The following is a 112,321-nucleotide window of genomic DNA, read 5'->3' as shown; positions in this document are numbered from 1 at the left end:
GCGCACGCGCGCGGGGCAGGCCCGGCGCACCATGATCATGCGCAGGTAAACCTGACAGGCCCGTGGAACGTTATCCTTCTGTTCCTGTCGAAAAGCGCGCCGTTTCGATGCGCGTACCGTAGTGGCGTGCCGTCGCCACGGCCGAGACCGGCGCCACTGGCACCCCGAGCGCCGGATACGTAGTTTCCCCGCTTTAAATCGCCTCCGAAGTGACGTTATCTCAATTAACCGTGTGGTAATCGGGAGACGGGCGCTGTCGGGCAGCGCGTCCCATGCATTTTTTCGATGGGAGCGGGAGGGTTCATTGGTCAGCAGGTTGGCCGACCCTTACATTCCGGTTTAACGACGATCGGTAAGTGCCTAATATTGCTCTTTTTTTCAGCTTTAACTACACTTGCGGAAACCTCCCGCCCGCTTTGTCCAGACCCCAATGAAAGCCGAATCGTTTTCACCGCGCAGATTGTTGCAGAGCATGACGCTCGGCACGGCTGTGTCGGTCGCAGTCGCGCTGCTGGCGACCACCGCGTCCGTCGCACCCGCTGACGCCTTTGCCGCCACTGCGAAGACCCAACAAGCCGCCAAGAAAAAGGCTGTCGCTCCTGCTTCGTCCGCGAAGAAGAAGTCGGCCAAGGCCAGCTCCGAGAAATCCGCGAAGGTCGCCGCGGCCGATGCGCCGCGTGCGAAGGCGTCGCGCAAGCGCGTGACGCTCGCGGCGAACAGCGTGCACGGCGGCCATCGCGGCGCGGTACGCAAGGTCGCGTTCCAGCCGCGCCGGCCGACCGTCGGTCAGGCCTTCGGCCTGCACGACACGCCGGACGCGCTCGCGCTGCGTTCGAGTGTCGCGTACGTCGTCGACCAGAACTCGGGCGAGCCGCTGTTCGACAAGAATTCGCACGCGGTCGTGCCGATCGCGTCGATCTCGAAGCTGATGACGGCGATGGTCGTGCTCGATTCGAAGTCGCCGATGACCGACCAGCTCGAAGTCACCGACGAAGACCGCGACTACGAGAAGGGCACGGGCTCGCGCCTGTCGGTCGGCTCGGTGCTGTCGCGCGAAGACATGCTGCATATCGCGCTGATGGCGTCGGAAAACCGCGCGGCCGCCGCGCTGTCGCGTTACTACCCGGGCGGCCGTCCGGCGTTCATCGCCGCGATGAACGCGAAGGCGAAGTCGCTCGGCATGACCGATACGCACTTCGAGAATTCGACGGGCCTGTCGAGCTCGAACGTGTCGAGCGCGCGCGACCTCGTGAAGATGGTCAATGCGGCATATCAGTACCCGATGATTCGCCAGTTCTCGACCGATCGCACCTACGAGGTGTATACGGGCAAGCGCAACCTGATCTACAACAGCACGAACGCGCTGATCCGCGGCAACGGCTCGTGGGACATTGGTCTGCAGAAGACGGGCTTCATCAACGAAGCGGGTGAATGCCTCGTGATGCAGGCGACGATCCACGGCCGTCCGATGGTGATGGTCCTGCTCGATTCGTTCGGCAAGTATTCGCGCTTTGCCGATGCGGCGCGCCTGCGCAACTGGCTCGACGCCGGCGGCGGCGAGCGCCTGACGGCGGCCAACACGCCGAGCGGCGGCACCTGATCACAGCTGGCGCGGCGGTTCGCCGCCGCGCCGACGGCGGAAAAAAAGCCCCGCAATCGCGGGGCTTTGTCATTTCGGGGGCGGGCAACGGGCTTACGCCTGCCGCTGCAGCCCGTCCGTATCCTTCGTGGGCGCCGGCCGGTAGCCGAGCGATTCCGAAATGGTGAGGGCCGTGCGGCTCAACTGGCCGAGCCACGCATCCTGCAGGCGATCGGCCGGCGCCGACAGCGACAGGCCCGCGACGAGCTTGCCCGAATCGTCGTAGATGCCTGCCGCGATACACCGCACGCCGAGCTCCAGCTCCTCGTTGTCGCGTGCGCACGATTGCTGGCGGACGATCGTCAGCTCGCGCTCGAGCTTCGCGATGTCGGTGATGCTGTTCTGCGTATGGCCGGACAGCCCCGTGCGCGTCGCATAGGCGCGCACGCGCGACGTTTCGTCGGCCGCGAGGAACAGCTTGCCGACCGACGTGAGGTGCAGCGGCGCGCGGCCGCCGATGGCCCGGACGACCTGCATCCCCGAGCGCTCGGAATACGCACGCTCGATGTAGACGATCTCGTCGCCCTGGCGCACCGACAGGTTCACGGTCTGCCCGGTGAGGCGGTGCAGCTCGCGCATCGGCATCAGCGCCGCGTCGCGTACCGACAGGCGCGCTTTCACCAGGTTGCCGAGTTCCAGCAGCCGCATGCCGAGCCGGTACGTGCCGGGATCGGAGCGGTCGACCAGACGGCAGGTCACCATGTCGTTGAGGATGCGGTGCGCGGTCGACGGATGCAGCTCCGTGCGCTGCGCAAGCTCCTTCAGGCTGACGGGGTCGCTGTGCGCGGCGAGCGCGTCCAGCAACCGCATCATGCGTTCGATCACCTGGATCGACGTTTTTGAATCCGGGGTGGGTTGGCTCATGTCGGGGGAGAAATCGGTTGACGCGTCAAGCGGTGTGGCAACGATTGTATCTCGTATTGTGAAAAAAGCGAACGCCGTTCGAGGGAATCCTCGTTTCGCGCCATGCGGGCTTGCGCAAGCGCCGGCGTTGGTCTTGCCGGCCAAACGGCGGATAATGAGATCCGTTTTCTCGAAGGAGCACGTATGCGAGTCGGTTTGTTCGTGACCTGCCTGGTCGATCTGATGCGCCCGGAAATCGGCTTTTCGGCGCTCAAGCTGATTCGCGACGCCGGTTACGAGGTGTTCGTGCCGCCCGCGCAAACCTGCTGCGGCCAGCCGGCCTACAACTCCGGCGAGCGCGCGCTCGCGCGCGATCTCGCGGAAAAGACGCTGCGCGAGTTCGAGCAGTTCGATTACGTCGTCGCGCCGTCGGGTTCGTGCGGCGGGATGATCCGCGCGCACTACGGCGACCTGTTCCGCGACGACCCCGAACTGATGGGGCGCTACACGCGGTTCCAGCAGAAAGTCTACGAACTGACCGATTTCCTGGCGAACGTCGCGAAGGTGTCGCTCGCGCCGGGCGAATTCACGGGGCCCGTCACCTACCACGATTCGTGCTCGGGCCTGCGCGAGCTCGGCGTGAAGGCGCAGCCGCGCACGCTGCTCGCGCAGCGCGGCGTCGCGGTGACCGAGATGAAGGACTGCGAGCACTGCTGCGGCTTCGGCGGCACGTTCGCGATCAAGTACGGCGACATTTCGGCGGCCATCGCGGACGAGAAATGCGCGAACGTGCGCGCGTCGGGCACGGGCGCCGTCGTGCTCGGCGATCTCGGCTGCATGCTGAACATCGAAGGGCGGTTGCGCCGTACCGGCGACCGCGACACGCGCGTGCTGCACGTCGCGCAGGTGCTGGCGGGCGACGTCTGACGCCCGGTTCCGCTCACATTTCCCCCGATACCGCGATGCAAGTCCAATCGATGCATTTCAAGGCGCGCGCCGGCCAGAAGCTCGCCGACCAGCGCCTGCAGCAGAACCTGAAGAAGCTGTCGACGAAGTTCGTGTCCGCGCGCGCCGACGCGATGACCGCAATCGACTTCCCGGCCACGCGCGCCGCGCTGAAGGCGCGCCGCAACCGCGCGCTGGAGAACCTCGACGGTTGGCTCGAGGCGTTCGAGCGCGAGGCGACGCGGCGCGGCACGACGGTGCTGTTCGCCGAAACGACCGCGGATGCCGCCCGGCTCGTGGCCGACATCGCGCGCCGGCACGATGTGAAGAAGGTCATCAAGACCAAGTCGATGGTGTCGGAGGAAATGCGCCTGAACGCGGTGCTGGCGGAAATGGGCGTGCAGTCGATCGAGACGGATCTCGGCGAATACATCCTGCAGATCAACGACAACGAGCCGCCGAGCCACATCATTGCGCCCGTCGTGCACAAGGACAAGGACGAGATCGCCGACCTGTTCGCGCGCACGCACCATCGCGAGCGGCTCACCGAGATTCCGGACATGACGCGCGAGGCGCGCGAGGTGCTGCGACCGCATTTCATGTCGGCCGACATGGGCGTGACCGGCGGCAATTTCGTGATCGCCGAGACGGGCTCGGTCGCGATCGTGACGAACGAAGGCAACGAGGGGATGTGCACGGTGATGCCGCGCGTGCACGTCGCGGTGACGGGCATCGAGAAGGTGCTGCCGACGCTCGAGGATCTCGCGACCGCGATGCGCCTGCTGCCGCGCTCCGCGACCGGGCAGACGACGTCGAACTATTTCTCGCTGCTGACCGGGCCGCGCGGGCCGGGCGACGAGGACGGTCCCGAGCACAACTACGTGGTGCTCGTCGACGGCGGCCGCACCGGGCTGCTCGGCGGCGAATTCCAGGAGATGCTGCGCTGCATCCGCTGCGGCGCATGCATGAATCATTGCCCGGTGTACCAGAAGGTCGGCGGCCATGCGTACGGCTGGGTCTACCCGGGACCGATGGGATCGGTGCTGACGCCGAGCTACGTCGGGCTCGACCGCGCGCTCGATCTGCCGCAGGCCGCGACGCTGTGCGGAGAATGCGACAGCGTGTGCCCGGTCGGGATTCCGTTGTCGCACCTGCTGCGCACGCTGCGCGAGAAGCAGGTCGAGCGGCATCTGCGGCCGTGGCGCGAGCGCGCGGCGCTCGCCGCATGGGGTTTCGTCGCGCGGCGGCCGACGCTGTACGCGCTGACGACCAAGCTCGCGGTGCGCGTGCTGGAGCGGCTGGGCGGCAACGGCGGCACGCTGCGGCGCCTGCCGATGATGGGCGGCTGGATGGACACGCGCGACATGCCGACGCCGACCGGGCGCACGTTCCGCGAACTGTACGCGGCCTCGCAAAGCCACCTCGGCTGACCACTGTTCATCCGGCGACAACAGTGCGTTCGCTATTTGCATATTTATCTCGATAGGTGCGGTCTATAGAATCCTGTCTGTAGTCCCCGGAATTGGGTTTCGGGGTACGAGGTCAAGGAGGTCCGCATCATGAAAAAGACAATATCGATGTACTGGCCGCTGGCAATCGTCGTTCCGCTAGCCGCGGCAGCCTATCTGCATACGATGGCCGATGCGCCGTCGCGTAGCCCGCTGGCGGTTCACCAGGCATCCGCCGAGCTGGCGCGTGCGGTGTCGTTCGGGCTCGTCGACGACGCGGCGAAACCGCTGCCGGCGGCATCGGGCGACGTCGTGCTCGCCGCGCCGAAGGCGCTGTGAGGCAGGGCGCGGTCGCTTTGCGCGACGGCGCGATTTCGGCCGCCTTTGTATAATGGCGTGTTCTTCTCCCACGCGGTTCGCCGCGGCATTCCGTTAGTGCGATGACCCGCGTTTCGATCTGTTTCGTCTGCCTCGGCAACATCTGCCGTTCGCCCACCGCGGAAGGCGTGATGCGTCACCAGGTCGACGCGGCCGCGCTGGCGGACCGGATCGCGATCGATTCGGCCGGCACCGGCGACTGGCACGTGGGCGAGCCGCCCGATACGCGTGCGCAGGCTGCCGCGCTCGGGCGCGGCTACGATCTGTCGGCGCTGCGCGCACGGCAGGTGAGTGCGGCGGATTTCGAGCGCTTCGACCTGCTGCTCGCGATGGACGCGGCGAATCTCGCGGAGTTGCGCCGCCGCTGTCCGCCGCAGTATCGCGACAAGGTCCGCCTGCTGATGGAATTCGCGCCGGATTCGACCGAAACCGAAGTGGCCGATCCGTATTTTGGCGGCGCGCAGGGCTTCGAGCAGGTGCTCGATCAGATCGAGCGCGCGTGCGCGGGCCTGCTGGACGCGCTCCGGGCCCGCACGGAGCGCTGATCGCACGGAATTCAGCGGTCTGCGAATACCCTTTCAAAGACATGGATACTTGACTAAAAACGTCAAATATTTATACTTGACAAAAATCGTCAAGATTGCAGTCCCCTAGACACCATGAGACTCACCACCAAAGGCCGTTTCGCCGTCACGGCGATGATTGACTTGGCACTGCGCCAGGAGCAGGGCCCGGTGACGCTTGCAGGCATCAGCCAGCGCCAGCGGATTTCGCTTTCGTATCTCGAACAGCTGTTCGGCAAGCTGCGCAGGCATGAAATCGTCGAATCCGTGCGCGGCCCGGGCGGCGGCTACAACCTCGCGCGTCGCGCGCAGGACGTCACCGTTGCCGACATCATCATCGCGGTCGATGAACCGCTCGACGCCACGCAGTGCGGCGGCAAAGGCACGTGCGACGGCTCGAAGCAGCCCGACGGCCATTGCATGACGCATGAGCTCTGGTCGACGCTGAACCAGAAGATGGTCGAATACCTCGACTCCGTGTCGCTGCAGGATCTCGTCGATCAGCAGCGCGCGCGTGAGGGCGCCCCCGCGGTGCTGCGCGACCGGCGCACGCCGGAGCCCGTCGCGGCACCGGCCGAGCCGGTGCGCACGATGCCGCTCGGCCCCAATTCGGTGTTCAACATCGCGAGTTCGTGAGCGCGAACGCGCACGCCCTACCCATAACGCACATAGTCCCTGCACAGAATTCCCGGAGCGACAGATGACCCAAGACACTCTCCACCTGCCCATCTACATGGATTACAGCGCGACGACGCCCGTCGATCCGCGCGTGGTCGACAAGATGGTGCCGTACCTGCGCGAGCAGTTCGGCAACCCGGCGTCGCGCAGCCACGCTTACGGCTGGGACGCGGAGCGTGCGGTCGAGGAAGCGCGCGAGCAGGTCGCCGCGCTGGTGAACGCGGATCCGCGCGAAATCATCTGGACGTCCGGCGCAACGGAATCGGACAACCTCGCGATCAAGGGCGCCGCGAACTTCTACAAGGGCAAGGGCAAGCACATCGTCACGGTGAAGACCGAGCACAAGGCCGTGCTCGACACCTGCCGCGAGCTCGAGCGCGACGGCTTCGAAGTGACTTACCTCGACGTGAAGGACGACGGCCTGATCGACCTCGACGTGTTCAAGGCCGCGCTGCGCCCGGACACGATCCTCGTGTCGGTGATGCACGTGAACAACGAGATCGGCGTGATCCAGGACATCGAGGCGATCGGTGAGATCTGCCGCGAGAAGGGCATCGTGTTCCACGTCGACGCCGCGCAGTCGACCGGCAAGGTCGGGATCGATCTCGCGAAGCTGAAGGTCGACCTGATGTCGTTCTCCGCACACAAGACCTACGGCCCGAAGGGCATCGGCGCGCTGTACGTGCGCCGCAAGCCGCGCGTGCGCATCGAAGCGCAGATGCACGGCGGCGGTCACGAGCGCGGCATGCGCTCGGGCACGCTGCCGACGCACCAGATCGTCGGCATGGGCGAAGCGTTCCGCATCGCCCGCGAAGAAATGGCGACGGAAAACGAGCGCGTGCGCATGCTGCGCGACAAGCTGCTGCGCGGCCTGTCGCAGATCGAGGAAACGTACGTGAACGGCGACATGGAGCGCCGTGTCCCGCACAACCTCAACATCAGTTTCAACTTCGTCGAAGGCGAGTCGCTGATCATGGCGATCAAGGACGTCGCGGTGTCGTCGGGTTCCGCATGCACGTCGGCGTCGCTGGAGCCGTCGTACGTGCTGCGCGCGCTCGGCCGCAACGACGAACTGGCGCACAGCTCGATCCGCTTCACGGTCGGCCGCTTCACGACGGAGCAGGAAGTCGACTTCGTGATCAACCTGCTGAACAGCAAGATCGCGAAACTGCGCGAACTGTCGCCGCTCTGGGAAATGCACCAGGAAGGCATCGATCTGTCGACGATCGAATGGGCCGCACACTGAGCGCCGGATTGAACATACCCGCGGGCGGATTCGCGCACGCAGACGTAACGAGTCAAGGAGTCTGAGTCATGTCTTACAGCAACAAGGTTCTGGATCACTACGAAAACCCGCGCAACGTCGGTTCGTTCGCGAAGGACGACGACACGGTCGGCACGGGCATGGTCGGCGCGCCGGCCTGCGGCGACGTGATGAAGCTGCAGATCCGCGTCGGCGCGGACGGCGTGATCGAAGACGCGAAGTTCAAGACCTACGGTTGCGGTTCGGCGATCGCGTCGAGCTCGCTCGTCACCGAATGGGTGAAGGGCAAGACGCTCGACGAAGCACTGTCGATCAAGAACACGCAGATCGCCGAAGAACTCGCGCTGCCGCCGGTAAAGATTCACTGCTCGATCCTCGCGGAAGACGCGATCAAGGCAGCCGTGGCCGACTACAAGAAGCGTCACGACACCAAGGAAGGCGATCAGGCAGCGGCCTGAGCGGCATCGAGCACGTGAGTGAAGGAACGCGGCGGGCCCCGGTGGCGCGTCGCGGCAAGGACATCATGGCAATTACACTGACCGAAAAAGCAGCACAGCACGTCCAGAAATACCTTGTCCGTCGCGGCAAGGGGGTGGGCCTGCGGCTCGGCGTTCGCACGACCGGGTGCTCGGGGCTCGCGTACAAGCTCGAGTATGTCGACGAGCTGGCTCCCGAGGATCAGGTGTTCGAGAGCCATGGCGTGAAGGTCGTCGTCGATCCGAAGAGCCTGGCCTACATCGACGGCACCGAGCTCGACTTCGCACGTGAAGGCCTGAACGAAGGGTTCAAGTTCAACAACCCGAACGTGAAGGACGAGTGCGGCTGCGGCGAATCGTTCCGCGTGTGACCACGCGGGTCTCCGCGCGATGCGGGCAAGAGGCGGCGCGGGCCGCCTTTTTAATGTGCGGCGTTTGCCGCGCGACGAACCGGAATTGAACGCGACGATGGTTTCGCTGAAAGACAGCCACTTCGACCTCTTTCACCTGCCGGCGCAATTCGCGCTCGACGAGACGGTGCTCGACGCCGCCTATCGGACGGTGCAGACGCAAGTGCATCCGGACCGCTTCGCGGCGGCCGGCGACGCGCAGAAGCGCATCGCGATGCAATGGGCAACCCGTGCGAACGAGGCGTATCGCACGCTGCGCGATCCGTTGAAGCGCGCGTCGTATCTGCTGTCGCTGCGCGGCGTCGACATCGGCGCGGAAAACAACACCGCGATGGAGCCCGCATTCCTGATGCAGCAGATGGAGTGGCGCGAGGGCATCGAGGATGCCGCGGCCGCCCGCAACGTCGACGCGCTCGACGCGCTGCTCGCCGAGCTGCGCGAAGAGCGGCGCGTGCGCGTGGAGCGCCTCGGCACGCTGCTCGACAGCGGCGCCGATCAGGCGGCGGCCGAGGCCGTGCGCCAGTTGATGTTCATCGAACGGGTCGCGTCGGAAGTGGGCGCGCAGATCGAGCGCCTCGAAACTTAACCGCGTGCCTCGCGGCACGCGCAGCAAACGGGCCGAGCGCCCGAACGAACCAAGATGGCTTTACTGCAAATTTCCGAACCGGGCATGGCGCCGGCGCCGCATCAGCGGCGACTCGCCGTCGGGATCGATCTCGGCACGACGAACTCCCTCGTCGCGGCCGTGCGCAACAGCGTGCCCGAAGTCCTGCCGGACGAAGCGGGCCGCGTGCTGCTGCCGTCGGTAGTCCGTTATCTCGAGAAGGGCGGCCGCCGTATCGGCCATGAGGCGAAAGAGCAGGCCGCGACCGATCCGCGCAACACGATCGTGTCGGTCAAGCGCTTCATGGGCCGTGGCAAGGCCGAAGTCGAAGGCGCGGCGAATGCGCCGTACGAGTTCGTCGACGCGCCGGGCATGGTGCAGATCCGCACCATCGACGGCGTGAAGAGCCCGGTCGAAGTGTCGGCCGAGATTCTCGCGACGCTGCGGTATCGCGCGGAAGATTCGCTCGGCGACGACCTGGTCGGCGCGGTGATCACGGTGCCCGCGTATTTCGACGAAGCCCAGCGCCAGGCGACCAAGGATGCGGCGCGCCTCGCGGGCCTCAACGTGCTGCGCCTGCTGAACGAACCGACCGCCGCGGCGATTGCCTATGGTCTGGACAACGGGGCCGAAGGTCTCTATGCGGTGTACGACCTCGGCGGCGGCACGTTCGACCTGTCGATCCTGAAGCTGACGAAGGGCGTGTTCGAAGTGCTGGCCGCGGGCGGCGATTCCGCGCTCGGCGGCGACGATTTCGACCATGTGCTGTTCGACCACGTGCTCGAGCAGGCCGGCATCGACGTGAAGACGCTGGCACCCGAAGACGTGCGCCTGTTGCTCGACCGCGTGCGCGTGCTGAAAGAAGCGCTGTCGTCCGCGCCGCAGGCGTCGCTCGATGTCACGCTGTCGGGCGGCGCGCACCTCGTGCAGACGATCTCGCACGACACGTTCGCGTCGCTCGTCGAACCGCTCGTGCAGCGCACGCTCACGCCGACCCGCAAGGCGCTGCGCGACGCGCAGGTCACGCCGGCCGACATCAAGGGCGTCGTGCTCGTCGGCGGCGCGACGCGCATGCCGGTGATCCGCGACGCGGTCGCGAAATATTTCGGCCAGCCGCCGCTCGTGAACCTCGATCCGGACCAGGTCGTCGCGCTCGGCGCAGCGATCCAGGCCGACCTGCTCGCAGGCAATCGCGGCACCGGCGACGACTGGCTGCTGCTCGACGTGATTCCGCTGTCGCTCGGTGTCGAGACGATGGGCGGTCTCGTCGAGAAGATCATTCCGCGCAACTCGACGATTCCGATCGCACGTGCGCAGGAATTCACGACCTTCAAGGACGGCCAGACCGCGATGGCGATTCACGTCGTGCAGGGCGAGCGCGAGCTCGTCGCCGACTGCCGGTCGCTCGCGCGTTTCGAGCTGCGCGGTATTCCGCCGATGACGGCCGGCGCGGCACGGATTCGCGTGACGTACCAGGTCGACGCGGATGGTCTGCTGTCGGTGTTCGCCCGCGAACAGCTGTCGGGCGTCGAGGCGTCGGTCGTCGTGAAGCCGTCGTACGGCCTCGCCGACGACGACATCGCGAAGATGCTCGAGGACAGCTTCAAGACCGCTGAAATCGACATGCGTGCGCGCGCGTTGCGCGAAGCACAGGTCGAGGCCGAGCGGATGCTCGAGGCGACGCAGGCCGCGCTGGCGGCCGACGGCGAACTGCTCGATGCGAACGAGCGCACGCAGATCGACGCGCTGGCCGCGGCGTTGCGCGCGGTGGCGCAGGGCGACGATACGAACGCGATCGAAGCGGCGACCAAGGCACTGGCCGACGGCACCGACGAATTCGCGGCGCGCCGGATGGACAAGAGCATCAAGCGCGCGCTGTCGGGCCGCCGGCTCGACGAGATCTGAACTCACGAACTGCGCATCGGCCGGCAACGGCCTGCGCGACAATCAACCGTGCGGCGCCGCGCGCCGCACCCTGACTGACGGAACGGACATGCCTCAACTGGTGGTGCTGCCTCACGTCGAACTGTGCCCGGACGGCGCAGTGATCGACGCGACGCCCGGCAAGAGTATCTGCGACAACCTGCTCGAACACGGAATCGAGATCGAGCACGCATGCGAGAAGTCGTGCGCATGCACGACGTGCCACGTGGTGATCCGCGAGGGCTTCAACGATCTGACGCCGTCCGAGGAGGACGAGGACGATCTGCTGGACAAGGCGTGGGGCCTCGAGCCGACGTCGCGCCTGTCGTGCCAGGCGATCGTGAAGGAAGATTCGGACCTGGTGGTCGAGATTCCGAAATACTCGATCAACCACGCGAAAGAAAACCACTGACCGGAACCGGAGGCAGGCGATGAAATGGACCGATTCGCGTGAAATAGCCATTGCGCTGGCGGACAAGCACCCGGACATCGACCCGCAGCGGATCAACTTCGTCGACCTGCGCCAGTGGGTGCTCGAACTCGACGGCTTCAACGACGATCCGTCGCACTCCGGCGAGAAGATCCTCGAGGCGATCCAGGCCCACTGGATCGACGAATCGGACTTCGACGACGAGGACTGAACACCGGACGCGCCGTTATCGCGCATTCGGGCAGCAATAAAAAACGGCTCGTGAGCAAGCGCTCGCGAGCCGTTTTTCATGTTCGGGCCGCTGCCCGCGCGGATGACGCGGGCAGGGGGTGCCGCACGATCACGCGCCGACCAGCGTCCCGTTCTCGATCCGCACGCGCTGGCCCTGGCCGAACGGCGGCTGCTGGTTGCGGTACGTGAACGTGCGCGTCGCGCCGCTCTCCATCTGGACCTGCACCTGATAGTCGGTTTCCGCGCGCACCTGTTTTTCGACCTGGTTGCCGGCGAGGCCGCCACCCAGTGCGCCGATGATCGTCATCGCGGTGCGGCCGTTGCCGTGGCCGAACTGGTTGCCCAGCAGGCCGCCTGCTGCTGCGCCGCCGACCGCGCCGATGCCCGAGCTCTGGCCGGCCGTGCGGATCGGCGTGATCGCGACGACCGTACCGCAGCTCTGGCAGTAGGTCTGCGCGGGTACCGACGGCTGCTGCGCGTATTGCGGCGGCTGCGGCGCCGTGGTGTGACGGCGGTGCGGCGCAGCCGGACGCGGCGCGGGCTTCGGCTCGGCCTGCGCGACGGCGGCCTTCTCCTTCTGCTGCGCGGCGGCCTGTTCGGCAGCCTGCTGCTGGGCCTGCGCGGCGAGTGCTGCGCTGGCGGCCGCGGCCGTATCGACGGCCGGCTGCGACGCGATCAGCGCGGCTTGAGTCTGGCCGCTCTGTGCATTGCTGCTGCTGGCCTTCGGGAAGATGCCGGTGATCGCTGCCGTCGCCGCGAGGCTGGCGACGATGACGGCGCCGGCGGCGGTGGCGATCAGCGGGTGGAGGCGTTGCTTTTGCGGCGTGGTCTGATTCTGGTTGTCCATTTTTTTCTCCGATGTCGATCCGGATCGGCACGTCGGCGCCGGGCCGGATCCCACGCTCGGGATCGAGCAGACTTGGCGTTCCTGCGCCGCGTTCTGGTCCCGTGGTCATGCGTGGTGACGCAACAGGAGTGTCGTCCAGCGGCACGGAGCGCGTCGTATCAAGGTGTAACGAATTGCAGCGGCGCGCGCGCGTTCACGGCAGGGAAAACCCGGAGAAGGCCGTCGCGACGGGGAAATGAAACGGGGGAGGATCGAAAGCCGGCGAGCGCCGGCGGGCGGGATTTACGCGTCGTTACAAAGCCGACGCGTGCGCGCCACGGCGGCGGCGCACACGCGGGCGCTGCGGTCAGTCTTCGCGGCGCAGATGCGGGAACAGCAGCACGTCGCGGATCGTCGGGCTGTCGGTCAGCAGCATCACGAGACGGTCGATACCGATCCCGCAGCCGCCGGTCGGAGGCATCCCGTATTCGAGCGCGCGGATGTAGTCGGCGTCGAAGAACATCGCTTCCTCGTCACCCGCATCCTTCTGTTCGACCTGTTTCTTGAAGCGCGCAGCCTGATCTTCCGGATCGTTCAACTCCGAGAAGCCGTTCGCGATTTCACGACCGGTCATGAACAGCTCGAACCGCTCGGTGATGCCCGGCACCGTATCCGATGCGCGTGCGAGCGGCGACACCTCGACCGGGTAGTCGATGATGAACGTCGGTTCCCACAGCTGCGCTTCGGCCGTTTCCTCGAACAGCGCGAGCTGCAGCGCGCCGATGCCTGCGTTCAGGAACGCCGGCTGCGACACGTCGACGCCGAAGCGCTTCAGTTCGGTGCGCAGGAAGGCGTCGTCCGACAGTTGGCCGTCGGTGTAGCCCGGCGCGTACTTCTGGATCGCCTGCGTGATCGTCAGCCGATGGAACGGCTTCGCGAGATCGAGCTCGCGGCCCTGATACTGGATCGTCGCGGTGCCGAGCGCATCGATCGCCGCCTGGCGGATCAGTTGCTCGGTGAAGTCCATCAGCCAGCGGTAGTCGGTGTACGCGGCGTAGAACTCCATCATCGTGAATTCCGGGTTGTGACGCGGCGACACGCCTTCGTTCCGGAAATTACGGTTGATTTCGAACACGCGCTCGAAGCCGCCGACGATCAGGCGCTTCAGGTACAGCTCCGGCGCGATGCGCAGGAACATCTGCATGTCGAGCGCGTTGTGGTGCGTGACGAACGGCTTCGCGGCCGCGCCGCCCGGGATCGGGTGCAGCATCGGCGTCTCGACTTCCATGAACTCGGCGTTGTCCATGAACTTGCGGATCGACGCGATCGTCTTCGTGCGGGCGCGGAACGTGTCGCGCGTTTCCGGCGTGACGATCAGGTCGACATAGCGCTGGCGGTAGCGCATTTCCTGGTCCGACAGCCCGTGGAACTTGTCCGGCAGCGGGCGCAGCGCCTTCGACAGCAGGCGCAGTTCCTTGCACTGGACCGACAGTTCGCCCTTGTTGGTGCGAAACAGCACGCCGCGCGCGGCGACGATGTCGCCGAGGTCCCACTTCTTGAATGCGTCGTAGGTTTCCGTGCCGACGTCGTTCGGCGTCACGAAGAACTGGATCTGGCCCGAACCGTCCTGCACCGTCGCGAAGCTGGCCTTGCCCATCACGCGCTTGAGCATCATGCGGCCGGCCACCGACACCTCGACCGGGTTCGCTTCGAGCGCGGCCTTGTCCGACTCGGCGAATTTCGCCTGCAGGTCGGCTGCATGGTGCTCGGGGCGGAAATCGTTCGGGTAGGCGACGCCTTGCTCGCGCAGGGCGCGCAGCTTCTCGCGGCGCTCGGCGATGATCTGGTTTTCGTCCGCGGTGACGGCGGGCTGCGTTTGGGTCGGTTCGGTCATGATGGTCGGAATTCGGAGTGGTGCGGCAACGCAAACGGGAAGGGCAAGGGGGCGCGACCCGACAGGATCGCGCCGCGGCGCTTACACGCCCTGTTTGAGGCTCGCGCTGATGAAGTCGTCGAGGTCGCCGTCGAGGACGGCGCGCGTGTTGCTCATTTCGACGTTGGTGCGCAGATCCTTCACGCGGCTCTGGTCGAGCACGTACGAACGGATCTGGTGGCCCCAGCCCACATCGGTCTTGCTCGATTCGAGCTTGTCCTGTTCGGCCTGGCGCTTGCGCATCTCGACTTCGTACAGGCGCGACTTCAGCATCGCCATCGCTTCGGCACGGTTGCGGTGCTGCGAGCGGTCGTTCTGGCACTGCACGACGATACCGGTCGGCATGTGCGTGATCCGCACCGCGGAGTCGGTCTTGTTGATGTGCTGCCCGCCCGCGCCCGATGCGCGGTACGTGTCGATGCGCAGGTCGGCCGGGTTGATCTCGACTTCGATCGAGTCGTCGATTTCCGGATAGACGAACACCGACGAGAACGACGTGTGGCGGCCGCCCGACGAGTCGAACGGCGACTTGCGCACGAGGCGGTGGATGCCCGTTTCGGTGCGCAGGAAGCCGTATGCGTATTCGCCCGTCACCTTGACCGTCGCGTTCTTGATGCCGGCGACGTCGCCGTCGGACTCTTCGAGCACTTCGGCCTTGAAGCCCTTGCGCTCGCAGTAGCGCAGGTACTGGCGCAGCAGCATCGACGCCCAGTCGCACGCTTCGGTGCCGCCGGCGCCGGCCTGGATGTCGATGAAGCAGTTGTTCGGGTCGGCCGGGTTCGAGAACATCCGGCGGAACTCGATGTCGCCGACGCGTGCCTCGAGCTTCGCGGCGTCTTCTTCCGACGCGACGAGCGTATCTTCGTCGCCTTCCTCGCGGGCCAGCTCGAACAGGTCGAGCGCGTCGCGCAGGTCGTTATCGAGCGCGGTGAGCGTCATGACGACGCCTTCGAGCAGCTTCTTCTCGCGACCGAGTGCCTGGGCGTTCTTCGAATCGTTCCAGACGTTCGGGTCTTCGAGTTCCTTGTTGACTTCGATCAGACGCGCAGCTTTGGCGTCGTAGTCAAAGATACCCCCGAAGCTCGCCCGCGCGGTTGCGCAGGTCGAGCAGGGAGCTTTCGATCGCGTTGAGACGTTCCGCTTCCATGATCGCTCGCTATTCTTGCTTCGTAAAAAAGCGGAATTATAGCCGATCGGCAGGGTTGCCCGGTGACGCAAACCGTGCCTGCCCGCACGCGGCGGCGGCGTCCGGCGCGGTGCGCATGCGTCGGCGGGCGTCGCGGGCCCGGCGGCCCGCGCTCAGCCGGCCGCGTGTTCGACGATCAGCTGGACGCGCGTGACGCCGTTCCACGTGTCCGCGACGAGGCGGTACGCGACCAGCGCGCTGTCCGGCAGCGGCTCCGTGTGGTTGAACCAGATCGCGTTGAAGCGCTGGCGGCCGCGCGCCAGTTGCAGCTTCAGGTGTTTTTCCTTCACGAGCGATTGCGACACGACGTCGAATTCGCCGGAGAAAAGCGGGGCCGGAAAACCTTGCCCCCAGACCGCTTCGTCGAGCAGCCCGACGAACTGCGGCGTGAAGTACGCGTCCTCGAGTTCGCCGTCGGTCTCGATCACGCGGGCGAGCGCGTCGTCGGACAGCCATTCGCGCGCAACGGCTTCGAACGCGGCGGCGAAGCGCGGCACGTTTTCGGTGTCGAGCGTGAGGCCGGCCGCCATCGCGTGGCCGCCGAACGCGACGATCAGGTCCGGTTCGCGTTTCGACACGAGGTCGAGCGCGTCGCGCAGGTGGAAGCCGGGAATCGAGCGGCCCGACCCTTTGACCCGCTTGCCTTCGTCGTCCGCGTGCGCGAACGTGAACGACGGGCGGTGGAATTTTTCCTTGAGCCGGCCGGCGACGATGCCGATCACGCCCTGGTGCCACTCGGGGTTGAAGAGGGTGATCGTGCACGCGTCGGCCGGATCGACGTCGGCGAGATCGGCGAGCGCCTGCTGCTGCATGCCCGCCTCGATCTCGCGGCGCTCGCGGTTCATCACGTCGAGCTGCTGCGCGAGATCCCAGGCGCGGCCGATGTCGTCGGTGATCAGGCACTCGATGCCGAGCGACATGTCGGACAGCCGCCCGGCGGCGTTCAGGCGCGGGCCGAGGCCGAAGCCGAGGTCGAAGCCCGACGCGGTGCGCGCTTCGCGCGCGGCGGCGCGGAACAGCGCGGCAATGCCGGGCTGCATGCGGCCGTTGCGGATGCGCTGCAGCCCCTGCGCGACGAGCACGCGGTTGTTGCCGTCGAGCCGCACGACGTCGGCGACGGTGCCGAGCGCGACGAGGTCGAGCAGGCCGTCGAGGCGCGGCTCGGCTTCCTTGCTCGCGAACGCGCCGCGACGGCGCAGCTCGGCGCGCAGCGCGAGCAGCACGTAGAACATCACGCCGACGCCGGCGAGGTGCTTGCTCGGGAACGCGCAGCCGGGCTGGTTCGGGTTGACGATCGCGCGCGCGGCGGGCAGTGCGTCGCCGGGCAGGTGGTGGTCGGTCACGAGCACGTCGATGCCGCGTGCGTTCGCGGCTTCGACGCCCGCGACGCTCGCGATCCCGTTGTCGACGGTGATCAGCAGGTCGGGCTTGCGCGCGGCGGCGAGTTCGACGATTTCGGGCGTGAGGCCGTAGCCGTATTCGAAGCGGTTCGGCACCAGGTAGTCGATCTGCGCGCCGAACATCCGCAGGCCGCGCACCGCGACCGCGCATGCGGTCGCGCCGTCGCAGTCGTAGTCGGCGACGACCAGCAGGCGCCGCTTGTCGGCGATCGCGTCGGCGAGCAGCGACGCCGCGTCGGCGCAGCCTTTCAGCTCGGTGGGCGGCACGAGCCGCGCGAGCGCGGTCTCGATGTCGGCGGGGGACTGCACGCCGCGCGACGCGTACAGGCGCGCGAGGACGGGGTGCAGACCGTGGCGCGCGAGCGCTTCTGCGTCGGCGGGCGCGACGGGGCGGGTAACGATCCGGGTCATACGGGGTCTGCTGGTTATTCGAACAGGGAGGCCAGCGCACGGCGGCGCCAGAACTTGCGCAGGTCGCCGCGCGTCGCGTGCAGCGTCACGGAGCTCGTGTCGCCGCACAGCGTGAAGTCGACGCTCGTGAGCTCGCCGTTGCGCAACGCGGCGAGGGCCGGCGCGAACCAGTCGCGCTCGAGTGCGGCGAGCCCGTCGTGCCAGCGCGCCCAGTCCTGCTCGATGAACGGAGTGGTCAGCGCCGGCAGTTCGACGAGCGTCGCGCCGTCGCCGGCGGCGAGCGCGCCGAACGCGGCCGGCGGCGCACCGGTGTCGGCCTGCGCGGCGCGCGCGAGGCCGAGCGCGGCCGGCGAAGTGGACAGCACGCGCGCGAACGGCTTGCCGACCGGCTTCAGCGTGCCCTGTGCGTGGAACCAGATCGAATTGACGGCCGGCAGCCCGCGCGCTTCGCGGGCTTCGTTGACCGGATGCTGGAACCACGCCATCTGCACTTCGTTCTGCAGCTTCATCCACATCCGCGAGCGCTCGCCCGTATGCGCTTCGTGCGGCAGCCAGATTTCGATGTTGCGGCCGCTCGCGCGCAGCGGCGCGGCGCCGGCCAGCCGGGCGAGCTGCTCGCTCGACAGGTACCAGCGCGACGGGTGCGGCGCCTCGAGCCGCACGCCCAGCTCCTCGATCAGCGGCCGCGCGATGGCGAGCAGCGCGGCGGCGTCGCCGTCGTCGAGCGCGAGGGCGGCCGGATCGACGAGCACCAGGTGATCGTGTGCGATTTCGACGTGCACGGGCTCGACGCACGCCCACGCGTGCGTGCCGGGGTCGCCGCCGTCGGCCAGCAGCATGTAGGGCGCGAGCGGCGCCTCGTCGGCGGCGTTGCCCTGGGTCGCGCCGAACTGGCGGGCCAGCCAGCGTTCGTGCGGCAGCGTGCGCTGGAAGTCCTCGCCGGCCACGCGCTCGACGAGGCTGGCGCGGGCGAGCAACTTTTCGAGCGCGGGGCTGTCCAGCGTGTGCAGGGACGAGGCCGCATCGGCCGCCGACGGCAGCGCGAACGGAACGAGAAAATGGAGGCGTCGGTCGTGCATGATGGTGCGCATTGTATGGCAAACTGCGCGCGTGATCGGGCCGGCTGACGGCCCGTTCGCGTCCGGCGGCCGTTTTTCGACCGTGCCCGGGCCGGTGGTCGCCACCGGGCGGCGGTCCGGCCGCGGGGCGCCTCCCCGCCGTAACCAGCAGAAAGGATTCGCTTGAAACTTCCGTACGAATGGCAGATCGGCTGGCGCTACACGCGCGCCGGCAAACGCACGACCGGTAACGGCTTCATTTCCTTCATCGCGCTCGTGTCGATGCTCGGGATCGCGCTCGGCGTCGCCGCGCTGATCGTCGTGCTGTCGGTGATGAACGGCTTCCAGAAGGAAGTGCGCGACCGCATGCTGTCGGTGCTCGCGCACGTCGAGGTGTTCTCGCCGACGGGTTCGATGCCCGACTGGCAACTGACCGCGCAGGAAGCGCGCCGCAATCCGTCGGTGATCGGCGCGGCGCCGTACGTCGACGCGCAGGCGCTGCTCACTCGCCAGGACGCGGTGAGCGGCGTGATGCTGCGCGGCGTCGAGCCGACGCTCGAGCCGCAGGTGTCCGACATCGGCAAGGACATGAAGGCCGGCCAGCTGGGCGCGCTGGTGCCGGGCCAGTTCGGCATCGTGCTCGGCGATGCGCTCGCCGGCAACCTCGGCGTGACGGTCGGCGACAAGGTCACGCTCGTTGCGCCGGAAGGGTCGATCACGCCGGCCGGCATGATGCCGCGGCTGAAACAGTTCACGGTCGTCGGCGTGTTCGAGTCGGGGCACTACGAATACGACAGCACGCTCGCGATGATCAACATCCGCGACGCCGAGGCGCTGTTCCGGATGACCGCGCCGACCGGTGTGCGGCTGCGGCTGAAGGACATGCAGAAGGCGCCGGAGGTGGCGGTCGAGCTGTCGCATACGCTGTCGGGCAGCCTGTACATCCGCGACTGGACCCAGCAGAACAAGACGTGGTTCTCGGCCGTGCAGATCGAAAAGCGGATGATGTTCATCATCCTCACGCTGATCATCGCGGTGGCCGCGTTCAACCTCGTGTCGTCGCTCGTGATGACGGTGACCAACAAGCAGGCCGACATCGCGATCCTGCGCACGCTCGGCGCGCAGCCGGGGTCGATCATGAAGATCTTCGTCGTGCAGGGCGTGACGATCGGCTTCGTCGGCACCGCGTCGGGCGTCGCGCTCGGCTGCCTGATCGCATGGAGCATCCCGTGGCTGATCCCGATGATCGAGCACCTGTTCGGCGTGCAGTTCCTGCCGCCGTCCGTGTACTTCATCAGCGAGCTGCCGTCCGAACTCGTCGCGAGTGACGTGATCCGGATCGGGCTGATCGCGTTCGCGCTGTCGGCCGTCGCGACGCTCTATCCGAGCTGGCGCGGCGCGAAGGTGAAGCCGGCGGAGGCGCTTCGCTATGAATGACCGCGCGACCGCATTCGCGGACTCACGACAACACAACAGACAGGATTCGGCAGGTATGCAGGAATACGTGCTTCAGGCGCGCGGGATCACGAAGGCGTTCGTGCAGGGCGGCTTCAACGTGCAGGTGCTCAACAACACCGAGCTGACGGTGCGGCGCGGCGAGAAGCTCGCGGTCGTCGGCGCGTCGGGTTCAGGCAAGAGCACGCTGCTGCACGTGCTCGGCGGACTCGACGAGCCGAGCGCGGGCGAGGTGTCGCTGCTCGGCAAGCCGTTCACGCAACTCGCCGAGCGCGAGCGCAACGAATTGCGCAACCGCGCGCTCGGCTTCGTCTACCAGTTCCATCACCTGCTGCCCGAGTTCACCGCGCTCGACAACGTCGCGATGCCGCTGCGCATCCGCCGGATGACGACCGAGGACGCCCGCGAGCAGGCACAGGCGATGCTCGAACGCGTCGGGCTCGGCCCGCGTGCGAAGCACCGGCCGGGCGAACTGTCGGGCGGCGAACGCCAGCGTGTCGCGATCGCGCGCGCGCTGGTCACGAAGCCCGCCTGCGTGCTCGCGGACGAGCCGACCGGCAACCTCGACGGCACGACGGCCGACACGGTGTTCAACCTGATGCTCGAGTTGTCCGAGACGCTCGAGACGAGTTTCGTGATCGTCACGCACGATCCCGATCTCGCCGCGCGCTGCGACCGCATCATGCGGCTGCGCGACGGCGTGCTGCACGAGGAGCCGGCGCTGCCGGTGTAAAAGGGAAGCGAACGCGCGGCCTGTTGCCGGCTTCGTGCCGGCACGGCGCCGGCGCGCAGGATTGCCGCCATGTGGATCGACACGCACTGCCATCTCGATGCCGCCGAGTTCGACGCGGACCGCGACGACGTCGCGCGCGCGGCGCGTGCGGCCGGCGTGTCGCGCATCGTGATCCCGAGCGTCGGGCGCGACAACTTCACGACGGTGCGCGAGCTCGCGCACCGCACGCCGGGCGCGGTCTATGCGCTCGGCATCCATCCGATGTTCACGCCGCGCGCACGCGACGAGGATCTCGACCTGCTGCGCATGGAGATCGAGGCGAGCGTCGACGATCCGCGCTTCGTCGCGATCGGCGAGATCGGCCTCGACTATTTCGTGCCGGGGCTCGACGAAGCGCGGCAGCAGTTCTTCTACCAGGGGCAGCTCAAGCTCGCGCGTGAATTCGATTTGCCCGTGCTGTGCCACGTGCGCAAGTCGCAGGATCGCGTGCTCGCGGGCCTGCGCCGCTTCGGCGTGCGGCGCGGCATCGCGCACGCGTTCAACGGCAGTTTTCAGCAGGCCGAAGCATATCTCGCGCAAGGGCTGCATCTCGGCTTCGGCGGCAACGTGACCTTTGCGCGCGCGCTGCAGATCCGCCGTCTTGCCACGGAGCTGCCGCTCGATGCGCTCGTCGTCGAGACGGATGCGCCCGACATCGCGCCCGAATGGGCATACAAAACCCGCAACACGCCGGACCAGGTGCCGCGCATCGGCGAGGTGCTCGCCGAACTGCGCGGGCTCGACGCCGACGCGGTGTCCCTATGCACTTCGGCTAACGCGCTCGCCGCGCTGCCGCGACTCGCCCTTTCATCCGCATAATCGTTGCCGGAAGGCGCCGCGTCTGAAATCGCGGCGCCGGGTCGACGAGGAGGGGCGATGCGCGTGTGGTGGATCGCGTTCGCGCTCGGCGTGGTCGTCCTGCAGCGGCAGGCGGCGTTGCCGGGCGCGATCGCGTGGACGATCGGTGCGGCCGTGCTCGCGAGCTGCGCGGTGCTGGGCGCGTGGTGCATGCGTCGACGCCGCACACGGGCGAGCGTCGTGCTCGGATGGCTGTTTTGCGCGGTCGCGGCCGGTGTCGTCGGATTCGGCTACGCGGCAGCGCGGGCCGAATGGCGGCTGGGCGACAGCCTGCCCGTCGAGTGGGAAGGGCGCGACATCGTCGTCACCGGCGTGATACGCGGGCTGCCCGTGGTCGACGAGACCGGCGCGCGGCTGCTGTTCGCGGTCGAGTCGAACGATGCCGCGCTGGCCCGTTTCCCGCCGTTGATCCGGCTGTCGTGGCGTGCGTATGGCGCAGCCGCGACACGCGATCCGCTTCCCGAGCTGCGCGCCGCGCAGCGCTGGCGTTTCGTCGTGCGCCTGAAGCGGCCGCATACCGAGGCCAATCCCGGCGTGCGCGACAGCGAGGCGGCGTGGCTTGCCGCGGGCATTCGCGCGATCGGTTATGTCAGCGCGCCCCGGCGTGCGGTATTGCTCGATGCGCGCGCATCGGGATGGCGTGCGTCGATCGATCGCGTGCGCGACGCGCTGCGCGCGCGTATCGGCGAGGCGCTCGGCGGCGACGCCGGCCACCGCGGCATCGTCGCCGCGCTCGCGATCGGCGACCAGTCGGGCATCGGCGACGACGACTGGCGCGTGCTGCGCAGCACGGGCACGAGCCACCTGGTTGCGATTTCCGGTCTCCATGTCGGCCTCGTCGGCGCTATCGCGGGCGGGCTCGTGTCGATGGTGTGGCGCCGCGTGCGCTGGCGCGGCCGCGCCGCGTCGCTCGTGGTGCCGGCACCGTACGCGGCCGCGCTCGCCGCGCTGGCGGCCGCGGCCGGCTACGCGGCGCTCGCCGGCTTCAACGTGCCGGCGCAGCGCGCGTGGTGGATGATCGCGACCGGCGGCATCGCGTATCTGGCCGGGCGCAGCGTGCCGACCTCCGCGGTGCTGTGCGCGGCGCTCGGCGGCGTGCTGCTCGCCGATCCGTGGGCCGTGCTGTCGGCCGGGTTCTGGCTGTCGTTCGGGGCGGTCGCAGTGATCCTGCTGGCCGTCGCCGGCTGGCGCGCGGTGCGCGAGCCTGACGCGGAAAGGGGGGAGGGCGACGTCGCGGCCGGCTTGTCGAGCCGGTTGCGCGCGTGGGGCGCACGCGCCGGGCGCCGTCTCGCGGAAGCCACGCGCGTGCAGTATGCGGTGACGATCGGTCTCGCGCCGCTGACGGCCGCGTGGTTCGCGCAGATATCGCTGTCGGGCCCGTTCGGCAATGCGTTCGCGATTCCGTGGGTCAGCTCGGTCGTCACGCCTGTCGTGCTGGCCGGCATCGCGCTGCCCGCGCCGCTCGATGCGTATGCATTCCGGCTCGCGCATGCGGCGCTCGAACCGATGATGCGGTTGCTCGGACACCTCGCCGACTGGCCGGCCGGCGTGTTCTGGCTGCGCATGCCCGACTGGCCGGTGCTGGTGCTGGCTTGCGTCGGTGTCGCGTGGGCGCTGATGCCGCGCGGCTGGCCGTTGCGCTGGGCGGCACCGCTCACGTGGCTGCCGCTCGTCGCACCGGCCGCCGATGCGCCGCCGCCGGGCGGTTTCCGGCTGACCGTGCTCGACGTCGGGCAGGGGGCGTCGGTGCTGGTGGAGACCGCGCGGCGCACGTTGCTGTTCGACGCGGGACCGGGCGCGGAGTCGACCCATGCCGGCGCGCGGATCGTCGCACCGGCACTGCGTGCGCGCGGTATCGCGGCGATCGATTCGCTCGTGCTCAGTCACGCGGATGCCGATCACGCGGGCGGTGCACCGGCCGTCTATGCGGCAGCCGACGTGCGCCAGCTGCTGGCCGGCATTGGGCCGGACAGCCGGCTGTGGCGCGACGCGGCCGCCGCCGGCGTCGCCGACCGGCTGCCGTGCGCGGCCGGGCAGCGCTGGACCTGGGACGGCGTCGCGTTCACGATGCTGTGGCCGCGCGGGGGCCCGGGCGCGGGGACGTCGAACGGGCAGTCGTGCGTCCTGCGCATCGACGCGGGCGACACGTCCGCGCTGCTGACGGGCGACATCGAGGCGCGCGCCGAACGCCAGCTCGTGGCCGCCGAGCGCGATACGCTGGCCGCGCAGATCCTGGTGGTTCCGCACCACGGCAGCCGCACGTCGTCGGTCGAGCCTTTCCTCGATTCGGTCGGGCCGCGCGTCGCGGTATTTCCTGTAGGCTATCGCAATCGTTTCGGGCATCCGCACCGGTCGGTGCTCGCCCGTTACGAGGCACGCGGGATTCCGCTGCCGCGTACCGATCGCGACGGCGCCGTGCGGTTCGACGTCGCGCCGGCCGATGGCGGGTTTGCGTTCGAGCGTCATCGCGACGTTCGGCGACGCTACTGGATGGATCGGTGAGCGCGGCGCGGGGCGGCGTATCGGAAAAGAACACCCGGGGCTCATGCGCGATGGGCAAGCATGCGCCCGGCAGAGCGCGAACAGGGGCGCGGGGCATGTGCTGAAGCATTCGCCCGGTCGACCGCGAAGCATGGACGGGAGTCGGCGCCGAAGCACTCACTCCCGTCGACAAAGGAGACATCGGCGTTTGAAGGACATCATCCACTTCTCGCATGCGAACGGCTTTCCGGCGTCGACATACAGGACGATCTTCGCCGAACTGTCCGACGACTACGAGCTGCGCTACATCGAACGGATCGGCCACGACCGCCGCTACCCGGTGACGCGCGACTGGCCGCATCTCGTCGAGCAACTGCTCGACGACATCGGCAGCTGCTACGAGCGTCCCGTCTGGCTCGTCGGCCATTCGCTCGGCGGCTACCTGTCGCTGATGGCCGCGCTGAAGAAGCCGCAATGGGTGCGCGGCGTCGTGATGATCGATTCGCCGATCATCGCGGGATGGCGCGCCCGCGCATTGCGGGCGAGCCAGTGTGCGGGGCTCGACGAGCGGCTGTCGCCGGCCGCCGCGACGCGCAACCGGCGCACGCGCTGGGGCAGCCGCGACGAAGTCTGGCGGCATTTCCGCGAGAAGCCTGCATTCGCGCGCTGGGACGAACGGATGCTGGCCGACTACATCGACCACGGGATTCCGCAGGCCGGCGCCGACGGCGAGCGCTCGCTCGCGTTCGACCGGCAGGTCGAATACCTGATCTACCGGACGCTGCCGCACACGCTCGGCCCGCGGCTCGCGCACGGCGCGCCGGTGCCGCTCGGTTTTCTCGCCGGCACGCGTTCGCGCGAGGTGCGCCAGGTCGGGCTCGATGCGACGCGGCGCGCGGCGCGCGGCCGCATCGAATGGCTGGAAGGCAGCCATCTGTTCCCGATGGAGCGGCCGATCGAGACCGCCCGCGCATTGCAGCGGATGCTGAATTCGCTGAGGGCGGCGGAGGGCGATGCGTCGCAGGGCGGCGCGCCGCTCGCGAAGCGCGCCTGACGCACGGCTCGACGGCCGGGGCGAACCGCCGGCGCACGCGGTGGCACCGGCTGGCGGGCGGCTTCGGCCCGGCGCGCGCGGCTGGCGGGGCGGTGGCGCGGGTCGGTGCGGGTCGGCCCGAAAGGGCGCGATCATCACGCCAATTGCTGAGAAAAGGGCGGGCTTTACGGTATAATCCGTTTTTCCCGCGAGCATCCAGCGATGACCAAATATGTTTTCGTCACCGGCGGCGTAGTTTCTTCCCTCGGCAAGGGTATTGCCGCCGCCTCTCTCGCCGCGATCCTCGAATCGCGCGGTCTGAAAGTCACCCTCCTCAAACTCGATCCCTACATCAACGTCGACCCCGGCACGATGAGCCCGTTCCAGCACGGGGAAGTGTTCGTGACGGAAGACGGAGCGGAGACCGACCTCGACCTCGGCCACTATGAGCGCTTCATCAGCACGAAGATGCGCAAGGCCAACAACTTCACGACCGGCCAGATCTACGAATCGGTGATCCGCAAGGAACGCCGCGGCGACTATCTCGGCAAGACCGTGCAGGTCATCCCGCACATCACGAACGAAATCCAGGCGTTCATCGAGCGCGGGGCGGCATCGGCCACCTGCGGCGAGCCGGACGTCGCGATCGTCGAGATCGGCGGCACGGTCGGCGACATCGAGTCGCTGCCGTTCCTCGAAGCCGCGCGCCAGATGAGCCTGCGCCTCGGCCGCAACAGCGCGTGCTTCGTGCACCTGACGCTCGTGCCGTACGTCGCGACGGCCGGCGAGCTGAAGACGAAGCCGACCCAGCACAGCGTGCAGAAGCTGCGCGAGATCGGCATCCTGCCGCACGTGCTGCTGTGCCGTGCGGACCGCCGCATCCCCGACGACGAATCGAAGAAGATCTCGATGTTCTCGAACGTGCCGGAAGACGCCGTGATCTCGGTGTGGGACGCCGACAGCATCTACAAGATTCCGCAGATGCTGCACGACCAGGGCCTCGACCGGATCATCTGCGAGGAACTGAAGCTGTCGCCGAAGGACGCCGATCTGACCATGTGGTCGACGCTCGTCGAGAAGCTCGAGAACCCGAAGCACGAAGTGACGATCGGCATGGTCGGCAAGTACGTCGACCTGACCGAGTCGTACAAGTCGCTGATCGAGGCGCTGCGCCACGCATCGCTGCACACGTCGACCAAGGTCAACATCGAATACATCGACTCGGAAGAGATCGAGACGAACGGTGTCGACAGCCTCAAGCATCTCGACGCCGTGCTGGTGCCGGGCGGTTTCGGCCGTCGCGGCACGGAAGGCAAGATCGCGGCGATCCGCTATGCGCGCGAAGCCAAGGTGCCGTATCTCGGCATCTGCCTCGGCATGCAGCTCGCGGTGATCGAATTCGCGCGCGACGTCGTCGGTCTGAAGCAGGCGAACAGCACGGAATTCGACCCGGACACGCCGGAACGCGTGGTGGCGCTGATCACCGAATGGTACGACCGCGACGGCAAGGTCGAGACGCGCACCGAGGAATCCGATCTCGGCGGCACGATGCGCCTGGGTTCGCAGCGCTGCCCGATCAAGCCGGGCACGATGGCGGAAGAGATCTATGGCAAGGACGTGAACGAGCGCCATCGCCACCGTTATGAAGTCAATAACCGCTTCGTGCCCCAGCTCGAAGCCGGCGGCCTTATCATCAGCGCCCGTACCCCGAGCGAGGATCTGCCGGAAATGATGGAGCTGCCGCGTTCGATGCACCCGTGGTTCGTCGGCGTCCAGTTCCACCCGGAATTCACGTCCACGCCGCGTGACGGTCATCCCCTCTTCAAGTCGTTCGTCGAAGCAGCGCTGGCCAACAAGCAGGCGCGCGGAGTGCAAGCATGAAGCTGTGCGATTTCGAGGTCGGTCTCGACAAGCCTTTCTTCCTGATCGCGGGTACCTGCGTCGTCGAATCGGAGCAGATGACGATCGACACGGCGGGCCGCCTGAAGGAGATCTGCGCGAAGCTGAACGTTCCGTTCATCTACAAGTCGTCCTACGACAAGGCGAACCGCAGCTCGGGCAAGTCGTTTCGCGGCCTCGGAATGGACGAGGGCCTGCGGATCCTGTCCGAAGTGAAGCGCCAGCTCGGCCTGCCGGTGCTGACCGACGTCCATTCGATCGACGAGATCGAGCAGGTCGCGTCGGTCGTCGACGTGCTGCAGACGCCGGCGTTCCTGTGCCGCCAGACCGACTTCATCCATGCGTGCGCGCGCTCGGGCAAGCCCGTCAACATCAAGAAGGGCCAGTTCCTCGCGCCGCACGACATGAAGAACGTGATCGACAAGGCGCGCGACGCGGCCCGTGAAGCGGGGCTGTCGGAAGACCGCTTCATGGCGTGCGAGCGCGGCGTCTCGTTCGGCTACAACAATCTCGTGTCGGACATGCGTTCGCTCGCGATCATGCGCGAGACGAACGCGCCGGTCGTGTTCGACGCGACCCACTCGGTGCAGCTGCCGGGCGGGCGGGGCACGAGCTCGGGCGGCCAGCGCGAATTCGTGCCGGTGCTCGCGCGTGCGGCGGTCGCGACGGGCGTCGCGGGCCTGTTCATGGAAACGCACCCGAATCCGGCCGAAGCGAAGTCGGACGGCCCGAACGCGGTGCCGCTGAACCGGATGGGTGCGTTGCTGGAGACCCTCGTCACGCTCGACCAGGCGGTGAAGCGCCATCCGTTCCTGGAAAACGATTTCAATTAAAGATCGAATGAACCTTGCGACGGCTTCGCGCGTCAGTAGCGAAAGCGGTTCGGGCACGCGCGCCGTCGCAGTTTGAAGAATCCATCGTCATTCTCAGAGGAAACCCATGAGTGCAATCGTAGATATCATCGGCCGCGAGATTCTGGATTCGCGCGGCAACCCCACCGTCGAATGCGACGTGCTGCTCGAATCGGGCACGATGGGCCGCGCGGCGGTCCCGTCGGGCGCGTCCACGGGCTCGCGTGAAGCGATCGAACTGCGCGACGGCGAAGCCGGCCGCTACAACGGCAAGGGCGTGCTGAAGGCAGTCGAGCACATCAACACCGAAATCTCCGAAGCCATCATGGGCCTCGACGCGTCGGAACAGGCGTTCCTCGACAAGACGCTGCTCGAGCTGGACGGTACCGACAACAAGTCGCGCCTCGGCGCGAACGCGATGCTGGCCGTGTCGATGGCCGTCGCGAAGGCAGCCGCCGAGGAAGCCGGCCTGCCGCTGTACCGCTACTTCGGCGGTTCGGGCGCCATGCAGCTGCCGGTGCCGATGATGAACATCGTCAACGGCGGCGCGCACGCGAACAACAGCCTCGACATCCAGGAATTCATGATCGTCCCGGTGAGCCAGCCGACGTTCCGTGAAGCCCTGCGTTGCGGCGCGGAAGTGTTTCACGCACTGAAGAAGATCCTGAGCGACCGCGGCATGAGCACGGCGGTCGGCGACGAAGGCGGCTTCGCGCCGAACTTCGGCAGCAACGACGAGTGCCTGTCGACGATCCTGCAGGCGATCGAGAAGGCTGGCTACCGTGCGGGCGAAGACGTGCTGCTCGCGCTCGACTGCGCGGCATCCGAGTTCTACCACGACGGCAAGTACCAGCTCGCGGGCGAAGGCCTGCAACTGTCGTCGGCCGAATTCACCGACTACCTCGCGACGCTCGCCGACAAGTTCCCGATCGTGTCGATCGAGGACGGCATGCACGAAAGCGACTGGGAAGGCTGGAAGCTGCTGACCGATCGCCTCGGCAAGAAGGTGCAGCTGGTCGGCGACGACCTGTTCGTCACGAACACGCGCATCCTGAAGGAAGGCATCGAGAAGGGCATCGCGAACTCGATCCTCATCAAGATCAACCAGATCGGTACGCTGACCGAAACGTTCGCGGCAATCGAAATGGCGAAGCGCGCAGGTTACACGGCCGTGATCTCGCACCGCTCGGGCGAAACGGAAGATTCGACGATCGCGGACATCGCGGTCGGCCTGAACGCCGGTCAGATCAAGACGGGTTCGCTGTCGCGCAGCGACCGCATCTCGAAGTACAACCAGTTGCTGCGCATCGAGGAAGATCTCGGCGACATCGCAAGCTACCCGGGTAAATCGGCTTTCTATAACCTGCGCTAACGCGCTAATATCGGGTTCGTCATATCGACGCCGCTCTGTGCACGTGCGCGGAGCGGCGCTTCTTATATCTGCGTCTCTTACATGCGGCTTGTCACTGTCGTCCTGATTGCCTTGCTGGCGCTCATTCAGTACCCCCTATGGTGGGGACACGGCGGCTGGCTGCGGGTGCATGAATTGCGTCAGCAGTTGGACGACCAGCTCCAGAAGAATGCGGACGAGAAGCTGCGAAACGAGCGCACGGCGGGCGAGGTGCAGGATCTGCAGAGCGGCACCGCGGCCATCGAGGAGCGCGCGCGCTACGAGATGGGCATGGTGAAGGACGGCGAAGTATTCGTGCAGTTCGTGTCGCCGAATGCACCGGCCGCGCCGCTGAACAACGTGCCGTCGAATACGTCGACGCGCGGCACCGTGTCTGCGGCGCCGGTGCGTGTCGTACCGAATCCGCAATCGATCGCTAAGCCGTCGCGGCATCACGGCGGTGACAAGGGCAAGGCCGCGCATCACTGAGCACGGCCGCTCGAATCCATTGAAAAAGCGCGGGAAATGCCGCGCTTTTTTATTTCCTGCCGGGAGTCAATCGCCCTGGCGACGCACGCTCACCACCACCATCCCGGGTAGCCGTAGCTGATCCCGGTGCCCCAGCGATTGCCCCATCCGCCGTAATACCCGCCGTAGACGGTCACGGGCGGCGGCGAGTAATAGGCCCACGCGCGTGCCGCGGCCTCGGCGGCCATCGCGCTGTTCTGCTCGCGCAGCACCTGCTGGTCGATCTCGTCATAGCGCTTGCGTTCGGCGCTCGACAGCGCGGGCGGCTGGCCGCCGGATGCGGCGGGTTCGGGCAAGCGGCTCAGGATCGTGGAAGTCGGCGGCGGCATCGCGCAGCCGGCCAGCGCGAGCGTGCCGGCGGCGACGCTCGTCAGCACGAGGGTGCGGAATGGTCGATGAAACGGTCGTTGAAGCGGACGATTCATGTGTTTCTCCTGCAGCACGCCGACGCCGGGAAGCGGCTGGCGCCGAAGTGCGGGACTTCGGCGCCGCAGCGGTGCGTGCGACGCTCATGCGTCATTATGCGCCCGTGCCCGCACGGCGGGCATCGGGCCGCGGCTCAGTGACGCTGGTCGGTTGCCGGCGCAATGCCCGTCTCGACGCCGGGTGCCGCGAACAGTTGCGCGACGTCGACCGGATCGAATTCGTAGCGCTGATTGCAGAACTCGCAATGGATCTCGACGTGGCCGCGCTCGACGATCACGCTGTCGACTTCCTCGCGGCCGAGCATGCGCAGCATCGCTCCGACCTTCTCGCGCGAGCACGAGCACTGGAAGCGCGTGCCGGCCGGTTCGAAGTGCTGCACGTTTTCCTGCCAGAAGAGCCGCCGGAACACGACTTCCGGTTCGACCTCGAGCAGTTCCTGCGCGGACAGCGTGCCGCCGAGCGTGCATACGCGCTCCCACGTATCGGTATCGGTTTCGGCGTTGCGCGGCACGATGCCGCCGTCGCCCGGCAGCTTCTGCAGCAGCATGCCGACCGCGCGGTCGCGATTGGCCGCGAGCCATATCCGCGTGTCGAGCTGCTCCGAGTGATGCATGTAGTGCTCGAGCACCTGCGACACGGATTCGAGCGGGCCGTCGACGCCGTTCAGCGGCACGATGCCCTGGTACGGCTGCTGGCCCGGCAGCTTGTCGGCCGGGTCGAGCGTGATCACGCAACGGCCGTGACCGCTCGCATTGACGAGTGACGCGAAACTCGTGTCGTCGCCGATCGTCTGCGCGGCGTCGCCGGCGAACTTCGCGGTGGCCCGCATCGACAGATCCGAACCGCACTGGACGACCAGCATCTGGACCGGCCCGTCGCCGAAGATCTGCATGATCAGGGTGCCGTTGAATTTCAGGTTCGCGGACAGCAGCGCGCACGCGGCCATCATCTCGCCCAGCACCGTGCGCACGGGGGCCGGGTAGTCGCGGCGGGAGAGCACCTCCTGCCACGTATTGCGCAGCGAAACGATCTCGCCGCGCACGGGCGCCGCATTGAACATGAATTTCTGTAACTGGTCGCTCACTCTTCTTCCTTGAAATCCGTGCGAATCATCCGATCCGCACGAGTTGCTCCTTGAAATGCGCACGCCGCTCGACGTACGTCTTCGCGTTCGTGCGCAGTCGCGCAATGTCTTCCGCCGACAGCTCGCGCACGACTTTCGCCGGTGCGCCGAGAATCAGCGAGTTGTCCGGGAACGTCTTGCCTTCCGTCACGACCGCGCCCGCACCTACCAGACAGTTGCGGCCGATTACCGCACCATTCAAGACCACGGCCTGGATTCCGATCAGCGAACCTTCGCCGATCGTGCAGCCGTGCAGCATGGCCTGGTGCCCGATCGTCACGTTTTCGGCAATCGTCAGCGGAAAGCCGGGGTCGGTATGCAGAACCGCGCCTTCCTGGACGTTGCTGCCCACGCCGACGGTAATCGTCTCGTTGTCGCCGCGAATCGTCGCGCCGAACCACACGCTCGCGTTCTCTTCGAGCACGACCTTGCCGATGATGGCCGCCGTATCGGCGACGAATACGCTTTCGTGGATCGTCGGGGCCGTATCGCCCAGCTTGTAGATCGTCACGGAGTCTCCTTGTCTCTTCGATGAGGGGCGCCGGTAGAATGGCGCGTCCGGTTTGCCCGGCGCATTCGTCTTGCGTATTGCGCCGCGGAACAAACGCCTATTGTAAACCGTCGCGTGCGTGCGCTCCCGCGATGCGCGCGAAGGGTGTCCCCGTTTATGAGCATGGAGTCTTCTTCTTTCGGCAATGCGCCCGCCTGCGTGCGCCGTGCCGCGCTTGCCGCGCTGCGCGACGCCGAACCCGCGGCCAAGGCCGCCCAGGTGCGTTCGCTTTACGACGCGCTGCTGGCCGGGCGGGCGGCGATCGCCCCGTCGCTCGAACTGGGCGAACCGGCCGATCTGCCCGGGCGCCCGGTGCGTCCGCCGCTCGTCGAGCCGCGCCAGCTCGAGCGGCGCAGCATGCGTTCGCCCGAAGGGCGCGCGGTGCTGCTGCACGCGCTCGCCCATATCGAATTCAATGCGATCAACCTCGCGCTCGACGCGGTCTGGCGCTTCGCGGGCCTGCCCGACGCGTTCTACGCCGACTGGCTGAAGGTCGCGGCCGAGGAGGCGTATCACTTCACGCTGCTGTCCGAGCGCCTGGCGGCCTTCGGGCATGCGTACGGCGATTTTCCCGCGCACAACGGCCTGTGGGAGATGTGCGAGCGGACAAGGGGCGACGTGCTGGCGCGCATGGCGCTCGTGCCGCGCACGCTCGAGGCCCGCGGGCTCGACGCATCGCCGCCGATTCGCGCGCGGCTTCTGCAGGCGGGCGACGATGCGTCGGCCGCGATCCTCGACGTGATCCTGCGCGACGAAATCGGCCATGTCGCGATCGGCAACCGCTGGTTCCGCCATCTGTGCGACGCAGCCGGCCGCGACCCGGTGCCGACCTACCGGCAGCTCGCCGAGCAATACCATGCGCCGCGGCTGCGCGGCCCGTTCAATTTCGATGCGCGCCGCGATGCGGGATTCGAGCAGGCCGAACTCGACGAACTGGCCGCGCAGGATGGCGCGGGCGGCAACACGCCGCCACGCTAGCCGGCTCGTGTCGGGCTGCGTTTCGCCGGTCGCCCGCCGTCGCGTGCACCCGGCCGGCGGCGCTTGCCGGTGGCCCGTTGCACGCGGGCGCCGCTAGAGCGGCGCCTCGACTGCCGGACACCGGAAAGCACACGCCGTCGCTATAATCGAACGACCATTCTTTTTTCTGGCGGTTGCCATGAGTGTCTCGAGTTCTGTTTCCGACTTCGTCACGGTCCGTGGCGTTCAACTGCATGTCCGGCGCTGGGGCCGGCCCGACGCGCCGACGCTGTTCATGCTGCACGGCTGGATGGACGTCGCGGCGTCGTTCCAGTTCGTCGTCGATGCGCTCGCGGGCGACTGGCAGGTGATCGCGCCCGATGCGCGAGGTTTCGGGCTGTCCGACTGGCCGGTCGCGCGGCAGGGCGGCGGCCACTACTGGTTCCACGAATACCTGGGCGACCTCGATGCGCTCGTCGACCACTATGCGCCGACCGGCGAAGTCAACCTGGTCGGGCACAGCATGGGCGCGAACGTCGTGTGCCTGTATGCCGGCGCGCGGCCGGAGCGCGTGCGGCGCGTGGTCGATCTGGAGGGCTTCGGGCTCGCGCCCGCGCGGGCCGAGCAGGCGCCGCGCCGGCTGCGCGGCTGGCTGGACGAGCTGCGCGAGCCGCCGGCGCTGCGCCCTTACGCGTCCCTCGACGACGTCGCGGCGCGCCTGACCAAGACCAATCCGCGGCTCGCGCCGCGCCGCGCCGCGTTTCTCGCCGAGCACTGGTCGAAGCGCGGCGACGACGGCCTCTACCATCTGCTGGCCGACCCCGCGCACAAGATGCCGGGCCCGCTGCTGTACCGGCTCGACGAGGTGATGGCGACCTGGGCGCAGGTGCGCGCGAAGGTGCTGCACGTGGAGGCCGTCAATTCGCCGACGCTGGCGCACATCGCCGGCGACATCCCGCTTCTCGAATTCAAGGCGCGTTTCAACGCGTTCCCCGACTGGCGCGAGAAGCTCGTCGAGGATGCCGGCCACATGGTGCACCACGACCAGCCCGAGCAGATCGCGGCGCTGATCGAGGCGTTCTGCGCGTAAGCGCGGCGGCAGCGGCGGGGCAGGCGGGCGGCGCATTGCCGCGTTGCAGTAGAATGAAGGCTTACCTGCCATGCCGACAATGAACGCCGATCTCCACTGCCATTCCAATGTTTCCGACGGGTTGCTGTCGCCTGCCGACGTCGCGCGCCGCGCCCATGCCGGCGGCGTGACCCTGTGGGCGCTGACCGACCACGACGAGATCGGCGGCCAGGCGGCGGCACGCAGCGAGGCGCAGGCACTCGGCATGCGCTACCTGAGCGGCGTCGAGATTTCGGTCACGTGGGCGTCGCGAACGGTGCACATCGTCGGTCTGAACGTCGACCCGGCCAACCCGGTGCTCGTCGACGGCCTGCACCGCACGCGCCACGGTCGCGCGGCGCGCGCGGTGGCGATCGGCGAACAGCTCGCGACGCTCGGCATTCCCGGTGCGTACGACGGCGCGTTGAAATACGTGTCGAATCCCGACCTGATCTCCCGCACGCATTTCGCCCGCTTTCTCGTCGAGAACGGCCACGCCGAATCGACCTCCGACGTGTTCGATCGCCTGCTCGGCGATGGCAAGCCGGGCTTCGTCCCGCATCGCTGGGCGTCGCTGTCCGATGCCGTCGCATGGATCCGGGCGGCCGGCGGCGAAGCCGTGGTCGCGCATCCGGGCCGTTATCGCTATACGCCCGTCGAATTCGACGCGTTCTTCGCCGAGTTCATCGATCTGGGCGGCCGCGCGATCGAGGTCGTTACGGGCAGCCATACGCCCGACCAGTACCGCGAATACGCGGACGTCGCACGCCGCTTCGGCTTCGAAGCGTCGCGCGGCTCGGATTTCCATGCGCCGGGCGAGGGCCGTGTCGATCTCGGCAGCCTGCCGCCGTTGCCGCCCGACCTGACACCGGTCTGGGAGCGCTGGCTCTGACGCCGGGCGGCGGCCGGCCGCCTGCTGCCCGCGTTGCCGCCGGCACGCGCATCCGACTTTTCCCCCTTTACGTACCCCCATGTCCCAGTTCTTCAGGATTCATCCGGATAATCCGCAGCCGCGCCTGATCAAGCAGGCCGTGGAGATCGTCAGCAAGGGCGGCGTGATCGCGATGCCGACCGATTCGAGCTATGCGCTCGCGTGCCATCTCGACGACAAGGATGCGGTCGAGCGCGTGCGCCGGATCCGCGGCCTCGACGAGAAGCAGCACCTGTCGCTGCTCGTGCGCGACCTGTCGGAACTCGCCAACTTCGCGATGGTCGACAACCGCCAGTACCGGCAGATCAAGTCGGTGACGCCCGGCCCGTACGTCTTCATCCTGCAGGCGACGAAGGAAGTGCCGCGCCGGCTGTCGCACCCGTCGCGCAAGACGATCGGGTTGCGCGTGCCCGATCACGCGATCACGCTCGCGTTGCTCGAATCGCTCGGCCAGCCGCTGCTCGGCACGACGCTGATCCTGCCGCCGGACGACGAGCCGCTCAACGACCCCGAGGACATCCGCGCGCGGCTCGAGAAGCAGGTCGACCTCGTGATCGACGGCGGCGCGTGCCCGCGCGAGCCGTCGACGGTGATCGACCTGACCGGCGACGCGCCCGAACTCGTGCGCGCGGGGCGCGGTGCGCTCGAACCGTTCGGACTCTCGGCGGCGTAAGCGCGCCGTTCCATTTTTGCGCGAGTGCGCTTGTTACAATAACGCGATATGGATGCTTCCCTGATACAGACCATCGCCGTCTACGCGCTGCCCGTGATCTTCGCGATCACGCTGCACGAGGCCGCCCACGGCTACGCCGCCCGCCTGCTCGGCGACAACACCGCCTACATGATGGGCCGCGTGTCGTTCAACCCGATGCGCCACATCGATCCGCTCGGCACGATCGCGATCCCGCTCGCGATGTATTTCCTGACGGGCGGCGCATTCCTGTTCGGCTATGCGAAGCCGGTGCCGGTGTCGTTCGGCAATCTGCGCGATCCGCGCTGGGGCAGCCTGTGGGTATCGCTCGCGGGCCCGGCCTGCAACTTCGTGCAGGCGCTGATCTGGGGTGTGCTGACGCTGGTGCTGCCCGCGGTCGGCGTCGACGAGCCGTTCTTCACGCGGATGGCGTTTGCCGGCGTCAGCGCGAACCTCGTGCTCGGCGTACTGAACCTGTTTCCGCTGCCGCCGCTCGACGGCGGCCGCATCCTGGCGGCGCTGCTGCCGACGAAGCAATCGATCGCGCTGTCGCGCATCGAGCCGTACGGTTTCATCATCGTCCTCGTGCTGGTCGCGACGGGCGTGCTGACGAACTTCTGGCTGCGCCCGCTCGTCAATGTCGGCTACGCCGTCCTGAGCGCCATCCTGTCCCCATTCGCCTCGCTTCTCTAACGACAATCATGTTCCCTGAACGTATTTTCTCCGGCATGCGACCCACCGGGTCGCTGCACCTCGGCCACTACCACGGCGTGCTGAAAAACTGGGTGAAGCTGCAGTCCGAGTACCCGTGCTTCTTCTGCGTGGTCGACTGGCATGCGCTGACGACGCACTACGAGACGCCCGAGGTGATCGAGAAGAACGTGTGGGACGTGCTGATCGACTGGCTCGCATCCGGCATCGATCCGGCGCAGGCCACGCTGTTCATCCAGAGCAAGGTGCCCGAGCACGCCGAGCTCGCGCTGCTGCTCGGCATGAGCACGCCGCTCGGCTGGCTCGAACGCGTGCCGACCTACAAGGAGCAGATGGAGAAGCTGAAGGACAAGGATCTGTCGACCTACGGCTTCCTCGGCTACCCGGTGCTGATGGCCGCCGACATCCTGCTGTATCGCGGCTCTCTCGTGCCGGTCGGTGAAGACCAGGTGCCGCACGTCGAGATGACGCGTGAAATCGCGCGCCGCTTCAACTACCTGTACGGCCGCGAGCCGGGCTTCGAGGAGAAGGCACTCGACGCCGCGAAGAAGCTCGGCGGCAAGCGCGCGAAGCTCTATCACGAGCTGCGCAACGCGTATCAGCAGGAGGGCGACGACGAGGCGCTCGAACAGGCGCGCGCGATGCTGCAGGAATCGCAGAGCCTGTCGATGAGCGACCGCGAGCGCCTGTTCGGCTATCTCGAAGGCGCGCGCAAGATCATCCTGGTCGAGCCGCAGGCGCTGCTGACCGAAGCATCGCGGATGCCGGGCCTCGACGGGCAGAAGATGTCCAAGTCGTACGGCAACACGATCGGCCTGCGCGAAGACGCAGAGACGATCACGAAGAAGGTCCGCACGATGCCGACCGATCCGGCGCGCGTGCGCCGCACCGATCCGGGCGACCCCGACAAGTGCCCGGTGTGGCAGCTTCACCAGGTCTATACGGACGAAGCGACGCACGACTGGGTGCAGAAGGGCTGCCGCTCGGCGGGCATCGGCTGCCTCGACTGCAAGCAGCCGGTCGTCGAAGGCATCCTGCGCGAACAGCAGCCGATGCTCGAGCGCGCGCAGAAGTACATGGACGATCCGTCGCTGCTGCGCGCGATCGTCGCGGACGGCTGCGACAAGGCGCGCAAGTACGCGACCGAAACGATGCGCGACGTGCGCGACGCGATGGGCCTGTCGTACAACTGAGCGACCGCATGCGCGCATCCGTCATTGCCGCCGCGGGCGGCCACGTCGCCCAGGCCGAGCCGTCCCGCTGGGTCGCGCAATGGTCGCGGCTCGTGCCGGCCGGCGGCGCGGTGCTGGACGTCGCCGCGGGCGGCGGTCGCCATGCGCGCTGGTTTGCGTCGCACGGGCATCCGGTCGTCGCGCTCGATCGCGATCCGGCCGCGCTGGCCGCATTGCGCGCGATCGCCGGTGTCGACGCGCGCGACGCCGATCTCGAAGGCGCCCCGTGGCCGTTGCCGGCCGGCGAGCGGTTTTCGGCGGTGATCGTCACGCATTACCTGCATCGCCCGCTCTGGCCCCATCTGCTCGATGCGGTGGCGCCGGGTGGCGTGCTCATCTACGAAACTTTCGCGCAAGGAAACGAAACGGTCGGGAAACCGTCCAACCCCGCGTTCCTGCTCGCCCCGGGCGAGCTGCTGGACGCCGTGCACGGCCGCCTGCGGGTGGTCGCCTACGAAGACGGGTTCGTCGCCGCGCCGCGCGAGGCGTTCGTCCAGCGTCTCTGCGCGGTGCGCGAGGGCGCGACCCCGAAGGAGGGGGCGGGAATTCCACGTTACGAACTGCCCGGCTAATCCGCTACAATCTCAACGTTTACCGGTACACAATCTCAATCGCGTTTCATGGCTAACGGCACCCAAGACGGCATTCAATTCCGCGGCAGCATCCCCGCGATCGTCACCCCGATGCTCGAAGACGGCAGTCTCGACCTGCCGGCGTTTCGCAAACTGATCGACTGGCATATCGCGGAAGGCACCGATGCGCTCGTCGTCGTCGGTACGAGCGGCGAATCGGCAACGCTCAACGTCGAAGAGCACATCCTGATGATCCGCACGGCGGTCGAGCATGCGGCGAAACGCATTCCGATCATCGCGGGCGCGGGCGGCAACTCGACCGCCGAGGCGATCGAGCTGACGAAGCACGCTAAGGCCGTCGGCGCGGACGCGACGCTGCAGGTCGTGCCGTACTACAACAAGCCGACCCAGGAAGGCATGTACCGTCACTTCAAGACGATCGCCGAAGCGGTCGACCTGCCGGTGATCCTGTACAACGTGCCGGGCCGCACGGTCGCGGACATGGCGAACGAAACGACGCTGCGTCTCGCGCAGGTGCCGGGCATCGTCGGCGTGAAGGAAGCGACCGGCAACATCGATCGCGCCGCCCAGCTGATCAAGGCCGCGCCGAAGCATTTCGCGATCTACAGCGGCGACGATCCGACCGCGATCGCGCTGATGCTGCTCGGCGGCCACGGCAACATCTCGGTGACGGCGAACGTCGCCCCGCGTGCGATGAGCGACCTGTGCCGCGCGGCGCTGGCCGGCGATGTGCAAACGGCCCGCGCGCTGCACATGAAGCTGCTGTCGCTGCACAAGAACCTGTTCATCGAAGCGAACCCGATTCCGGTGAAGTGGGCGCTGCAGGCGATGGGCAAGATGCAGGGCGGCATCCGGCTGCCGCTCACGGCGCTCGACGAGCGCTGCCATGATGCCGTGCGTTCGGCGCTCGTCGAGGCCGGCGTTCTCGCCTGATGCCGAGGCGGCCGCGTCCTGCGGCCGCCGGCTCGAACCCTGATCAACCCGCACCGGCCGGCTCCGTCCGGCGCCGCTCCTGACGAGCGTTCTAGCAAGACGAAGGATTTCATGAAACGTTTCGCCATTTCCTCTCGCGCCATCCAGATGTCGGTGGTGGCGCTGGCGCTGGGCGCGCTCGCCGGCTGCGATACGCTGAACGACTACCTGGCCCCTGACCGGGTCAACTACAAGAACACCGGCTCGGCGCCGCCGCTCGCGGTGCCGAGCGATCTGAAGCCCGTGCCGACGACGCAGCAGTTCGTCGCGCCGCCGAGCAACGCCGGGCTCGGCACGCTGCCGCCGCGGGTCACGACGCAGGCCGGCAACGCGACCGACGGCATCCCGAGCGCGCAGGATCCGCTCGGCATGCACATCGAGCGCGACGGCGACCGCCGCTGGCTCGTCGTCGACGGCCGGACGCCCGAGCAGCTGTGGCCGATCCTGAAGGAGTTCTGGCAGGAGAACGGCTTCTCGCTGAAGACCGATGCGCCGTCGACGGGCATCATGGCGACCGACTGGGCCGAAAACCGCGCGAACATTCCGGACGACTGGTTCCGCCGCACGATCGGCAAGGTCATCGATTTCGCGTACTCGTCGGGCACGCGCGACCGCTTCCGTACGCTCGTGAACCGCACGTCGGACGGCAACACCGACATCTCGATCACGCACAGCGCGATGGAGGAAATGATGGTCGGCCCGCAGGGCGGCACGTCGTCGCGCTGGGAAGAGCGTCCGCGCAATCCGGTGCTCGAAGCCGTGTTCCTGTCGAAGCTGATGCAGAAGTTCGGCCTGACCGACGCGCAGGCGAAGCAGCTGCTGACCGATGCGCGTCCCGCGACGGCGCCGGCGCAGGTCAGCGACACGAGCAGCGGCGGGGCGACGCTCCAGCTGGCCGAGTCGTTCGACCGCGCATGGCTGCGCGTGGGCCTCGCGCTCGACCGCACCAACTTCACGGTCGACAATCGCGACCGCGAGAAGGGCATGTACACCGTGCGCTATGCGAACACGATGGAAGAGCTCAAGCGTGACGGCCTGTTCGGCAAGCTGTTCTACGGCGGCCCGTCGGCTGCGAAGCCGGGCAAGGAATTCCTGGTCAACGTGCGCGCGCAGGGCAACGGCGGCACGCAGGTCGCGGTGGTCGGCGCGAACGGCCAGGTCGACAACTCGTCGGACGCGCAGCGCATCATTTCGCTGCTCCACGCGCAACTGAACTGAGCGCGTGCGATACGCCAGCCTCGGAAGCGGCAGCGAAGGCAACGCGCTGGTCGTCGAGGCCTCGAGCGGCACGACGACCACCCGCGTGCTGCTCGACTGCGGCTTTTCCGCCAAGGAGGTCGAGCGCCGGCTCGGCCGACTGAATCTCTGCATCGGCGATCTCGATGCGATCCTCGTCACTCACGAACACAGCGACCACGTCGGCAGTGCGCTGACGCTCGCCCGCCGCGCGTCGCTGCCGCTCTACATGAGCTGGGGTACCGCGCGCGCGGTCGGCGCGGACGAGGCCGACGTCGATCTCCACGTGCTGTGGGGCGACGAGACGGTCGCGATACGCGATCTGGCCGTCATGCCCTATACGGTGCCGCACGATGCGCGCGAACCGCTTCAGTTCGTCTTTATGGACGGCGCCAGCCGGCTCGGCGTGCTGACGGACGTCGGAATGGCCACGCCGCACATCACGGCCGTCCTGAGCGGCTGTGACGCGCTGGTGCTCGAATCCAACCACGATACCGCGATGCTGGCCGGGAGCCGCTATCCGCAGTCGCTGAAGGCGCGCATCGGCGGCAACCACGGCCACCTGAGCAACGACGCGGCGGCGGACATCCTCGCGTCGCTCGAACGCAGCCGGCTCCGGCACCTCGTCGCCGCGCACCTGAGCCAGCAGAACAACCTGCCGGAACTGGTCCGCCAGGCGCTTGGCGGCGTGCTGGGGACGAACGGGGAGGACGTGATCGTCGCCACGCAGGACGCGGGCTTCGACTGGCTAGCGCTCGGATGAGCGGGGCCAGGCCGCGGCGGCGGCCCCGTGTGCCTGCCGGGTGGCGGGCGCGGAAGCGACAGGCGTAAAAAAACCGGCCCTCGGGCCGGTTTTTTTTCAGCTGACGCTGAGGCTTACTGGCTTGCGCCCGAAGCCGGAGCAGCCGTCGCTGCCGAAGCAGCCGACGCCACTGCAGCAGCAGCGTCGCTCGCAGCAGCCGTTGCCGACGAAGCAGCAGCCGAAGCGTCGCTCGCAGCACCAGCAACTGCCGAAGCAGCCGACGAAGCAGCAGCAGCCGCGTCGCTTGCAGCCGACGAAGCAGCTTGATCAGCGCTCTTGTTGCAAGCAGCCAGTGCAACAGCAGCCAACAGGGAAGCTACGAGGAGGGATTTCTTCATGATCACGTCCTTTTATGGTTAAAGGTAAGCAACAGCGCGAAACAATACCGGTAATGTGCTCCAACACCGACCTGGGCCGCTGGTGGAGATGCACTTCTTAGAGCGTGAATCTTCCCTACGGCTTGGGCGGAAATTATATGCACTTTCCTATCGACCGTCGACAAATGCGGGGTCAATACGTTGTCTTTCCCATACAGAATTTGATCCGTACGGGCATACGGGGCGACTCACACTAATTCCGGTTTCCGACCCGTATCCAGCCCGCACAATACCACTCGTGCAACAAGGCTGTCATCGAGGGAACCCGGGATAGTGTTACAAACCGTTTCGCCTCCATCTGGCGTTGATTGGCCAGTTCGGGCAGCCATTCGCCGGCCTGCTCGAGCGGTCCTTCTTCGCCATTAATGAAGTACGATCGCGCGTTATACATCAATGCGGCCCTTCTGTCGAGACACACGCCACGGCGCGACGCTTGCGTGACGAACGCGGCCTCGGACAGCGGGCGCGCCGGCGGGTCGAAAACGACGTTCGACTTCGGCTCGCTCAGGTAGCAGCCGAGGAACTCGGCGACGTCCCGCTTGCGCCAGCGGATCGCGTCGACGATCTCGGCAACGCGCTCGACCATCGCCGGAGGCAGTTGCGCGGGGGTATCGACGGCCGGCTGCTTCGGGTCGCGGTAGAGGTCGTCGCCGCCCCCGTCGCGCAGGCCGCCGCGCTCCGCGAGATAGTACAGGAACTGGGCGCCCAGCTCGCCGGCGGACGGGGCCCGGAAGCCGATCGAGCAGGTCATGCATTCGCCTTCGGCAACGCCGTCGTGCGCAATGTGCGGCGGCAGGTACAGCATGTCGCCGGGCTCCAGCACCCATTCTTCGCTCGGCTCGAAGTGCTCGAGGATCTTCAGCGGCACGTCCGGCTGAAGCGACAGATCCTTCTGCGCGCCGATGCGCCAGCGGCGCCGGCCTTCGACCTGCAGCAGGAATACGTCATACGAATCGAAATGCGGGCCGACGCCGCCGCCGTCCGTCGCATACGAGATCATCAGGTCGTCCAGGCGCGCGTCCGGGATGAAGCGGAAGCGGTCGAGCAGCGCGCGCGCCGCGTCGACGTGCAGGTCGAGGCCCTGCACGAGCAGGGTCCAGGACTTGCGCGTGACGGCCGGCAGCGAGCCGGGTTCGAACGGGCCGTGGGCCAGTTGCCACTTGTTACGAAAATGGGTGATGAGTCGCGATTCGGCGTCATAGTCCGCCGCGAGCTCGAACAGTGCGTCGCGCGAGACCGGCGACGCGATGCCGGGAATGGCCTGGCGGATCAGCAACGGCTTCTTCTGCCAGTAGCCGCGCATGAATTGCGCCGGTGTAAGACCGCCGAGCAGCGGTGTGGGAAGATCGGAAGGCGGCGCGCCGAGCGGGGCGGCAGCGACGTCCCGCGGTTCGGCTTGAGACCGGTTGCGCATCGTATAATGAGATTTGTATTTGGGAGAATTGGATGAAAATCGCAAAAAACACCGTCGTGTCCGTCACTTACAAGCTGTCGGATGCACAGGGCAACCTGATCGAGGAAAGCGACGAGCCGATGGTCTATCTGCACGGCGGCTATGATGGCACGTTCCCCAAGATCGAGGAACAGCTCGACGGCCATGAGCCGGGCTACGAGGCGCAGGTCCAGCTCGAGCCGCAGGACGCGTTCGGCGACTACGACCCCGAACTCGTGAAGATCGAGCCGCGCGATCGTTTTCCCGAGCCGCTCGAAGTGGGCATGCAGTTCGAAGGCACGCCGGAAGACGGCGACGAGGAAGTCGACTCGCTGATCTACACGGTCACCGACGTCGCGGAAGACAAGGTCGTGCTCGACGGCAACCACCCGCTGGCAGGCATGGCGCTGCGTTTCGCGCTCACCGTGAAGGACGTTCGCGAAGCGACCGAAGACGAAATCGAGCATGAGCACGCGCATGGCGCGGAAGGGCTCGAAATCGTCGACGAAGACGAGGACGAGGACGAAAACGGCGACGCGCCGTCACGGCGCACCCTGCACTGAGCTCGCAGGCAGGCCGGGTGTCGGCCCCGACGCAGGGGCCGGCGCAGGCCATGACGCGCCGCCTGGGGCGGCGCCGTCGCCCTGCAATGGCGGCGCGACCGACGACGAGTCGGGCAGCGCCGGCAACGCGGGGATTTCCGGCATCTGCGGCAGCGGCACGTCGTCGCGCGGCACGAGCGGCAGTGCGGGCGGCACGGGCAGGTTCTTCGGTACGTCCTGCAGGCTCACGTTGAAGATCGTCTGCCGTGCCGGCGACACACTCACCTTGACCCACTGATTCGTCGGATGGCGCGGTCCGATCGCGACGCGCGTCACGTTACCGACCAGTTCACCGTCGTCTGTCCGCAGCGGGCGGTCGATCAGAAAACCGCTCGCCAGCGGTTCGCCGCTCGCGTGCATCACCAGGATCGGGCCGCGGAACGTCGCCGCCGCCTTCACCAGCGTTCGTTTCAACTCACGAAAGCCGTCGCGCACGCGCGGCCGGTTGAAACGCAGCCATGCGAAGCGCTCCGCGCGCTCATAGCGTTCGAACTGCGGATCGCCTTCGAACACCACCACCATCGCGCGTGCGTCGCGCCGCTTCGCATATTCGGCCGCATGGTCGATCCAGAAGCCGTTCGCGATGATGCGGTCCTCGAATTCGCCGTTGCGGCCGCCGGCCGTCAGGTAATGGTTGTTCGGCGCGGGCGCGTTGAGCGCGACGAAGACGATGTCGTCGCGCATCCAGCGGGCGTTTTCCCGATATGGCCGAAAGCGTGCGACTTCGCTTTCCCGCGTGATCTGCAGTGCGCCGGGCGAGGGCGATGCCGCATCGGCGAGCAGCGTCTGCCGCAGGAAGTCGAGCCGCTCGACCGGATCGTAGCCGCCGCCCGCCGCCGTGTTGCACGTGACCCAGTCGTCGTGACCGGGAACGAATACGAGCGGGACGCGAGTCGCATCCAGGATCGCGCCGCGCTGCGAATACAGCGCATCGCGGCAGGCTTCCTTCGACCCCTTCAGGTCGCCCGCATAGACGACGAACGCGAGGTTGCGCTCGCGCGCGATCGCGTCGAGCAGCCGCTGCGCGGCCGGTTCGTCGCCAGGGGCGTTGATCACACCCGACACGACCGCGAACGAGTAGGGCGCGCTGTTGCGCTTCGGCGGCGCGGCCACCGCGGCGGCTTGCGCGAACGCAAGCACGGCCGCGACGAGCGCGGCCGCGGTACGCACCGGCAGGCCGCGCGGGATGCGCAGGATGCGCTTACGCGTGCCCGTCGGCATCGTGCGACCGGACCAGCGTGCGCAACTCGTACAGCAGGTCGAGTGCCTCGCGCGGCTTGAGATCGTCGGGATCGATGTCGCGCAGTTTTTCGAGCGCCGGATGCGGTGTGTCGGGCAGCGCCGGCGCGTGCGCGCATTCGAGATCGTCGGCGGTGACCGGCGGCGCGCTGAACAGGTCGAGTTGCGGCGTGTGCTGCGACGCCGACTGCTGTTCGAGATACGCGAGGTGCTTGCGCGCGGCGCGGATCACCGGTGCCGGGACGCCCGCGAGTTGCGCGACCTGCAGCCCGTAGCTCTGGTTGGCCGGACCTTCGTTGACCGCATGCAGGAACACGATGCCGTGGCCGTGCTCGACGGCCGACAGGTGGACGTTGGCCGCCTGCGGGAATTCGGCCGGCAGTTGCGTCAGCTCGAAGTAGTGCGTCGCGAACAGCGTGTAGCACGCGTTGTGCGCCAGCAGGTGGCGCGCGATGGCCCACGCGAGCGCGAGGCCGTCGAACGTCGACGTGCCGCGGCCGATCTCGTCCATCAGCACGAGGCTTTGCGGCGTCGCGTCGTTGAGGATCGCCGCGGCTTCGGTCATCTCGACCATGAACGTCGAGCGGCCGCCCGCGAGATCGTCCGCCGCGCCGATGCGCGTGAAGATCCGGTCGATCGGGCCGAAGCACGCCGACTTCGCCGGCACGTAGCTGCCCACGTACGCCATCAGCGCGATCAACGCGGTCTGCCGCATGAACGTCGACTTGCCGCCCATGTTCGGGCCGGTGATCAGCAGCAGCTTGCGCTCGGGGCCGAAGCGGCAGTCGTTCGCGATGAACTGTTCGACCTGCGCTTCGACGACGGGGTGGCGGCCCTGTTCGATTTCGATTCCGATCTCCTCGGTGAAGGTCGGCGCGACCCAGTCGAGCGCGCGGGCGCGTTCGGCGAAGGCGGCGAGCAGATCGAGTTCGGCGAGCGCCGAGGCGACGCGCTGGCACTCGGGGATGAACGGCAGTAACGCCTGCAGCACCGCGTCGTACAGCGCGCGCTCGCGTGCCAGCGCGCGTTCCTGCGCGGACAGCGCCTTGTCCTCGAAGGTCTTCAGTTCGGGCGTGATGTAGCGCTCGGCGTTCTTCAGTGTCTGGCGCCGGCGGTAATCGTCGGGCACCTTGTCGGTCTGGCCGCGTGTGACCTCGATGTAGAAGCCGTGCACCTTGTTGTATTCGACGCGCAGGTTCGCGATGCCGGTGCGCGCGCGCTCGCGCGCTTCGAGATCGATCAGGAACTGTCCGCAGTTCTCCGAGATGTCGCGCAGCTCGTCGAGCTCGGCATCGTAGCCGCGTGCGATCACGCCGCCGTCGCGCACCATCGCGGCCGGTTCGGGCGCAATCGCGCTGGTGAGCAGGTCGAGGCATTCGGCGGGCGGCGCGAGTGCCGCGTCGACGCGGGCGAGCGCGTCCGCGTTCGCGACGATCGCGCTGATGCGCTCGCGCAGCGCCGGCAGCGCGGCGAACGTGTCGCGCAGGCTCGACAGGTCGCGCGGGCGTGCGGACAGCAGCGCGAGACGCCCGGTGATCCGTTCGACGTCGGCGATCTGGCGCAGCGCGCTGCGCAGCGCATCGAGGCTGGCGTTGCCCGGTGCGTCGAGCAGCGCGCCGATCGCCTGCTGACGCGACTGTGCGGCCACCGACGCACGCGGCGGATGATGCAGCCAGTGACGCAGCAGCCGGCTGCCCATCGTCGTGCAGCAGGTGTCGAGCAGCGAATACAGGGTCGGCGATTCGGTGCCGCGCAACGTTTCCGTCAGTTCGAGATTGCGGCGCGTGGCCGGATCGAGCCCGATGTACTCGGTTTCGTTCTCGACCTTCAGGCTGCGCACGTGCCGCAGTTGCTGGCCCTGCGTGGCGGCCGCGTAGAGCAGCAGCGCGCCGGCCGCGCCGCACGCGCTCGTCAGCGAATGCGCGCCGAAGCCGTCGAGGCCCGCGACGTCGAGCTGGTCGCACAGGCGCTGCGTGCCCGATGCGATGTCGAAGTGCCATGCCGGGACGCGCTTGCTTGCGCCCGCGCCGGCGGGCACGGTATCGGTTGCGCCGTCCGGTGTCAGGATTTCGGCCGGCCGGATGCGCTCGAGCGCGGCAGGGAGTTGCTCGGGGGCGATTTCGGCGAGGCGTAGCGCGCCGCTCGCAAGGTTCAGCCATGCCAGGCCGACGTTTACCGCGACGCCGCGCTTGTTGTGGCCCGTGCACATCGCGAGCAGGTAGACGTCGTTCTTGTCGGACAGCAGCGCGGCATCGGTCAGCGTGCCGGGCGTGACGACGCGCACGACCTTGCGCTCGACGGGGCCCTTCGACGTGGCCGGATCGCCGATCTGCTCGCAGATCGCGACCGATTCGCCCATCTTCACGAGTTTGGCGAGATATTGCTCGACCGCGTGGTGCGGCACGCCGGCCATCTTGATCGGCGTGCCGGCGGAGGCGCCGCGTTGGGTGAGGGTGAGGTCGAGCAGGCGTGCGGCCTTCTCCGCATCTTCGAAGAACAGCTCGTAGAAGTCGCCCATCCGGTAGAAGACGAGTGTGTCGGGATGGTCGGCCTTGATGCGCAGGTACTGCTGCATCATTGGAGTGACGGGTGCAGGTGCTGCGGTGGGGTGCATGCTCATGTGACCGGGAAAAGTTGCTTTGCCCGAGTTTACCAGTGGCTCGCGCGGGATCACTCTAAGTTCGCCATCCGGCTAGTTGTCGGCGATGGAAAGCGGCAGCTACTGGCCAAGAGTGGTTGTGGGAACCTGCCGGGCGACGTCCCCAAGACGTCTACGTCCCGATCTGATTATCTTGCTAGTGCCAGAATTTCCAGAACGGCTTGCGTGGCTGGACGGCAGGGGCAGGTTGCGTCGGATACTTGTAGTTGGCGTTGAATGTCCATTCACCGTCGACCCGCAGGAACTCGACCTCCGACTCGATCCAAGGCTCGCCATTTTTCATGAAAGCTCCCCAGTAATCCTCACACAGTTGGGCAAGCTCCTTTGAGATGACTGCTTTATCCTCGGAACCCGCATTTTTGAGCTTGTAGTCGATGCGGTGACCATCGCATTGAATCGTCAGTTGCCCCTTGTCCCAAGACTCAGGTGAGCAGCGAATGGCTTCACGAATTAAGGCGGTGAGGGCTTCTGTGTAACCGTCGAATTTATCAGTCATTTTCCGAGATCCTAAAGTGCGTCCACTTATGATGAGTCGTTATTGGGTGGTAGTGCCGCACGGCCAGAGGTGGGCTCGACTGTCCGAGTTTACCAGCGGGCCGCACGGGACCACTCGAAGTTCGCCGTTCGGCCAGTTGCTGGAGATCACGACCGGCGGCTGCCGGCCACTTGCAGCCATTCGTCCATATGCTTTGGAGGACAATCCACTGACCGCTCTACCTACGGCAGCGGACCGTTGTTTCCCGAGCTCGTCGTGCGGCCGGCCAACCTTGAACGCGAAAACATCGCGCGAAGGCATAATCGTGACTGTTCCGGTACCAAACGGTGAATGCGATGATCGAGGGGCGCCTAGTACTAAAACTGGACGATGAATTTCGTCATCTTGCGTCGTACGCGCTTGAAGACGATGGGTCGTTATACCTTTTTTTGGTTCGAGAAGGCACTAACGACCATAGGTTACTGCATGAGGTTGGGCAAGAGGGACTGACCAAGGTCGACTTCGAAGGGCGGCGACCAAAGACGAAGAAAATCTCGTACCACGCGTCAGGCCTCATTAGGTACCACAACGCTGATCACCAGAAAGTGTTCCGTGAGCCGTTGTGCGCGGTATCAACCGTCAACTCGATTGTCGCTTACGTTATCCCCTCTGTGCAAAAACTGGATAGATTAGAAGGTACCCGCGATAGCGATTTCGTTTTCGAGCTTGAAACGGACAGCCGCATGCAGTTTTCATTCTGCGTGACGCCGTGGCAGCACGTGCCGTCGTGCAATCACGCTGCGATTCGTTTCCACAACTTATTTGCACTTGTCGTCGAAATTGGTGGACCCGTAATCGAGTTGCCGAAAGAGCTAGCGCAGCACGTAACTACTTGCGCGATCAAAGAGGGATTTCCCGTGCCGTTACTTGACGAGCCGACGGCTTTTGCGCGCTTCCACCAACAGGTGAATCAAACGCAGAGTTTGATCTTGTACTCGCCCAACGCGAAGGGCGAGTATCGGCTAGTTTGCGCAGTACCTATGCGAATTCCTCCTTCGCTCGAAATTCGCTTTGTCGACAAGTCCTTCACTGCCGAGACGCTTCCACCGCATCCAAAGCGTGGCACGGTAGAAGTCAGATTTCGGGTAAAAGGCAAAGGTGGCTACATTCGACAAGAGGTGCCCATTGAATATTTAGCCTTGGACGCAAGATTGTAGACGCCGAACTGATCTCGTCAACCTCCTTTCCGCCCCCTTCCAAATGGCCGCCGCACTTTGGGAGCGGCCATCCAAATCGTAGTGGTTTCAATGGCCGGTCGGGGTCGGTAACGGCCCGCCTCCAAAAGGGTAGGCGTAGGTGTCGGCGTAGCTTTGTGCGCCGACCCTTGTCAGATAAGCCGCAGGTACTGCTACATCATTGGAGTGACGGGTGCAGGTGCTGCGGTGGGTTGCATGCTCATGTGACCGGGAAAAGTTGCTTTGGCTGCCCGAGTTTACCAGCGGCCTGCATGAGATCGGTCGAAGTTCGCCATCCGGCCAGTTCTTGGCGATGGCGAATGACAGCTACCGGCGAAAACGGCTGTTCAGTCGCTACTTGATTGCGACTCGCTGGCGTCATAGCCTGCAAATGGACCCACAAAGATGAATCCTTTCGAGAGTTCGTCGCAGACTTCGCTCTGACTGGGAAAATACGAAGTGAACTCCGGCCACGCTTCGTTAACGAACTCATCCCACATGTCTGGGTCGAGTTCGTGAATCTTGCCGTCTGGAATGCCCACGAACTCGAAACCACGCCGTGAGATTTCCGACACGGCACCCCTTGCACCTGCTTCGGGATTTTCTCCCGCGACAAAGACCGGCACATACGCCCCGACCATGTTGCTTGGCATTTCTTGATTTATGCCTCGCCTGATGTGCAGCGTAAGCCGAAACAAGCGTGGCTTTTGCTCGTGCTTCTTGCTCCCAAACATTCTTGGCATCGGTTGCATCCTCTGGAGCGCTATTTACACGAAATACAGGAGCTGCTGCTTTTGGTCGACAACAGCCGATCCGGAAAAGCTCGAGCGTAGGTCTTAGCGTAGCTTTGTGTGTTGAGCCTTGTCAGATAAGGCGCAGGTACTGCTGCATCATTGGAGTGACGGGGGCAGGTGTTGCGGCAGGTTGCTTGCTCATGTGATCGGGAAAAGTTGCTTTGCCCGAGTTTACCAGTGGCCCGCGCGGGATCGCTCGAAGTTCACCATCCCGGCCAGTTGTCGGCGATAGCGAGAGGAAGCTAGTATCTTGCGCACGACAGTCCTTGGAGCGCGTCACTATATGGTCAAAGAACGGATCTCCTTTGTTGCCTCCGCACTGTTCACCGTTCTCCTGCTCGGAGGGGTGTTTTTTATCACTTGCGATAAATTGCCCTTCAACTTTCGGATTCTACTCGGTTCGGGCTATGGCTTAGCGCTGGCCATATACGCTATTGCGCTTGCTTTCGCCTTAGTGGACACGACGCTCCGATACTTTTACTTGTTTGCCGACCGAGGCACCGCGCTTCAACCGCGAATGTCGCGCAGACGTGCATGGATACTTCTCGGTGCGGTTCTCATAGGGTTCTGGGCGCTCCATTGGTCCGCGTATCTGTGCCGTTGAGGGCCTGATTGAGCTTTACCGGGATTATCGCAGCCTTACCGACGACCTGTTTCGGGAACTACCGTTAGCCAAGCTCGCGATTGAAAATTCCGGACGCGACTGGCCCGCCAATGAGAAGCGGATTTTTCACGAGTTGGGATTGCCGACTGAGTGAAGCGAAAAAGTTGACTGCGGAGTGAGGGCGAACGCCTGTCCAATACGAAAACTGCTGTTTACGAAGAGCGCTATGTATGAAAAAGATCAATGATTCTGCACGGGCTTTTATCGATCTAGCCAAGCTAGGACGAACCAGTTTTTGGGCAATCGCGTTGACGCTGTTGCTTATAGTCTTTATCAACACCGTTAGCACGCTCGGTATTCTGGCGTTTTCGCCTGCGAACGTTCATTCAGCGTTTTATAAAAATTTCAGCGTCATCAACGAGCTTGAATCTTCGTTCACTGGTGCCGCTGGAATCGGTGGTATAGCTGGATTCTGGTTTGCGTGTCGATTTATTCTACACCGTCCGTATGTGTCTATCGTTTCTGCTCAGCTGAAATTCAACATTCCACGTCTCCTGCTCGGCATGGCGCTTTTCCTGCCTGCGTTCGCGGTATCGGTCGTCGCGGGTTCGGTTTATTTCTGGGCGCGTTATGGCACGTGGCAGCCGCCGCTTGGGGGATTTAATTTGAACCCGCACGTTTTCGGGTTCGGTCCGATTTTTAGCCTCTTTGCCGGACCTGTCGCAATAGGTGTGCTCGCATTTGGTGAGGAACAGTTTTTTCGTGGATGGATGACGCAGACCCTTGGGCAATATATCCGCGTTCCGACTGTTGTCGTGATAGTCGTGGCCGTTTCGTTTGCGATCTATCACACGCAATACGACTTGCCCATCAAGGCGGTAATGTTCTTTAATTCTATCGGTTTTTCAGTGTTGAGCCTGCGCGATCAACGTCTGGAATTGGCTGTCGGTGCTCACACAATGCTAAACACGTGCGTTGCAGTGCTGATACCAACGTTTTTCGTGCCCGCGCATCCGCATGTGAATCTCCCGAATGCGTTTTACATGAGTCACGCAGTACTGATACTGGACATAATTATTTTCGCGCTGATTAAAGGCGCGCTGCCCTTCGCGTTGATGTACTGGTTCCTGCAAAAGACAAACGGATGGCTCGAGCCGAACCGCGCAACCAAAGTTGCGGACGTTCAACCCGCGTGAATATCAAAGGCGCGCACCGTGAGCGACATCTCAACCGTTCCGAGCACTGAGCAGGTCGACGAAGCGCCGCAACAGCCGCAACGGCAGAGTAGGCGCGCGTTGCTGTTCGGGCCTGCCGCGCTCGAATAGCCTTCGGGTTGGCTCAAGATAGGAATCGTTCATGAACCGCGAATGACCGTTCGGGAGAATTGCAAGGGGCCGAAACAGGTCGTTAGCGAACGATCCTCAAAAGGGCGAGCGTAGGTCTTGGCGTAGGTTTGTGCGCGGAGCCTTGTCAGATAAGCCGCAGGTACTGCTGCATCATGGGCGTGTGGCCGGCGAAGGCTTCGGGCGACAGCGTGGTCATAAGTCAGGCGTGAGTTTATTGCTTGGGTTGCCCGAGTTTACCAGCGGCGTCATGTGCGGGCGCGAAGTTCGCCGTTTGGCCAGGTGCGGGCGCCGGGAATCGGCGGCGCTCAGGGGCCCATCCCGGCTCGTGGGCCAGGCGGGCCGGGTGCAACCGGAAATGGAGTGCCAACCCCGACACGCGGGTTGTGGTCGGCAATTTGGATCGTGACGGTACGGATTCGTTGATCGAATGTCGGACGTTCAGTCCATTTGCCCGATCGGAGGTCGTGACGTGAATGAATCGATCTGCCGCCTGATTTTGGGCTGGGCCTGCATCGCAGGCGGCATCACGATGTCCGCAGTCATCGCATTTCGTCCCGAACGGCTATTGACCTTCTATTGCAGGTCAAGGGCCTGGCGATGGTATTTCAGGTTTATTTTCAACGTGTCGGCAGAGGACATCGGGTCCGCCAGAATGGTTCGACTATTCAGACTCCAGGGGGCGTGGGGCTGGCGTTCTTTTGTATCCCGATTGTTTTCTTCCTGTTCCATGTGTAGAACGGTGCCGCCTCCCGCTCTGGGCAACCGTTCAAATCGTCATACGGTAGTGCGTATCCGACGGCGAAACCATGCGCGGTTATCGATGTAATCGGCCTTCGACCGCCGGTATTCGCATGATATTGTGAGGACCCGCAGAAGAATCCGCTGTTCATTCCGGTATGAGGGGCGACATGCGTCTATCCGATTTCATTGTTCGGAACATGGAACCGATCCTGGTGCAGTGGGAAGCGTTTGCCGCCACGCTGCTGCCGGCCGCGAGGACCATGGACTCGCACGGGCTGCGCGACCACGCGCGTCAGATCCTGGAGGCCGTGGCCAAAGACATCGGTACCCCGCAAACCAGGGAGGAGCAGCGCGAAAAATCGCTGGGACGCGCTCCCGAACCGTTGGATGCCAAGGAAACGGCCGCGCAGACACATGCCGTCCTGCGCGCCCGGCGAGGCTTCAACATCAACCAGCTGGCGGCCGAGTATCGGGCGCTGCGTGCCAGTGTGCTGCGCTTGTGGATCGACGCGTGCCAGCCGAGCGCACCTGATCTGGACGACATGATTCGCTTCAACGAGGCGATCGATCAGACGCTCGCCGAATCGGTTGCCTTTTTTACCGAGCAGGTCGAGCAGGCCCGCAACCTGTTGCTCGGCATGCTGGGCCACGACATGCGCACGCCGCTGCAGACCATTCAGATGACCGCGTCCTATCTTGCGGCGCTCAATGCGGGCGAGGCAATCTCGGAGGCCGCCGCCCGGTTGATCAGAAGCGGTGGCCGCATGCAAAGTCTTCTCGACGATCTCTGCGACTTCAATCGAACCCAGCTCGGGCTAGGGATCAACGTCGTCCCTCGCAATACGGATCTCGCGCACGTCCTCGCCAATGTGATCGACGAAGTGCAGGCAGCCCATCCGAATCGCAAGATCGACATCGACGTGAGCGGCGATCTGCAGGGTGAATGGGATGATCAGCGGCTGCAGCAACTCCTGAGCAATCTGGTGAGCAACGCCGTCACGTATGGGGCGCCCGATGCGCCCGTCCGGGTGATGGCGACGTCGGACGACACCGAGGTGCGGATCGAGGTGGGGAATAGCGGGCCCGCCATCGATCGTCTCACGCTCAACCGCATCTTCGATCCGCTTCAGCGTGGCGCCGGCCAATCCGAAAGAACCGACAACAAAGCCGGATTGGGGCTCGGCTTGTACATCGCCAGCGAGATTGCCAAGGCACATCGCGGTCGTATTGACGCGCGGTCAGATCAGACGGAAACGGTATTCGCGGTGCGCCTGCCGAGGGGCGTGCGAAATGAGCTTCCCGGAACCCGAGTCGAGCCGCAGTAACGCAGCGTGGCCTTCCCGCTCACGCCTTGTCAGAGTCGGCGCAGGGACGACTGCATCGTTGGCGTGACGGTTGCAGGTGCTGCCGTGGGTCGGGTGCGCGTGTGACCGGGAAACGTTGCTTTGGCTGCCCAGGTTTGCCGGCAGCCTCGCGCACCCGTTCGACCTCGCTTGCCGACGGACAGGCGGGAATCGACATCGCTCGGCACGCGGACCTGCGCGCACCGAGCGGCGTGGTACATCAGTCCGCGTGCGCCGACATCATGTCGAGCGCCACCGCCTGCGCGACTTCGATCCCGTCGATGGCTGCCGAGTAGATGCCGCCCGCATATCCGGCGCCTTCACCCGCCGGATACAGGCCGTCGACGTTCACGCTCTGGTAGTCGTCCTTGCGTCGAATCCGGATCGGCGACGACGTGCGCGTCTCGACACCGGTGAGCACTGCATCGTGCATCGCGAAGCCGGCGATCTTCTTGTCGATCTCGGGCAGCGCTTCGCGGATCGCCTCGATCACGTAGTCGGGCAGCGCGGTGCTGAGGTCGGTCGGGTTCACGCCCGGCTTGTACGACGGCTCCACCGAGCCCAGCGACGTCGACGGCCGGCCTGCGATGAAATCGCCGACCAGCTGGCCCGGCGCGCGATAATCGCCGCCGCCGAGTTCGAACGCACGCTCTTCCCATTTGCGCTGGAACGCGATGCCGGCCAGCGGGCCGCCAGGGTAGTCGTCCGGCGTGATGCCGACGACGATGCCCGCATTCGCATTGCGCTCGGCCCGCGAATACTGGCTCATGCCGTTGGTGACCACGCGGCCCGGCTCGGAGGTGGCCGCGACCACCGTGCCGCCCGGGCACATGCAGAAGCTGTAGACGGCCCGGCCATTGCTGCAGTGGTGGACCACCTTGTAGTCGGCCGCGCCGAGCTGCTTGTGCCCCGCGAACTTGCCGAAGCGGCTGCGATCGATCAGCCCCTGCGGATGCTCGATGCGAAAGCCCAGCGAGAACGGCTTGGCTTCGATATAGACGCCGCGATCGTGCAGCATCTGGAAGGTGTCGCGCGCGCTGTGGCCCACGGCCAGCACCACGTGGTCGCACGGCAGCGTTTCGCCGTTCGACAGCTTGAGCGCGCGCACCTTGCCCTGATCGATCTCGATGTCGTCGACCCGCGTTTCGAAACGCACTTCGCCGCCCAGTTCGTGGATCGACGCACGCATCTTTTCCACCATGCTGACGAGGCGGAACGTGCCGATGTGCGGCCGGCTCAGGTACAGGATGTCTTCCGGCGCGCCGGCCTTGACGAATTCGTCCAGCACCTTGCGGCCGTAGTGATGGGGATCCTTGATCTGGCTGTACAGCTTGCCGTCGGAAAACGTCCCGGCTCCGCCTTCGCCGAACTGCACGTTGGACTCGGGGTTGAGCACGCTCTTGCGCCACAGGCCGAAGGTGTCCTTGGTGCGCTCGCGCACGGCCTTGCCGCGTTCGAGGATGATGGGGCGGAAACCCATCTGCGCGAGGATCAGCCCCGCGAACAGGCCGCACGGCCCCATGCCGATCACGACCGGGCGCTGGAAATTGCCGTGCTCGGGCGCCTTCGTGACGAAGTGGTACGCCATGTCGGGCGTCACGCCGCAATGCGGCTTGCCGGCGAGGCGCTTGATCGCGGCCGCTTCGTCGGCGACTTCGACATCGACGATGTACGTGAGCTTGATGTCGGCGCGCTTGCGCGCATCGTGCGCACGGCGGAACACGGTGTAACGGAGGAGCCCGTCCTCGGCCACGCCAAGCTCCGCGAGGCGCGCGCGAACGGCGGCCTCGAGCGCGCTTTCGGGGTGATCGAGGGGGAGTTTGATTTCGCTTAGCCGTAACATGGGGACTCGGATGCGATTGCCACGGCGTCGTGGCGGTGTTGATACGGGCTGGGGCCGGCAGGCCGGCGGTATGGTCCGCCGTGCACGCATGCCGGACGCAAGCCCTTCATGGTCGCTGCGGGAGCGGCGGCGCAGGCGGCAGTCCGTCGGCCGGCCGCCACCCCGCGAGCCACTCGGGCAACTTCAGGATAGGCGTACGCGGCGACCGTCGTGCGGGAAGATTGTCCGCCTCCCGGCAACCGGGAGGCGAACGGCGCGCCGTCATGACGATGCCCGCGGGCGATGCATGCGAAAGCCGCGCCGGGCGGGCGCGGCCGGGGCTTACTCCGCCGCCGGATGCACGCGCGTGTAACCCTTCAGGATCGGGATCATCTGCGCGTAGATCTTCGGGTTCGCGGCGACGATTTCATGGCGATGCAGGAAATCGGCGTCGCCCGTGTAGTTGCCGACGAGGCCGCCGGCCTCGGTGATCAGCAGGCTGCCCGCTGCCATGTCCCACACGTTGATGCCTTGCTCGAAGAACGCGTCGAGGCGGCCGGCCGCGACGTTCGCGAGATCGAGTGCGGCCGCGCCCGGGCGGCGCAGGCCCGTGCAGGCCTGCGTCATTTCGGTGAAGAGGCGCGCGTAGGCGTCGAGGCCGTCCTTTTCGCGGAACGGGAAGCCCGTGCCGACCAGCGCGTCCGACAGGCGGTCGCGGCGGCCGACGCGGATGCGGCGGTCGTTCAGGTACGCGCCGCGGCCGCGGGTGGCCGTGAACAGATCGTTCTTGTTCGGATCGTAGACGACCGCCTGCGTGACGACGCCCTTGTGCTCGAGCGCGATCGATACGCAGTAGTACGGGAAGCCGTGGATGAAGTTGGTCGTGCCGTCGAGCGGATCGATGATCCACTTGAATTCGGATTCGTTTTCCGATTCGCCCGATTCTTCCGCGAGGATCGCGTGGTCGGGGTACGCAGTCTTCAGCGTCTCGATGATCGCGTCTTCGGCGGCCTTGTCCACTTCGGTGACGAAGTCGTTTTGCTGCTTCTTGCGAATCTCGATCAGGTCGAGATCGAGGGACGCACGATTGATGATCTGTCCGGCGCGGCGCGCAGCCTTGACAGCGATGTTGAGCATGGGATGCATGAGCCTGGATCCTGTAGCCGGCGGCACGGGCCGCCACGAAGTGGAACGACCGCCCGGCACGGCGCAAAACGTGGCAGGCGAGGTGAGACGCGAATTGACAAAGAACGGGGTACGACCCGCGCCGCACGTTATGCGACGCGTAAAGGCATGATTTTACCCGATTTTTGGCGGTTTCAGGTGACCGGAATACGGGGAAACCCCCACTATCCATCTGGACGAGTGGGTTTGCCGCGGCGATGGCGATACCATACGGCCATTCTGACGAACCGAGTCGTATCGTAGTGGAAACCCCGCAGAACACCGCCGCGCCGGCCAAGCCGGGCGCGGCCTCGTCCCTGCCGCCGTCCGGCGGCTTCACGTCCACCCGTTTCGTGCTCGTCGAGCCGAGCCATCCCGGCAATGTCGGGGCGGCCGCCCGCGCGCTGAAGACGATGGGCTTTTCGCGTCTCGTGCTGGTCGCGCCGCGCGTGCCGCACGTGCAGAGCGACCCCGAGGCGATCGCGATGGCCAGCGGCGCGGACGACGTCCTCGCGTCCGCGCACGTCGTGCCGACGCTGGGCGAAGCGCTGTCCGGCGTTCACTGGTCGATTGCGCTGACCGCGCGCACGCGCGAATACGGGCCGCCGCGCCTCGCGCCGCGTGCCGCGGCCGCGCAGGCGTGCGCCCAGGTCGGCACGGGCGACATCGCGCTCGTGTTCGGCAACGAGCGCACGGGCCTCGCGAACGAGCACGTCGAGCAGTGCAGCGCGCTCGCGCACATTCCCGCGAACCCGGCCTACAGTTCGTTGAATCTCGCACAGGCCGTGCAGGTGCTCGCGTACGAGTTGCGTGTCGCGTTTCTCGATCAGGCGAGCGCGCCGTCGGCGCAACCGTCGGCCGAAACCGGCACGCTTGCGCAGAGCGACGAGATCGAGCGGATGTACGCACACCTCGAGAACGCGCTGGTCGCGCTCGATTTCCTCGATCCGCGCAACCCGAAGAAGCTGATGCCGCGGCTGCGACGCCTGTTCGCGCGCACGGGCCTCGAGCGCGAAGAGGTCAACATCCTGCGCGGTGTCGCGAAGCACATCCTGTTGAAATCGGGCAAGCCGGGCGGCGACGCGTAAGCCTGGTCGTCAGTCGGCGGCGCGGGTCGCGGGTTTCCCGGCGCACGGGAAATCTTCCCGTCGAACAGATGTGCCGCCGGGGCCGCCGCAAGCGCCGGGGCAGATCGCTCCCCCGGTCGACCCTCCCGCGAACAAACCCGACGGCAGCAGGCGTTCCGCCTGAATACCCCCGTCGTCGGCGGGGTGAACGCGCGGGCTCGTGCGGCCGTGTGCGACTCGCCCTACAATCGCCAAACCTCATAAGTAAATGACCCGGCGCGATAAGGGTCGGCCATGGCCGGCGACGCGCGCGGGCTTTTTCCCGGACCACATCATGTTCACGAGACTGCGCGAAGACGTCGCAACGATTCGCGAGCGGGATCCCGCCGCTCGCAGTGCGTGGGAAGTGCTGACCTGTTATCCGGGGCTGCATGCGCTCGTGCTGCACCGTTTCGCGCACGCATGCTGGCGCGCGAAGCGCTACTGGCTCGCGCGTTTCGCGTCGCAGGCCGGCCGTTTCCTGACGGGGATCGAGATCCACCCCGGCGCGACGATCGGCCGGCGCGTGTTCATCGATCACGGGATGGGCGTCGTGATCGGCGAGACGGCGATCATCGGCGACGACTGCACGATCTATCAGGGCGTGACGCTGGGCGGCACGTCGCTCACGCGCGGCGCCAAGCGCCATCCGACACTCGAGGCCGGCGTGATCGTCGGGGCGGGCGCGAAGGTGCTCGGCGGCTTTACTGTCGGCGCGGGGGCGAAGATCGGTTCGAACGCGGTCGTCGTGAAGCCGGTGCCAGCAGGCGGCACGGCGGTCGGCAATCCGGCGCGCATCGTGATGCCGGCGCAGCCGAAGCCGCAGCCCGAACGCGCGGCGTTCTGCGCATACGGGATCACGCCGAATGCCGATGATCCGATGTCGCTCGCGATTCACGGGCTGATCGATCACGCGGCGAAGGAAAGCCGTCGCGTCGACGAGATCGTCGCGGCGCTCGAACGGCTCGGCACGCATCTGGAAACGCTGCAGGGCGCCGACGCGGCGCGCCTCGATCTGCGTCGCCTGTCGGCCGTGCTGGAAGGCAGGTCGGTCGAACGTCAGACCTGATTCAATGAACGTTCGCGGCTGCCGGTCGGTGCGGCGGCAGCGGCGGCGTCAGTCGAGCGGCATCGCGTGGATGCCTTCCGCGTCGACGCGCAGGTACCCGCCGCGCGGCTTGCCGTGGTCGAGATCCCAGTCGGGCAACACCCAGCGGATACCACCGGGTTCCATGTGCCGGGCAGGGCGGTGCGTGTGGCCGTGAATGATCACGCTCGCGCGACTTTTCCGGAACAGCGCGGCCACGCCTTCGCGCGTGACATCGTAGATGGCCGACGCAGGGCGCATCCGGCCCGCTTCGCTGTTCGAGCGCATGCGCTGCGCGAGCCCGCGGCGCCAGCGGAGCGGCCATGCGAGAAACAGCCATTGCATGGCGCGGTTGCGTGCGAAGCGGCGGAACACCTGATAGCCGCGGTCAGCCGTGCATTGCGCGTCGCCGTGCGCGAGCACGATGCGCTGGCCGAACGCCGTGATCAGCGAAGGGTCGGGCAGCAGCATCGCACCGGCTGCCTTCATGAAGCGCCGGCCGAGCAGGAAATCGCGGTTGCCGTGCATCACGTAGAGCGCAATGCCGCGCTCCGAAAACGTATGCATCAGCGCGGCCATGCGTGCCGCGAACGGATCGTCGTCGAGGATGTCGTCGCCGATCCAGTATTCGAACAGGTCGCCGAGGATGAACACCGAGTCGGCGCTGTCGGCGGTGTATTTCACGAAATGCTCGAACGCGGCGACCGTCTTCGGAATCGCTTCGCTCAGGTGCAGATCGGAGAGAAACAGGAACGGGCGTGCGGCTTGCGCGTATTCGCGCTCGCCCGGCACGCCCGCGGAGACGCTTCGCGGCGGACTTTCCTGCAACATCGAAGTGCCTCCGTAACCGTGCGTCAGACCACGACGGCCTTTTCGATCACGACGTCGTCGGTCGGTACGTCCTGATGGAAACCGGCGTTGCCCGTCTTGACGCCCTTGATCTTGTCGACCACGTCCTGGCCTTCGACGACCTTGCCGAACACGGCGTAGCCCCAGCCTTGCGGCGTCGGCGACGAGTGGTTCAGGAAGTCGTTGTCGTTCACGTTGATGAAGAACTGGGCGGTGGCCGAGTGCGGATCGTTCGTGCGCGCCATCGCGACCGTGTAGTTGTCGTTCTTCAGACCGTTGTTCGCCTCGTTGTCGATCGGCGCGTCGGTCGGCTTCTGCTTCAGGCCCGGCTCGAAGCCGCCGCCCTGGATCATGAAGCCGTTGATCACGCGATGGAATACGGTGCCGTCGTAGTGGCCCTTCTTCACGTAGTTCAGGAAGTTCTCGACCGTCTTCGGTGCCTTCTCGGCGTCGAGCTCGAGCTTGATCACGCCGTGGTTCGTATGCAGTTCAACCATGATGAATTCCTTCGATGAGGCGGTTTAAATGGCACGCGGCCGGTCGTGCGACGCGGCCGCGTGAGGCGCCGGACGGGCCGGCAGGTTCTTACTTCGAGACGATGCTGGCCGATTCGATCACGATCGGTTGTGCGGGCACGTCCTGCATCGGGCCGCGCGAGGTCGTCGCGACGCCTTCGATCTTCTTCACGACGTCGAGACCCGACACGACCTTGCCGAACACCGCATAGCCGTTGCCGTCCGGGTTCGGGTAGTCGAGGCCGCTGTTGTCGACCGTGTTGATGAAGAACTGCGCGGTGGCCGAGTTCGGATCGCTCGTGCGCGCCATCGCGATCGTGCCCGTCAGGTTCTTCAGACCATTGCGGCTTTCCAGCGGGATCGGCGCGCGGGTCGGCTTCTCCTCGAAGTTGGTCTTGTAGCCGCCGCCCTGGATCATGAAGCCCTTGATCACGCGATGGAAGATCGTGCCGTTGTACTGGCCGGCCTTGACGTAATCGAGGAAGTTGGCGACGGATTTCGGCGCCTTCTCCGGATAGAGCTCGACGCGGATGTCGCCCTGCGAGGTCTTCAGCTGCACGACGGGGTGCGCGGTAGCCGATTGCGCGAACGCAGGTGCGGTCGCGGTCGCGAGAAGGGCGGCGCCGCCAAGCGCCAGCAACAGACGTTTCATTGCGATCCTCAGGTTGGGAGGGAGGGAAGGCCGCGCCGCTTATTGCGACGGCGCGACGTACGGCGCCGCCAGTGCGCCCGACGGACCGTTGAACTGGAACGTCGGCGACATCGGCAGCGTGGTGGTGCTCACGTTCGCGGCGGCGCGGTCGGTGTAGTCGCGCGTGGCCGGGGTGGTCGCGCGGGCGTTCGGCGCGGCCTTCGGCGGCGACACGATCTTCTGGAGATCGGCGAGGCGCTGCGCGGTCGCGCCGCTCGTGCGGCCGAGCGATTGCGCACGCTTGTACGACTCGGCCGCGAGGCGCAGGTAAAGATCGCCGAGGTTCTCGTACGCGAGCGAGTAGCTCGGGTTCGATTGCGTCGCCGTGACGAGCGCGGTGCGCGCTTCGTCGTAGCGGCCGTGCTTCGCGTAGAGCGCCGCAAGGTTGTTGTACGGCTCGGGCAGTTCGGGGTACGCCTGCGTGATCGCGACGAACTGCTGGATCGCGTCGTCGTCGCGGTTCAGGCGGGCCAGCACGGTACCGCGCTTGAATTGCGCCTGAAGGTCGTGCGGGTTCGACGCGATGCGCGCGTCGAGCTGCGCGAGCGCCTGCTTCCACTGCTTGCCGGCGATCGACGCGTCGATTTCGGGGGTGCCGTCGGCGGTGGCCGGGGCCTTCTGCGCATGCGCCGCGGGAGCCGCGAAAAGCGTCAGCGCGACGCCCATGACGGTGGTCGCAACGAGGGTCGCAGCGCTGCGCGCGCGGCCGCGATGAGGTTTCATAGGCGTAAATCGGAATGTTATACTCCGACCCATTCTAACAAAACGTCTGCGCGTTCCGGCGAGCGGCGGACAGTCTTTCTTTGCCTCTCGTGGCCGTCACCGCTGTGCTTGCAGCCTGACCGCCCCATGTGATATCGAGGACGCTCGGCCTGGGGCCGCAGCAGATGGTCCGTCCGTTTCGCATGCTGGGCGAGCTTCGCCAGGGCGGTTTCCTTCGGCTCACGGTTCATCTCTATGGAATCACTGCGCATCTACAACACGCTCGCGCGTGACAAGCAAGTCTTCGTGCCGCGCCATCCCGGCGAAGTGCGGATGTACGTATGCGGCATCACCGTATACGACTATTGTCACGTGGGCCACGCGCGCATGCTGGTCGTGTTCGACCTCGTCCAGCGCTGGTTGCGTGCGATCGGCTATCGAGTCACGTATGTGCGCAACATCACCGACATCGACGACAAGATCATCCGCCGCGCGGTCGAGAACGGCGAGACGATCAAGTCGCTGACCGACCGGTTCATCGGCGCGATGCACGACGACGAAAGCGCGCTCGGCATCCAGCGGCCCGACATCGAGCCGCGCGCGACCGAGTTCATTCCGCAGATGCTCGGCATGATCGAGACGCTCGAGACGAACGGCTACGCGTACCAGGCGACCGACGGCGACGTCAATTACTCGGTGCGCAAGTTCGCGAACTACGGGAAGCTGTCGGGCAAGTCGCTCGACGATCTGCGCGCGGGCGAACGCGTCGCCGCGAACGACGCGAAGGAAGATCCGCTCGACTTCGTGCTGTGGAAGCGCGCGAAGCCGGAAGATCCGGAAGGCACGTCGTGGGCGTCGAAGTACGGGATGGGGCGCCCGGGCTGGCACATCGAGTGCTCGGCGATGGGCTGCACGCTGCTCGGCGAGCATTTCGACATTCATGGCGGCGGGCAGGATCTGCAATTCCCGCACCACGAGAACGAGATCGCGCAGAGCGAGGGCGCGACCGGCCAGACGTTCGTCAATTACTGGATGCACAACGGCTTCGTGCAGGTCGACAACGAGAAGATGTCGAAATCGCTCGGCAACTTCTTCACGATCCGCGAAGTGCTCGAACGGTACGACGCCGAGGTCATGCGCTTCTTCATCGTGCGCACGCATTACCGTTCGCCGCTCAATTACAGCGACGTGCATCTCGACGATGCGCGCGCGTCGCTCACGCGCCTCTATACCGCGCTGAAGGATGTCGAGGCCGACACGCTCGCACTCGACTGGAACGAGCCGCATGCGCAGCGTTTCGCGGCCGCGATGAACGACGACTTCAACACGCCGGTGGCGGTGGCGACGCTGTTCGAGCTGGCGGGCGAGGTGAATCGCACGCGCGACGCGTCGCTCGCGCGGCAACTGAAACAGCTGGCGGGCCTGCTCGGCCTGCTGGGCCGCGAACCGCGCGCGTTTCTGCAGCAGGCGTCCGGCGCCGCGCAGGCGGGCGGGCTCGCCGCCGACGAGATCGAAGCGAAGATCGCCGCGCGTGTCGCGGCGAAGCAAGCGAAGGACTATGCCGAAGCGGACCGGATCCGGGCGGAACTGCTCGAGACCGGTATCGCACTTGAAGACAAACCGGGCGGATCGACCGAATGGCGTCGCGTATGAGCGCGGTGCGTTCCACTGACCGATCCGTCAGGTAGGAGGCAAGATGGCAACGGCCAGAAAAGCGCCGGTCAGGCGCGCGACCCCTGTCGCCGCGCGTCCGGCAGCCAAGCGCGTGCCGGCGGCGAAGCCGGACGCGACGCGCGCCGTGCCGAACGGCGCGCTCAACGGTCACGCGCAGCCGGCGGCCGCGCAGCCGGCCGCCGATGCGGCCCGCAAGGCCCGTGCGTCCGAAGCGGACGGCGAGGAGGTCGTCGTGCGTCCTGCATACTGGGACAAGGCATGCGCCGACCTCGTCAAGCGCGACCGGATTCTGAAGAAACTGATTCCGAAGTTCGGTCCCGCGCATCTCGTGAAGCGCGGCGACCCGTTCGTCACGCTCGCGCGCTCGGTGGTCGGCCAGCAGATTTCGGTGCCGTCCGCGCAGTCGCTGTGGGCGCGCATCGGAGATGCCTGCCCGAAACTCGCGCCGCAGCCGGTGATCCGGCTCGGCGCGGACAAGCTGATCGCGTGCGGGCTGTCGAAGCGCAAGACGGAATACATCCTCGATCTCGCGCAGCATTTCGTGTCGGGCGCGCTCCACGTCGACAAATGGACGTCGATGGACGACGAGGACGTGATCGCGGAGCTCACGCAGATCCGCGGCATCAGCCGCTGGACGGCCGAGATGTTCCTGATCTTCAATCTGTCGCGGCCGGACGTCCTGCCGCTCGACGATCCGGGCCTGATCCGTGCGATCAGCGTCAATTATTTCAGCGGGGAACCCGTCACGCGCAGCGAGGCGCGGGAAGTCGCGGCCAACTGGGAGCCGTGGCGCACCGTCGCGACCTGGTACATGTGGCGCAGCCTCGATGCGCCCGACGCCGACGCCTGAGCAGCGGCTATCGGGTTTTAAACATCAATAGTTGAGAGCCGGTTTTGCGCATCGCCCGCGCGGGTAGAATACGCGCTGCCGCAAGACCCAAGGATTCGAACACATGAAGACCACGTTTCTGGATTTCGAACAGCCGATCGCCGAACTCGAGGCCAAGATCGAAGAACTGCGATTCGTGCAGGACGACTCGGCTGTCGACATTTCGGAAGAAATCGAGCGGCTGTCGAAGAAAAGCCAGCAACTGACGAAAGATCTCTACGCGAACCTGTCGCCGTGGCAGGTGTCGCAGATCGCCCGGCATCCGCAGCGTCCGTACACGCTCGATTATGTTGCGGAACTGTTTACCGATTTTCACGAGCTGCACGGCGACCGTGCGTTCGCGGACGATCTGTCGATCGTCGGCGGCCTCGCGCGCTTCGGCGGTCATCCGTGCATGGTGATCGGGCACCAGAAGGGCCGCGACACCAAGGAACGCGCCGCGCGCAACTTCGGGATGCCGCGTCCGGAAGGCTATCGCAAGGCCGAGCGCCTGATGCGTCTTGCCGAGAAGTTCGGGCTGCCGATCTTCACGTTCGTCGACACGCCGGGCGCGTACCCGGGCATCGGCGCGGAAGAGCGCGGCCAGTCGGAGGCGATCGGCCGGAACCTGTACGTGATGGCCGAGCTGAAGACGCCGATCATCACGACGGTGATCGGCGAGGGCGGTTCGGGCGGTGCGCTCGCGATCGCGGTGGCCGACACCGTGATGATGCTGCAGTTCTCGACCTACTCGGTGATTTCGCCGGAAGGCTGTGCGTCGATCCTGTGGAAGAGCGCCGCGAAGGCGCCGGAAGCCGCGGAAGCGCTCGGCCTGACCGCGCACCGCCTGAAGGCGCTCGGCCTGATCGACAAGATCATCAACGAGCCGCTCGGCGGCGCGCATCGCGATCCGAAGGGCATGGCGGCGCTGCTGCGCCGCGCGCTCGCCGATTCGCTGCGCCAGTTCCAGGGGATGAGCATCGATGCGCTGCGCGAGCGCCGCTTCGAACGCCTGATGGCCTACGGCAAGTTCAAGGAAACCACGCCGGGCGCATGACCGGCTGCGTCTTCCCTACGCGCGCCGCAGCGCGCGTGTCCCGATCGTGATCCCACCGACCGAATTCTCCGCCGACCGCGTCGTTCTCGACGCGGTCGGCGTTGCGCTTTCCGGCATGCCGTCCGATGCGCGCATCGCGATCGCCTACAGCGGCGGCCTCGACTCGACGGTGCTGCTCGACGCCGCCGTGCGCGTCGCGGGCGCGTCGCGCTGCGTCGCGCTGCACGTCCATCACGGGCTGAGCGCGAATGCCGACGCGTGGGTCGAGCATGCGCAGGCGAGCGCGGCCGCGCTCGGTGTCGCATTCGAATCGATGCGCGTCGACGTGCCGCGCGACAGCGGCCTCGGCGTCGAGGCGACGGCGCGCGAGCGGCGCTATGCGGCGCTCGACGAGATGTGCGAGCGCCACGGCGCCGCCGCGCTGTGGCTCGCCCAGCATGCGGACGACCAGGCCGAGACCGTGTTGCTGCAGTTGTTGCGCGGCGCGGGGATTGCCGGGCTTGCCGCGATGGCGCCGCGTTACCGCCCTGACGGCGTGCGCGTCGAGCGCGTGCGTCCGCTGCTGCGATTGTTGCGTGCGCAACTGGAGCGCTATGCGGCACAGCACGATCTGCAATGGATCGACGACGAATCGAACAACGACACACGCTATGCGCGCAATGCGCTGCGTATCGACGTGCTGCCCGCGCTGGCCGTGCATTTCCCGGGTTTTCGCGATGCGCTCGGCCGGGCGGCCCAGCATGCGGCGGCCGCGCAGCGGCTGCTTGACGACCTGGCCGAACTGGATTTCGCCGTCGCCGCGCGCGATGACGGCCGTGCGCTGTCGCGCGACGCGCTGGTCGGATTCGACGATACGCGCGGTGCGAACCTGCTGCGCTTCTGGATGCGCCGGCTCGGTTTGCCGGGCGCGTCGGCCGCCCGGCTCGCCAACATGATGCGACAGCTGCGTGCCACGAACGTCGCGCATGCGCTGCGCGTCGATCACGCGGGGCAATGCCTGCGCCTTTATCGCGACGTCGTCTACTGGGAAGCGGGCGACAGCAGCGACCCGGCCGACGACGGCACGGGGACGCCGCATCCGGAAGCGGTGCTCGCATGGAACGGGCAGGAAGTCTGGCACCTGCCGGGATGGCGCGGCACGTTCGTGTTCGCGCCGGCCGAAGCGGGAAGCGCGGACGCGGTGCCGGAGGCGCTGCTGCGCGGCGCGCGGCTGGCAGCACGCGCCCGTGCGGGCGGCGAGCGGATGCGCACGACGCCGGGCGGCCCCGGCCGTACGCTGAAGAACCTGTTCCAGGAGCGCGGCGTGCCCGCATGGCAGCGCGACGTGCCGCTGCTGTTCGCCGGCGACCGGCTGATCTTCGTGCCGCGCGTCGGCGTGAATCGCGATGACGGCGTGCCCGGCGGCGGGGCAGCCGGTGACGGCGCATGGCGCCGGATCGAGTGGCGTCCGGACATGCTGATCGCCTGATCTCGGCAGGCTGCCGGCGGCGCGACGGCGCGCGCATTTTCACCATTTGGTAAACAGCGCCGGAACGGCTTCGGACGCGGCGAGCGGCTTGTCAAGCGGGCCTCTATCGGGTACGCTCGGACGTTTGCTCGGCTCGATTTTTGAGCGATTTGTGCAGGTTTTCCGCGTGACGTACCCGGTTTGCGCGGCCTGATCGGCCTTCCGGGCAAATTCCGTCACGCTTGCGTGTTGCGTCCCAGCCGTCCCTCTCGTCGTCCGTCCACAGCCACAAGCCGCGTGACCGAACGGCTACGCGGCCTGCCCAGCGCGCCCGTGCGGTTTCTCCTCCAGTTCAGAACGACAATGGCACTCATCGTACACAAATACGGCGGCACTTCGATGGGCTCGGTCGAGCGCATCAAGAACGTCGCGAAACGCGTCGCAAAATGGCATCAGGCCGGGCACCAGATGGTGGTGGTGCCTTCGGCGATGTCCGGCGAAACCAACCGTCTGCTCGGTCTCGCGAAAGAGATTTCGAGCCAGCCGAGCCCGCGCGAGCTCGACATGATCGCGTCGACCGGCGAGCAGGTCAGCGTCGGCCTGCTGTCGATCGCGCTGCAGGAAATCGGCGTCGAGGCCGTGAGCTACGCGGGCTGGCAAGTGCCGATCAAGACCGACAGCGCGTTCACGAAGGCGCGCATTCACTCGATCGACGACGAGCGCGTGAAGGCCGATCTGAATGCGGGCAAGGTCGTGATCATCACGGGCTTCCAGGGCGTCGATCCGGACGGCCACATCACGACGCTGGGCCGCGGCGGCTCGGATACGTCGGCGGTGGCGGTCGCGGCGGCGCTGGGTGCCGAAGAGTGCCTGATTTATACGGACGTCGACGGCGTCTACACGACCGATCCGCGCGTGGTCGAAGAGGCGCGACGCCTCGATCGCGTGACGTTCGAGGAAATGCTGGAAATGGCGAGCCTCGGCTCGAAGGTCCTGCAGATCCGCTCGGTCGAATTCGCCGGCAAATACCAGGTGAAGACGCGTGTGCTGTCGAGCCTGACCGATCCGCTGATTGCGCTCGACGAAGAAATGCGCTCGGGCACCCTGATTACTTTTGAAGAAGACGAGACCATGGAAAAGGCAGTCATTTCCGGCATCGCGTTCCAGCGCGACGAAGCACGCATTGCTGTGATGGGCGTGCCCGACAAGCCGGGCATCGCATATCAGATCCTCGGCCCGGTCGCGGATGCGAACGTCGACGTCGACATGATCATCCAGAACCAGAGCGTCCAGGGCAAAACCGACTTCACGTTCACGGTCGGCCGCGGCGACTACCAGAAGGCGATGGACATCCTCACCAACCAGGTGAAGGGCCACGTGAACGCCGAGCACGTGCAGGGCGACCCGAAGGTGTCGAAGGTGTCGGTTGTCGGCGTCGGCATGCGTTCGCACGTGGGCGTCGCGAGCAAGATGTTCCGCACGCTGTCGGAAGAGGGCATCAACATCCAGATGATCTCGACGTCCGAAATCAAGATTTCGGTGCTGATCGACGAGAAATACATGGAGCTGGCCGTCCGCGCGCTGCACAAGGCATTCGAACTCGACCAGGCATCGTGAATTTTTCGTGATGCATTGAAGAAAATGCATCACGGAAATTGACGGGCGGTTCGAAACCCTATATTATTTCGTTCTCGTCGCACTGCCTCCCTGGTGCGAGCGAAAGTTTGGGAGACGTGGCCGAGAGGTCGAAGGCACTCCCCTGCTAAGGGAGCATCTGGGCCAAAACCTGGATCGAGGGTTCGAATCCCTCCGTCTCCGCCAAAAGCGGTGACAAAGCCCCGCAAGTTCTCGGACTTGCGGGGCTTTTTCTTTTTCCGGCCCGGCGCTGTCGCGCGCTCGACACGCAATGCGGCCGGATCTCTCGTCCGTTGCGAAGTCGGCAGCTGCCTGCTGCAAACGACATGATCGATGCGCGCCATCCCCGTCGATGCGACGATGCTCGCTACGTCGCCGCTCCACGTCATGCGTACGCACCGCTTCATCGATTTCCCATTGCGACCCGATCATCACCGCGCGATGACGACGCGCACATGCGGTTCCCCGCGTCATCGTCGAATGCGATCGGAAGCGTGAAGCGAGCGGGTGGGGCGACCCCGGCCGGCCGCGCACAATGCGGAATGAAATAAAAATGAAAGTATTGCTGTAAGGAATTCGAGCCGCGCGCTGACCATTCCCTCGGGCATCGATAAGCTCAATCCGACCCTCGGAAATGCGTGGCTCGCGTCAAAAATGCGGCACTGCGTCGATTTCCGCCCTCGACCTCATTCGCCAATACAAAAAATTACTCATAAAAATCAGAAGCATAGAGCGGAGTGGAAAATCGATGTTCTGCTGCGCTGCAGAAAATAATCAATCGCCTTATGCTGGTTAACCCGATCGCATTTGAGCAGCGTCAAGTTATCCGCTGACGCCGCTTTACATTTTGCCAACACTGGCGATTCACGAAATCTATCTGTCGATTCGATTTCGTTCCTTTCGTCTCGCCTGTCACCGATGCAGTGCGCGACTTCATCAAGGCCTGTTGACATGCATGATTTCCCCTTCCTGAGCCTGGCCATCTGGGCTCCGATCCTGTTCGGCGCCGGTCTGCTGCGCGCCGGTTCCGACCGTCATCCCCGTCGAACGCGGCTGATCGCGCTCATCGGTGCGCTGGTGGGGCTTGCCGCCGTCGTTCCGCTCGTCGCCGGTTTCGACGCGCATTCGGCCGCGATGCAGTTCGTCGAAAGCCGCAACTGGCTGGCGGCCTTCAATTCCGGATGGCGGGTCGGCATCGACGGCGCGTCGCTGTGGCTCGTCGTGCTGACCGCATTCACGACCGTCGTGGTCGTGGTGGCGTCGTGGGAATCGGTCACGGTGCGCGTCGCGCAGTACTACGCGTCGTTCCTGATCCTGTCGGGGCTGATGGTCGGCGTGTTCGTCGCACAGGACGGACTGCTGTTCTTCATCTTCTTCGAGGCGACGCTGATACCGCTGTACCTGCTGATCGGCACGTGGGGGCGCGAGCGTCGCGTGTACGCGGCCGTGAAGTTCTTCTTCATCTCGTTCGCCGGCTCGCTGCTGCTGCTGATGGCGATGCTCTACCTGTACGCGCAGTCGCATACGTTCGACATGGCCGTGTGGCGTACGCTGCAGCTCGGCTTCGCGCCGCAGTTACTGGTGTTCATCGGGTTCTTCGCCGCGTTCGCGGTCAAGGTGCCGATGTGGCCGGTCCACACGTGGCTGAGCGACGTCTACACCGACGGCCCGACCGGCGCCGCGCTGATGCTCGCGATGCTCAAGCTCGGCGGCTACGGGTTCCTGCGCTTCGCGCTGCCGGTCACGCCCGATGCGAGCCACTTCTTCGCGCCGGCCGTGATCGCGCTGTCGCTGTTCGCGATCGTCTATGCGAGCCTGATCGCGCTCGCGCAGACCGATCTCGGCAAGCTGCTCGCGTATTCGACGGTCGCGCATATGGGGATCGTCACGCTCGGGCTGTTCCTGTTCAACCGGATCGGCGTCGAAGGCGCGATCGTGCAGCTCGTGTCGTACGGCTTCGTCGCGGGCGCGATGCTGTTGTGCGTGAACGTGCTCGTCGATCGCACGAAGCAGCGCGAGATTGCCGCGTACGGCGGTGTCGCGGGCGTAATGCCGCGTTTCGCGACCTTCACGGTGCTGTTCGCGATGGCCAACGTCGGCCTGCCGGGCACGTCGGGCTTCGTCGGCGAGTTCATGGTCATCATGGGCGCGATCCGTTTCAACTTCTGGATCGGCGCCATCGCGGCGCTCACGTTGATCCTCAGCGCGTCGTACACGCTGTGGATGCTCAAGCGCGTCGTGTTCGGCAAGGTCGCAACGCAGCGGATCGCGAAGCTCGCCGACCTGAACCGTCGCGAGATCGTGATGTTCGCGTCGCTCGCGCTGATCGTGCTCGCGGTCGGCATCGATCCGAAGCCGTTCACCGACGCTATCGATCCGACCGTCGGGCGGCTGATCGAAGACGCGAGCCATTCGAAGCTGCCGACCGGGGACGGCCCCGCGCAGCCGCTGCCGTCGTACATGGCGTCGACGCACGGCTGATCGCGGTATGGCGCGCGAGCAGCGCGCAACGCGCATCGCACGGCGGTGCAGTAGTTGCGTGCGCATCGATCGAGGCCAGGCACGACGCGCGCCGGGCCGGTTTCCGGCTGCGTGAAATTGCCCCGCGACAATGTGTCTCACGGCAGATTCTGCAATGATGATTTGCCGCATTGGCTGGTTTTTCATCGCACTCGCGCGACGTATGATTCGGCCACTTTCGTGGATCGAATGCGCATCGGGCATACGCAAACGGATTCAATGACCCTCGGGCTGTGTGATGAAAAGAAAAGCTTCAAAAGGCGGGGCGGCGCTGATGTCGATCGGCGCGGCTTTGAGCCTGTCAGGCTGTAATTTAGATGTACTAAATCCGAAAGGAAGCGTGGGTGCCGCCGAAAAGGCGCTGATCGCGACGTCCACCTGGGCGATGCTGATCGTCGTCGTACCGGTGATCCTGCTGACGCTGTGGTTCGCGTGGCGTTACCGCGCGTCCAACCGCAACGCCACCTACGCGCCGAACTGGTCGCACTCGACTGCGATCGAGGTCGTGATCTGGACGGTGCCGACACTGATCATCCTGTTCCTCGGCGTGCTCACGTGGAAGACCACGCACGAGCTCGATCCGTACAAGCCGCTCGAATCGTCGGTGAAGCCGATCGACGTCGAGGTGGTCGCGCTCGACTGGAAGTGGCTGTTCATCTATCCGGAGCTGGGCATCGCATCGGTGAACCAGCTCGCGATCCCGGTCGGCACGCCGGTGAACTTCCGCATCACGTCGGATTCGGTGATGAACTCGTTCTTCATCCCGCAGCTCGGCGGCCAGGTCTATGCGATGGCCGGCATGCAGACGCGCCTGCACCTGATCGCCGACGAGCCCGGCAACTACGCGGGCACGTCCGCCAACTTCAGCGGCCGCGGCTTCTCCGACATGAAGTTCCGCACGCTCGCCGAGCCGCGTGAGCAGTTCGATGCATGGGTGCAGAAGGTGAAGGCATCGCCGGAGCGGCTCGACGCGACCGTGTACGGCACCGTCGCGCAGCCGAGCGAGAAGGCGCCGGTGCGCTACTTCTCGTCGGTGGACCCGCGGCTCTTCCACAACATCATCGCGAAATACAACGATGGCCACGTCCTCGACCTGAAGGACGCCGCCTGCGGCACGAAGGGGTAACGCATGTTCGGCAAACTCACACTCTCGGCGATCCCGTTCGATCAGCCCATCATCATGGGGGCCGGCGCCTTCATGGGGCTGGTCGTGCTGGGCATCCTCGCCGCGCTGACGATCACCGGCCGGTGGAAATGGCTTTGGACGCAATGGCTGACCACGGTCGACCACAAGAAACTCGGCGTGATGTACATCATCGTCGCGCTGATCATGCTGCTGCGCGGCTTCGCCGACGCGATCATGATGCGCATGCAGCTCGCGCTCGCGTACAACGCGCCCGGCTACCTGCCGCCGCACCACTATGACCAGATCTTCACCGCGCACGGCGTGATCATGATCTTCTTCATGGCGATGGTGTTCATGGTCGGCCTGATGAACCTGGTCGTGCCGCTGCAGATCGGCGCGCGCGACGTCGCGTTCCCGTTCATCAACTCGCTGTCGTTCTGGATGACGGCGGTCAGCGCAATCCTGATCAACGTGTCGCTCGTGATCGGCGAATTCGCGCAGACGGGCTGGCTCGCGTACCCGCCGCTGTCGGAGCTGCAGTTCAGTCCGGGGGTAGGGGTCGACTACTACCTGTGGGCGCTGCAGATCTCGGGCGTCGGCACGCTGCTGACCGGCGTGAACTTCTTCGTGACGATCATCAAGATGCGCGCGCCGGGCATGACGCTGATGAAGATGCCGGTGTTCACGTGGACGGCGCTCTGCACGAACGTGCTGATCATGGCATCGTTCCCGATCCTGACCGCGACGCTCGCGCTGCTCGGCCTCGACCGCTACCTCGGCATGCACTTCTTCACGAACGAAGCCGGCGGCAACGCGATGCTGTACCTGAACCTGATCTGGGCGTGGGGCCATCCGGAGGTGTACATCCTGATCCTGCCTGCGTTCGGGATCTTCTCGGAAGTCATCGCGACGTTCGCGAAGAAGCCGCTGTTCGGCTACAAGACGATGGTGTACGCGACCTGCGCGATCATGGTGCTGTCGTTCCTCGTGTGGCTGCATCACTTCTTCACGATGGGCTCGGGTGCGAACGTGAATGCGTTCTTCGGGATCATGACGATGATCATCGCGATTCCGACCGGCGTGAAGGTGTTCAACTGGCTGTTCACGATGTACCGCGGCCGGATCGAATTCACGACGCCCGTGCTGTGGACGATCGGCTTCATGGTCACGTTCACGCTCGGCGGCATGACCGGCGTGATGATGGCGATTCCCGGCGCGGACTTCGTGCTGCACAACAGCCTGTTCCTGATCGCGCACTTCCACAACGTGATCATCGGCGGCGTGCTGTTCGGTTATCTCGCGGGCTTCAACTACTGGTTCCCGAAAGCATTCGGCTTCAAGCTGAACGAGAAGCTCGGCAAGGCCGCGTTCTGGTTCTGGCAGGTCGGCTTCTACGTCGCGTTCGTGCCGCTCTACGTGCTCGGCTTCATGGGCATGACGCGCCGCCTGAACCACTACGACAACCCGGCGTGGCATCCGTGGCTGCTGGTCGCCGCGTTCGGCGCGGTGCTGATCGCGATCGGCATTGCGTGCCAGCTGCTGCAGCTGGTGGTCAGCATCCGCAACCGCCACCTGCCCGAGTATCGCGACACGACGGGCGATCCGTGGGGCGGCCGCACGCTGGAGTGGGCGACCTCGTCGCCGCCGGCCGATTACAACTTCGCGGTGATCCCGCAGGTGCGCACGCTCGACGCGTATGCGGACATGAAGGCACGCGGCGAAGGCCGGCCGGACCCGGCGTCGATCCGCGACATCCACATGCCGTCGAATACCTGCGCGGGCCTCGTGATCGCGGTCTTCAGCCTGGTGCTCGGCTTCGCGCTGGTGTGGCACATCTGGTGGATGGCGATAGGCGGGCTCGTCGGGATCGTCGCGACGCTCGTGATCTACAGCTCGCGCGACAACGACGGCTATTACATTCCCGCGTCGACGGTGCGGAAGACCGAAGACAGGCAGCCGACGAAGCGCGTGGCCGCGCGCGTCGACGACGTCGAACTGGAGGCCAACTGATGTTGCAGAAAACCTTGAGCGCAACCCTGCTCGAGCACGACGACCATCCGCCGTCGCATTCGGTGTTCGGGTTCTGGCTGTACCTGATGACCGACTGCGTGATCTTCGCGGCGCTGTTCGCGACGTTCGCGGTGCTCGGCCACCAGTACGCGGGCGGGCAGACCGCGAAGGACCTGTTCGACATTCCGGGCGTCGCGGTGGAAACCGCCGCGCTGCTGCTGTCGAGCATCACGTACGGCTTCGCGATGCTCGCCGCATACAAGCAGCGGCGCGGCGCGCTGCTCGCGTGGCTCGCGGTGACGTTCGTGCTCGGCGCGGCGTTTCTCGCGATGGAGCTGCGCGAGTTCTCGCACCTGATCGCGGAAGGGGCGGGCCCGCAGCGCAGTGCGTTCCTGTCGGCGTTCTTCACGCTGATCGGCACGCACGGGCTGCACGTGACGGCCGGCCTGCTGTGGATGATCGTGCTTGCCGGGCAGATCGTGTTGCGCGGCGGCGACCTGACCGATCGCGACCTGCGACGCCTGACGTGCCTGAGCCTCTTCTGGCACTTCCTCGACATCGTGTGGATCTGCGTGTTTTCCTTTGTCTATCTCGCGAGCGTGATCTAAATGGCCCATTCGCATTCGTCTCAACTCGAAGAAGGGCACGGCAGTGTCGGCGGCTACGTCGCCGGCTTCATCCTGTCGGTGCTGCTCACGGCCGCGTCGTTCGGCCTCGTGATGGGCGGCGCGCTGTCGCCGCACGCGTCGCTGATCGCGCTGGCCGTGCTCGCGTTCGTGCAGATCGTCGTGCATCTCGTGTACTTCCTGCACATGAACGGCTCGTCGGGCCAGCGCTGGAACGTGATGGCGTTCAGCTACACGGTGCTGACGGCGGCGATCCTGATCGTCGGCACGTTGTGGGTGATGCACAACGTCAGCATGAACATGATGTCGCGCTGAGCGGCATCCACGCGCAGCGATCGATATCCATGCGTGTGTTCATGAAAAAAGGCGGCACGCGCGTGCCGCCTTTTTTCGTCCGTGTCGCGCCGCGTAGCGGGATCAGTGTCGAGCGCCCGCGTCGGCGGTCAGCGCATGCGAGCAGTCGGCGCGGTACTCGGCGGCGAGCCGCTGTTTCGCACCGTCGAGATCGTCGGGATAGTACGGGCTCGCGTGTGCCGGCTCGTAGCCGACCTGTTCGAGTTCGCTCAGCTCGCGCACGAGGTCCGCACGCGTGACGTCGTGGCCGGTGTGGACGAACGGATACGCGTTGCATTGCTGCGGGGTCAGGTGAGGTGCCGCGAGTGCGGCGCCGCTCGCGCATGCGAGCAGCATGCAGGCGACGGTAGTCGACAGTTTCATCCGGTAGCTCCTGGTTTCGCGGCCCGATGCCGCATGACGTCAGCGTAGGCGGTGCGCGCGACGGCGCGGGCGACGCACGGATGAAACATGTTTCACCCGTACGCGGTGGCGCCTGATGAAGCAATTTTCATGAAAGGCAGGACGGCAACCGGCTCGTCTACGATAGTTGCGGGCGCATCGCATGCGCCCGTCATGACGTTCATTGCGAGGGCAACGATGCGAGTACTCACGGTCGAGGACGATGCGGTGACCGCGAACGAAATCGTCGGCGAACTGGTCGCACGCGGGTTCGAGGTCGACTGGATCGACAACGGCCGCGAAGGGATGATGCGCGCGATGAGCGCATCGTACGACGCGATCACGCTCGACCGGATGCTACCGGGCGTGGATGGCCTCGCGATCGTCACCGCGATGCGTACGGTCGGTATCGATACGCCGGTGCTGATGCTGAGCGCGCTCGGCGACGTGGATGAGCGTATCCGCGGGCTGCGCGCGGGCGGCGACGATTACCTGACGAAACCGTTCGATTCGGGCGAACTGAGCGCGCGCATCGAAGTGCTGCTGCGCCGCCGGCAGGCATCGGGCGTGCCCCAGCAGACGCTGTTGAAAGTCGGGGCGCTCGAGCTCGACCTCATTTCGCGCTGCGCGCGGCGCGGAGGCGACGAGATTCAGCTGTTGCCGACCGAGTTCCGCGTGCTCGAATTCATGATGCGCAACGCGGGGCAGACGATCACGCGCACGATGCTGTTCGAGGCCGTGTGGGGCTATCACTTCGATCCGGGCACCAACCTGATCGACGTCCACATGGGCCGGTTGCGCAGGAAGATCGATCCGCCGGGCGCGGACCCGATGATCCAGACGGTGCGCGGCTCGGGCTACATGCTCGCATGACGGAGGCCCGGATGGATGCGGCTCGCGCGGCGAACTTCACGCGCCGCTGGCACACGACGACGTTTCGCTGGCTGTGCGCGTATGCGGCGATCTTCTCGGTGTCGCTGCTGCTGCTCGCGGGCGTGATCAGCGTGGCCGCGACGCACACGATGGCGCGCGATACCGACGAAGTGCTCGCATGGCAACTGATCTATTTCGATTCGATTCCCGATGCCGAACTGCCGCTCGCGATCCACCGGCGGCTCGAGCACGAGCACATGCATACCAGTTTCTACGGGCTGTTCGATGCGAACGGGCGCCGTGTGGCCGGGGATATCGCGACACCGCCCGCGCTGCGCGCGGATCGCAACGGACGCACGTTGAACCGCACGCTTGCGCCGCTCGACGGCCAGCCCGCACCGATCACGCGTGCGATGGCCGTACGCCGCGACAACGGGATGACGCTGGTCGTCGCGCGCGACCTGTCACATTTCATCCAGATTCGCGACGTCGCGATCCGCGGGCTCGTGATCGGCGGCGTGATGATCCTGATCGCGGGCATCGCGGGCGGCAGCATGCTCGGCATGCGGCAGATGCGCCGTGTCGCCGCGATCCGGCGCGTCACGCGGCAGATCGCGGAAGGCAATCTCGGCAAGCGGCTGCCGGTCGGACGCTACGACGAACTCGACCTGCTCGCGCATCTCGTGAACCACATGCTCGACGAAGTCGAGCGGCTGATGGGGGAGGTGCGCCATACCTGCGACGGTATCGCGCACGACCTGCGCACGCCGCTCGCACGCGTGCACACGATGCTGGCCCGGCTCGCGGAGCAGCCGTTTTGCGCGGACGACCCGGCGTCGTCGGCACTGCTCGCGTCGGCGCGCGACGAGACCGACCGGCTGCTCGAACGCTTTCGCGCGATGCTGCGGATCTCCGAGATCGGCACGCTGAGCCGGCGCGGCGGCTTTGCCGCCGTCGACGTCGCGGCATTGCTGCACGACGTATGCGAGCTGTACGAACCGCTGGCCGAAGCCGTGGACGTGTCGTTCGAACTCGACGTGGCATCGGTCGAGCGCATTCACGGCGATCGCGCGTTGCTGTTCGAGGCCTTCAGCAATCTCGCGGACAACGCAATCAAGTTCACGCCACCGGGCGGCCGCGTGCGCGTTGCGCTCGATGCGGCGCCGGGCGGGCCGCTCGTCCGGTTTGAAGACACAGGGCCCGGGATCCCGCCCGGCGAACGCGACGCGGTGCTCGAGCGCTTCTATCGAGGCGAGCGCACGCGCCATGTGAGCGGCTCGGGGCTGGGGCTGAGCATCGTGTCGGCCGTGATGCGCGTGCACGGCTTCGCGTTGCGGATCGGCGATGCGCCGCTGGCCGGGGCGGCGATCACGGTCGAATGCTGGCCGCGCTCGCTCGCGTGACGACGTCGGAGACCGGTCGATGCGCATCCTGCTGATTGCGTCGCCGAATCCGGAAGCGGCGCGGCTCGACAAGGCATTTCGCGAAAGCATGCATGGTGTCGAGCGTGTCGACGGATGGCGCGACGGCTGCTTCGTGGCGACGCAGGACCGGTTCGACGCGATCGTGATCGTTGCGCCCGACCCGGCTGCGGGCCCGGCTATCCTCGATGCATTGCCGCGACTTGCCGCATCGGCCGCGGGCGCGACGATCGCCGCGATCGTTGCCGGCACGACGCCCGCGCAACGCGCACGGATGCTGCAGGCCGGTTGCGACGTGTGTCTTGCCCATCCCTGTTCGTTCGTGGAACTGCACGAGCGGTTGCGCGCGCTGTGGCGCCGCTCGGGCGTCATCGCGATACGCGAGCCGGTCCGGCTCGACGCGGCCACGCGCGCACTCGAAGAGCGTGGCCGGAAGCTGGCGCTCAGCACACGGGAATTCCGGCTCGTCGAATGCCTGCTGCGCGAAGCGGGGCGACCGGTGGGGCGCGATGCCGTGCTGCGTTATGCGTGGGGCGATGCCGACGTCGAACCCGAGACGGTCAATGCGCTGGTCGTGCGGCTGCGGCGCAAGCTGGCCGCGCACGCTTTTTCCGCGCGTATCGAAACGGTTGCGCGATTCGGATTCAGGTTCGACGCGGGCGAGTGACGACGCGGTATGGCGCCGTGCTCGCGGATGTCACGCACGCCGCGCGTCGCGCGGCGTGCGCGAATGCGTGCGGTCAGTGCGAATAGAGTTCGCGGTCGAGCTGCGCGAGCTGGCCGTCGCGTTCGGCCTCGACGAGTTCGCGATAGACCTGTGCGCGAGTCAGCGGCGTTGCCGCCCGCGCATTCCATGCCGGTTGTGCCGACGACGACGGTGCGGCCGCAGCCGCGGCGAGCGTCTGCGTCGCAGTCGCGGTGTCGTGCTGCGTGGCGCCGGCCCGGCCGGGCAGCGCGACGCAGAGGGCGCAGAGCAGGGTAGCGAACATCAGTGTCTTCATGGCGTGCTCCTTTCAGGTGACGGTGGCGGGCGCCGCGATGGCGATGCCGGCAGGATCGACGTTATCGGGCGCGCCGGTTCGGGCGGCCGGCACGCCGATGAAGAATCGTTCATGAACCCGCGTCGTGCCAGCCGCCGCCGAGTGCGCGTACGAGCCCGACGGATGCCTGCAGGCGCCGCGCGTCGACGTCGAGCGACGCGATCTGCGTATCGAGTTCGGTCGTCTGCGCGGTGACCACGTCGAGATAGCTGACCGCGCCGTCGCGATAGCGCGACATCGCCAGCGCGAGCGAATGCCGCGCCGCGGCGCGCGCCGCGTCGTCCTGGTCCGATTCGTCGCCGAGGCGGTGCAACTGCGCCAGCTCGTCCTCGACTTCGCGGAACGCCTGCAGCACCACCGCGCGGTAGCGCGCGCCCTGTTCGTCGAACTGCGCACGCGCGTTGCGTATGCCGGCGGCGCGCCGGCCCCCGTCGAACAGCGTCGTCGCGAGACGCGGTCCGAGCGACCAGATCTCGTTTGGCGCGGCGAGCCACGGCGAAAACGTGTCGCTCTGGAATCCGGCGTCGAGGCCGAGCGACAGGTCGGGAAAGTACGCGGCGCGTGCGACGCCGATCCGCGCGTTCGCGGCCGCGACGCGGCGCTCGGCCGCGGCGACGTCCGGCCGGCGCTCGAGCAGCGTCGACGCGAGCCCCGTCGGAATCGACGGCACGCCCGGCAGCGCAGCCACGGGCGGCAGCGAGAACGTCGACGCCGATTCGCCCACGAGTGCCGCGATCGCGTGCTCGTCGAGCGCGCGACGCGCGGCGATGTCGGACGCGCGTGCCCGGGCGAGCGCGAGCTGTGTTTGCGCACGCGATACGTCGAGCCCCGATGCGAGACCGCCGCGATGGCGGCTGACGGTGAGTTGCCACGCACGGCGGTACGTGTCGATCGTCTGCGCGAGCGTGTCCGCTTCACGGTCGAGTCCTGCGAGGTCGAAGTAGGTGCTGGCGACGCCGGCCTGCAGGCTGAGCCGGACCGACGCGAGCGCGTCGCCGGCTGCCTGCGCATCGTCGCGACCGGCCGCGACCGCGTTGCGGACCTTGCCCCACAGATCGACGTCGTAGCCGAATCCCGCGTCGAGCGTGTTCGATTCGTAGACGTCGGGCTGACCGCTGCCGCGCAACGGCCGGCGCGCGGACTGACGGTCGCGGTCCGTTTCGGCACCGATGCCGAGGGTCGGCAACAACGCGGCATGCGCGCCGTCGAACAGCGCGACGGCTTCGTCGTGCCTTGCGACGGCGGCGGCCAGGTCGGGATTCGCGCGGGCGACGAGCGGTTCGAGCCGATCGAGTGTCGCGTCGCCGTATACGCGCCACCAGCCGTCGCGCGGCAGGCGATCGGCCGGCGCGGCATCGACCCATGCGCCCGTTTCGCGAAACGCGGCCGGCACGGGAACGGCCGGCGCACGATAGGTCGGCGCCAACGAGCAGCCGGCGAGCAGCGCTACGCTGCCCAGCCACACGGCAAGCAGTCGGTCAGCCATGGGCACGCTCCGTCGTCGCGGCGCCGGCGATACGCACGGGGTCGCCGTCCGCGAGCGAATCGGGCGGATTGTCGATCACGCGGTCGGCCGCCGCGAGCCCCGACGCGAGCACCACGCGCGTGCCGAGATCGGTCGCGATCGCCACGTTGCGCAGCCGTGCATGCCCGGTTGCGTCGAGCACGGCGACCTGCAACCCGTCGTGACGGAAGATCAGCGTGCTCGCCGGAATCGACAGCGCGTGCGCGGCGCCCGGCATCGCGATGCGCACCTGCGCGTATTCGCCCGGGAACAGCGTGCCTGCCGGGTTGGCGATCGAGAATTGCGCGAGCAGCGTGCCGGACGCCGGATCGATCGACTGGGCGGAATCCGCGAGCGTGGCGTCGAACGTGATGCCGGGGCGCTCTGGCACGGTCAGCGCGACATGCATGCCCGCGCGGATCGCGGCCGCGTCGTCTTGCGGGACGTGCACGTACAGCCGCAGCCGTCGCGCGTCCGACACGGTGAAGAGCTCGGCGCCGTTGCCGCTGCCCGCGTCGATCAGCGCGCCGACATCGGTCTTGCGGGCCGTCACGATGCCGTCGAACGGCGCGGTGAGCCGCTTGAACGATTCGAGCGCTTCGAGTCGCCGGACGTTGGCGGTGCTCGCCGCGACGGCCGCGCGTTTCGCATCGAGGTCGCTGCGTTTCTCGTCGGCTTCCTGCCGCGAAACGGAATCCTGCGCGAGCATCTCGGCCCAGCGGGCAGCGGTGACGGCCGCGAGCCGTTCGTTCGCGCTCGCGCTCTGCAGGTCGGCGCGTGCCTGCTGCAACTGCTGGTCGAGATCGGGTGTGTCGATCGACGCGAGCAACTGGCCGGCCTTCACGTGCGCGCCGATGTCCGCGTACCACGCGTGCAGGTAGCCCGGCACGCGCGCGTAGATCGGCGCGTCGACGTACGCGTCGAGCCGGCCGGGCAGCACCAGCGCGTCGGCCGCGGCCGGCTGCGGCGCCACCGTCGCGACGGTCGGGATCGCCTGTTGCGCGGTCCACGCGGCGACCGCGTGCGCATCGTGCAGGCGTGCGACGAGGCCGGCCGCCGCGACCGCAAGCGCGGCGACGGCGCCCGCGATCGCGAGCGGTTTCAGATAGCGCGGCGTGCCGGGGGGGCGGACTTCGAATTCAGTGGACATGCTGTTCTCCCGGGGTGAGGGACAGGGATTCGGAACGGGGCGCGCGATCGCGCCGGTGGACGAGGCTGAACACGACGGGTACGAACACCAGTGTCGCGACGGTGGCGCACAGCAGGCCGCCGATGACCGCGCGGCCGAGCGGCGCGTTCTGCTCTCCGCCGTCGCCGAGGCCGAGCGCCATCGGCGCCATGCCGATGATCATCGCGAGCGCGGTCATCATCACGGGCCGAAACCGCGTGAAGCCGGCCTCGAGCGCGGCGACGGCCGCGTCGGCGGTATGCGCGAGCCGTTCGCGCGCGAAGGTCACGACGAGGATGCTGTTCGCGGTTGCGACGCCCATGCACAGGATCGCGCCCGTCAAGGCGGGCACCGACAGCGGCGTGCGCGTGACGAACAGCATCCAGACGATGCCGGCGAGCGCCGCGGGCAGGCCGCTCACGATCACGAATGCGTCGCGCCACGAATGGAAGTTGACGACGATCAGCAGGTAGATCAGCAGGACCGCGCCGGCGAGGCCCGCGAGCAGGCCGCCGAACGCGCTGTTCATCGTCTGCACCTGACCGCGCAGGGTCACGCGCGATCCCTTGGGCAAGCCGGCCGCGTTCGCGCGCAGCACGCGTTCGATGTCGGCGCTGACCGCCCCGAGATCGCGATCCTGCGTCGTCGCGAAGATGTCGTACAGCGGGGCGATGTCGTAGTGCGACACGACCGCGTCGGTCTGGCCGCGCACGATTGTCGCGAGCCCGCCGAGCAGTTGCGGCGTGCCCGAGCGGCCCGTGACGGGCAACGCGCGCAGGTCCGACAGCGACGTCATCCGGTACTGGGGCGTCTGCGCGACGATCGGATACGACACGCCGTTGTGCGGATCGAGCCAGTAGGTCGGCGACACCTGGCTCGTGCCGGACAGGCTGGCGACCACGGCATTCGTGACGTCCTGCTCGGTGATGCCGAGTTGCGCGGCGCGCGTGCGGTCGACCGACACCGTGAACTGCGGATAGGTCGACGCCTGCTGCACGCGCGCGTCCGCGACGCCCGGCACGCTGCGGATGCGCCGCAGCAGGGCGGCGGCATACGCGCGGTTGGCGGCACGGTCGGGGCCCGTCACCTGCACGTCGATCGGCGCGGGCGCGCCGAAGTTGAGGATCTGGCTCACGATGTCGGCGGGCAGGAACGAGAACGTCACGCCGGGAAACGCGCGCGGCAGTTGCGTACGCAACTGCCTGACATAGTCGGCCGTGGGCGCGTGATCGCCCGTGAGCGACACGAGGATGTCGCCGTCCTGCGGGCCGATCGTGCCGCTGTTGCTGTACGTCAGGTTGATCCCGCTGTTCGGCAGGCCCATGTTGTCGACAATGCTCGCGACTGCGCGCGGCGGCACGACGTCGCGCGCAGTCTGCTCGACGTGGTCGAACAGCGCGGCCGTTTCCTCGATGCGCGTGCCGATCGGTGCGCGCACGTGGATCGCGATTTCGCCCGCGTCGACCGACGGGAAGAAATTGCGGCCGAGCCATGGCACCAGCGCGAACGACACCGCGACCGCGGCAACGAACAGCGTGACGAAGCGCGCGCGATGCACGAGCGCGAGGCCGAGCACGGCGCGGTAGCCGGCGCGCAGTGCCGCGAAGCGGCGCTCGAACCCGTGCTGGAACGCGACGAGCGGATGGCGCGCGCGCGGCGGCGGGAACGGCACACCGTGCGGCGCGAGCGCGGCCGCCGGATGCGCGGCGTGCGGCTTCAACAGGTAGCGGGCCATCGTCGGCACGAACGTGCGCGACAGCACGAACGACGCGATCATCGCGAAGATCACGGCTTCGGCCATCGGGACGAACAGGAAGCGGGCCACGCCGTCGAGCAGCAGCATCGGCACGAACACGATGCAGATGCACAGCAGCGACACGAACGCCGGCGCGACGATCTGCGACGCGCCGTCGAGGATCGCATCGCGCACGTTCTTGCCCTGTTCGAGATGCCAGTTCACGTTCTCGATCGTGACGGTGGCATCGTCGACGAGAATGCCGACCGCGAGCGCGAGGCCGCCGAGCGTCATCACGTTGAGCGTCTCGCCCACGGCCGCGAGCGCCGCGATCGCGGCCAGCACGGCGAGCGGAATGGACGCGGCGATGATCAGCGTCGAGCGCCAGCTGCCGAGGAACAGCAGGATCATCGCCGACGTGAGTGCGGCGGCGATCAGGCCTTCGCGCGCCACGCCGCTCACGGCGCCCTTGACGAACACCGACTGGTCGCCCATCACGACGAGCCTGAGCGACGGCGGCAGCGTCGCCTCGATGCGCGGCAACTGCGCCTTGACGCCTGCGATGATGTCGAGCGTCGATGCCGAGCCGCTTTTCAGCACGCTCATCAGCACCGCGCGACGGCCGTCGACGCGCACGATGTTGCCCTGAGGAGGAAAGCCGTCGCGGACGTGCGCGACGTCGCGCATGAAGATCACCGCGCCGTTCACGGTCCGGATCGGCAGCGCATTGATCTGGTCGATGGTCAGCGGGCTGTCGTTGAGCCGGATGTTGTATTCGAAGCCGCCGATCTTCTGCGTGCCGGCCGGAATGATCTGGTTCTGCTGCGCGAGCGCGGTGGCGACGTCCTGTGCGGACAGCCCCTTGGCCTGCAGCGCCTGCGGATCGAGGTCGATCTGCACCTGGCGCACCTTGCCGCCGTACGGCGACGGAATCGCGACCCCCGCGACGGACAGCAACTGCGGCCGGATCACGTTGGTGGCGTAGTCGCCGAGCTGCTGCTCGTCGAGCATGTCGCTCGTCAGCGCCAGTTGCAGCACGGGCACGGTCGACGCGTTGTAGTTGAGGATCTGCGGCGGCGTGGTGCCCGGCGGCATCTGCTTGAGCACGGTCTGCGAGATCGACGTGACCTGCGCGGTCGCGGTGCGGATGTCGACGCTCGGCTGGAAGAAGATCTTGACGATCCCGAAGCTGCGAAACGACTGCGACTCGATGTGCGCGACGTCGTTGACCGTCGTGCCGAGCGTGCGTTCGTAGTAGGTGACGATGCGCCCGGCCATGTCGGCCGGTTGCAGGCCCGCGTAATTCCACACGACGCTGATGACCGGAATCCGGATGTCGGGGAAGATGTCGGTCGGCGTGCGCAGCGCCGCGAGCGGCCCCGCGATCAGGATCAGCAGCGCGAGGACGATGAAGGTGTAGGGGCGCGCGAGCGCGAGTCGGACGAGTTTCAGCATCGGCGAGGTCTCCGCCGGCGCGGGGCGCCGGTCTGTCAGCGAGTTGCCGACGCGCGGCGGGTGCCCGGTTCGGCTCGCGCAGTGTGCGTGGCGGCGCTTAACGCGGGGCGCGGGCCAGGATGAAAGATGTTTTAGGAACCGGGGGCGAGGGGGCAGGGCGGACGCCGATTGTTACAAGACGTTAGCGCGGGCTCATCGTTGCGATGAGACGCATCAGTTCTTACAAACTTGAAATATGCGGACGCGGTGCTTGCCGTTATAGTCGAATCACACATGACACAACCAGAAGAGGAATTCATGAAGACTTTGCGTGTTGCCTCGCTCTTGACCGGTATGACGGCCTTGCTCGTGTCGGGCGCAGCAATGGCGGGAGTCAATGTCGGGATCAATCTCGGCGTTCCGGCACCGGTCTACGTCGCGCCTGCGCCCGTGTATGCGCCGCCGCCCCCGCCGCCGGTCGTCTATCAGCCTGCGCCGGTCTACGCGCCGGCCCCTGTCTACGCACCGGCGCCGACCATCGTGATCGGCTGGCACGGCGACCGCTACTGGGACGGCCGTCGCTACTGGGGCCGCGACGAGTGGTACCGCCATCACGGCCGCGGCTGGGGCGGCGATCGCGGCCACTGGGATCACGGCCGCCACAACGGCTGGCGCTGATCGCCGGTGCGCGCGCCTCGTGCGCGCGCCCGCGATCCGCTCGTGAAGAAACCGCCCGTGTGGCGGTTTTCTTTTGGCTCGCACGCTCGAATGGGTAGAATCGTTCCTCGTTACTACCCTTATTCGATCGACAGGGCTTCTATGACGAAGGGTTCGCCCCGGGCCGCCGCCGCGCGAGCCCGCTTCGGCGCGCTGCGTGCGGTACGGGCGGTGCAGGCCGCCGGCCGCGCGGCCGCGACGATTGCGCTGTACGCGGTGCTGGCGGCGCCGGCCGCGCACGCGGCCTACGCCATCGCCCAGTACGGCGAGCCGAAATATCCGCCGGGCTTCAAACATTTCGACTACGTCAATCCCGACGCGCCGAAGGGCGGCACGCTCGTGCTCGCGAACCCGAACCGGCTGACGTCGTTCGACAAGTTCAATCCGTTCACGATGCGCGGCAACCCGGCGCCGGGCATCGACATGCTGTTCGAGAGCCTCGCGACCGGCAGCTCGGACGAGCCGTCGTCCGCGTACGGGCTGCTCGCCGACGACATCGACATCGCGCCGAATCGGCGCTCGGTCACGTTCCATCTGAATCCGCGCGCGCGCTTCTCGAACGGCGATCGCGTCACCGCCGACGACGTCAAGTTCTCGTTCGACACGCTGAAGAGCAAGCAGGCCGCGCCGCAATTCGGCGCGTATTTCGCGGAGATCGCGAAGGCGGTGGTCGTCGATCCGGGCACCGTGCGCTTCGAGTTCCGCAGCGCGAACCGCGAATTGCCGCTGATCGCAGGCGGCGTGCCGGTGTTTTCGCGCAAGTGGGGGGTGCGCGCGGACGGTTCGCGCATCCCGTTCGACCAGCTCGCGTTCGAGCAGCCGATCGGCAGCGGCCCTTACCTGATCGAGCGCTACGACAACGGCCGCAACATCACGTACCGGCGCAACCCCGCATACTGGGGCGTCGACCTGCCGGTGCGGGTCGGCACGAACAACTTCGAGCGGATCGTCTACAAGCTGTACGGCGACGGCGTCGCGCGGCTCGAGGCGTTCAAGGCCGGCGATTACGACGTGCTCGTCGAGTACATCGCGCGCAACTGGACGCGCCGCGACGTCGGCAAGCGCTTCGACAGCGGCGAGCTCGTCAAGCGCGAATTCCGCCAGCACAACGGCGCGGGCATGCAGGGCTTCTTCATGAACCTGCGCCGCCCGCTGTTTCGCGACGTGCGCGTGCGGCAGGCGCTCGACCTCGCGTTCGACTTCGAATGGCTGAACCGCCAGCTGTTCTACGGCGCCTACACGCGTCTGGACAGCTATTTCGCCGACACCGACCTGCAGGCGACCGGCACGCCCGGCCCCGGCGAGCTGAAGCTGCTGGAGCCGCTGCGCGCGCAGCTCGACCCGGCCGTGTTCGGCCCGATGGTCACGCAGCCGGACACGAACCCGCCGGGCTCGCTGCGCGCGAATCTGCTGAAGGCGCGCGCGCTGCTCGCGCAAGCCGGCTGGACCTATCGCGACGGCGCGCTGCGCAACGCGAAGGGCGAGTCGTTCACGTTCGAGATCCTCGACGATTCGGGCGCGGCGATGGAAGGGATCGTCGCGGCCTACCAGCGCAACCTCGCGAAGCTCGGCATCGTCGCGCGCTTTCGCACGGCCGATTTCGCGCTGCTGCAGAAGCGTCTCGACGCGTTCGACTACGACATGACGACGATCCGCTTGCCGGGTGTGCAGGTGCCCGGGGCCGAGCAATACTCGCGGTACGCCAGCAAGTTCGCCGACGAGCCGGGCTCCGACAACCTCATCGGGTTGAAGTCGCCGGCCGTCGACGCGTTGCTGCACGCGCTGGGTACCGCGCAGACGCGCGAAGACCTGCTCGACGCGACCCATGCGCTCGACCGCGTGCTGATGCACGGCTACTACGCGGTTCCGCAGTGGTACAGCACGACGCACCGAATCGCGTACAAGCGCACGCTCGCCTATCCGCAGACGCTGCCGCTGTACTATTCGGCCGAGGGCTGGGTGGTGTCGACCTGGTGGGCGAAGCCCGATCACTGACCCTGCCGCCCGTACGTCCAACCCCGCCTACCGATCGCGAGTCGACGCCCTATGTGGAGCTACATCCTCAAACGCCTGCTGCTGATGATCCCGACGCTCGTCGGCGTGCTGACCCTCACGTTCGCGGTGATCCAGTTCGTGCCGGGCGGCCCCGTCGAACAGGCCGTGCAGGAGTTGCGCAAGGGCGCGACGGAGCAGGGCGCGGTGCCGTTCGGGATGCGCGCGCATACCGGCGTCGACGCGCAGCAGCTCGCGCAGCTCAAGGCGCTGTACGGTTTCGACAAACCGCCGCTCGAACGCTACTGGCTGATGCTCAAGCGTTTCGCGCGCTTCGATCTCGGCGACAGCTACTTCCGTCACCAGAGCGTGTGGTCGCTGGTCGTGCAGAAGCTGCCCGTGTCGATCAGCATCGGGCTGTGGACGTTCTTCCTCACCTATCTGATATCGGTGCCGCTCGGCATCGCGAAGGCCGTGCGCAACGGGTCGCCGTTCGACGTCGCGACGAGCCTCGTCGTGCTAGTCGGCTATGCGATTCCGGGCTTCGTGCTCGGCGTGCTGCTGCTCGTGCTGTTCGGCGGCGGCTCGTTCTGGCAGATTTTCCCGCTGCGCGGGCTCACGTCGGACAACTTCGCGCAGCTGTCGCTTGTCGGCAAGGTGCTCGACTATCTGTGGCATATCGCGTTGCCGATCACCGCGTCGGTCGTCGGCAGCTTCGCGGTCGTCACGATGCTCACGAAGAACGCGTTCCTCGACGAGATCCGCAAGCAATACGTGCTGACCGCGCGCGCGAAAGGGCTCGCCGAGCGCACGGTGCTGTGGAAGCACGTGTTCCGCAATGCGATGCTGCCGCTGATCGTCGGCTTCCCGGCCGCGTTCATCGGCGCGTTCTTCACCGGCAGCCTGCTGATCGAGACGCTGTTCTCGCTCGACGGCCTCGGGCTGCTGTCGTACGAATCGGTCGTGCGGCGCGACTACCCGGTCGTGCTCGGCACGTTGTACCTGTTCACGCTGATCGGACTGGCGACCAAGCTGATCTCGGATCTCTGCTACGTGTGGGTCGACCCGCGCATTCAATTCGACAACCTGGAGCGCTGACATGAAACCATCCGTCCGCATGCCCGGCGTCACCGGGCGAGGTGCGCGATGAGCGGTGCCATCGACACGTCCCGCCTGGACGCCGCGCGCGCGCGAGTGTCCCCGTCGCCCGCGCGCCGCGTGTGGCAGCGCTTCCGGCAGCAGCGGCTCGGCTACTGGAGCTTCGTGATCTTCTTCGCCGCGTTCGCCGCGAGCCTCGCGGCGCCGCTATGGTCGAACGACAAGCCGCTCGTCGTCCGCTACGACGGCCAGACCTATTTCCCGCTGTTCCATGCGTATCCGGAAACGACCTTCGGCGGCGACTTCCCGACCCCGGCCGATTATCTCGATCCGTATGTGCGTAAGCGGCTCGAGGCGCCCGGCAATTTCGTCGTCTATCCGCCGAACCGTTACTACTACGACACGCTGAACTACTTCTCGAACGTGCCGAATCCCGCACCGCCGTCGCGCGAGAACCTGCTCGGCACCGACGCGCAGGGGCGCGACCTGCTCGCGCGGCTCGTGTACGGGTTCCGCGTGTCGGTCGAGTTCGGGCTGATCCTCACCGTGATCGGCACGCTGATCGGCATTGCCGCGGGCGCCGTGCAGGGCTTTTTCGGCGGCCGCATCGACATCGTCGGGCAGCGGCTGATCGAAATCTGGAGTTCGCTGCCCGAGTTGTACCTGCTGATCATCTTCGCGTCGATCTTCGAGCCGAGCTTCCTGCTGCTGATCGTGCTGCTGTCGCTGTTCGGCTGGATCGGGCTCGCCGATTACGTGCGTGCGGAATTCCTGCGCAACCGCACGCAGGACTACGTGCGCGCGGCGCGTGCGATGGGGCTTACGAACTGGCAGATCATCTGGCGCCATGTGCTGCCGAACAGTCTCACGCCGGTGATCACGTTCCTGCCGTTCCGGATGAGCGGTGCGATCCTCGCGCTCACGAGTCTCGATTTCCTCGGGCTCGGCGTGCCGCCGCCGACGCCGAGCCTTGGCGAGCTGCTTGCGCAGGGCAAGGGCAATCTCGACGCGTGGTGGATCTCGCTGTCGACGTTCGGCGTGCTGGTCGCGACGCTGCTGCTGCTGACGTTCATGGGCGACGCACTGCGCAACGCGCTCGACACGCGGATCGCCGATTCGGTGCGGGCCGCGGGAGGCCAGCGATGAGCACGATTTCCGCATCGCCTTCGCCGGGCGAACCGCTGCTGTCGCTGGAGGGCCTGCACGTGCGCTTCGGCGACACGGTCGTGGTGGACGACGTGACGCTCGCGATCGGGCGCGGCGAGCGCGTCGCGCTGGTCGGCGAGTCGGGGTCGGGCAAGAGCGTCACGGCGCTGTCGATCCTGCGGCTGCTGCGCGACGCCGACGTGAGCGGCGCGATCCGCTTCGCGGGGCAGGACCTTTCGGCCAAGAGCGAGCGCGAGATGCGCGGGCTGCGCGGCTCGGACATCGCGATGATTTTCCAGGAGCCGATGACGGCGCTCAATCCGCTCTATACGATCGGCGCGCAGATCGGTGAGACGATCGTGCTGCACGACGGCGTGTCGGCGGTCGAGGCGCGCAAGCGCGCGATCGCGTTGCTCGCGCGCACGGGCATTGCGGAGCCGGAGAGGCGTGTCGACAGCTATCCGCACCAGTTGTCGGGCGGCCAGCGCCAGCGCGCGATGATCGCGATGGCGCTCGCGTGCCGGCCGCGCCTGCTGCTGGCCGACGAGCCGACCACCGCGCTCGACGTGACGATCCGCGCGCAGATCGTCGACCTGCTGCTGGAGCTGCAGCGCGAGGAAGCGGAAAAGCGCGGGATGGCGATCCTGCTCATCACGCACGACCTGAATCTCGTGCGGCACTTCGCGGATCGCGTTGCGGTGATGGAGCGCGGCCGGCTCGTCGAGAGCGGGCCGGTCGAGCGGATCTTCGCGGCGCCCGAGCATCCGTATACGCAGCGGCTGCTGAACAGCCGGCCGCAGCGCGCGGTCGCGCCGGTGATCCCGATCGCGCCCGTCGTGCTCGACGCGCACCACGTGAGTGTGCAGTTCGCGCGTCGGCGGCCGGGTATCGCCGGCTGGTTCGGCACGGTGCCGGTGACGGCCGTCGCGGACGTGTCGGTCTCGGTGCGGCAGGGCGAGACGCTCGGCATCGTCGGCGAATCGGGGTCGGGCAAGTCGACGCTCGCGATGGCGCTGCTCGGCCTGCAGAAGACGGCCGGCGGCACGATCGAATTCCAGGGGCGCGCGCTGTCGACCTATCGCGGCCGCGAGCAGACCGCGCTGCGCTCGAACATGCAGGTCGTCTTTCAGGACCCGTTCAGTTCGCTTTCGCCGCGTCACACGATCGAGCGGATCGTCGGCGAGGGGCTCGAGCTGCATCGGCCGGACATGACGCCCGATGCGCGCCGCGCGAAGTCGCTTGCGGTGCTGCGCGAAGTCGGCCTCGACCGGACGGTGCTGCATCGTTATCCGCACGAATTCTCGGGCGGCCAGCGCCAGCGGATCGCGATCGCGCGGGCGCTGGTGCTGGAGCCGCGCATCCTGATCCTCGACGAGCCGACCTCCGCGCTCGACGTGTCGATCCAGCAGCAGGTGCTGAAACTGCTCGCGAATTTGCAACAGAAATACAACCTCGGCTATGTGTTCATCAGCCACGACCTGGAGGTGATCGGGGCGATGGCGCACCGCGTCGCGGTGATGCAGGACGGGGCGGTGGTCGAGTCGGGGGAGGTGGCCGACATCTTCGGCAGACCGTCACATCCTTACACACAAAAGCTGTTGAAAGCGGTCTGGAAAGCGTGATAGGCCGCCAATGGTCTGACCATCTCGATTGTATTTATTAATTTGTTTTGACAAACGATTACGCGCTGGCTAGTATCGACCGAAATTTTCCGCCAATCAGCTGATTTTTAAGCAAATTCCATCGACCAATGCAGCATCGATCCCTGACCCAGGCATGCGCGCGCACCGTCGCCGGGCTGTTCATCGGCGCCCTGTTCGCAGCAGCTCCCGGCGCTTTCGCCGACGAAGTCAGCAGTTTTAACCAGAATGTCACCAATTCGACTCAGATCGGGTCGGGTTCCTCCCTCCAGCAGACCAGCGCGCAGCCGTCGAGCGGCGGCGCGAAGTCGTTCCTCGCGGGCATGGCCGGCAAGGCGGGCGACGTGGTCGTCGGCGCGCTGAACATGATCGGCGTGCGCTATCGCTGGGGCGGCAACTCGCCGGATTCGGGCCTCGACTGCAGCGGCTTCGTGCGCTACGTGTTCCAGGACACCCTCGGGATGTCGCTGCCGCGCCGTGCGGAAGAGATGAGCCGCGTCGGCGAGAAGGTGAGCATGAGCAACCTGAAGCCGGGCGACCTCGTGTTCTTCAACACGATGCGCCGCACGTTCTCGCACGTCGGCATCTACATCGGCGACAACAAGTTCGTGCACTCGCCATCGACGGGCAGCACCATCCGTGTCGACGATCTCGATAGCGGCTACTGGGAAAAGCGCTTCACCGGCGCGCGCCGGCTCGAATCGGAGTTCCCGATGAAGCCGGAAGACCTGCGTCAGCGCGTGCGCGCGACGATCGGCGACGATTCGGCGAACGGCAACAACTGACGTTCGACGGCCGTCCCGGCCGGATCGAAAAAACCCTGTCACCGAAAGGCGGCAGGGTTTTTTGTTTTGGGGCGGCGCAAGCGGCGAGCCGACACGGCGTTCGCCGTGTGCATGCCGGCGGCGCGCGCCGGCATGCGTGGCGGTTACGTGCCTGTTGCGCGCTTACGCGGCAGCCGTGCCGCGCGCTGCCGCGAGCTTGCGCTGCAGTTCCGGCATGATGCGCGCGACGGCTTCCTCGCCCGCGAGGATGGCCGCGTTGCGCTGGTTGAAGTCGCTGCCGCCCATGGCCGCGAGGTTCGGGCGGATCACGACGTCCGCATACTTGTCGAGCTCGTAGGTCTTGATCGTCTGGCCCATGATCGTGAAGGTCTGCAGCAGCATCTCGATCGGGTTGTTGGTCGCCGCGCCGTCGGGACGGGCCGAGATGTCGACCGCGATCACGAAGCTCGCGCCCATCTTGCGCGCAAACGACGCGGGCACGGGGCTCACGAGGCCGCCGTCGACATATTCGCGGCTGCCGATCTTCACCGGTTCGAACACCGACGGCACGCTGCACGACGCGCGTACCGCGAGCCCCGCATTGCCCTGCTGGAACAGGATCGGCTGACCGCTCTGCAGATCGGTCGCGACGATGCCGAGCGGCTTCGCCATCTTTTCGATCGGCCGGTTGTTGAGCGTCTTGTTCAGGAAGTTCTGCAGCGCCACGCCTTGCAGCAGCCCGCGCGAGCGGAACGGCAGCGCCCAGTCGCTGATTGCCGCCTGGTCCATGTCGAGCGCGATCTTGTTGATCTGCAGTGCGCTCATGCCCGATGCATAGAGTGCGCCGACCACCGAGCCCGCGCTTGTGCCCGCGACGATTTCAATCGGGATGCCGCGTGCCTCGAGCGCCTTCAGCACGCCGATGTGCGAGAAGCCGCGCGCGGCGCCGCCGCCGAGGGCGATGCCGATCTTCACGGGCTTCTCGTGCGGCTGCGTGGCGCCGGATGCGGTATCCGGACGGGATTTGTCGCCGAACGACGTGCAGGCGGCGAGGCTGGCGGACGCGGCGGCGATCGTGAAGTGGCGGCGCGACAGGCGAGGGGACGACATCGAATGATTCTCCGGCGGCTTGGCGGCGGGTTACACGGCCCGCGGCGGCGATAGGTTCCGAGCGGCCGCGCGGCAGGTTCCGGGCGGCCGGCGCCGCGCCGGCTGGCGGCCGCGGCGCGCACATCATAAAGCAAGCGGTGCGCTTGGCGCGATGTCCGGCGCGAGTATAATTCCGGCTTCTTTCCCGTTCCGGGCGTCGCCGGCCCCGCTGCTGTCCGGGTTGCCGCCGTCGATCCCGCGTCGAATCATTCATGCGCCCCAGGCGTTCGAGTTACCGTTTATGACCCGTCCTGTCCGTACCCGCTTCGCGCCGAGTCCCACCGGCTTCATCCACCTCGGCAACATCCGCTCCGCACTCTATCCGTGGGCGTTCGCCCGCAAGATGAAGGGCACGTTCGTGCTGCGCATCGAGGATACCGACGTCGAGCGCTCGTCGCAGGAAGCGGTCGATGCGATCCTCGAGGGGATGCAGTGGCTCGGCCTGGATTTCGACGAAGGCCCGATCTACCAGATGCAGCGGATGGACCGCTATCGCGAGGTGCTCGCGCAGATGCTCGAGAAGGGTCTCGCGTACCCGTGCTACATGTCGGCCGAGGAACTCGACGCGCTGCGCGAACGCCAGCGCGAGGCCGGCCTGAAGCCGCGCTACGACGGCACGTGGCGTCCGGAGCCCGGCAAGGTGCTGCCGGAGCCGCCGGCCGGCGTGAAGCCGGTGCTGCGCTTCCGTAATCCGCTGACGGGCACGGTCGTGTGGGACGACGCCGTGAAGGGGCGCGTCGAGATCTCGAACGAAGAACTCGATGACCTCGTGATCGCGCGCCCGGACGGCACGCCGATCTACAACTTCTGCGTGGTGGTGGACGACATGGACATGGGCATCACGCACGTGATCCGTGGCGACGACCACGTGAACAACACGCCGCGCCAGATCAACATCCTGAACGCACTCGGCGGCGAGCCGCCGGTCTACGCGCACCTGCCGACCGTGCTGAACGAGCAGGGCGAGAAGATGAGCAAGCGGCATGGCGCGATGAGCGTGATGGCGTACCGCGACGCGGGCTTCCTGCCGGAGGCCGTCGTCAACTATCTCGCGCGCCTCGGCTGGTCGCACGGCGACGCGGAGATCTTCTCGCGCGAGCAGTTCGTCGAATGGTTCGATCTCGAGCATCTCGGCAAGTCGCCTGCGCAGTACGACCACAGCAAGCTGAGCTGGCTGAACGCGCATTACATCAAGGAAGCGGACAACGCGCGCCTCGCCGAGCTGGCCAAGCCGTTCCTCGACGCACTCGGCATCGAGGACGCGGCGATCGCGACGGGCCCGGCGCTCGATGCCGTGGTCGGACTGATGAAGGATCGCGCGACGACGGTCAAGGAGATCGCGGAAGGCGCTGCGATGTTCTACCGGGTGCCGGCGCCGGAAGCCGATGCGCTGGCGCAGCACGTGACCGATGCGGTGCGTCCGGCGCTGGCCGATCTCGTCACCGCGCTGAAGGCGGCCGACTGGACGAAGGAGGCCGTGTCCGCGGCGCTGAAGGCGACGCTCGGCGCGCACAAGCTGAAGATGCCGCAACTGGCGATGCCGGTGCGGCTGCTGGTGGCGGGTACGACGCACACGCCGTCGATCGATGCGGTGCTGGTGCTGTTCGGTCGTGACGTCGTGGTGTCGCGCATCGAGGCCGCGCTGGCCTGAGGTTCGGGTGCGAGCGAAGCTGCCCGTGCACGACATCGCGGCAGCTTCGCAAAAAAATTCGCGCGAATCGCAAAAAGGGTATTTACAAGTTCAAAGTAGGTCCATATAATCTCATTTCTGTTCTGCAAGGGGGTATAGCTCAGCTGGGAGAGCGCTTGCATGGCATGCAAGAGGTCAGCGGTTCGATCCCGCTTACCTCCACCATCAGAACAAGCTGGGTTGATTTGCGAAGCAGCGGTGGTAATAAATGCTTCACAAAATGATTCAAAGCAGTTAGAATTTCGGCCTTCGCTGTTGATTGAAAAATGAATAGCGAAAGTCAGACAAATCTGAAAAGATTTTGTCCCCTTCGTCTAGAGGCCTAGGACATCACCCTTTCACGGTGAGTACAGGGGTTCGAATCCCCTAGGGGACGCCAGATTCAGCGGCGTTTCGTAGAAATGTCGCAACGCTTGCAGGAACGTAACCGACGTCCTGCGGGTGAGGGTAAGAAAGCTGGAGCGGTAGTTCAGTCGGTTAGAATACCGGCCTGTCACGCCGGGGGTCGCGGGTTCGAGTCCCGTCCGCTCCGCCAGAACGAAGCCCGTTCAAGACGTTTTTGAGCGGGCTTTTGTATTAAAGATGTAAGCAGTACGTTGTCCCCTTCGTCTAGAGGCCTAGGACATCACCCTTTCACGGTGAGTACAGGGGTTCGAATCCCCTAGGGGACGCCAGATTCAGCGGCGTTTCGTAGAAGTGCCGCAACGCTTGCAGGAACGTGACACCGTCCTGCAGGCGCGAGTAAGAAAAGCTGGAGCGGTAGTTCAGTTGGTTAGAATACCGGCCTGTCACGCCGGGGGTCGCGGGTTCGAGCCCCGTCCGCTCCGCCAGAACGAAGCCCGTTCAAAGAACGTTTTTTGAACGGGCTTTTGCATTAAGGATGTAAGCAGTACGTTGTCCCCTTCGTCTAGAGGCCTAGGACATCACCCTTTCACGGTGAGTACAGGGGTTCGAATCCCCTAGGGGACGCCAGATTTCGGTGTCGTTCGAACAAACGATGCGCCGGCAGGAAGCAACCGACGCCTGCCAGGCAGTAGTAAGACTGGAGCGGTAGTTCAGTCGGTTAGAATACCGGCCTGTCACGCCGGGGGTCGCGGGTTCGAGTCCCGTCCGCTCCGCCAGAAAAATGAAGAAGCCCGCCTTGTGCGGGCTTCTTCATTTGCATTTCCGATTGCGTCTGCTGGCGGGCGCGTGGCTGCGGAGGGGAGGAAGCCATGCAGGCAAGCACAGCACTTCCGCTCATCCGGCGTCGAACCGCTACGAGAAATTCGCGATTGCATCCGCGCGCGACTGCGCTATCGTGGCGGGGTGCGTTCTTGACCCCTGCGCGATGCTCGATCCGACCGACCTGCGACTCCTGTATCAGCTCCGGCCCGCGGAAGCCGGCGATTTTCCGTTCGCCGAAGCGCTGACGCACGGCAACATGGGCGGCTATTACAAGCGTCACGGGCTCGTGTGGCGAAGCGACCTGTTCTACGCGAGCTGGCGCGAATCCGAGAACTTCATCCTGGAAGCCGACGGCGAGCGCATCGGCGTGCTGCGCGTGACCGAAGAGGGCGACTCGCTGCACATCCGCGACGTACAGATCGCGGCCGGCCATCGCGGGCAGGGCGCCGGCACCTACATGCTCGACATGGCGCACCGCTGGGCGCGTGCGCGCGGGCTGCACGAACTGCAGCTGCGCGTGTTCGTCGACAATCCTGCCGCGCGTCTCTACCTGCGCATGGGCTATCGGGTTGCCGGGTCGCGGCTCGCGCAGCTCGGCTCGATTCGCCACATGGTGCGGCCGGTCTGACGCGCGGACGACCCCGCGCGACGCGTTCAGCGGGCAGCGTCGATCGCGTCGTCGTCCGGCGTTTCGTCGTCCGCGAGGCGGCCTTCCGGGCCGCGGTGCTCGTAGCCGCGCAGCATGAATGCGCGCGGGCTTTCGCCGAACGCGCGTCGGAACATCGCAGAAAAGGCGCTTTGGCTCTGATAGCCGAGTTCGCGGGCGATATGCGATAGCGGGCGCCCCTGGTTCAGCAGCGGAATGGCCCGAGCCAGCAGCGCCTGCTGGCGCCACTGCGAAAAGCTCACCCCCAGTTCCTGCCTGAAGAGCCGTGAAATCGTGCGCGTGCTCGCACCGACCTCGCTCGCCCAGTGTTCGAGCGACTCCGCATGCGCCGGGTGCGCGAGCACCGATTCGCACAGCAGGCGCAGCCGTTTTTCATCGGGCATCGGCACCGCGAGCGGCAGCGGTTCGGCGCGACTCAGCTCGTCGAGTACGAGCTCGCACAGCAGGCGCTCGCGCGCGGCGTTCAGGCCGCGCGCGTCGAGTGCGACGATCAGTTCGCGCAGGAGCCCCGTCACCTCGACGACACGGCACGCATCGAGCCCGTCCGGCACGATCGACGCGTCGATATACAGCGTGCGCAAATACGCTTCTTCGACGATCACGACTTCGTGCGTCACGCGAGGCGGCACCCAGATCGCACGGGACGGTGGCACCATCCAGGTCGTGCCGGTCGTCGCGACGCGCAGCACGCCGCGCGACGCGTATGCGAGCTGCGCCCACGCATGCGTGTGCAGCGGGATGCGGCGTCCGGCGTCGACCTGCCGTGCGCGCACGCGCATCGGGTGAACGGTGGTCGGCGCGAATTCGGGCGGAATGTCGATGACGTCCGAGTTCGGTACGTCGGCTTGGGCGGGCGGATTCATGGACGATTCGGGCAGCGCGGCGGCGATGCCGTTATTGTAGAAGGCGCCGCGAAAGCGCATGCGGCGGTTTGTCCGATGATCTTGCCGCGTTCAAATGAACTTTGTGTGGGGGCCTGGCGATTCAACGGCTGCCCCGGGGCCGGACGCGCTCGCGGCTCCGAACCACCGGCCGGTCTCGCGGTCTATCGAGGCGCGGGCGATTTTGCACGAACCGTGTGCCGGTCGCACGCGAACACGGCAACATATGAATCGAAGAGGAGAACCACGATGCGTCACGTATTCGTCTACGGCACGTTGAGAAACGGCGAGGCCAACGACATCGGCCACGCGGCCGCCAGGCACGGGATTGCCGCGCCGACGCTGCTCGGCGCCGCCGCGCTGCCGGGCGAACTGTACGATTTCGGTACGTATCCGGGGATGATCGCCGGGTCGGACGGCAGGTCGCTCGTCTGGGGCGACGTCTACGAGGTCGACGAGCGGCTCGTCCCCGTGCTCGACGAGATCGAGCGCGTCTATCCGGGCGTCGACTCGCTGTTCAAACCCGAGAGCGTCACGGTCGAACTCGGCGGCCGGCAGTACGCGTGCCTTTACTATCCAGTTGCCGCGCACGCGACAGCCGGGCGTCCGCGCATCGCGTCGGGCGACTGGGTTCAGCACCGGCGCGAGCGCGAAGCCGTCTGACCGGTTGCGCGGCAGCCGCGCGCGTCGCAAAAGAAAAGCGCCCCGTAAGGGGCGCTTTTTTGATGCCGTCACCGTATCCAACCGGCGCCGGCGCAGGGTCGACTCCGGTCGAGACGGGCAGCGGCGTCAGATTTCCTCGTACAGCGGCAGCGTCAGGAACTCGGTGAAGCCCTCCGACGTCGACATCTGCTCGAAGATCGCGGCGGCGCGCTCGTACGGCTGCGTGTTGCCGCCGACCGAGCGCTTCACGTTGTCGAGCTCGGCCTTCGACAATTCGCGCACGAGTTCGGCCGTGACCTTGCGGCCGTCGTCGAGCACGCCCTTCGGCGAGCGGATCCATTGCCACACCTGCGAACGGGAAATTTCGGCCGTCGCCGCGTCTTCCATCAGGTTGTGGATCGGCACGCAGCCGTTGCCGTCGAGCCACGCACCGAGGTAGTGGATGCCGACGTTGATGTTGTTGCGCAGGCCGGCTTCGGTGATCGGCGCTTCCGGCTGGAAGTCGAGCAGGTTCCTGCCTTCGACCTGCACGTCGTCGCGCTGCTTCGCGATCTGGTTCGGCTTGTCGCCGAGCACCTTCACGAATTCCTCCATCGCGATCGGCACGAGGCCCGGGTGCGCGACCCAGCCGCCGTCGTAGCCGTCGGTCGCGTCGCGCTGCTTGTCCGAGCGCACGCCGCCCATCGCCTTCTCGTTCGCTTCCGGATCGTTCTTGATCGGGATCAGCGCGCTCATCCCGCCGATCGCCGGCGCGTTGCGCTTGTGGCAGGTCTTCAGCAGCAGCAGCGCGTACGCGCGCATGAACGGCACCGTCATCGTGATCTTCGAACGCTCGGCGAGGCAGAAGTCGCGATCGTTCTTGAACTTCTTGATGGCCGAGAAGATGTAGTCCCAGCGGCCGGCGTTCAGGCCCGAGCTGTGTTCACGCAGTTCGTACAGGATTTCGTCCATCTCGAACGCGGCGAGAATCGTCTCGATCAGCACCGTCGCGCGGATCGTGCCGCGCGGCACGCCGACGGCTTCCTGCGCGGCGACGAAAATGTCGTTCCACAGGCGCGCCTCGAGATGGCTTTCCATCTTCGGCAGGTAGAAGTACGGGCCCGAGCCGCGCGCGAGCAGTTCCTTCGCGTTGTGGAACAGGAACAGTGCGAAATCGAAGATGCCGCCGGACACGCGCTGGCCGTCGACCGTCACGTGCTTCTCGTCGAGGTGCCAGCCGCGCGGACGCACGATCAGCGTCGCGACCTTGTCGTTCAGCCGGTACGACTTGCCGTTCTGCTCGAGCGAGATCGTGCGGCGCACCGCGTCCTTCAGGTTGATCTGGCCGTCGATCTGGTTCGTCCAGCTCGGCGCATTCGAATCCTCGAAGTCCGTCATGTACGAATCGGCGCCCGAGTTCAGCGCGTTGATGATCATCTTGCGCTCGACGGGGCCCGTGATCTCGACACGGCGGCATTGCAGGTCGGCCGGCAGCGGTGCGACCTTCCAGTCGCCTTCGCGGATCGCCTTCGTCTCGGCCAGGAAGTCGGGGCGCTCGCCTGCGTCGAGGCGTTTCGTGCGCTCGACGCGCGCCTGCAGCAGCGCCTGGCGGCGCGGTTCGAACGTGCGGTGCAGCGCCGCGACGAGTGCCAGCGCGTCGGGCGTCAGGATCGCTTCGTAACCCGGCTTGATTTCGCCGGTGATCGTCATGCCTTGCGGCAGCGTGATCGGGGTGCTCATGAGTCTCATCTCCTTGGTCGGTCAGTTGCGGTTTCGGTGAAGGGGGAAGGCGGCAGCGCCGCGAACGTCATGCACCCGGGCCGGGGCGCGTGCGGTTTGCGGGCTTGCCGGACGGAGCCGGGGTGGCGAGGAAGGCGAGCAGGTCGGCCATGCCGGTGCCCGTGCCGTCGGGCGGCGCGCCGAGTTCCTCGGCGGGCGCGCCCGTGCGGTTGAGCCAGAACGTCGTGTAGCCGAACCAGACGGCGCCGGCGACGTCCCATGCGTTCGACGACACGAACACGATGCCGCGCCGGTTCGGTCCGAACGCGGCGGTGCCGAGCGCGTACGCGGCCGGGCTCGGCTTGTAGGCGCGCACGGTGTCGGCCGACAGCACGCGATCGAACAGGCCGGACATGCCGGCGCTCTTGATCGCGATGTCGAGCATCTGCGGCGTGCCGTTCGACAGGATGCCGAGCGGCGGGCGCGGGTCGAGCGCGCGCAGCCTGCGCAGCGCGGGCACCGTATCGGGATAGGTGGACAGGCACGCGTATTCGTCCATCAGCCGCTTCTCGGCCGCGCTGTTCAGCGCGAGCCCGAGCCGGCGCGCGGCGAACCGCAGCGCGTCGAGCGTGATGTCCCGGAACGGGCGATAGTGCGCGCCGGCCGGATCGGCCAGCGTGCGCAGTTGCGAGTATTCGATCTGCTTGCGTCGCCACAGCTGCGACAACCGTTCCCCGTGACCGGGAAACATCTGCTCCGCCGCGGCCAGGACCGCACGCACGTCGAACAACGTGCCGAATGCGTCGAAGAGGATTGCGTCGGGAGAGGAGAGTGTCGTTGTGGCCGACATAGCCTTGCGCTCCAGTTTCAGAGGTCGGGATCGATTCTATTCGTGATCGTAGGTGCTAAAAAAGACGCTAATCATCACTTGATCTTTTACTTTCATATACCTAATCTTGAGCGGCTCAAGCTATTTGAAGGGCGGTCATGCCGTCCTTGCGTGTCATGGACCGGTTCAAGCAGATCGAAACGTTTGCCGCGGTCGCGGCGAAAGGCAGCCTGTCGGCGGCCGCGCATGCGGAAGGCGTCGCGCCGGCGATCATCGGCCGTCGCCTCGACGCGCTCGAGGAGCGGCTCGGCGTGAAGTTGCTGGTGCGCACGACGCGCAAGCTCACGCTGACCTTCGAGGGCTCGGCCTTCCTCGAGGATTGCCAGCGGATCATCAACGACATGCAGAACGCGGAGGCGAGCGTGTCGGCCGGCGGCGTCAAGGCGAGCGGCCACCTGCGCATATCCGCGCCGGCCGGCTTCGGCCGGCGGCACGTGGCGCCGCTCGTGCCCGAATTCAGCGTCGGGCATCCGGACGTGTCGGTCACGCTCGACCTGTCCGACCGGATGGTCGACCTCGTCAACGAGGGGTTCGATTGCGCGGTGCGGCTCGGCGAGCTGCCCGACTCGTCGCTCGTGTCGCTGAAGCTCGGCGAGAACCGCCGCGTGTGCGTCGCGTCTCCCGCGTATCTTGCACGGCGCGGCACGCCGGCCACGCTCGCGGAACTGGCGCGGCACAACTGCCTCGCCCTCGCGGCGAACGCGAACCAGCAACGCGGCTGGACGTTCCAGGAGGACGGCAAGGTCGTGTCGATTCGCGTGAACGGCACGATGGAATGCTCGGACGGCGCGGTGCTGCACGAGTGGTGCCTCGAAGGCTACGGCCTGGCCTGGCGCTCGTGGTGGGAGGTCGGCGACGACATCGCGGCCGGTCGCCTCGTCAGTGTGCTCGACGCATTCGCGGCGCCGCCGATCGGCATTCACGCGGTGTTTCCGCAACGCCGGCATCTGCCGCTGCGGGTGCGGCTGTTTCTCGATTACCTGAAGCACACGTACGAGCGGCCCGGATACTGGGGCGAGTAGGCCGCGCGGGTCCGCGCGTTTCCGATATGAGGGCGAACCCGCTGCCGGCACCGGTTCGGCGATTTCGCGCACTACACTCGTAGGAGGTATGTCCGACGCGTCGCGGCCGGCTCCGATGGGATCGCGGCGTGCGGCGCGCGATTGACGAAGGAGGGCGCGATGTTCCGGCACATCCTCGTTCCAACCGACGGTTCCGAGCTGTCGCAGAAGGCGATCGACGGCGCGATCGACCTGGCTCGCGCGGTCGGTGCGCGCGTCACGGCCTACGCGTGCCTGCCGCAGTACCCGTATTCGCCGTTTTCCGAAGTGATCATCGAGCCGCCCGCCGATTTCCGTGCGCGCAGCGAGCGCGAGGCACGTGCGCATCTCGACGAGGTCGAATCGGCCGCGAAGGCGGCCGGCGTCGCCTGCGACACCTGGACGAGCGTGCACCCGTCGCCGTATCTCGGCATCATCGAGGCGGCCGAACGCGGCGGCTGCGACGTGATCTTCATGGCGTCCCACGGACGCCGCGGGCTCGGCAGCTTGCTGATCGGCAGCGAGACGCAGCGCGTGCTGACCCATACGAAAATTCCGGTGATCGTCTATCGGTAGGGCGGCGCCCTGGAAAAAGGGCGCGCCGGACTGAGCCGGCGCGCGTCGTTGCTGGCGGCCCGCAGGCCGCGCGGCCGGTCGCGCGATCGGTATCGCACGCCTGCCGTCTCCTCCCTGATTTTTATTCGGTGGCCGATGCCGCGCCGTCGCGTGACGGCGCGTGTATCGGCACGACGCGTCGCGCGTCGTGCTTGTCTGCTTACGCGACCTTCTTGCCGTCGAAGAACTGCTCGTCTTCGGTCGAGCCGTGCAGCGCGGTGGTCGACGCTTCGCGCTCGACCGTCTGCGTCACGGCGTCGAAGTAGCCGGTGCCGACTTCGCGCTGGTGCTTGACGGCCGTGAAGCCCTTGTCCGCCGCGGCGAACTCGGCCTGCTGCAGTTCGACGAACGCGCTCATCTGCGTGCGGGCATAGCCGTGCGCGAGGTTGAACATCGAGTAGTTCAGCGCATGGAAGCCGGCCAGCGTGATGAACTGGAACTTGTAGCCCATCGCGCCGAGTTCCTTCTGGAATTTCGCGATCGTCGCGTCGTCGAGGTTCTTCTTCCAGTTGAACGACGGCGAGCAGTTGTACGACAGCAGCTTGCCCGGGAACTGCTTGTGGATCGCTTCCGCGAATTTCTTCGCGTACTCGAGATCCGGCTTGCCGGTTTCGCACCAGACGAGGTCGGCGTACGGCGCATACGCGAGACCGCGCGAGATCGCCTGCTCGATGCCCGGCTTCGTGCGGAAAAAGCCTTCCACCGTGCGCTCGCCCGTCAGGAACGGCTTGTCGTTGTCGTCGATGTCGGACGTGATCAGGTCGGCCGCTTCCGCGTCGGTGCGGGCGACGAGCAGGGTCGGCGTGCCCATCACGTCGGCCGCGAGACGCGCCGCCGACAGCTTCGCGACGGCTTCGCGCGTCGGCACCAGCACCTTGCCGCCCATGTGGCCGCACTTCTTCACGGACGCGAGCTGGTCCTCGAAGTGGACGCCCGACGCGCCGGCCTCGATCATCGCCTTCATCAGTTCGAACGCGTTCAGCACGCCGCCGAAACCGGCTTCCGCGTCGGCGACGATCGGTGCGAAGAAATCGACGTAGCCTTCGTCGCCCGGGTTCTTGCCTTCCGACCACTGGATCTGGTCGGCGCGCGTCAGCGTGTTGTTGATGCGCTTCACGACGAGCGGCACCGAGTTGGCCGGGTACAGCGACTGGTCCGGGTACATTTCGCCCGCGACATTCGCGTCGCCGGCCACTTGCCAGCCCGACAGGTAGATCGCCTTCAGGCCGGCCTTCACCTGCTGCATGGCCTGGTTGCCGGTCAGCGCGCCGAGGGCGTTGACGAACGGCTCGTTGTTGACGAGGTTCCACAGCTTTTCCGCGCCGCGCTTCGCGAGCGTGTGCTCGATCGGGATCGAACCACGCAGGCGGACCACGTCTTCAGCCGAGTAGCTGCGCTTGATGCCTTTCCAGCGCGGATCGGTTTCCCATTGCTGTTGCAGTTCCAGTGCCTGTTGCTGACGCGACATGATGAGCTCCTTGATACGGTGCGATGCCAGATGGGTCGAATATGACGGTGGTGATGCTGTTCTCGAAACCGGGAGCGGTGCGTTCCGGTTCGTGAGGTCTTGTATAAGAGTCTAGGCAAATCGACTGGCGCGGGACAGGGGGCTTTTCGGTGCGGCAGCTAAATTTTTAGTTGTTTTGAATCAATGCGTTGAAATTGAAATTTCGAGATAAGAAATGCCTTTTCCCATCCCGCAATCGCGCGGGTTGTGCCACGCAGCATGATTTTTTACGACACAAAAAAATTTTCCGTATCGTGAAATGTGGGGCGGGACGAAAAAAAACCGGCGCGCAGGCGCCGGTTTGGCTGGACGAGCGGACCGAGCCGCCGTCCGAGGGGCGGCCGGTGGCCGCCCGTGCGTGCTTACGACGCGGAGTTGCTGCGACGCGGGCCGCCGCTGCGCTGGCCGTCGCGACGCGGGCCGCCGTCGCGGCTGCCGCCCGGCTTGCCGCTCCAGCCGCCGCCATTGCCGCCGCCGTAGCTGCGACCGCCGTTGCCGCCATGACCGCCGCCCGGCTTGCCGCCGAAACGTCGACCGCCGTTACCGCCGCCCGGACGGCCGCGGCCGCCGGTGCCGCCGTTGCGCGGGGGCGCCTTGCGCGGCTCGAAGCCTTCGATCACGTTGACCGGCAGCGGCGAGCGCACGAAGCGCTCGATGCGCTTGAGCGCGCCTTGCTCGGCGTGGTGCACGAGGCTCACCGCGATGCCCGAACGGCCCGCGCGGCCCGTACGGCCGATACGGTGCACGTAGTCTTCCGCGAACTTCGGCAGGTCGTAGTTGAATACGTGCGTGATGCCCGGAATGTCGATGCCGCGCGCCGCGACGTCGGTTGCCACGAGCACGCGCACGCGGCGCTCGCGCAGCGCACGGATCGTGCGGTTACGCGCGCCTTGCGGCAGGTCGCCGTGCAGCGCGGCCGATTCGAAGCCTGCGTCGGCGAGACGGCCGGCGAGCTGGTCGGCGTCGATCTTGGTCGCCGTGAAGATGATCGCCTGGTCGAGCGCGCCGTCGCGCAGCAGGTGATCGAGCAGGCGATCCTTGTGGTCGCGGTCGTCCACATAGTGGACGGTCTGCGCGATGTTCGCGCGCGACTCGAGGCGCTGCTGGATCTCGATGCGCTCCGGATCCTTCAGCAGGCGGCTCGTCAGCGAACCGATCTTGCCGTCGAGCGTGGCCGAGAACAGCATCGTCTGGCGCGTCGCGGGCGTCGCGGCGACGATCGTTTCGATATCGTCGATGAAGCCCATGTCGAGCATGCGATCGGCTTCGTCGAGCACGAGCATCTTCAGCTCGGACAGGTCGATGCGGCCGCGCTCGAGGTGGTCGAGCAGACGGCCCGGCGTGGCGACCAGGATTTCCGGGTTCTTCGCGAGCAGCATCAGCTGCTGGCCGTAGGCGACGCCGCCGAGGATGCTGACCGTGCGCAGGCGCTTCAGGTGCTTGCCGTAGGTCGACGCGGCCGTGGTGACCTGCATCGCGAGTTCGCGGGTCGGCGTCAGCACGAGCAGGCCCGGGCGCGCGACGGGTTGCGGGCGGCGCACGCGGCGATCGCCCTGGTTCGGTTCGCGCGGCGCGCGCGGTTGCTGCGCCAGCGTTTTCTGGAGCTGCGCGAAACGTTCGATCGCGGGCAGCATGAATGCAGCGGTCTTGCCCGAACCGGTCGGGCTCGAGACCAGCAGGTCACGGCCGGCGATGCCGGCCGGAATCGCGCGCTGCTGGACCGGCGTCGGCTTCACGTAGCCGGCGGCCTGCAGCGCGGAGACGATCTCCGGCGACAACCCGAGCGACGCGAAGCTCGGCTCGTCCGACGCCGGTTCGACCGCGGCCGGTACGGCGGCGTCGTCGAGACCGAGCGCCTGGTCGGCGATCGCGTTGAGCGGGCTGGAGTTGATGCTCGAAGTCATAACAATCCTTGAAACACAGTGGGTGAAACGTCGGCGCCAATCGCGCATACCCAAGTCGTCGGATTCAGCGAGCAAATCGGGAAACGGGTGCAATCCGCCGAACCGTCGGCGGATGAGGCATTAGAAGCTGTTTTGGGTGCGGCGCGCTTCAGGAGCGGGGCCGCCAGCCTGATAAGTGACGACCGCGAAGGTCGAAGCAGGAGGGGACAGGTTCTAAACCGGATTGGAGCTTAACGCTACGAGGCGTCGGGCCGGAACGGCTTGCGAGCCGAGCGCGGAGATGACGCAGCCAGCATTATAAAGAGATTTGCTGCGCTGCGCCACCGATTTGATTGCCGATTGGCGGGCGGCGGCGATTCGGTCAGGAAGCCGTGCCGTTCTTCAGCGATTCGACGAGTTCGATGTACTGCTGCTTCGCCGCATCCTGCGACGTGCCCTTCAGCGCATCCCACGCGTCGTACTTGTATTTGCCGACGATGTCGGTGAAGCCCGGCTTGTCGCCGTGGGCGTCGCCGTCGGTCGCCTGCTTGAAGAGCGCGTACAGGCGCAGCAGGGTCAGGTTGCCCGGGCGTTCCGTCAGTTGCTTGACGTCGATCTGGGCCTGGTCGAATTGGGCGGTGAGGTCGCTCATCGAATGTCTCCGTAAGGGTTTCAGGTCGGGCGATCTTAACAAGCGGACCGTCGCGCGGGGTCGAGCGATCCTTCCAAACCGCCACCGCGGCGGCGCGTGCGCGCGGATCGGGCCCGATCGCCCGTGGGAGCGGGGCGCCGCATTACAATGTCGCCCATGACGCAAACAGTGCTCCTCGCCATCGATACGTCGACCGAATACTGCTCGGTCGCGCTGCTGCGCTCGGCCCATGCCGATGACGCCGTTTCCACCCCGCAAACCTGGGTCCGCCACGAGCTGACGGGCGCCGTGTCGAGCACGCGCGTGCTGCCGGCCATCCAGGCGCTTTTCGCCGAATCGGGGCTGACGCTCGCCGATTGCGATGCCATCGCGTTCGGCGCGGGCCCCGGCTCGTTCACCGGCCTGCGCACCGCGACGGGCATTACCCAGGGTCTCGCATTCGGATGCGGGCTGCCGGTCGTGCCGATCGGCACGCTGCTCGCCTGCGCCGAGCACGCACGGCTGCGCGCGTCCGGCACGACCCGCGTGCTGGCCGCACTGGATGCGCGGATGGACGAAGCGTACTGGGCGGATTTCGAATGGGACGACAGCACCGGCGACTGGCGCACGTTGCATCCGGCTTCGCTCGATGCGCCGGGCGCCGTCGGCGTGCCCGATGCGCCGTTCACGCTCGCGGGCAATGCGGCTGCCGCGTTCGGCGCGCAGTTGCCGGCCGCCGCGCGGGCGGCCGCGATCGACGGCGATGCGATGCCGCACGCGCTGGCGGTCGCCCATGCCGCGCTGCGCGCGTTCCGGGCGGGCCGCACGGTGCCGGCCGATCAGGCGGCGCCGGAGTACGTGCGCGACAAGGTCGCGCAGACGACCGCCGAGCGCGTCGCGGCACGGGCCGCGCAGACGGGCGGAGCGAACGGATGACGGGCGTCCTGCTGAGCGACCGCTATCTGGCGCCGATGACGGATGCCGATCTCGACGAGGTCGTCGCGATCGAGCGCGTCGCATACGAATTCCCGTGGAGCCGCGGCAACTTCGAGGATTCGTTGCGTAACGGCTATCTGGGCGTGTGTCTGCGGCACGTGACGGGGTCGCTGATCGGCTATTGCGTGCTGATGCCCGTCGTCGACGAGATGCATCTGCTGAACCTGTGCGTCGCGCCGGCCGCGCAGCGCGCGGGTGCGGGCCTCGCGCTGCTGCGCGAGGCCGTGCGCATTACGCGCGCGGAAGGGCTCGACGGCGTGCTGCTCGAGGTGCGGCCGTCCAATCCGCGCGCGATCCAGTTGTACGAGCGTTTCGGCTTCGTGACGATCGGCCGGCGCAAGAACTATTACCCGGCGAAGCATCGCAGCCGGGAGGACGCGATCGTGATGCGTCTGACGCTGAACAAGGATGAGGGGGACGCGCATGGCATGGGCTGAAGCGGCGCTCGAGGAAATGGGCCTCGCGCAGATCTGGGTGCGGCGCGGGCAGCGCGCGGAGGAAGGCGAGGGCGCGGCCGCCGCCGCACCGGCCGCGGCGCGAACCGGTATGGCGGACGCCGCGCCTGACGTCGCGACCGAGCGCGCTGCGCGCACCGCGCGTACGCCGGTGCAAGACGAGTCACCGCCCGCCGTAGTGCGCAGCGGCGATGCTCCGCCGGCTCGCGAGCCGGTCGCCCCGGCTCCACGGGGCGGCGACGGCGATCGGGCGCCCGCACGGGTCGCGCCGGTCGCGTCGACCGGCACGATGCCGCCGATGGACGATGCTCCGCCTGCCACGGCCGACGATTTCGCGTGGTTCGATGCGGCGCCGCCGGGCGAACCCGTGCCGCTGGCCGAATCGCGCGCCGTCGGCACGCCGGTTGCCGCCCTCGACTGGGATGCGCTCGCTGCGCGCGTGGCCGACTGCACGCTGTGCGGTCTGTGCGAGAAGCGGACCAACACCGTGTTCGGTGTCGGCGACCGCGAAGCGGACTGGATGCTGATCGGCGAAGCGCCGGGCGAGAACGAGGACAAGCAGGGCGAGCCGTTCGTCGGCCAGGCCGGCAAGCTGCTCGACAACATGCTGCAGTCGCTGTCGCTCAAGCGCGGCGACAACGTGTACATCGCGAACGTGATCAAGTGCCGGCCGCCCGGCAACCGTAATCCGGAGCCGAACGAGGTGGCGAGCTGCGAGCCCTATCTGCAGCGTCAGGTCGCGCTCGTGAAGCCGAAGCTGATTGTGGCGCTCGGCCGCTTCGCCGCGCAGACCCTGCTGAAGACCGACGCGAGCATTGCGTCGCTGCGCGGCCGCGTGCATGCCTACGAAGGCGTGCCGGTGATCGTGACCTACCACCCGGCGTATCTGCTGCGCAGCCTGCCGGACAAGTCGAAGGCATGGGCCGACCTGTGCCTCGCGCGCGACACGTTCCGGCGCGCCGAAGGCGCCGACGCGAACGGGTCGGCCGGACAATGACGGCCCGCGCGGCGTTCGTCTTCGTCGATACGCTGCACGACGTCGCGGTTCGGGATCTGGGCTGGCTGCTGGCCAGCCCGAGCCTGCTCACCGCGGTACCGGGCGCGCCGCTCGCCGCTGCCTGGCTCGATACGGCCGGATGGACGGCCGTCGAAACGTGGCTCGCCGCGCTCGATGCGCAGCCCGAGCCGCTGCATCGCGCGCTCGACGGGTTCCGGCCCACCCGGCTCGGCCGCTACGCCGAATGCCTGCTCGAGTATTTCCTGACGCACGGACCGTCGCTGCGGCTCGTCGCGGCGAACCTGCCGCTGCGCAGCAACGGCAAGACGCTCGGCGAAGTCGATTTTCTCGTCGACACGCCGGACGGGCGGCGCCTGCACTGGGAGCTCGCGGTGAAGTGCTATCTGTGCGCGCCGGTACGAGCCGGCGCATCGCTCGCGGATTTCGTCGGCCCCAACCTCGTCGACCGGTTCGACCGCAAGCGCTGTCGCTTGCTCGACCACCAGCTGCGGCTCGGCGATCGCGACGGGTTTGCGCGGCTCGGCTACGGCGCGCCGTCCGACGCGCAGATGTTCATCAAGGGCTGGTTGTTCTATCCGTACGGCGCGCCGTTGCCGCGGGTGTCCGCGGAAATCGCGCCGGATCACCCGCACGGTTTCTGGCTCACGCACGCGCAGTGGCCGGCGTGGGCGGCCGCGCAGCGTGCGGGCGTCGCATGGAGCGTGTTGCCGCGGCTCGCGTGGCTTGCGCCGCGACGGGCCGCCGCCGGTGCCGGATTCGCCCCCGAGCCGCTCGCGGCCACGCTGGAACTGCCGCCGGAATTGACGGTGCGCGAGGCGCCCGCGTTGATCGGCGTCCATGAACGGGGCGGTGACGGCATCTGGCGCGAGACGTCGCGCGGCTTCGTCGTGTCCGACGACTGGCCGGCGCGCGCGCAGGCGTTCGCCGCGCAGGATCACTGACGCCGTATCAGCCGGCGCTCACCACCAGCGATGGAAGTGATGGACGGGGCCGACGCCGTGGCCGACGTCGAGGTGGCCGCTCGCGGCGATCGCGCCGGTGAGATAGGTCTTGGCCTCGCGTACCGCGCTTTCGAGGTCGGGCTGCTGCGGCAGCAGCGCGGCGATCGCCGACGACAGCGTGCAGCCGGTGCCGTGCGTGTTGCTGACCGGCACGCGCGCCCCATCGAGCCGCACGGTGCGCGCCGCCTCGACGAGCCAGTCGGGGCTCGCGGACGCGTCGGGCAGATGGCCGCCTTTCATCAGCACGGCGCGCGCGCCCGTCTGCAGCAACGCCTGGCCTTGCCGGACCATGTCGTCTTCGGTGGTTGCGGCCGCATCGTTCAGCAGGGCGGCCGCTTCGGGCAGGTTCGGCGTGACGACCGTCGCGAGCGGCAACAGCGCGTGGCGCAACGCGTCGACCGCATCGGGCGCGAGCAGCGCGTGCGTGCTCTTCGAGATCATCACCGTGTCGAGCACGACGAAACGCGGCGCGTAGCGGCGCAGCGCATCGGCAACTGCCTGCACGATCGCCGCGTTCGCGAGCATCCCTATCTTGACCGCATCGATGCGGATGTCGTCGAACACCGCGTCGAGTTGCGCGGTCACGAACGCGGCATCCGGCGCATGCACGCCGGTCACGCCGCGCGTGTTCTGCGCGGTCAGCGCGGTGATCACGCTCGCGCCGTATGCACCGAGCGCGGAAAAGGTCTTCAGGTCGGCCTGGATGCCTGCGCCGCCGCCCGAATCGGAGCCGGCGATCGTCAGGATGTTGGGTATCGGGTGCGTCATGATGGCAACGCGCCGGTTCGAAGACCGGCGCCGGCGGACGAAAACGGAAAGGGTAGCGTCAGTGCCGCGATTCGCCGATCAGCGCGACCGAGTCGAACTGGCGCTGGTTCGCCTGGTGGCGGCGCATCACGAGCCACATCGTCAGGCACACGAACGTGCCGAACAGCACGATCACGATGCCGACCGGCACGTCGAGCCACACGAGCACCGCATACAGGCACAGCATCACGAGCACCGACAGGTTCTCGTTGAAGTTCTGCACCGCGATCGAGTGGCCGGCCGACAGCAGCACGTGGCCGCGATGTTGCAGCAGCGCGTTCATCGGAACGACGAAGTAGCCGGACAACGCGCCGACGCCGATCAGGAAGAGGTACGCGACGATCAGGTACACGGGCATGCGCAGGTGGCCGAAGTGCACGGCCCAGTGCGACGGGAACAGGTCGCGCGTGTAGAACGCCATCAGCATCACCGCGATGCCCATGATGATGCCGACGGGCAGCACGGTCAGCGACTTCTTCAACGGGATCCGGGCGGCGGCGGCGATCGCGCCGGCCGCGACACCGACCGCGACCACGGCCTGCAGGATCGCGCCTTCCGACAGCGACATGCCGAGCGAGACTTCGGCCCACTTCAGCACGATGAACTGGAGTGTCGCGCCCGCGCCCCAGAACAGCGTCGTGACCGCGAGCGAAATCTGGCCGAGCTTGTCGCGCCACAGCACCATGAAGCAGTCGGCGAAATCGGTGAGCAGCTTGACCGGGCCGCGTTCCTGCTTCGGGTAGCGGGCGCCCGTATCGGGAATGCGCAGGTTGAACAGGGCGGCGACCACGTAGATCGCCATGATGATCGCCATCGCCGCTTCGGCGGGCGTGGCGATCCAGGCGGGCGTGTGCGCGATCACGTGCGATGCGATGTGCGGGCTGATCAGCGCGCCGCCGAGCACGGTGCCGAGGATGATCGAGCTGACGGTCGTGCCTTCGATCCAGCCGTTCGCGGCGACCAGCCGGTCCGCCGGCAGCAGCTCGGTGAGAATGCCGTATTTCGCGGGCGAATAGGCCGCCGCACCGAACCCGACGATGCCGTACGCAATCAGCGGATGAGCGCCGAACAGCATGATCATGCAGCCGACCACCTTGATCGAGTTCGTGATGAACATCACGCGGCCTTTCGGACGCGAATCCGCGAAGGCGCCGACATAGGCCGCCAGCACCACATAGGACAACACGAAGAACAGCTTCAGCAGCGGTGTCATCCAGTTGGGGGCGTGGAGGTCTTTCAGCAGGGCGATGGCGGCGATGAGGAGCGCATTGTCGGCCAGCGACGAGAAAAACTGCGCGGCCATGAT

Annotated in this window: 100 protein-coding genes, 8 tRNA genes and 1 pseudogene (1 of these 109 only partly in view); 74 read left to right on the top strand and 35 right to left on the bottom strand. The window is 66.5% G+C overall.

The window, feature by feature from the left end; translation table 11 throughout:
* The first annotated feature begins 430 nt into the window (after positions 1-430).
* Positions 431-1,600: a D-alanyl-D-alanine endopeptidase gene (pbpG, locus tag WJ16_RS11015; RefSeq protein ID WP_069257077.1), complete on the top strand. Its 1,170-nt coding sequence runs from the start codon at positions 431-433 to the stop codon at positions 1,598-1,600.
* 93 nt (positions 1,601-1,693) lie between these two features.
* On the opposite strand, the gene WJ16_RS11010 is transcribed toward pbpG, so the two are convergent.
* Complete coding sequence (locus WJ16_RS11010; protein WP_011352568.1) at positions 1,694-2,503, bottom strand: IclR family transcriptional regulator; 810 nt, start codon at positions 2,501-2,503, stop codon at positions 1,694-1,696.
* Positions 2,504-2,686: 183 nt separating this feature from the next.
* Here WJ16_RS11010 and WJ16_RS11005 point away from each other — a divergent pair, with 183 nt between their 5' ends.
* The 12 genes from WJ16_RS11005 (at position 2,687) to iscX (ending at position 11,812) form a co-directional block, all read left to right on the top strand.
* Positions 2,687-3,409: a (Fe-S)-binding protein gene (locus WJ16_RS11005; protein ID WP_069257076.1), complete on the top strand. Its 723-nt coding sequence runs from the start codon at positions 2,687-2,689 to the stop codon at positions 3,407-3,409.
* A gap of 35 nt (positions 3,410-3,444) precedes the next feature.
* A complete protein-coding gene (locus WJ16_RS11000) occupies positions 3,445-4,857 on the top strand; it encodes a lactate utilization protein B (protein WP_069257075.1) in 1,413 nt (470 codons plus the stop codon).
* Positions 4,858-4,986: 129 nt separating this feature from the next.
* Positions 4,987-5,214: a hypothetical protein gene (locus WJ16_RS10995; protein WP_069257074.1), complete on the top strand. Its 228-nt coding sequence runs from the start codon at positions 4,987-4,989 to the stop codon at positions 5,212-5,214.
* A gap of 101 nt (positions 5,215-5,315) precedes the next feature.
* The gene (locus WJ16_RS10990; protein WP_069257073.1) at positions 5,316-5,798 is read left to right on the top strand and encodes a low molecular weight protein-tyrosine-phosphatase; all 483 of its coding nucleotides are present in this window, start codon (positions 5,316-5,318) and stop codon (positions 5,796-5,798) included.
* Between the two features lie 114 nt (positions 5,799-5,912).
* Complete coding sequence (gene iscR, locus WJ16_RS10985) at positions 5,913-6,452, top strand: Fe-S cluster assembly transcriptional regulator IscR (protein WP_009691731.1); 540 nt, start codon at positions 5,913-5,915, stop codon at positions 6,450-6,452.
* Between the two features lie 64 nt (positions 6,453-6,516).
* Positions 6,517-7,740: an IscS subfamily cysteine desulfurase gene (locus tag WJ16_RS10980; RefSeq protein ID WP_069257072.1), complete on the top strand. Its 1,224-nt coding sequence runs from the start codon at positions 6,517-6,519 to the stop codon at positions 7,738-7,740.
* Between the two features lie 68 nt (positions 7,741-7,808).
* A complete protein-coding gene (gene iscU / locus WJ16_RS10975) occupies positions 7,809-8,216 on the top strand; it encodes a Fe-S cluster assembly scaffold IscU (RefSeq protein WP_006481982.1) in 408 nt (135 codons plus the stop codon).
* Positions 8,217-8,281: 65 nt separating this feature from the next.
* Positions 8,282-8,605, top strand: coding sequence for an iron-sulfur cluster assembly protein IscA (iscA, locus tag WJ16_RS10970; RefSeq protein WP_011885413.1), 324 nt, complete (start codon positions 8,282-8,284; stop codon positions 8,603-8,605).
* 97 nt (positions 8,606-8,702) lie between these two features.
* Positions 8,703-9,230: a Fe-S protein assembly co-chaperone HscB gene (gene hscB / locus WJ16_RS10965; protein WP_011352560.1), complete on the top strand. Its 528-nt coding sequence runs from the start codon at positions 8,703-8,705 to the stop codon at positions 9,228-9,230.
* 54 nt (positions 9,231-9,284) lie between these two features.
* Positions 9,285-11,153: a Fe-S protein assembly chaperone HscA gene (gene hscA / locus WJ16_RS10960; RefSeq protein WP_069257071.1), complete on the top strand. Its 1,869-nt coding sequence runs from the start codon at positions 9,285-9,287 to the stop codon at positions 11,151-11,153.
* An 88-nt stretch (positions 11,154-11,241) separates the two neighbouring features.
* Positions 11,242-11,583, top strand: a complete 342-nt coding sequence (gene fdx, locus WJ16_RS10955) for an ISC system 2Fe-2S type ferredoxin (RefSeq protein WP_011352558.1) — start codon at positions 11,242-11,244, stop codon at positions 11,581-11,583.
* Positions 11,584-11,602: 19 nt separating this feature from the next.
* Complete coding sequence (gene iscX, locus WJ16_RS10950; protein ID WP_069257070.1) at positions 11,603-11,812, top strand: Fe-S cluster assembly protein IscX; 210 nt, start codon at positions 11,603-11,605, stop codon at positions 11,810-11,812.
* Positions 11,813-11,941: 129 nt separating this feature from the next.
* On the opposite strand, the gene WJ16_RS10945 is transcribed toward iscX, so the two are convergent.
* From WJ16_RS10945 to WJ16_RS10920, 5 genes are all read right to left on the bottom strand, one after another.
* Entirely contained in the window at positions 11,942-12,679 is a 738-nt protein-coding gene (locus WJ16_RS10945; protein WP_069257069.1) for a glycine zipper 2TM domain-containing protein, read from the bottom strand.
* Positions 12,680-13,025: 346 nt separating this feature from the next.
* A complete protein-coding gene (lysS, locus tag WJ16_RS10940; protein WP_069257068.1) occupies positions 13,026-14,552 on the bottom strand; it encodes a lysine--tRNA ligase in 1,527 nt (508 codons plus the stop codon).
* Positions 14,553-14,633: 81 nt separating this feature from the next.
* Positions 14,634-15,738 (bottom strand): peptide chain release factor 2 gene (prfB, locus tag WJ16_RS10935; RefSeq protein ID WP_107312618.1). Its coding sequence is split into 2 segments (ribosomal slippage): positions 14,634-15,656 and positions 15,658-15,738, totalling 1,104 coding nucleotides; the frame shifts between segments, so codons are not numbered across the junction.
* A gap of 152 nt (positions 15,739-15,890) precedes the next feature.
* Positions 15,891-17,588, bottom strand: coding sequence for a single-stranded-DNA-specific exonuclease RecJ (gene recJ, locus WJ16_RS10925; RefSeq protein WP_069257066.1), 1,698 nt, complete (start codon positions 17,586-17,588; stop codon positions 15,891-15,893).
* A 14-nt stretch (positions 17,589-17,602) separates the two neighbouring features.
* Positions 17,603-18,679, bottom strand: a complete 1,077-nt coding sequence (locus WJ16_RS10920) for a regulator (protein WP_069257065.1) — start codon at positions 18,677-18,679, stop codon at positions 17,603-17,605.
* Positions 18,680-18,829: 150 nt separating this feature from the next.
* Here WJ16_RS10920 and WJ16_RS10915 point away from each other — a divergent pair, with 150 nt between their 5' ends.
* The 9 genes from WJ16_RS10915 to ftsB all read left to right on the top strand — a co-directional run bounded on the left by WJ16_RS10915 (position 18,830) and on the right by ftsB (position 29,874).
* On the top strand, positions 18,830-20,083 hold the full coding sequence (locus WJ16_RS10915) for a lipoprotein-releasing ABC transporter permease subunit (RefSeq protein ID WP_069257064.1): 1,254 nt from the start codon (positions 18,830-18,832) through the stop codon (positions 20,081-20,083).
* Positions 20,076-20,834 (top strand): lipoprotein-releasing ABC transporter ATP-binding protein LolD, encoded by a 759-nt coding sequence (gene lolD / locus WJ16_RS10910; protein ID WP_084636025.1) that lies wholly within the window; start codon positions 20,076-20,078, stop codon positions 20,832-20,834. Before WJ16_RS10915 ends, lolD begins: the two co-directional genes overlap by 8 nt.
* 69 nt (positions 20,835-20,903) lie before the next feature.
* Positions 20,904-21,692 (top strand): TatD family hydrolase, encoded by a 789-nt coding sequence (locus tag WJ16_RS10905; RefSeq protein ID WP_069257063.1) that lies wholly within the window; start codon positions 20,904-20,906, stop codon positions 21,690-21,692.
* 57 nt (positions 21,693-21,749) lie between these two features.
* Positions 21,750-24,233, top strand: coding sequence for a DNA internalization-related competence protein ComEC/Rec2 (locus WJ16_RS10900; RefSeq protein ID WP_069257062.1), 2,484 nt, complete (start codon positions 21,750-21,752; stop codon positions 24,231-24,233).
* Positions 24,234-24,420: 187 nt separating this feature from the next.
* Positions 24,421-25,266 (top strand): alpha/beta fold hydrolase, encoded by an 846-nt coding sequence (locus WJ16_RS10895; protein WP_069257061.1) that lies wholly within the window; start codon positions 24,421-24,423, stop codon positions 25,264-25,266.
* Positions 25,267-25,467: 201 nt separating this feature from the next.
* Positions 25,468-27,126, top strand: coding sequence for a CTP synthase (locus tag WJ16_RS10890; protein ID WP_069257060.1), 1,659 nt, complete (start codon positions 25,468-25,470; stop codon positions 27,124-27,126).
* A complete protein-coding gene (gene kdsA, locus WJ16_RS10885) occupies positions 27,123-27,977 on the top strand; it encodes a 3-deoxy-8-phosphooctulonate synthase (RefSeq protein ID WP_069257059.1) in 855 nt (284 codons plus the stop codon). The genes WJ16_RS10890 and kdsA overlap by 4 nt, the downstream gene beginning before the upstream one ends.
* A 106-nt stretch (positions 27,978-28,083) precedes the next feature.
* A complete protein-coding gene (gene eno, locus WJ16_RS10880; RefSeq protein ID WP_011352544.1) occupies positions 28,084-29,367 on the top strand; it encodes a phosphopyruvate hydratase in 1,284 nt (427 codons plus the stop codon).
* A gap of 81 nt (positions 29,368-29,448) precedes the next feature.
* Positions 29,449-29,874, top strand: a complete 426-nt coding sequence (ftsB, locus tag WJ16_RS10875; RefSeq protein WP_069257058.1) for a cell division protein FtsB — start codon at positions 29,449-29,451, stop codon at positions 29,872-29,874.
* 89 nt (positions 29,875-29,963) lie between these two features.
* Here ftsB and WJ16_RS10870 read toward each other — a convergent pair whose 3' ends face one another.
* The 3 genes from WJ16_RS10870 to WJ16_RS10860 form a co-directional block, all read right to left on the bottom strand.
* Positions 29,964-30,338 carry a hypothetical protein gene (locus tag WJ16_RS10870; protein WP_069257057.1) on the bottom strand — a complete coding sequence of 125 codons (375 nt, stop codon included), beginning with the start codon at positions 30,336-30,338 and terminating at the stop codon, positions 29,964-29,966.
* A gap of 134 nt (positions 30,339-30,472) precedes the next feature.
* A complete protein-coding gene (gene hslO / locus WJ16_RS10865) occupies positions 30,473-31,423 on the bottom strand; it encodes an Hsp33 family molecular chaperone HslO (protein WP_069257056.1) in 951 nt (316 codons plus the stop codon).
* 25 nt (positions 31,424-31,448) lie between these two features.
* Positions 31,449-31,973, bottom strand: coding sequence for a gamma carbonic anhydrase family protein (locus tag WJ16_RS10860; RefSeq protein ID WP_069257055.1), 525 nt, complete (start codon positions 31,971-31,973; stop codon positions 31,449-31,451).
* A 156-nt stretch (positions 31,974-32,129) separates the two neighbouring features.
* Between WJ16_RS10860 and WJ16_RS10855 the strand changes: the two genes are divergently transcribed.
* The 10 genes from WJ16_RS10855 to WJ16_RS10810 all read left to right on the top strand — a co-directional run bounded on the left by WJ16_RS10855 (position 32,130) and on the right by WJ16_RS10810 (position 41,206).
* Complete coding sequence (locus WJ16_RS10855; RefSeq protein WP_069257054.1) at positions 32,130-32,990, top strand: ferritin-like domain-containing protein; 861 nt, start codon at positions 32,130-32,132, stop codon at positions 32,988-32,990.
* A 178-nt stretch (positions 32,991-33,168) separates the two neighbouring features.
* A complete protein-coding gene (locus WJ16_RS10850) occupies positions 33,169-34,059 on the top strand; it encodes an alpha/beta fold hydrolase (protein ID WP_069257053.1) in 891 nt (296 codons plus the stop codon).
* 79 nt (positions 34,060-34,138) lie between these two features.
* Positions 34,139-34,969: a 3',5'-nucleoside bisphosphate phosphatase gene (locus WJ16_RS10845; protein ID WP_069258034.1), complete on the top strand. Its 831-nt coding sequence runs from the start codon at positions 34,139-34,141 to the stop codon at positions 34,967-34,969.
* A 79-nt stretch (positions 34,970-35,048) separates the two neighbouring features.
* Entirely contained in the window at positions 35,049-35,681 is a 633-nt protein-coding gene (locus tag WJ16_RS10840) for an L-threonylcarbamoyladenylate synthase (protein ID WP_034183578.1), read from the top strand.
* Positions 35,682-35,729: 48 nt separating this feature from the next.
* The gene (locus WJ16_RS10835; RefSeq protein ID WP_069248339.1) at positions 35,730-36,392 is read left to right on the top strand and encodes a site-2 protease family protein; all 663 of its coding nucleotides are present in this window, start codon (positions 35,730-35,732) and stop codon (positions 36,390-36,392) included.
* Between the two features lie 8 nt (positions 36,393-36,400).
* A complete protein-coding gene (locus tag WJ16_RS10830) occupies positions 36,401-37,603 on the top strand; it encodes a tryptophan--tRNA ligase (protein ID WP_011352534.1) in 1,203 nt (400 codons plus the stop codon).
* Between the two features lie 8 nt (positions 37,604-37,611).
* On the top strand, positions 37,612-38,214 hold the full coding sequence (locus WJ16_RS10825) for a class I SAM-dependent methyltransferase (protein ID WP_069257052.1): 603 nt from the start codon (positions 37,612-37,614) through the stop codon (positions 38,212-38,214).
* A gap of 48 nt (positions 38,215-38,262) precedes the next feature.
* Positions 38,263-39,168, top strand: a complete 906-nt coding sequence (dapA, locus tag WJ16_RS10820) for a 4-hydroxy-tetrahydrodipicolinate synthase (protein ID WP_069257051.1) — start codon at positions 38,263-38,265, stop codon at positions 39,166-39,168.
* Positions 39,169-39,279: 111 nt separating this feature from the next.
* Positions 39,280-40,425: an outer membrane protein assembly factor BamC gene (bamC, locus tag WJ16_RS10815; RefSeq protein WP_069257050.1), complete on the top strand. Its 1,146-nt coding sequence runs from the start codon at positions 39,280-39,282 to the stop codon at positions 40,423-40,425.
* Positions 40,426-40,429: 4 nt separating this feature from the next.
* Positions 40,430-41,206, top strand: a complete 777-nt coding sequence (locus WJ16_RS10810; RefSeq protein WP_069257049.1) for an MBL fold metallo-hydrolase — start codon at positions 40,430-40,432, stop codon at positions 41,204-41,206.
* A 306-nt stretch (positions 41,207-41,512) separates the two neighbouring features.
* Here the strand turns inward: WJ16_RS10810 and WJ16_RS35825 are convergent.
* Together WJ16_RS35825 and WJ16_RS10805 are read right to left on the bottom strand one after the other, a co-directional pair.
* Positions 41,513-41,759 (bottom strand): annotated as a pseudogene (locus WJ16_RS35825) (hypothetical protein).
* A 56-nt stretch (positions 41,760-41,815) separates the two neighbouring features.
* Positions 41,816-43,036 (bottom strand): cupin domain-containing protein, encoded by a 1,221-nt coding sequence (locus tag WJ16_RS10805; RefSeq protein WP_069257048.1) that lies wholly within the window; start codon positions 43,034-43,036, stop codon positions 41,816-41,818.
* A gap of 32 nt (positions 43,037-43,068) precedes the next feature.
* Between WJ16_RS10805 and WJ16_RS10800 the strand changes: the two genes are divergently transcribed.
* The gene (locus tag WJ16_RS10800) at positions 43,069-43,617 is read left to right on the top strand and encodes an FKBP-type peptidyl-prolyl cis-trans isomerase (protein WP_069257047.1); all 549 of its coding nucleotides are present in this window, start codon (positions 43,069-43,071) and stop codon (positions 43,615-43,617) included.
* Here WJ16_RS10800 and WJ16_RS10795 read toward each other — a convergent pair.
* The 3 genes from WJ16_RS10795 to WJ16_RS10785 all read right to left on the bottom strand — a co-directional run bounded on the left by WJ16_RS10795 (position 43,597) and on the right by WJ16_RS10785 (position 48,050).
* Entirely contained in the window at positions 43,597-44,877 is a 1,281-nt protein-coding gene (locus WJ16_RS10795; protein WP_174921669.1) for a hypothetical protein, read from the bottom strand. The two genes, WJ16_RS10800 and WJ16_RS10795, sit on opposite strands and share 21 nt — an antisense overlap.
* A complete protein-coding gene (mutS, locus tag WJ16_RS10790; RefSeq protein ID WP_069257046.1) occupies positions 44,858-47,515 on the bottom strand; it encodes a DNA mismatch repair protein MutS in 2,658 nt (885 codons plus the stop codon). The genes WJ16_RS10795 and mutS overlap by 20 nt, the downstream gene beginning before the upstream one ends.
* Positions 47,516-47,690: 175 nt before the next feature.
* A complete protein-coding gene (locus tag WJ16_RS10785) occupies positions 47,691-48,050 on the bottom strand; it encodes a hypothetical protein (RefSeq protein WP_047852812.1) in 360 nt (119 codons plus the stop codon).
* A 326-nt stretch (positions 48,051-48,376) separates the two neighbouring features.
* Between WJ16_RS10785 and WJ16_RS34780 the strand changes: the two genes are divergently transcribed.
* The gene (locus tag WJ16_RS34780; protein ID WP_157126752.1) at positions 48,377-49,246 is read left to right on the top strand and encodes a hypothetical protein; all 870 of its coding nucleotides are present in this window, start codon (positions 48,377-48,379) and stop codon (positions 49,244-49,246) included.
* A gap of 365 nt (positions 49,247-49,611) precedes the next feature.
* Here WJ16_RS34780 and WJ16_RS34775 read toward each other — a convergent pair whose 3' ends face one another.
* Positions 49,612-50,007, bottom strand: coding sequence for a hypothetical protein (locus WJ16_RS34775; protein WP_157126751.1), 396 nt, complete (start codon positions 50,005-50,007; stop codon positions 49,612-49,614).
* Between the two features lie 885 nt (positions 50,008-50,892).
* Between WJ16_RS34775 and WJ16_RS10775 the strand changes: the two genes are divergently transcribed.
* Both WJ16_RS10775 and WJ16_RS10770 read left to right on the top strand, forming a co-directional pair.
* Positions 50,893-51,858: a CPBP family glutamic-type intramembrane protease gene (locus WJ16_RS10775; protein WP_084636024.1), complete on the top strand. Its 966-nt coding sequence runs from the start codon at positions 50,893-50,895 to the stop codon at positions 51,856-51,858.
* A 1,058-nt stretch (positions 51,859-52,916) separates the two neighbouring features.
* Positions 52,917-54,074, top strand: a complete 1,158-nt coding sequence (locus tag WJ16_RS10770) for a sensor histidine kinase (RefSeq protein WP_069258032.1) — start codon at positions 52,917-52,919, stop codon at positions 54,072-54,074.
* A gap of 238 nt (positions 54,075-54,312) precedes the next feature.
* Here the strand turns inward: WJ16_RS10770 and WJ16_RS10765 are convergent, their stop codons facing one another.
* Together WJ16_RS10765 and WJ16_RS10760 are read right to left on the bottom strand one after the other, a co-directional pair.
* A complete protein-coding gene (locus WJ16_RS10765; RefSeq protein WP_069257043.1) occupies positions 54,313-55,935 on the bottom strand; it encodes an NAD(P)/FAD-dependent oxidoreductase in 1,623 nt (540 codons plus the stop codon).
* Positions 55,936-56,256: 321 nt separating this feature from the next.
* Positions 56,257-57,060 (bottom strand): inositol monophosphatase family protein, encoded by an 804-nt coding sequence (locus WJ16_RS10760; protein ID WP_011352522.1) that lies wholly within the window; start codon positions 57,058-57,060, stop codon positions 56,257-56,259.
* Positions 57,061-57,341: 281 nt separating this feature from the next.
* On the opposite strand from WJ16_RS10760, the gene WJ16_RS10755 reads away from it, so the two are divergent.
* Positions 57,342-58,166 (top strand): RNA methyltransferase, encoded by an 825-nt coding sequence (locus WJ16_RS10755; RefSeq protein ID WP_069257042.1) that lies wholly within the window; start codon positions 57,342-57,344, stop codon positions 58,164-58,166.
* A 313-nt stretch (positions 58,167-58,479) separates the two neighbouring features.
* Complete coding sequence (gene cysE, locus WJ16_RS10750) at positions 58,480-59,253, top strand: serine O-acetyltransferase (protein WP_069257041.1); 774 nt, start codon at positions 58,480-58,482, stop codon at positions 59,251-59,253.
* A 48-nt stretch (positions 59,254-59,301) separates the two neighbouring features.
* Here the strand turns inward: cysE and WJ16_RS10745 are convergent, their stop codons facing one another.
* From WJ16_RS10745 to WJ16_RS10730, 4 genes are all read right to left on the bottom strand, one after another.
* Complete coding sequence (locus tag WJ16_RS10745) at positions 59,302-60,102, bottom strand: UDP-2,3-diacylglucosamine diphosphatase (protein WP_069257040.1); 801 nt, start codon at positions 60,100-60,102, stop codon at positions 59,302-59,304.
* 23 nt (positions 60,103-60,125) lie between these two features.
* Entirely contained in the window at positions 60,126-60,617 is a 492-nt protein-coding gene (locus WJ16_RS10740) for a peptidylprolyl isomerase (RefSeq protein ID WP_069257039.1), read from the bottom strand.
* Positions 60,618-60,705: 88 nt separating this feature from the next.
* Entirely contained in the window at positions 60,706-61,287 is a 582-nt protein-coding gene (locus WJ16_RS10735) for a peptidylprolyl isomerase (RefSeq protein ID WP_011352517.1), read from the bottom strand.
* Between the two features lie 39 nt (positions 61,288-61,326).
* On the bottom strand, positions 61,327-62,049 hold the full coding sequence (locus WJ16_RS10730; RefSeq protein ID WP_069257038.1) for a tetratricopeptide repeat protein: 723 nt from the start codon (positions 62,047-62,049) through the stop codon (positions 61,327-61,329).
* Positions 62,050-62,283: 234 nt separating this feature from the next.
* Between WJ16_RS10730 and cysS the strand changes: the two genes are divergently transcribed.
* From cysS to cyoD, 11 genes are all read left to right on the top strand, one after another.
* Positions 62,284-63,681 carry a cysteine--tRNA ligase gene (cysS, locus tag WJ16_RS10725; protein ID WP_069257037.1) on the top strand — a complete coding sequence of 466 codons (1,398 nt, stop codon included), beginning with the start codon at positions 62,284-62,286 and terminating at the stop codon, positions 63,679-63,681.
* Between the two features lie 43 nt (positions 63,682-63,724).
* Positions 63,725-64,552 carry a DNA-3-methyladenine glycosylase family protein gene (locus WJ16_RS10720; protein WP_069257036.1) on the top strand — a complete coding sequence of 276 codons (828 nt, stop codon included), beginning with the start codon at positions 63,725-63,727 and terminating at the stop codon, positions 64,550-64,552.
* Between the two features lie 103 nt (positions 64,553-64,655).
* Complete coding sequence (locus tag WJ16_RS10715) at positions 64,656-65,627, top strand: acetyl-CoA carboxylase carboxyltransferase subunit alpha (RefSeq protein WP_006478433.1); 972 nt, start codon at positions 64,656-64,658, stop codon at positions 65,625-65,627.
* Positions 65,628-65,673: 46 nt separating this feature from the next.
* A complete protein-coding gene (tilS, locus tag WJ16_RS10710; protein ID WP_069257035.1) occupies positions 65,674-67,095 on the top strand; it encodes a tRNA lysidine(34) synthetase TilS in 1,422 nt (473 codons plus the stop codon).
* Positions 67,096-67,437: 342 nt separating this feature from the next.
* A complete protein-coding gene (locus tag WJ16_RS10705) occupies positions 67,438-68,691 on the top strand; it encodes an aspartate kinase (RefSeq protein WP_069257034.1) in 1,254 nt (417 codons plus the stop codon).
* Between the two features lie 110 nt (positions 68,692-68,801).
* Positions 68,802-68,895, top strand: a tRNA-Ser gene (locus tag WJ16_RS10700).
* Positions 68,896-69,660: 765 nt separating this feature from the next.
* Entirely contained in the window at positions 69,661-71,190 is a 1,530-nt protein-coding gene (locus WJ16_RS10695) for a complex I subunit 4 family protein (RefSeq protein WP_069257033.1), read from the top strand.
* 277 nt (positions 71,191-71,467) lie between these two features.
* Complete coding sequence (gene cyoA, locus WJ16_RS10690; protein ID WP_069257032.1) at positions 71,468-72,355, top strand: ubiquinol oxidase subunit II; 888 nt, start codon at positions 71,468-71,470, stop codon at positions 72,353-72,355.
* A gap of 3 nt (positions 72,356-72,358) precedes the next feature.
* On the top strand, positions 72,359-74,365 hold the full coding sequence (gene cyoB, locus WJ16_RS10685; RefSeq protein ID WP_069257031.1) for a cytochrome o ubiquinol oxidase subunit I: 2,007 nt from the start codon (positions 72,359-72,361) through the stop codon (positions 74,363-74,365).
* A complete protein-coding gene (gene cyoC / locus WJ16_RS10680) occupies positions 74,365-74,973 on the top strand; it encodes a cytochrome o ubiquinol oxidase subunit III (protein WP_069257030.1) in 609 nt (202 codons plus the stop codon). Before cyoB ends, cyoC begins: the two co-directional genes overlap by 1 nt.
* Complete coding sequence (gene cyoD / locus WJ16_RS10675) at positions 74,974-75,306, top strand: cytochrome o ubiquinol oxidase subunit IV (protein ID WP_069257029.1); 333 nt, start codon at positions 74,974-74,976, stop codon at positions 75,304-75,306.
* A 102-nt stretch (positions 75,307-75,408) separates the two neighbouring features.
* Here cyoD and WJ16_RS10670 read toward each other — a convergent pair whose 3' ends face one another.
* Complete coding sequence (locus WJ16_RS10670; protein ID WP_069257028.1) at positions 75,409-75,708, bottom strand: DUF4148 domain-containing protein; 300 nt, start codon at positions 75,706-75,708, stop codon at positions 75,409-75,411.
* Between the two features lie 216 nt (positions 75,709-75,924).
* Between WJ16_RS10670 and WJ16_RS10665 the strand changes: the two genes are divergently transcribed.
* From WJ16_RS10665 to WJ16_RS10655, 3 genes are read left to right on the top strand one after another with little or no spacing between them, the layout of a single operon-like run.
* Positions 75,925-76,599: a response regulator transcription factor gene (locus WJ16_RS10665; RefSeq protein WP_069258031.1), complete on the top strand. Its 675-nt coding sequence runs from the start codon at positions 75,925-75,927 to the stop codon at positions 76,597-76,599.
* 11 nt (positions 76,600-76,610) lie between these two features.
* Complete coding sequence (locus WJ16_RS10660) at positions 76,611-78,002, top strand: sensor histidine kinase (protein ID WP_069257027.1); 1,392 nt, start codon at positions 76,611-76,613, stop codon at positions 78,000-78,002.
* A 19-nt stretch (positions 78,003-78,021) separates the two neighbouring features.
* Positions 78,022-78,687 (top strand): response regulator transcription factor, encoded by a 666-nt coding sequence (locus tag WJ16_RS10655; protein ID WP_069257026.1) that lies wholly within the window; start codon positions 78,022-78,024, stop codon positions 78,685-78,687.
* A 73-nt stretch (positions 78,688-78,760) separates the two neighbouring features.
* Here WJ16_RS10655 and WJ16_RS10650 read toward each other — a convergent pair whose 3' ends face one another.
* From WJ16_RS10650 to WJ16_RS10635, 4 genes are all read right to left on the bottom strand, one after another.
* Positions 78,761-79,021 carry a DUF4148 domain-containing protein gene (locus WJ16_RS10650; RefSeq protein ID WP_069257025.1) on the bottom strand — a complete coding sequence of 87 codons (261 nt, stop codon included), beginning with the start codon at positions 79,019-79,021 and terminating at the stop codon, positions 78,761-78,763.
* A 109-nt stretch (positions 79,022-79,130) separates the two neighbouring features.
* Positions 79,131-80,546, bottom strand: a complete 1,416-nt coding sequence (locus tag WJ16_RS10645; protein WP_069257024.1) for an efflux transporter outer membrane subunit — start codon at positions 80,544-80,546, stop codon at positions 79,131-79,133.
* Complete coding sequence (locus WJ16_RS10640; RefSeq protein ID WP_069257023.1) at positions 80,539-81,714, bottom strand: efflux RND transporter periplasmic adaptor subunit; 1,176 nt, start codon at positions 81,712-81,714, stop codon at positions 80,539-80,541. The genes WJ16_RS10645 and WJ16_RS10640 overlap by 8 nt, the downstream gene beginning before the upstream one ends.
* Complete coding sequence (locus WJ16_RS10635) at positions 81,704-84,922, bottom strand: efflux RND transporter permease subunit (protein WP_069257022.1); 3,219 nt, start codon at positions 84,920-84,922, stop codon at positions 81,704-81,706. The genes WJ16_RS10640 and WJ16_RS10635 overlap by 11 nt, the downstream gene beginning before the upstream one ends.
* 297 nt (positions 84,923-85,219) lie before the next feature.
* Between WJ16_RS10635 and WJ16_RS10630 the strand changes: the two genes are divergently transcribed.
* The 6 genes from WJ16_RS10630 (at position 85,220) to WJ16_RS10605 (ending at position 92,279) form a co-directional block, all read left to right on the top strand.
* Complete coding sequence (locus WJ16_RS10630; RefSeq protein ID WP_069257021.1) at positions 85,220-85,579, top strand: hypothetical protein; 360 nt, start codon at positions 85,220-85,222, stop codon at positions 85,577-85,579.
* A 141-nt stretch (positions 85,580-85,720) separates the two neighbouring features.
* Entirely contained in the window at positions 85,721-87,613 is a 1,893-nt protein-coding gene (locus WJ16_RS10625) for an extracellular solute-binding protein (RefSeq protein WP_069257020.1), read from the top strand.
* Positions 87,614-87,664: 51 nt separating this feature from the next.
* Positions 87,665-88,708: a microcin C ABC transporter permease YejB gene (locus tag WJ16_RS10620; protein WP_069257019.1), complete on the top strand. Its 1,044-nt coding sequence runs from the start codon at positions 87,665-87,667 to the stop codon at positions 88,706-88,708.
* A gap of 48 nt (positions 88,709-88,756) precedes the next feature.
* Positions 88,757-89,854 carry an ABC transporter permease gene (locus tag WJ16_RS10615; protein WP_069257018.1) on the top strand — a complete coding sequence of 366 codons (1,098 nt, stop codon included), beginning with the start codon at positions 88,757-88,759 and terminating at the stop codon, positions 89,852-89,854.
* Entirely contained in the window at positions 89,851-91,476 is a 1,626-nt protein-coding gene (locus WJ16_RS10610; RefSeq protein ID WP_069257017.1) for an ABC transporter ATP-binding protein, read from the top strand. The genes WJ16_RS10615 and WJ16_RS10610 overlap by 4 nt, the downstream gene beginning before the upstream one ends.
* A 128-nt stretch (positions 91,477-91,604) precedes the next feature.
* Positions 91,605-92,279, top strand: coding sequence for a C40 family peptidase (locus WJ16_RS10605; protein WP_069257016.1), 675 nt, complete (start codon positions 91,605-91,607; stop codon positions 92,277-92,279).
* A 162-nt stretch (positions 92,280-92,441) separates the two neighbouring features.
* Here WJ16_RS10605 and WJ16_RS10600 read toward each other — a convergent pair whose 3' ends face one another.
* Positions 92,442-93,368 (bottom strand): patatin-like phospholipase family protein, encoded by a 927-nt coding sequence (locus WJ16_RS10600; RefSeq protein WP_069257015.1) that lies wholly within the window; start codon positions 93,366-93,368, stop codon positions 92,442-92,444.
* A gap of 280 nt (positions 93,369-93,648) precedes the next feature.
* Here WJ16_RS10600 and gltX point away from each other — a divergent pair, with 280 nt between their 5' ends.
* The 9 genes from gltX (at position 93,649) to WJ16_RS10555 (ending at position 96,892) form a co-directional block, all read left to right on the top strand.
* On the top strand, positions 93,649-95,058 hold the full coding sequence (gltX, locus tag WJ16_RS10595) for a glutamate--tRNA ligase (RefSeq protein WP_069257014.1): 1,410 nt from the start codon (positions 93,649-93,651) through the stop codon (positions 95,056-95,058).
* A gap of 128 nt (positions 95,059-95,186) precedes the next feature.
* Positions 95,187-95,262: transfer RNA gene (locus tag WJ16_RS10590), tRNA-Ala, on the top strand.
* A gap of 138 nt (positions 95,263-95,400) precedes the next feature.
* Positions 95,401-95,476 (top strand) — tRNA-Glu (locus tag WJ16_RS10585).
* 79 nt (positions 95,477-95,555) lie between these two features.
* Positions 95,556-95,632 (top strand) — tRNA-Asp (locus tag WJ16_RS10580).
* 63 nt (positions 95,633-95,695) lie between these two features.
* Positions 95,696-95,771, top strand: a tRNA-Glu gene (locus WJ16_RS10575).
* 79 nt (positions 95,772-95,850) lie between these two features.
* Positions 95,851-95,927, top strand: a tRNA-Asp gene (locus WJ16_RS10570).
* Between the two features lie 66 nt (positions 95,928-95,993).
* Positions 95,994-96,069, top strand: a tRNA-Glu gene (locus tag WJ16_RS10565).
* Between the two features lie 72 nt (positions 96,070-96,141).
* Positions 96,142-96,218: transfer RNA gene (locus tag WJ16_RS10560), tRNA-Asp, on the top strand.
* A 209-nt stretch (positions 96,219-96,427) separates the two neighbouring features.
* Positions 96,428-96,892, top strand: a complete 465-nt coding sequence (locus tag WJ16_RS10555; RefSeq protein ID WP_069257013.1) for a GNAT family N-acetyltransferase — start codon at positions 96,428-96,430, stop codon at positions 96,890-96,892.
* Between the two features lie 26 nt (positions 96,893-96,918).
* Here the strand turns inward: WJ16_RS10555 and WJ16_RS10550 are convergent, their stop codons facing one another.
* On the bottom strand, positions 96,919-97,794 hold the full coding sequence (locus tag WJ16_RS10550) for an AraC family transcriptional regulator (RefSeq protein WP_069258030.1): 876 nt from the start codon (positions 97,792-97,794) through the stop codon (positions 96,919-96,921).
* A 267-nt stretch (positions 97,795-98,061) separates the two neighbouring features.
* Between WJ16_RS10550 and WJ16_RS10545 the strand changes: the two genes are divergently transcribed.
* A complete protein-coding gene (locus tag WJ16_RS10545; RefSeq protein WP_069257012.1) occupies positions 98,062-98,475 on the top strand; it encodes a gamma-glutamylcyclotransferase family protein in 414 nt (137 codons plus the stop codon).
* 126 nt (positions 98,476-98,601) lie between these two features.
* Here WJ16_RS10545 and aceB read toward each other — a convergent pair whose 3' ends face one another.
* Together aceB and WJ16_RS10535 are read right to left on the bottom strand one after the other, a co-directional pair.
* Entirely contained in the window at positions 98,602-100,194 is a 1,593-nt protein-coding gene (aceB, locus tag WJ16_RS10540; RefSeq protein ID WP_069257011.1) for a malate synthase A, read from the bottom strand.
* Between the two features lie 67 nt (positions 100,195-100,261).
* Positions 100,262-101,023 carry a haloacid dehalogenase type II gene (locus WJ16_RS10535; protein ID WP_069257010.1) on the bottom strand — a complete coding sequence of 254 codons (762 nt, stop codon included), beginning with the start codon at positions 101,021-101,023 and terminating at the stop codon, positions 100,262-100,264.
* Between the two features lie 155 nt (positions 101,024-101,178).
* Between WJ16_RS10535 and WJ16_RS10530 the strand changes: the two genes are divergently transcribed.
* Positions 101,179-102,084, top strand: a complete 906-nt coding sequence (locus WJ16_RS10530) for a LysR family transcriptional regulator (protein ID WP_069257009.1) — start codon at positions 101,179-101,181, stop codon at positions 102,082-102,084.
* 159 nt (positions 102,085-102,243) lie between these two features.
* Positions 102,244-102,678, top strand: coding sequence for a universal stress protein (locus tag WJ16_RS10525; RefSeq protein ID WP_069258029.1), 435 nt, complete (start codon positions 102,244-102,246; stop codon positions 102,676-102,678).
* 199 nt (positions 102,679-102,877) lie between these two features.
* On the opposite strand, the gene aceA is transcribed toward WJ16_RS10525, so the two are convergent.
* The 3 genes from aceA to WJ16_RS10510 form a co-directional block, all read right to left on the bottom strand.
* Complete coding sequence (gene aceA, locus WJ16_RS10520; protein WP_069257008.1) at positions 102,878-104,185, bottom strand: isocitrate lyase; 1,308 nt, start codon at positions 104,183-104,185, stop codon at positions 102,878-102,880.
* 401 nt (positions 104,186-104,586) lie between these two features.
* The gene (locus WJ16_RS10515) at positions 104,587-106,128 is read right to left on the bottom strand and encodes a DEAD/DEAH box helicase (protein WP_069257007.1); all 1,542 of its coding nucleotides are present in this window, start codon (positions 106,126-106,128) and stop codon (positions 104,587-104,589) included.
* A gap of 361 nt (positions 106,129-106,489) precedes the next feature.
* Entirely contained in the window at positions 106,490-106,759 is a 270-nt protein-coding gene (locus tag WJ16_RS10510; RefSeq protein WP_031399394.1) for an acyl-CoA-binding protein, read from the bottom strand.
* 147 nt (positions 106,760-106,906) lie between these two features.
* On the opposite strand from WJ16_RS10510, the gene tsaB reads away from it, so the two are divergent.
* Genes tsaB through WJ16_RS10490 form a run of 4 tightly spaced genes read left to right on the top strand, consistent with a single transcriptional unit; the run spans position 106,907 to position 110,148 of the window.
* A complete protein-coding gene (gene tsaB / locus WJ16_RS10505) occupies positions 106,907-107,674 on the top strand; it encodes a tRNA (adenosine(37)-N6)-threonylcarbamoyltransferase complex dimerization subunit type 1 TsaB (protein ID WP_069257006.1) in 768 nt (255 codons plus the stop codon).
* Entirely contained in the window at positions 107,671-108,171 is a 501-nt protein-coding gene (rimI, locus tag WJ16_RS10500; protein WP_069257005.1) for a ribosomal protein S18-alanine N-acetyltransferase, read from the top strand. Before tsaB ends, rimI begins: the two co-directional genes overlap by 4 nt.
* The gene (locus WJ16_RS10495) at positions 108,158-109,186 is read left to right on the top strand and encodes a uracil-DNA glycosylase (protein WP_069257004.1); all 1,029 of its coding nucleotides are present in this window, start codon (positions 108,158-108,160) and stop codon (positions 109,184-109,186) included. Before rimI ends, WJ16_RS10495 begins: the two co-directional genes overlap by 14 nt.
* Complete coding sequence (locus WJ16_RS10490) at positions 109,183-110,148, top strand: DUF1853 family protein (protein ID WP_069257003.1); 966 nt, start codon at positions 109,183-109,185, stop codon at positions 110,146-110,148. The genes WJ16_RS10495 and WJ16_RS10490 overlap by 4 nt, the downstream gene beginning before the upstream one ends.
* A gap of 18 nt (positions 110,149-110,166) precedes the next feature.
* Here the strand turns inward: WJ16_RS10490 and thiD are convergent, their stop codons facing one another.
* Positions 110,167-110,976: a bifunctional hydroxymethylpyrimidine kinase/phosphomethylpyrimidine kinase gene (thiD, locus tag WJ16_RS10485; protein ID WP_069257002.1), complete on the bottom strand. Its 810-nt coding sequence runs from the start codon at positions 110,974-110,976 to the stop codon at positions 110,167-110,169.
* Between the two features lie 58 nt (positions 110,977-111,034).
* Positions 111,035-112,321, bottom strand: partial view of a lysophospholipid transporter LplT gene (gene lplT / locus WJ16_RS10480; RefSeq protein ID WP_069257001.1) — the 3' portion only. 21 nt of this gene lie beyond the right edge of the window; the window shows 1,287 of its 1,308 coding nt (coding positions 22-1,308); its start codon lies off the right edge, out of view — the gene reads right to left on this strand; its stop codon occupies positions 111,035-111,037.

It is taken from the genome of Burkholderia metallica (genome assembly GCF_001718555.1).
GTDB lineage: Bacteria > Pseudomonadota > Gammaproteobacteria > Burkholderiales > Burkholderiaceae > Burkholderia > Burkholderia metallica.
The sequence above is the reverse complement of the archived record's forward strand: the minus strand, read 5'-3'. Positions and strand labels throughout refer to the sequence as shown.

Excerpts from the sequence above, each read along its gene's own strand:
- pbpG (WP_069257077.1), top strand. The coding sequence starts at position 431 with ATGAAAGCCGAATCGTTTTCACCGCGCAGATTGTTGCAGAGCATGACG.
- WJ16_RS11010 (WP_011352568.1), bottom strand. The coding sequence starts at position 2,503 with ATGAGCCAACCCACCCCGGATTCAAAAACGTCGATCCAGGTGATCGAA.
- WJ16_RS11005 (WP_069257076.1), top strand. The coding sequence starts at position 2,687 with ATGCGAGTCGGTTTGTTCGTGACCTGCCTGGTCGATCTGATGCGCCCG.
- WJ16_RS11000 (WP_069257075.1), top strand. The coding sequence starts at position 3,445 with ATGCAAGTCCAATCGATGCATTTCAAGGCGCGCGCCGGCCAGAAGCTC.
- WJ16_RS10995 (WP_069257074.1), top strand. The coding sequence starts at position 4,987 with ATGAAAAAGACAATATCGATGTACTGGCCGCTGGCAATCGTCGTTCCG.
- WJ16_RS10990 (WP_069257073.1), top strand. The coding sequence starts at position 5,316 with ATGACCCGCGTTTCGATCTGTTTCGTCTGCCTCGGCAACATCTGCCGT.
- iscR (WP_009691731.1), top strand. The coding sequence starts at position 5,913 with ATGAGACTCACCACCAAAGGCCGTTTCGCCGTCACGGCGATGATTGAC.
- WJ16_RS10980 (WP_069257072.1), top strand. The coding sequence starts at position 6,517 with ATGACCCAAGACACTCTCCACCTGCCCATCTACATGGATTACAGCGCG.
- iscU (WP_006481982.1), top strand. The coding sequence starts at position 7,809 with ATGTCTTACAGCAACAAGGTTCTGGATCACTACGAAAACCCGCGCAAC.
- iscA (WP_011885413.1), top strand. The coding sequence starts at position 8,282 with ATGGCAATTACACTGACCGAAAAAGCAGCACAGCACGTCCAGAAATAC.
- hscB (WP_011352560.1), top strand. The coding sequence starts at position 8,703 with ATGGTTTCGCTGAAAGACAGCCACTTCGACCTCTTTCACCTGCCGGCG.
- hscA (WP_069257071.1), top strand. The coding sequence starts at position 9,285 with ATGGCTTTACTGCAAATTTCCGAACCGGGCATGGCGCCGGCGCCGCAT.
- fdx (WP_011352558.1), top strand. The coding sequence starts at position 11,242 with ATGCCTCAACTGGTGGTGCTGCCTCACGTCGAACTGTGCCCGGACGGC.
- iscX (WP_069257070.1), top strand. The coding sequence starts at position 11,603 with ATGAAATGGACCGATTCGCGTGAAATAGCCATTGCGCTGGCGGACAAG.
- WJ16_RS10945 (WP_069257069.1), bottom strand. The coding sequence starts at position 12,679 with ATGGACAACCAGAATCAGACCACGCCGCAAAAGCAACGCCTCCACCCG.
- lysS (WP_069257068.1), bottom strand. The coding sequence starts at position 14,552 with ATGACCGAACCGACCCAAACGCAGCCCGCCGTCACCGCGGACGAAAAC.
- recJ (WP_069257066.1), bottom strand. The coding sequence starts at position 17,588 with ATGACCCGGATCGTTACCCGCCCCGTCGCGCCCGCCGACGCAGAAGCG.
- WJ16_RS10920 (WP_069257065.1), bottom strand. The coding sequence starts at position 18,679 with ATGCGCACCATCATGCACGACCGACGCCTCCATTTTCTCGTTCCGTTC.
- lolD (WP_084636025.1), top strand. The coding sequence starts at position 20,076 with ATGAATGACCGCGCGACCGCATTCGCGGACTCACGACAACACAACAGA.
- WJ16_RS10905 (WP_069257063.1), top strand. The coding sequence starts at position 20,904 with ATGTGGATCGACACGCACTGCCATCTCGATGCCGCCGAGTTCGACGCG.
- WJ16_RS10900 (WP_069257062.1), top strand. The coding sequence starts at position 21,750 with ATGCGCGTGTGGTGGATCGCGTTCGCGCTCGGCGTGGTCGTCCTGCAG.
- WJ16_RS10890 (WP_069257060.1), top strand. The coding sequence starts at position 25,468 with ATGACCAAATATGTTTTCGTCACCGGCGGCGTAGTTTCTTCCCTCGGC.
- kdsA (WP_069257059.1), top strand. The coding sequence starts at position 27,123 with ATGAAGCTGTGCGATTTCGAGGTCGGTCTCGACAAGCCTTTCTTCCTG.
- eno (WP_011352544.1), top strand. The coding sequence starts at position 28,084 with ATGAGTGCAATCGTAGATATCATCGGCCGCGAGATTCTGGATTCGCGC.
- ftsB (WP_069257058.1), top strand. The coding sequence starts at position 29,449 with ATGCGGCTTGTCACTGTCGTCCTGATTGCCTTGCTGGCGCTCATTCAG.
- WJ16_RS10870 (WP_069257057.1), bottom strand. The coding sequence starts at position 30,338 with ATGAATCGTCCGCTTCAACGACCGTTTCATCGACCATTCCGCACCCTC.
- WJ16_RS10855 (WP_069257054.1), top strand. The coding sequence starts at position 32,130 with ATGAGCATGGAGTCTTCTTCTTTCGGCAATGCGCCCGCCTGCGTGCGC.
- WJ16_RS10850 (WP_069257053.1), top strand. The coding sequence starts at position 33,169 with ATGAGTGTCTCGAGTTCTGTTTCCGACTTCGTCACGGTCCGTGGCGTT.
- WJ16_RS10845 (WP_069258034.1), top strand. The coding sequence starts at position 34,139 with ATGAACGCCGATCTCCACTGCCATTCCAATGTTTCCGACGGGTTGCTG.
- WJ16_RS10840 (WP_034183578.1), top strand. The coding sequence starts at position 35,049 with ATGTCCCAGTTCTTCAGGATTCATCCGGATAATCCGCAGCCGCGCCTG.
- WJ16_RS10835 (WP_069248339.1), top strand. The coding sequence starts at position 35,730 with ATGGATGCTTCCCTGATACAGACCATCGCCGTCTACGCGCTGCCCGTG.
- WJ16_RS10830 (WP_011352534.1), top strand. The coding sequence starts at position 36,401 with ATGTTCCCTGAACGTATTTTCTCCGGCATGCGACCCACCGGGTCGCTG.
- WJ16_RS10825 (WP_069257052.1), top strand. The coding sequence starts at position 37,612 with ATGCGCGCATCCGTCATTGCCGCCGCGGGCGGCCACGTCGCCCAGGCC.
- dapA (WP_069257051.1), top strand. The coding sequence starts at position 38,263 with ATGGCTAACGGCACCCAAGACGGCATTCAATTCCGCGGCAGCATCCCC.
- bamC (WP_069257050.1), top strand. The coding sequence starts at position 39,280 with ATGAAACGTTTCGCCATTTCCTCTCGCGCCATCCAGATGTCGGTGGTG.
- WJ16_RS10805 (WP_069257048.1), bottom strand. The coding sequence starts at position 43,036 with ATGCGCAACCGGTCTCAAGCCGAACCGCGGGACGTCGCTGCCGCCCCG.
- WJ16_RS10800 (WP_069257047.1), top strand. The coding sequence starts at position 43,069 with ATGAAAATCGCAAAAAACACCGTCGTGTCCGTCACTTACAAGCTGTCG.
- WJ16_RS10795 (WP_174921669.1), bottom strand. The coding sequence starts at position 44,877 with ATGCCGACGGGCACGCGTAAGCGCATCCTGCGCATCCCGCGCGGCCTG.
- mutS (WP_069257046.1), bottom strand. The coding sequence starts at position 47,515 with ATGAGCATGCACCCCACCGCAGCACCTGCACCCGTCACTCCAATGATG.
- WJ16_RS10785 (WP_047852812.1), bottom strand. The coding sequence starts at position 48,050 with ATGACTGATAAATTCGACGGTTACACAGAAGCCCTCACCGCCTTAATT.
- WJ16_RS34775 (WP_157126751.1), bottom strand. The coding sequence starts at position 50,007 with ATGCCAAGAATGTTTGGGAGCAAGAAGCACGAGCAAAAGCCACGCTTG.
- WJ16_RS10775 (WP_084636024.1), top strand. The coding sequence starts at position 50,893 with ATGAAAAAGATCAATGATTCTGCACGGGCTTTTATCGATCTAGCCAAG.
- WJ16_RS10770 (WP_069258032.1), top strand. The coding sequence starts at position 52,917 with ATGCGTCTATCCGATTTCATTGTTCGGAACATGGAACCGATCCTGGTG.
- WJ16_RS10765 (WP_069257043.1), bottom strand. The coding sequence starts at position 55,935 with ATGTTACGGCTAAGCGAAATCAAACTCCCCCTCGATCACCCCGAAAGC.
- WJ16_RS10760 (WP_011352522.1), bottom strand. The coding sequence starts at position 57,060 with ATGCATCCCATGCTCAACATCGCTGTCAAGGCTGCGCGCCGCGCCGGA.
- cysE (WP_069257041.1), top strand. The coding sequence starts at position 58,480 with ATGTTCACGAGACTGCGCGAAGACGTCGCAACGATTCGCGAGCGGGAT.
- WJ16_RS10745 (WP_069257040.1), bottom strand. The coding sequence starts at position 60,102 with ATGTTGCAGGAAAGTCCGCCGCGAAGCGTCTCCGCGGGCGTGCCGGGC.
- WJ16_RS10740 (WP_069257039.1), bottom strand. The coding sequence starts at position 60,617 with ATGGTTGAACTGCATACGAACCACGGCGTGATCAAGCTCGAGCTCGAC.
- WJ16_RS10735 (WP_011352517.1), bottom strand. The coding sequence starts at position 61,287 with ATGAAACGTCTGTTGCTGGCGCTTGGCGGCGCCGCCCTTCTCGCGACC.
- WJ16_RS10730 (WP_069257038.1), bottom strand. The coding sequence starts at position 62,049 with ATGAAACCTCATCGCGGCCGCGCGCGCAGCGCTGCGACCCTCGTTGCG.
- cysS (WP_069257037.1), top strand. The coding sequence starts at position 62,284 with ATGGAATCACTGCGCATCTACAACACGCTCGCGCGTGACAAGCAAGTC.
- WJ16_RS10720 (WP_069257036.1), top strand. The coding sequence starts at position 63,725 with ATGGCAACGGCCAGAAAAGCGCCGGTCAGGCGCGCGACCCCTGTCGCC.
- WJ16_RS10715 (WP_006478433.1), top strand. The coding sequence starts at position 64,656 with ATGAAGACCACGTTTCTGGATTTCGAACAGCCGATCGCCGAACTCGAG.
- WJ16_RS10705 (WP_069257034.1), top strand. The coding sequence starts at position 67,438 with ATGGCACTCATCGTACACAAATACGGCGGCACTTCGATGGGCTCGGTC.
- WJ16_RS10695 (WP_069257033.1), top strand. The coding sequence starts at position 69,661 with ATGCATGATTTCCCCTTCCTGAGCCTGGCCATCTGGGCTCCGATCCTG.
- cyoA (WP_069257032.1), top strand. The coding sequence starts at position 71,468 with ATGAAAAGAAAAGCTTCAAAAGGCGGGGCGGCGCTGATGTCGATCGGC.
- cyoB (WP_069257031.1), top strand. The coding sequence starts at position 72,359 with ATGTTCGGCAAACTCACACTCTCGGCGATCCCGTTCGATCAGCCCATC.
- cyoC (WP_069257030.1), top strand. The coding sequence starts at position 74,365 with ATGTTGCAGAAAACCTTGAGCGCAACCCTGCTCGAGCACGACGACCAT.
- cyoD (WP_069257029.1), top strand. The coding sequence starts at position 74,974 with ATGGCCCATTCGCATTCGTCTCAACTCGAAGAAGGGCACGGCAGTGTC.
- WJ16_RS10670 (WP_069257028.1), bottom strand. The coding sequence starts at position 75,708 with ATGAAACTGTCGACTACCGTCGCCTGCATGCTGCTCGCATGCGCGAGC.
- WJ16_RS10665 (WP_069258031.1), top strand. The coding sequence starts at position 75,925 with ATGCGAGTACTCACGGTCGAGGACGATGCGGTGACCGCGAACGAAATC.
- WJ16_RS10660 (WP_069257027.1), top strand. The coding sequence starts at position 76,611 with ATGGATGCGGCTCGCGCGGCGAACTTCACGCGCCGCTGGCACACGACG.
- WJ16_RS10655 (WP_069257026.1), top strand. The coding sequence starts at position 78,022 with ATGCGCATCCTGCTGATTGCGTCGCCGAATCCGGAAGCGGCGCGGCTC.
- WJ16_RS10650 (WP_069257025.1), bottom strand. The coding sequence starts at position 79,021 with ATGAAGACACTGATGTTCGCTACCCTGCTCTGCGCCCTCTGCGTCGCG.
- WJ16_RS10645 (WP_069257024.1), bottom strand. The coding sequence starts at position 80,546 with ATGGCTGACCGACTGCTTGCCGTGTGGCTGGGCAGCGTAGCGCTGCTC.
- WJ16_RS10640 (WP_069257023.1), bottom strand. The coding sequence starts at position 81,714 with ATGTCCACTGAATTCGAAGTCCGCCCCCCCGGCACGCCGCGCTATCTG.
- WJ16_RS10635 (WP_069257022.1), bottom strand. The coding sequence starts at position 84,922 with ATGCTGAAACTCGTCCGACTCGCGCTCGCGCGCCCCTACACCTTCATC.
- WJ16_RS10630 (WP_069257021.1), top strand. The coding sequence starts at position 85,220 with ATGAAGACTTTGCGTGTTGCCTCGCTCTTGACCGGTATGACGGCCTTG.
- WJ16_RS10625 (WP_069257020.1), top strand. The coding sequence starts at position 85,721 with ATGACGAAGGGTTCGCCCCGGGCCGCCGCCGCGCGAGCCCGCTTCGGC.
- WJ16_RS10620 (WP_069257019.1), top strand. The coding sequence starts at position 87,665 with ATGTGGAGCTACATCCTCAAACGCCTGCTGCTGATGATCCCGACGCTC.
- WJ16_RS10615 (WP_069257018.1), top strand. The coding sequence starts at position 88,757 with ATGAGCGGTGCCATCGACACGTCCCGCCTGGACGCCGCGCGCGCGCGA.
- WJ16_RS10610 (WP_069257017.1), top strand. The coding sequence starts at position 89,851 with ATGAGCACGATTTCCGCATCGCCTTCGCCGGGCGAACCGCTGCTGTCG.
- WJ16_RS10605 (WP_069257016.1), top strand. The coding sequence starts at position 91,605 with ATGCAGCATCGATCCCTGACCCAGGCATGCGCGCGCACCGTCGCCGGG.
- WJ16_RS10600 (WP_069257015.1), bottom strand. The coding sequence starts at position 93,368 with ATGTCGTCCCCTCGCCTGTCGCGCCGCCACTTCACGATCGCCGCCGCG.
- gltX (WP_069257014.1), top strand. The coding sequence starts at position 93,649 with ATGACCCGTCCTGTCCGTACCCGCTTCGCGCCGAGTCCCACCGGCTTC.
- WJ16_RS10555 (WP_069257013.1), top strand. The coding sequence starts at position 96,428 with ATGCTCGATCCGACCGACCTGCGACTCCTGTATCAGCTCCGGCCCGCG.
- WJ16_RS10550 (WP_069258030.1), bottom strand. The coding sequence starts at position 97,794 with ATGAATCCGCCCGCCCAAGCCGACGTACCGAACTCGGACGTCATCGAC.
- WJ16_RS10545 (WP_069257012.1), top strand. The coding sequence starts at position 98,062 with ATGCGTCACGTATTCGTCTACGGCACGTTGAGAAACGGCGAGGCCAAC.
- aceB (WP_069257011.1), bottom strand. The coding sequence starts at position 100,194 with ATGAGCACCCCGATCACGCTGCCGCAAGGCATGACGATCACCGGCGAA.
- WJ16_RS10535 (WP_069257010.1), bottom strand. The coding sequence starts at position 101,023 with ATGTCGGCCACAACGACACTCTCCTCTCCCGACGCAATCCTCTTCGAC.
- WJ16_RS10530 (WP_069257009.1), top strand. The coding sequence starts at position 101,179 with ATGGACCGGTTCAAGCAGATCGAAACGTTTGCCGCGGTCGCGGCGAAA.
- WJ16_RS10525 (WP_069258029.1), top strand. The coding sequence starts at position 102,244 with ATGTTCCGGCACATCCTCGTTCCAACCGACGGTTCCGAGCTGTCGCAG.
- aceA (WP_069257008.1), bottom strand. The coding sequence starts at position 104,185 with ATGTCGCGTCAGCAACAGGCACTGGAACTGCAACAGCAATGGGAAACC.
- WJ16_RS10515 (WP_069257007.1), bottom strand. The coding sequence starts at position 106,128 with ATGACTTCGAGCATCAACTCCAGCCCGCTCAACGCGATCGCCGACCAG.
- WJ16_RS10510 (WP_031399394.1), bottom strand. The coding sequence starts at position 106,759 with ATGAGCGACCTCACCGCCCAATTCGACCAGGCCCAGATCGACGTCAAG.
- tsaB (WP_069257006.1), top strand. The coding sequence starts at position 106,907 with ATGTCGCCCATGACGCAAACAGTGCTCCTCGCCATCGATACGTCGACC.
- rimI (WP_069257005.1), top strand. The coding sequence starts at position 107,671 with ATGACGGGCGTCCTGCTGAGCGACCGCTATCTGGCGCCGATGACGGAT.
- WJ16_RS10495 (WP_069257004.1), top strand. The coding sequence starts at position 108,158 with ATGGCATGGGCTGAAGCGGCGCTCGAGGAAATGGGCCTCGCGCAGATC.
- WJ16_RS10490 (WP_069257003.1), top strand. The coding sequence starts at position 109,183 with ATGACGGCCCGCGCGGCGTTCGTCTTCGTCGATACGCTGCACGACGTC.
- thiD (WP_069257002.1), bottom strand. The coding sequence starts at position 110,976 with ATGACGCACCCGATACCCAACATCCTGACGATCGCCGGCTCCGATTCG.